Genomic DNA, 112,657 nt, shown 5'->3' with positions numbered 1-112,657 from the left:
GCTTATGCGGCGGGCCTCGATGAGCCCGGCAAGCTTCTCTATCGCTCGAATCTTCTCGGCGCCGACAAGCGCATCACCAATTATGGCGGCGGCAATACCTCGGCCAAGGTCATAGAGAGCGATCCGCTTGATGGTGGCAAGGTTAAGGTGCTCTGGGTCAAGGGCTCGGGCGGCGACGTCGGGACGATCAAGCTCGACGGGTTCGCGACCCTCTATCAGGACAAGCTGGAATCGCTGAAGGGCATCTACAAGGGTGTCGAGGACGAGGACCGCATGGTCGGCTTCCTGCCGCATTGCACCTTCAACCTGAATGCCCGTGCCGCCTCGATCGACACGCCGCTGCATGGTTTCGTGCCCTATACGCATGTCGACCATATGCATCCGGACGCGATCATCGCGATCGCCGCCTCCAAGAACTCCAGGGAGTTGACCAAGCAGGTGTTCGGTGATGCGATCGGCTGGCTGCCCTGGCGCCGTCCGGGCTTCCAGCTCGGCCTCGATCTCGAAGCTTTCGTCAAGGCGAACCCAAGCGCCAAGGGCGTCGTGCTCGAAAGCCACGGCCTCTTCACTTGGGACAACGATGCCAAGGCCTGCTACGAGCTGACGCTCGATATCATCAACAAGGCGATCGAGTGGTTTGCCGGCCAGACCGAAGGCAAGACGATCTTCGGCGGCGCCGTCGTTGAAAGCCTACCGGTCGCTGAACGCCGTGCCATCGCCGCCCGTTTGATGCCGGAAATTCGCGGCCGTATCGGCAAGCAGGAGCGCAAGCTCGGCCATTTTGACGATCAGGATGCGGTTCTGGAATTCGTCAATTCGAAGAACCTGCGTCCGCTGGGTGCGCTCGGCACCAGCTGCCCTGACCATTTCCTGCGCACGAAGATCCGCCCGCTGATCGTTGATCTCGATCCGGCAAAACCCGATGTCGATGCAATCATCTCCGGTCTCGACAGGGCGCTTGAAGACTACAGCGCCGACTATTCCCGCTATTACAATGCCTGCAAGCATGACAATTCGCCGGCCATGCGTGACGCCAATCCAGTCATCTTCCTGGTGCCGGGTGTCGGCATGTTCTCCTTTGCCCGCGATAAGGCGACAGCTCGCATCGCCAGCGAATTCTATGTCAACGCCATCAACGTGATGCGCGGTTCCTCGACGGTCTCGGAATATCAGGGCCTGCCTGAGCAGGAAGCCTTCGACATCGAATATTGGCTGCTCGAAGAAGCCAAGCTGCAGCGCATGCCGAAGCCGAAGAGCCTGGCAGGCAAAGTTGCCTTCGTCACCGGTGGCGCCGGCGGCATCGGCCGCGCAACGGCCGCCCGTCTCGTCGGCGAGGGTGCCTGTGTGGTGCTTGCCGATATCGACCAGGAAGCACTTGAAAAGACCGAAGCCGAATTCGTGAAGAAGTACGGCGCCGATGCAGTGCGTACTTTGAAGCTCGACGTTACCAAGGAAGACGGCGTCATCGCCTCCTTCGCCGAATCCTGCGTCGAATTCGGCGGCATCGATATCCTCGTTTCGAATGCAGGCATCGCTTCTTCGGCGCCGATCGAAACGACCGAATTGTCGACGTGGAACCGCAACATCGACATTCTGGCGACCGGCTATTTCCTCGTTTCGCGCGAGGCCTTCCGTCTGTTCCGCCGTCAGGGGCTGGGTGGCAACGTCGTCTTCATTGCGTCGAAGAACGGCCTTGCGGCTTCGCCGAATGCGGCCGCCTATTGCACGGCAAAGGCTGCCGAAATCCATCTCGCCCGTTGCCTGGCGCTCGAAGGCGCAGATGCCGGCATCCGCGTCAACACCGTCAATCCGGATGCCGTCCTTCGCGGCTCGAAGATCTGGAGCGGCGAATGGCGCGAACAGCGTGCGGCCTCTTCCAAGATCGAAGTGGACGAGCTGGAGGAACATTACCGCAAGCGCTCGATGCTGAAACTTAACGTGTTCCCGGAAGACATTGCCGAAGCCGTCTACTTCCTTGCGTCCGATCTGTCGGCCAAGTCGACCGGCAACATCATCAATGTCGATGCGGGCAACGTTCAGAGCTTCCCGCGCTAAGCTATTTCCGGAGGATCACCCATATCGCGTGGATGATCCCCGGCACGTAGCCGCAGAGCGTCAGCAATATATTGAGCCAGAAATGCAGGCCGAGCCCGACCTGCAGAAATACGCCAAGGGGCGGCAGGATGATCGCAAGAAGAATGCGGACGACGTCCATCGTGGCTCCTGAGTTTTGAAGACATGCAAGTGTTAGAACGCGAACTGTGGTCTGCGGTTCGCGGCCAGGGAGGATTAAATGGCTGAATTCAGGATTGCGCCGGATCTGGTCGCAACGGAAAATGACAAGCGCGCTGCTGCGCTGAAGGCTGACTACGAAGCGCTGGGTACAACGCTTGCCCGCCGCGGCGTTGATATCGAAGCGATCACCCGCAAGGTGGCGGAATTCACTGTTGCCGTACCTTCCTGGGGTGTCGGCACCGGCGGCACGCGCTTTGCCCGTTTCCCGGGTACCGGTGAGCCCCGCGGTATCTTTGACAAACTCGACGATTGCGCGGTTATCAACCAGCTGACCCAGGCGACGCCGACCGTGTCCTTGCATATTCCCTGGGACAAGACCGATGTGAAGGAGTTGAAGGCGAAAGGCGATGCGCTTGGCCTCGGCTTCGATGCGATGAATTCCAACACTTTCTCGGATGCTCCCGGCCAGAAGCTGACCTACAAATATGGCTCGCTCAGCCACACGGATGCGGCGACCCGCCAGCAGGCGATCGAGCATAATCTGGAATGCATCGAGATCGGCAAGGCGATCGGCTCCAAGGCGCTGACCGTCTGGATCGGCGATGGTTCGAACTTTCCCGGCCAGAGCAATTTCACTAGGGCTTTCGAGCGTTACCTCACCTCGATGGCGGATATCTACAAGGCCCTGCCTGACGATTGGCGGCTCTTCTCCGAGCACAAGATGTACGAGCCGGCTTTCTATTCGACGGTCGTGCAGGACTGGGGCAGCAACTATATGATCGCCCAGACGCTCGGTCCCAAGGCCTACTGCCTTGTCGACCTCGGCCACCATGCGCCGAACACCAATATCGAGATGATCGTCGCCCGGCTGATCCAGTTCGGCAAGCTCGGCGGCTTCCATTTCAACGATTCGAAGTATGGCGATGATGACCTCGACGCCGGTTCGATCGAACCCTACCGCCTGTTCCTCGTCTTCAACGAGCTCGTCGATGCCGAAGCCCGTGGCGTCAACGATTTCCATCCGGCCCATATGATCGACCAGTCGCACAATGTGACGGATCCGATCGAAAGCCTGATCAACAGCGCCAATGAAATCCGTCGGGCCTACGCGCAGGCACTGATCGTCGATCGCAAGGCGCTCGAAGGCTATCAGCAGGACAATGACGCGTTGATGGCGTCCGAAACGCTAAAGCGCGCCTATCGCGCCGATGTCGAGCCGATCCTGGCCGAAGCCCGCCGACGCGCCGGCGGCGCGACCGACCCGATCGCCACCTACCGCGTCAGCGGCTACCGCAAAAAGGTAGCCGCCGAGCGCCCCGCCTCCGTCTCCGGCGGTGGTGGTATCATCTAAATGAATGGAAGCCGTTGATCACGGCTTCCATTGACCTGCAACCTGCCGGGTGGCGACGTTCAGCCGGTTCCAGACATTGATATTGGCAATTGCGATGACGAGGGCCGCAAGGCTCTTGCCGTCGTAGTGACGGGTGCATTCCTCCCAGACCTCATCCGGCACCGGATCGGCGCGGTCGCTGAGGCGGGTGACGGCCTCGGTGAGCGCCAGTGCTGCGCGTTCGGCATCGCTGTAATAGGGGGCGTCACGCCAGCCTGCGACGGCAAAGAGCCGTTCGTCGGTCTCGCCGTGCTTGCGGGCAATGCGCCAATGGCCGTCGATGCAGACGCTGCAGCCGTTGATCTGGCTGGCCCGCAGATAGATGATTTCCAGAAATGCCGGCGCAAGACCGGCCTTGGCAGGCAGATTGGCGAAGGCGGCCAGCGCCTGCATGGCTTCCGGGATGACGAGGGCCGGATTTCCCATTCTCTCTTGCATGCTCAATCTCCTGATCGTGTTCGGTTTGACGCAGAGCCGGCCGATTGCCAGCTTTCGTTCGTCATGGATTTGACGGATCAGGATCAGGGAGTGTGACGTATAGAGCGAAATCTGATTGATGTTTTAATTAGCGGCGGTTGACGCCCGAGGTTTCGACAGGAACCAGCAGAGCCGCCATTGCCTCGTCGGCAGCGCGCTGTCCGCTCTCATAAGCGCCGTGCGCCGTCGAGAAATCGGTCGTATGCGTCGCCTCACCCGCAAAGAAAATCCTGTCGTCAAAGGATTGGGCGAGTTGCAGGCGTGCGTCCGCGTGGCCGGGCAGGGCATGGCTGTAACCACCGCCGATGGAAAGGGTTCCCGCCCAGTTCGAAGCCGCAAGCGGCCTCAGATATTTTCGCACGTCCGAGCCAAAGAGGCCGGCTAGCTCGTTGATCGCCTGGTCGAAAGCCGCCGCGCGACCCATCGCGGCAGAAGCCCTGGCTCCCGCTCCACCGAGGAAACATTCGAGCACTGGCTTGCCGAAGGGGCGGATGTAATAGGCGCCGGTCGTGTTGTCACGCGGATTGCCGAGCACGTGGGTCTCGTCTTCGAAAGGGCCGCCGTCGAGGATTTCGAGATAGAGTTTCTCGTTGTTGCCGAGCGGTAGGAGCGATGCCGCCTGCCGCCAGGGGTCGAGCACGGACGGAAGGTTGATCGCACCGCCCGCGAGAACATTCGACGAGACGGTGAAGATGACGGCGCGTGTCCGGATCGTCCCGGCGGAGGTTTGCAGGACGATTTTCTGTTCGCTCAGATCAAGGCTTTCGAGGGTGGTGCCGAGCCGCAATTCCGCGTCGGAAGGAAGCGCTGAGGTAATCAGCTGCCCATAGCCATCGGGGACGCGCCAGTTGTTGTCGGTGGAGGCGTCATCATACGCGACGTAGTCTCTCACCGATATGTGCTCCAGTTCCTCGCCGGATATGTAGCCGCTCAGTGCCTGCAGATAGGGCGTCCAGGATGAATTCGGGTCGATCGCATCGGCTGCGCAGTCAGAAGCCGGTGGGTTGTTCCGGATCTCTTCGTTCCATTGCGCAAAGGCGTTTCGGGCGGCCGCACGATCTTTCCCGGAGAAACCGAGATTCTTAAACTGTTCGCCCCAGGCCGTGATGCGGCGGTCGACCGTGAAGCCGAGCTCGGCGGCAATCCTGGTCCAGGGATTGCGATCGGCCGAGTGCAGCCATCCGCAGCCGAGATCGACTGGCCCAGCGCTCGTGGCATAAGTCCAGGCCCGTCCACCGACGCGGGGCAGTTGCTCTAGGATGGTGATGGAATGACCGCGGCTGCTAAGGCGGCGTGAAGCCCCGATCCCGGCAGCTCCTGCGCCGACGATAACGATATCCGGATCAGAGGTGGTCATGGCGTGGATATAGCGCCTTGCAGCCGCGGCTGTCCATTGTCACGATCATGAATGGACTTTATAGCGCAGGACGACGACGCCATTGTCTTTGGTCTCCGCCGATATCAGCGAGAGCCGGGTCTTGCCCGCCAATCCCCGGTCGAAAGTAACGACGGGCTGGCCGCCGCTGCCATCCAGGGCCGGGGCGACAAGCAGATAAAACTCGTCGATGAGGCCCGCAGCAAAGAAAGCGCCGTTGATCGCTGCTCCGCCTTCGAGCAGCAATTTGTGGATGCCGAGTTCCTTCTCCAGTACATCGAGCGCTCCAGGCAGATCGATCTCGGCCGAAGGCGAGATTATGTAAGAGATGCCGTCGGCGGCGAGCTCCGCAAGATGGGCGTCCGGCACATCGCTACCGAGGATGACGACGATATGGTCGCCATCGATGTCAGGCCGCGTGAAATGCAGCTTGCCCGACGTGTCGAGCGCGATCGCGTAGTTGTCTGCTTTGCGATCGGCGAAATGGTTTTGCCGTTCTGCTGAACCTGCCGATTGCGGCGGATGCGGCTCTCCCTTGGCCATTTCGGCCATAGTCACGCGTCCGACGATCCAGGCGTCACCCTGCAGGTCTTCATGTGCCTTCTGATAGAGAGCCGTCCATTCCTTGCGGCCGCCATCCGGGCTTTCTGTCCACTTGCTCGGATGCAGGCCGCCGTCGAGCGACGACATCATCAGGCAGATGATTTCCGGTTTCATGGGCGATTCCTTTCCGGCGCGGCAGGCAGGTCAAAACTTTATCGAAAGATGGCCGCTATCGGCAATGACAACGGTCGCATCGCCATAATGTTCGATCTCGGGATAGCCCTGCAGCGAGTGTTTGTGACCGGCAGCAGTGATGACCATGATGTCGGCGCCCGCCGCCGTTCCTGCCTTCACGCCGGCTTCAACGTCTTCGAAGACCAGGCATTCATGCGTTGCAAAACCGAGCTTTTCGGCGCCGAGGATATAGCATTGGGGGTCGGGTTTGCCGACAGTCACATCTTCGGCCGTCACGATGGCCTGCGGCATGGGAAGCCCCGCGGCCTCAAGCCGTCGCTCGGCCAGGCGACGCGGCGAGGAGGTGACGATCGTCCACCGGTTCGGCGGCAGCGACGCCAGGAAATCGGCGGCACCCGGAAGGGCAACGACGCCTTCGACGTCCTGGATTTCCTCTTCGGTGATCTGTGCGGCTTCCGCTTCCGCGTCGACGCCCGGAAGGTTCAGCCGCCTGATCGTGTCGATGCCACGCGATCCATGCATGATCGGCAGGAATTTTTCCACATCCAGCCCGTGCCGCTCGGCCCAGCGGCCCCAGACGCGCTCTGCCGACGCAGTGGAACTCAGGATCGTGCCGTCCATGTCGAACAGGAAGGCGGCATATTGTTTGGAACTGTCAAATCGGGAGGACATGGGAAACACCGTAGGGAGGGATCTGCCTGCCATCAGCCAATGAAAAATGCGGCAGGTCAAGTCATGAGCCCAACTTCGCGGGACTTGATAGGATAGAGCTCCTGTCACATCGTCCGGCTTCCGCTCGTCATGGCTTTTGACGCAACAGGATTGGGAGTGGATTGATGGACGAGAAAAAATGGCTGGCCGATGAATTCGAGGCAAACCGCGGGCATCTGCGGGCCGTCGCTTTCCGCATGCTCGGCTCCCGCGCAGAAGCTGAGGATGCGGTGCAGGAGGCGTGGCTGCGCCTGACAAGGTCGGACAGGGGCAGTGTGGATAATCTCGGCGGCTGGCTGACAACGGTCGTGGCGCGCATCTGCCTGGATATGCTGCGTTCGCGCAAAACGCGGCGCGAAGAGCCGCTCGACCTGCCGGCGCATGGCGCGATCGTGGATATCGCCAGCAATCCGGAGCGCGAAGCAGCTTTTGCCGATTCGGTCGGCATCGCCCTGCTCGTCGTGCTGCAAACCCTCTCGCCCGCCGAACGCGTCGCCTTCGTGTTGCATGACATGTTCGATCTGCCCTTCGAAGAGATCGCTGCTGTCATCGGGCGGAGTGCGGCCGCCGCCCGGCAGCTTGCCAGCCGTGCCCGGCGCAGGGTGCAGGGGCAACCGGAAACGCCTGATATCGATCTGGCGCGCAAGCGCAGCATAGCCGAAGCCTTCCTTATCGCCTCCCGCAACGGTGATCTGGAGGGGCTGCTTGCGGTCCTCGCGCCGGATGCGGTCTTCCGGCCAGATGCGGCCGCGACCCGTCTCGGCAATGTCGTGCCGCTTCGCGGCGCCGGTGCCATCGCCGAAAGCTTCAAGGGGCGGGCGACATCGGCGAAAGTCGCGCTTGTCGATGGTGAAATCGGCCTCGTCGTCTTCATCGAGGGCCAGTTGCGCGTCGTGCTGGCGCTGAGTTTTGACGGCGACAGGATCTCGGCGGTCGATGCGATCGCCGATCAGGATCATCTGCGCGATATCGGCTATTCGATCCTCGAAGGCTAGCGATCACAATCAGTGAGTTTTTTCAAATAGATGGCCTCCGATCGGGCGGAGAGCAACGCTGGCCCAGCGGTGGGCGATCTGCCACAGCCCAACGGGCGTCAGCCGCGGCGCGCGCCGACGCGTGCGATCACGCCTTGCGATTTGTGCCACGGAAGCATCGAGAAGAGATCGATGAGGCAGCGAAATACTATGCGAACAAGGAGCCGCCCTTCCTCGCGAGCCAATGACGGTCCGGATGGCGCTTGCCGTGCGACTGAAGCCGGCGCTTAATGGCTACGCCAGCCCATCAGCTTCTCGATGTGCTCAGCCGAGTTGCGCACCTGTGCTGTATAGTGGCCTTCGTCCGAAAAGGCCTTTTGCTCCGGCAGAACGATGGAAATGGTGGCGACACACTGGCCCTCGCGATCGCAGATCGGCGAGGCGATGCAGGCAACCGCATAATCGGATTCGCCAGCCTGGATCGACAGGCGCGATTCAAAGGCCTTTCCGGCGGATTCCGATAGCGTGGCGGGATCGATTTCCGCGCGTCCCGTCGGCGAGGAGCGGGCGCATCGCTTGAAGAGCTCGACACGCTCGTCTTCTTGCAGGTGCCCGACCAGCAGGCGGCCAGACGCTGTCCAGTTGAGTGGCACACGGGTGCCGACGCGGGAGGCGACCTGGAAATGGCTGGGGCCATCGGCCATGGCGAGAACAAGCATGAAATCGCCGTCACGGCCGCAGACCTGAACGGTCTCGCCAGCCTGTCGGCAGAGGTCGTGCATTTCATGCGTCGCGACGCTCATGAAGTCGAGCGATCGCGCATAGGCGAGGCCATAGTGATAGAGCCGCGAGCCGAGCCAGATTGAACCGTCGGATTGGCGCGTCAGCATGTTTTTTTCGACCAGGTCGTCAACGATGACATAGACGGTTGAAAGCGGCGCCTTCACGGCCTTGGCGATGGCATAGACGCCGGCCGGCGACCCCGTCTCGTAAAGATGGTCGATCACCTGCAGCGCGCGGTCGATACCGCTGACGCGTGCACGGCGCGCGCCCTTGGCACCGGTCTCTTCGGCCGGGTCTTCATCTTCGGAGTGGATTGCGGGTGATGTCTTTCCGTCCAATTCAACATACCTCTGATATCATGCGAACCTGTTACATTACTATGGCATAGCCGTTTGCGAAGCAAATCGCAAAATCTTTGGATATAAAAACCTTTGGTAGCCGCCGCAGATAGTTCTTGAAGGGCGGCGAATGTTGTCACCGGATTGGCTGCGATTGCAAATCTATTTGCGGGCGCCTTATCGTGGATCGTCGATTTTGGAACCGGAACAACAAGCCGCAGCCCGAGTTTTTATCCCATAGCGATACCGGCTGATCGGATGTGGGCCAAGTCTCCTGCCAGACATTGCGGTCAGCGGTGGCAAGTCGACGCCCCTTTTGCGGCTTGCCGAAGCCACCGCCGGTGCGTGTCGTCATGAAGACGGCGTCGCCGGCGGCGAGCGTCTCAAGGTCGCGGGAAGAAATATTCGGGAAATCGATGTGGATGTGCGCGCTCGCCGCATCGCAAGGGCTGCCGCCTGTTGACAGCGGCAGCCCGTCTGGGAACAGGGCTTATCCCCAGTGCCGATCGGGGCCTTATGGTGCCAGCGGTCAGATCAGCCGAAGCAGGGCATCGCCGGCAGATTGGCGCGGCTGGCAAAGGACCCGATCATATCGCTCGCCGTGGAGGGACGCGGCTCGCGTTTACGGGCAGCCACCTCAAGGAGTTGCTTGAAATCTTCAAGCTTCACGCCATCGGCGCGGAGCACCATGGCGATCAGCGGGTCGTGAAGGGCTTCGGAAATGGTCAAATCTTCTCCGGTCTTTCTCATGGTACGGTCCTCCTTTCGTGGGCGGTCGCCCGTGTTCCACTCCTGCTGCCAAGCGCTCCTAGCATTGACTTCTGCAAAGAGTGGTGTTACCGGTAAGTAACAATGCATTTGTTACCGATCGGTCACATCGATGTCAAGGACTTCGTCCGCGAAAAAATCAGAATCATTGAATGAAATCTCCGTAGCCGCTTCAGACGATCGAATCCCCCCGCGGGAGCGTATTGTCACGACCGCTTCGGAGCTTTTCCGTGAGCGCGGCATTCGCGGCATTGGCGTGGATGCCATTGCGGATGCTGCCGCCACCAACAAGATGACCCTCTATCGGCATTTCGGCTCCAAGGACGAGCTGGTCTGCGAAACGCTACGCCGCGCCTCCGAAAAGGCCGAGAAGATCTGGCGCGATCTTGAAGCCGCCCATCCCGGCGATGCGCGCGGCCAGTTGCTTGCCTGGGTCGAGGACCGGGCTCACTGTCTGAACGGCGAGCCCGCAGGTTGCGATCTCGCCAATGCCGCGATCGAATTGAAGGGCGAAGGCCATCCGGCGCACGAGTTGATCGAGCGCCACAAGGCGATGCAGCGCAATCGTCTTGCGGCACTTTGCGTGGCTGCCGGCGCGCGCGAGCCGGAACTTCTTGCCGACACGCTGACGCTGCTGCTCGAAGGCGCGCGCGTTACTCGCCAGGCCATGACGGACGGGGGCTGTTCCTGCCATTTTGAAAAAGCTTGCAACGTGGCGATTTCCGCCTTCGGCTGATATTGACGCGGCCAGGGAACCTTGGGGGTTGCGTGGCCGTTTTTCTGCTGATCTGGGAGCAATCTGGAGGCAGAGATGAATTACACTTATCTCCGGCGCCTATATGCCAGACGTGCCGAGCTTGAAGCCAAGCTCGAATTGCACGACGCACGTTATTGCTTTGGCGAAGAGGAAGTAGACGACGGTACGGAAAACGATCTGAAACAGCGCATCCAAGAAATCTCGGAGGAGATTGCGGCACTGGAGTATTCTCCTGGCTAGCCGTTGCCGGCGCTCAGGATCGAAATGGTCCGTTCGTCGAATTTCCCGTCGTAAAAATGATCGATCGCTTTGTGAAAGGGCGAGCCGTGATCGCTGACCGCGGCAAACAGCGTCATGGACGAGCGCAGCTTCAGATCATCCGGGGAGCCCATGATATCGTGAGCGCTGCGGTCATTGACGGAGAGGATTGCCTCGACACAGCGCAAAAGGCGGCTGCCGAGGATCGGATCAGCGAGATAGGCTGAGGCTTCCTCCGCGGAGCGAATGGCATATTTCTCCGCCATGGAAGAGGTTCCGAGACCGGCGATTTGCGGGAAGATGAACCACATCCAGTGAGAGCGCTTGCGACCGGCTTCCAGCTCCGCAAGAGCCTGTTTGTATATGCCGTTCTGCGCTTCGATGAAGCGGTGGAGGTCGTAGTCTACGTCACCGGCCATGGCTCTTTCCCGTTCCTATGCTTCTCATGCACGTTAGACGAAAAATTCCATGCCCGGCGAAAATCGCTGGCTCTTAGCAGACCCTGTCTGCGTAGGGGCTCGTTTCACGGCAATGGCCGTAGCGCTGGTGGTGTGGCACCAGACTATCACCCGGAGGTGCCGGCTCTTCAATAGCCGAGGTCGTCATCGGATCGGTCGCTGATGTCTGTGCCGACGGTGCTGTGAAGCCTACAAAGCTTAGCAGTACGAGGGCGCCTACGACCACGATCCGCTCCAGGACCGACAGCTTCTGTGCGCTGACGTGGTCGGCGTAGTCGCGTTCAGCTTCGCCGTAGCTCACGTCCTCCTTCACATGCTGGTGCACCATATCCTGGTGACCGGAGGTCCAAGTTTCAGATTGTGTCATTTCAAGTCTCCTGCAATGCACCGGGATGCGGCTTGGGAAGGCAAGCTAATGGCGTGCCAATCCGCCTCACGCGTGCAGCACCGCATGTGTGTCTTAACCGCGGTAAATTGAAGAGGGCTAAAGCAAACTCAGTGTTCACAAAATCGTACTAATCATCGTGAAAAGCCGTGCAAGGGCTGGTCCTGCGAAATGATAGGCGGTAAATCCTGCGTGATATCCACAGGACTCTCCCCATGGCCCCTTCTTTCGGTGCGATGTCTATCGCTCAGCTTTCCCTTCTCATCCAGAGCGGCAAGGCCGATCCGGTTGATGTCGCAGAGGCGATCTTCGACGGCATCGAGCAATACGCCGACAAGGCGGTCTTCACCCTATTGTTGCGCGAGCGGGCGATGCGAGAGGCTCATGCTTCCTCGAAGCGCATCCGCGACGGCCGTTCGCTCGGTGCGCTCGACGGCATTCCGATCGCCTGGAAAGATCTTTTCGACATCGAGGGCGTGGCAACTACGGCCGGTTCGGTGGTTCTGGCGGGCGATGCGCCTGCTAAACAGGACGCTGCGATCGTGACAACGCTCAAGAGTGCCGGCATGCTGGCTATCGGCCGTACCAATATGAGCGAATTTGCTTTTTCCGGCCTCGGCATCAATCCCCATTACGGCACGCCGGAAAACCCTCACAGCAAGGACGAGCCGCGCATTCCCGGTGGGTCGTCCTCCGGCGCCGGCGTGGCGGTTGCCGCAGGCCTTGTACCGGTAGCGATGGGCACGGATACCGGTGGTTCGGTGCGTATTCCCGCCGCCCTGAACGGCATCGTCGGCTACAAGGCGACGCGCGGGCGCTATGCCATGGAAGGTGTCTATCCGCTGGCTACGAGCCTCGACTCGCTTGGTCCCCTCTGCCGTTCCGTGCAAGACGCCGTCTGGGTCGATGCTGCAATGCGCGGGTTGACGGCGCCGACGGTCGCCCGGCAGTCGCTGAAAGGTGTGGAAATCGTCGTCCCTCGCAATATCGTGTTTGATGGCCTGGGTTCGGGCGTCGCCGAAGCCTTCAAGGGCGGAATGGAGCGGCTGCGTAGCGCTGGCGCGCATATCAGTCCGATCGACATTCCGGCCTTCGAGGAAATCCTGGCACTGATGGCAAAACATGGTGCCCTCGTCACTGCCGAAGCCTTCGCTCTCCACCGCGAACGGCTTGCAGGGCCGGAGGCTGCGCGGATGGATCATCGTGTCGTCCTGCGCACGCGGCTCGGCGAGAAGACCAGCATGGCCGATTACATTGCTATTCTTGCGGAGCGCACGCGGCTGATTGCCGAAGTCGATCGGCTCGTCGGCAACCGCTTCCTCGCCTTTCCTTCGGTCGCCCACGTGGCGCCGCCGATCGCGGCACTTGAGCGCGATGACGAGCTTTTCTTCGCCGTGAACGTCAAGACGCTGCGCAATACAGCGCTCGGCAATTTCCTGGACTGGTGCGGTGTTTCCATTCCTTGCGGCAACGGCGAGGCAGATATGCCGGTCGGTTTCCTTCTATCGGCGCCGGCAAACCGTGATGAGGCATTGCTTGCCGTTTCGCTGACGGCAGAAGCAGTCATTCGCGGCGATCGGATCTAGGCGATTGCGGGCTTGATGCGGCGCGTCATTCTTGCCAAAGTCCTCGCGAGGAAACGGGAGGAGATGAAAGATGCAGGTTTTGCAGAACGGCCGGTTTGCGGTTTCCACATGGTCGCTTCACCGGATGCTGGGTGCAACCTACCCCTATAGTCCCGATCCGCAGAAAAGCGCGGCACGCCAGGAGCCCTATGGGGCAGGCACCGTGAGCCTGCTCGAAGTGCCGGGCATGCTCGCCGAACGCGGACTTGGCCGACTGGAGGTCTGTTCGTTCCACCTGCCGAGCCTGGACGCCTCTTATCTCGCCGAATTTCGCGATGCGCTGGAGGCCTCCAGCATCCTTTTCCAGACGCTGCTCGTCGAGGATGGCGATCCCAGCAATGCCGAGACGGCGGAACGTGACATAGGCTGGATCGCCTGTTGGATCGACATCGCAAAGAAGCTCGGCGCCGAGCGCATCCGCGTCATCGCCGGCAAGCAGGCGCCCAATGAGGAGAACCTTGCGCGTTCCGCGCGGCATCTGAAATGGCTCGCCGGGCAGGCGGAGGGAAGCGGCGTGCGTGTCGTGACCGAAAACTGGTTCGCCCTTCTGCCCTCAGCGAAGGAAATGAACTGGCTGCTTGATGAACTCGACAGCAAGATCGGCCTCAATGGCGACCTCGGAAACTGGGCGGCACCGGCGAAATATGAAGGGCTGGCGAATATCATGCGTAGGGCCGAAATCTGCCACGCCAAGGCCGATTACAATGCCTCTGGGCTTGATGCTGCAGATTACCGTCATTGCCTGGAAATGTGCGAAAAGGCCGGCTACGCCGGACCCTACACGCTGATCTACGACTCGCCGTTCTTTGCGGATGAGTGGGATGGCATACTGCTGCAGAAACGCTTCATCGAGGACTTCCTTGAGGATGCCCCGGCGCGTCGCACAGCCTAGGCTCGTTCCAGCCTGTTCTTCTCCCGCTTGCGCCAATCCTTGGGCGTCTCGCCCGCGTGCTTGAGGAAGAAGCGGGAGAAATAGGCCGGGTCGGCAAAGCCAAGCCGATGGCTGACCTCCTGAACGTTCGCGAGCGTGAAGACGAGTTCGCGCTTGGCCTCGTCGACGAGTTTGCCGGCAATCAGGTCGTGAGCCGTCTTGCCGGTCATCGAGCGAACGATGCGATTGAGATGGGTCGGCGAAATGCCGATTTCCCTGGCATAGAATGAAGCGGGTCTGTGCGAACGGAAATGCTGTTCGATGAGGCCAGCCAGTTGCTCCATCCGCCGTTCGTTTTCATCGGCGGGGAACTGGCTGATATCCTCCTGATGGGAAATTCTCGCCGTCAGCCGCAGCGCCAATGCGGCATAGGAGGCGAGAAGCTCGCTGCGGCCGCTGCGGTTGTACCGATATTCATCGCCGAGCCGCCTCAGGCTCTGCATGAGATAGGCGGCGTCGGGGTCTTGCGGATCAAGCGCGGTGAGATGCGGGGCTGCAAGCCACTCACCGAGGCGGCTGCGGTCGCCGGGAAGGTGGCTAAGATTGGCGCTCAGCATGGTGATGACGAGGCCGTCGATATCCCGCGAAAAACGGAAGCCGTGATCGAACCCGGGAGGAATCGTGACGACCGCTGGCGGCTGGATGGCATGGCTCCGCTCGCCGAAAATGGCATCGGCTGCGCCGGCATCGATGTACAATATCTGAAAGAAACTCGCGTGCCGATGCAGTTTGATCTCCCAATGGTGCAGGCTGCTACGCGAGGGAATTGTTTCGCAGTGCAGCCAGAAATCGGGTTCTTTGCCCGATGTCTCGCCGTAGAGCTCATAGGTCGGCACATGTCTCGTCATGGGCTTCCTTCCGTTCCCATGTTCGTTTTGTGCAATTTTTCGGTGGGAAAGTCCATTGCCGCTCGAAGGGCTAAAGGTCAGAATTTGGCAGAAAGCAAATTGCAGGGAGGAAGCAATTGCGCACCCAAATCGCCATTATCGGCTCAGGCCCGTCGGGCCTGCTGCTCGGCCAACTTCTGACGGAAGCCGGCATCGACAACGTCATTCTCGATCGGGTGGGCAAGGACTACATTCTCGGCCGCGTTCGCGCCGGCGTCCTGGAAGAGGGCACCGTTCATCTTTTGGACGAGGCACGGTCGGCTGCCCGGCTGCATGCTGAAGGTTTGCCGCATAACGGCTTTTCACTGGCTTTCGACGGGCGCGATCACCGCATCGATCTCTACGGCCTGACCGGCGGCAAGCGCGTCACGGTTTACGGCCAGACCGAGGTGACGCGTGATCTGATGGAACAGCGCGAGGCGAGCGGTGCCTTGACCATCTATGATGCCGCCGACGTGACGCCGCATGATTTTGATGGCCGCACTCCCTTCGTGAGCTACGAGAAGGATGGCGCTACTCAGCGTATCGACTGCGATTTCATCGCCGGCTGCGACGGCTTCCACGGCGCAAGCCGCAAGGCGGTTCCGGAAAAGGCGATCAGAACCTTCGAGAAGATCTACCCCTTCGGCTGGCTTGGTCTGTTGGCCGATGTCGCTCCGGTCAATCATGAGCTCATCTATGCCAATCATCCGCGCGGCTTTGCACTCTGTTCCATGCGCTCTGTGACCCGCAGCCGCTATTACATCCAATGTTCACTCGATCAGAAGGTCGAAGACTGGAGCGACGACCGCTTTTGGGACGAGTTGCGCCGCCGCCTGCCGGCCCATCACGCCGAGGCGCTGAAGACCGCGTCATCTTTCGAAAAGTCAATCGCGCCGCTGCGTTCCTTCGTGGCCGAGCCGATGCGCTTCGGTCGCCTGTTCCTGGTCGGCGATGCCGCCCATATCGTGCCGCCGACCGGCGCCAAAGGGCTGAACCTTGCTGCCAGCGATGTGCACTATCTCTTCGAAGGTCTGAGGGAGTTCTACGGAGATCGCTCGAGCGTCGGCATTGACGCCTATTCGCAAAAGGCGCTTGCTCGCGTCTGGAAGGCCGTGCGCTTCTCCTGGTGGATGACGACGATGATGCATCGTTTTCCCGATACCGGCGATTTCGACCAGAAGATCCAGGAAGCGGAACTCGACTATCTCACCCATTCCCGCGCTGCCTCGACGGCGCTTGCGGAAAACTACGTCGGATTGCCGTTCTGACAGGATGCCGGCTGCCTTCGCAGGGAGGCGCTCACCCGATGTCAGCGGAACGGATGCGTCCACTGTGTGCTCGCACCGGGCTACAGTTGAAGCGCTATCCCGTGTCTCGATTTGATCCGCGCTGCCTCTTGTTGCATATTTTCGCCGTGTCTTGCCGCGCCCGACATGCGCGTAGAAAATATCGCAACAATATCGTCGAGAATCTTGGTTGCCTGTGCAAGAACTCAACAGCCATGAAGGCAGGATCGCCGACGGGGTGAAGCTGCAATGCATTCCCGAGGAGATCGAGGTCGAGGGCGTGGCCAATGCCTGTTGCTCGCCTCCCACGACAGCCGCATGATTGCCAAGCAGATGCTGCTGATCAATGGCGGCCTCATCTGACTATTAAGGGGGTCCCATGAACGCCAATACCAATACGCCGCTCCGTCGCTTCCGCATCGCCTCCGTTCCCGGCGACGGCATTGGCCCAGAGGTCATCGCCGCCGGCCTCGAAGTGCTCGAAGTGCTGGCCGCCCGCAGCGGCGCTTTCACACTCGACATCGACCATTATGACTGGGGCAGCGAGCGCTACCGCAGGACCGGTGCCTTCATGCCCGAGAATGCCCTGTCTTTGCTAAAGCAAGCCGACGCCATCTATTTCGGCGCCGTCGGCGCGCCTGACGTGCCCGATCACGTGACACTCTGGGGCCTGCGTCTGCCGATCTGCCAGCGTCTCGACCAGTACGCCAATATCCGCCCGACCCGCATCTTCCCCGGTGTGAAAAGCCCGCTCAGGGGGGTCGAGGAAGGCGATCTCGACTGGCTGATCGTGCGTGAGAACTCCGAAGGCGAATATTCCGGCCATGGCGGCCGCGCCCATATCGGCCTGCCAGAGGAGGTGGCGACCGAAACCTCGATCTTCACGCGCCGCGGCGTCGAGCGCATCATGCGCTTTGCCTTCCGCGAGGCGCAGAAGCGCCCTCGTAAGCTGCTGACGGTCGTGACCAAGTCCAACGCCCAGCGCCACGGGCTCGTGCTGTGGGACGAGATTGCCGCCGAGGTCGCCAAGGACTTCCCCGATGTGACCTGGGACAAGGAACTGGTCGATGCCATGACCTTCCGCATGGTCGCAAAACCAAAGAGCATCGACACGGTCGTCGCGACCAACCTGCATGCCGATATCCTCTCTGACCTCGCGGCTGCGCTCGCCGGCTCGCTCGGCATCGCACCGACGGGCAATGTCGATCCCGAACGCCGTTTCCCCTCGATGTTCGAGCCGATCCATGGTTCGGCTTTCGATATTACCGGCAAGGGCATCGCCAACCCCGTCGCAAGCTTCTGGACGGCATCGTTGATGCTGGAACATCTGGGCGAGGCGGTTGCGGCAAAGATACTGATTTCAGCGGTGGAACAGGTCTGCGCCGCCGGCATTCTCACTCCAGATCTTGGCGGCAAGGCAACCACGGCCGATGTGACGCACGCCGTTTGCGAAGCATTGCGGGGATCGAACTTCGCCCCCGATGACGAGAATATTCCGGCCGTCTGATCCCCAGAAACCGCGTTTCATGGAAGGTATCCAGTCATGAGCAACAAACTTTCGGGCTACAAGCTCCGCCGTCCGGAGCTTTTTCGCGAAGCGAATTATATAGGCGGCCAATGGGTGCAGGCCGATAGCGGCCGTACCTACGACGTCACCAATCCTGCGACCGGCGAGGTAATCGGAACCGTGCCTGCGATGAGTGCTGTGGAGACGAACCGCGCGATCGATGCCGCCTACAAAGCTCAGAAGGCATGGGCGGGACTGACTGCCGAGCAGCGCGCCAACCATCTCTGGAAGCTCGCCGAGTTGATGCACGCGAATCTCGAGGATCTCGCGGCCATCATGACGATCGAGCAGGGCAAACCTCTTTCCGAAAGCCGTGGCGAGGTCGTCTATTCCGCAAGCTTCATCGAGTGGTTCGCGGAAGAGGCGAGGCGCGTCTATGGCGACACGATCCCTTCGCCGGTTTCAGGCCGACGCCTGATCGTGCAGAAGCAGCCGATCGGCGTCTTTGCGGCGATCACGCCGTGGAACTTTCCCTCGGCGATGATCACCCGCAAGGCCGGTCCCGGCTGGGCCGCAGGCTGCACCGGCGTCATTCGTCCGGCAAGCCAGACGCCCTATTCGGCGCTGGCGCTTGCCGTGATGGCTGAAGAGGCGGGCTTTCCGGCCGGCGTCTGCAACGTCATCACCGGCCCTTCGTCGGAAACCGGTCCTGCGATCACCGCCAGTCCGAGGGTGCGCAAGCTCACCTTCACCGGCAGCACGGCGGTCGGCGCCAAGCTGCTCGCCGAATGCGCGCCGACCATCAAGAAGACCAGCATGGAGCTTGGAGGCAATGCGCCTTTTATCGTCTTCGACGACGCCGATCTCGACGAGGCGGTCAAGGGCGCCATGGGCTCGAAGTTCCGCAATACCGGGCAGACATGCGTCTGCGCAAACCGCATTCTCGTACAGGATAAAGTGCATGACGCCTTTGCCGAAAAGCTCGCAGCCGCCGTCGCCAAACTGAAGCTCGGCGACGGCATGGAGGAGGGCGTCACGCTAGGCCCATTGATCGACGAAGCTGCGCTCAAGAAGGTCGAGACGCATGTCGAGGATGCCGTCAGGCATGGCGCGAAGATCGTCTCCGGCGGCAGGCGCGATCAGCGTGGCGGCAATTTCTACCTGCCCACCATTCTCTCGGATGTCTCCCGCGAGGCGGAAATCTTCTCGGATGAAACTTTCGGTCCGGTCGCCCCTCTTTTTCGCTTCAGGACGGAGGAAGAGGCGATTGAAATGGCCAATGACACGCCCTTTGGTCTTGCCGCCYATTTCTACGCCCGTGACGTCGGCCGCATCTTCCGGGTTGCCGACGCTCTCGAATTCGGCATTGTCGGTATCAACGAGGGACTCATCTCGACAGCGGTCGCTCCTTTCGGCGGCATGAAGCAGTCCGGCATCGGCCGGGAGGGTTCGAAATACGGCATCGAAGAGTTCCTCGAGGTTAAATACATGGCCATTGGTGGCCTGGCGAACTGAGGAGAATGCCATGAGTGCAGCTGATATCGACGGCTTTGCAGCCCGGATCCGGAACCACGAAAGCCAGATGATTTCTGCCTGGGTGGGCATTCCCGATCCGCTGTTGGTCAATCATCTGGCTCAGGAAGCCTTCGATGCCGTTGTGCTCGACATGCAGCACGGCATGTGGGACCTGCCGTCTGCAGCTGCCGCTGTCGGCCATGTGCGTATCGCCGGCAAGCCGGCGCTCGCCCGCATCCCGGTCGGTGATTTCGCCTCTGCCTCGCGCCTGCTCGATGCCGGTGCGTCGGGCATCATCGCGCCGATGATCAATTCGGCCGAGGATGCGAAGGCCTTCGTGAAGGCCACAAAATATCCGCCGGTTGGCGAGCGCAGCTGGGGGCCGTCTTTGGCACTCAACCACACCGGCCTTTCGGCTGACGACTATCTCAGGACCGCCAATGATTTGACGGTCGCAATAGCCATGATCGAGACGCGCGCGGCGCTCGAAGCGATCGACGATATCCTTGGCATGCCCGGCATCGATGGTATCTTCATCGGCCCGTCGGATCTCTCCATCGCACTATCGAACGGGGATCAGGTGGCGCCGAATGCCGCCGAGATCGATAGCGCCATGCAGCATGCCGTCGCGCGCTGCGGCGCGCACGGAAAATTCGCCTGCGCCTTTGCCGGTGACGGCGAGCGCGCCGGCGAGCTTCTGAAATTCGGCTTCGCTTTTGTCATTGCCGGAGCGGAAACCGCGCAATTACGATCCGGTGCCCGCAAACAGATCAACGCCGCCAGGAAGATTGCTTCCGGCGCCTGATCCATAGCAATATAGGGTCTCACGCGATCATGTAGCCGCCATCGATAGGCATGGAGATGCCGTTGACCATCGCGGCTTCGTCCGAGAGCAGGAAGAGGATCACCTCTGCCACGTCCTCGGGCTCTGCGAACCGGCCGACCGGGATGCGCTTTTGCATTCCGGCGGCTTTCTCCGGATCGCTCCAGGCCTTGATCGCCATCGGCGTCAGCGTCACCGTCGGATGCACGCCATTTACCCGGATGCCCTGCGGCGCCAGTTCCTTGGCCATGACGCGCGTCAAGCCGTCCAGACCGCCCTTCGATGCACAATAGGCCGCATGATCCGGGATACCCACAAAGGCTGCGACAGAGGAGACGTTGACGATGGCTCCAGGGCGGCCGTTCTCGATCAGGGACCGCGCATACTCTTGTGCGACGATCATCGGGGCGCGCGTGTTGACTGCAATCAGGTGGTCAAAGGCTTCGACCGTGGTTTCGAGAAAAGGCTGCAGCTCGGTTGTTCCAGCGCAGTTGATAAGGAAATCTGCCGGAAGTGCGGCGCGCGCCGCCTCTCGCGTCGTCTTTGCGTCGGCAAGATCGACCTGAATCGCTTCGCAACCAAGGTCTTCATGTAGGGAAACGACATCGTCAGCACTTCTGGTGAGTGCCGTGACCTTAGCCCCACGCTTGACCAGCATCTCTGCGACAACGCGGCCGATGCCCTTTCCGGCACCGGTGACGATCACTTTTTTGCCTTCGAAATTCATTTGTTCCTCACCTTACAATCGCTGTCCCGTTGCTTGATCAAAGATGTGAGCACGCCGCGGATCAATATGAAAATGCAGCGTCCGGCCGGGTTCGACCTCGATACGCTCACGGATCAAGGCATCGATCGGCACTCCTCCCACACGGCCGAAGATCAACGTTTCTGAGCCGGTCGGCTCGTATACTGACACTTCCACCGGAATACCGTCATCGCTGATGGTTATGTGTTCCGGGCGAATGCCGTAGGTTACGGCCTTACCCTCCTCTGCGTTCACGCGGTCAACGGGGAGGGTAACGCCCTGATCGGTGATGACAACCTGCTTTCCGTCGCGAGTTGCGATCTTGCCCTGGAGAAAGTTCATCGACGGGCTGCCGATGAAACCAGCGACGAAGAGGTTTGCCGGAAAGTCATAGAGATCAAGCGGCTTGCCAACCTGTTCCACCCGCCCGTCGCGCATGACGACGATCTTGTYGSCCATCGTCATSGCCTCGATCTGRTCGTGCGTGACATAGACGGTGGTGGTCTTCAGCCGCTGGTGCAGTTCCTTGATTTCGACGCGCATGGTGACGCGAAGCTTGGCATCGAGGTTCGATAGCGGCTCGTCGAACAGGAAGACCTGTGGGTCGCGGACGATGGCTCGGCCCATGGCGACGCGTTGCCGCTGTCCGCCTGACAGCTGCTTCGGATAGCGGTCGAGATAACGCGTCAGGTCCAGGATCTCGGCTGCCCTACCGACCTTTTCATCGATCTCCGATTTCGGGCGTTTCGCCATCTTTAGTGGAAATCCCATGTTCTCGGCGACGGTCTTATGAGGGTAGAGCGCGTAGCTCTGGAAGACCATGGCGATGTCGCGCTCCTTCGGCGGGGCGTTGGTGACCACGCGACCGCCGATGCGGATGTCGCCGCTGCTGACGGTCTCGAGACCGGCGATCATGCGCAGCAGCGTTGACTTGCCGCATCCCGAAGGGCCGACCAGCACGACGAATTCGCCATCCTCGATATCGACGCTGACGCCATGCATCACCTGAAGAGCGCCATATCTCTTGGTGACGTCGCTGACCTGTACATTTGCCAATGTCTTTTCTCCCTAATCCAGCACGGCTTGCGTCTTGATAGTGTTGATGGAATTCACCGGCTCACCCCTTCCAGACGATGTAGGCGCCGAGTACGGCGGAGATTGCCACCGCGAACCATACCGAAAGCCCGAACGGTTCGATGAACCGCAGCCAGAACAGAGAGAGCGCGACCCAGATCACGACGGAGATGAACAGCCGGTCGAACCAGTTCGTCTCGATCGGCAGGAAGCCCGGCTGTTTTTCGTTGTTTCGAGAATCCGAAGCCATCTCGCTATCCTTTCACTGCGCCGAAGGTCAGGCCGGCAACGATGTGACGCTGCACCACCGAGAAGACGATGAGCGCCGGGATCAATGTCAGCATCGAGATCGCCGCCATGATGCCCCAGGCGGTTCCTGTCGTCGTTACGTATTCCGACAGGCCGGTGGTGAGTGTGCGGGCGTTGAAGTTGGTGAGTGTCGCGGCAAGCAGATATTCGTTCCAAGCGAAGACCCAGGTGAGGATGAGCGTCACCGCAAGTCCCGGTCGCGCCAAGGGAAAGACGATGTCGTAGAGGACCATCCAGGGGCTTGCGCCATCCATATATGCCGCCTCGTCCAATTCCTTAGGAATGGCCTCTACCGTCGGACGCAGGGTCCAGATGGCAAAGGGAAGGTTAAAGGAGCAATAGACCAGGATCATGCCAAGCCTGGTATCCGCCAGCGAAAAGTCGCCGATCCTGTAGACCTGCGTCAGCAGCAGGAAGAGCGGCAGCAGGAAGACCGCCGGAGGCGCCATGCGGTTGGTGATGGTCCAGAAGAAAATGCTTTCCTTGCCTGCGAGATCGAAGCGCGTCAGCGCGTAGCAGGCAAGAAAGCCGAGGGTCGTCACCAGGATCGCGTTCCCCGACGAAATGACCAGCGAGTTGATCATATATCGCCGCAAGGTCTCGTTCGTCAGCACGTCCTGGTAGTTCTTCCAGAAGAAGCTCCGAAGGATGACGTCCGGCGTGGAAAACAGGTCAAAGGGCTGCTTCAGCGAGATGACGAAGAGCCAGTAGATCGGGAAGAGGGTTGCAAAGCTTATCAGCGTCCACAAGAGAACCGAAAGCCAGGGGTTCTGTCTTTTCATCGCATCAGCCTCTCTTCGCGCGGGGAGCAATCAGGCCGACGTAGAGCAGCCAGCAGACGACGATGGTGAGATAAAGTACGACGACCGAGATGGCTGAACCGTAGCCGTAATTCGTTTTCGGAAAGACTTCTCTGAAGATGTGAACGCCGATATAGCGCGTCGACGACCCCGGACCGCCTCCGGTCAGCATCAGGACTTCGTCGACCGTGCGCAGCGCGTCCATGAGCCTGATGAACACCGTGGCCAGCAGGGCAGGGCGGATCAGAGGGAGCGTGATATGCCAGAAGATCTGGCTCTTGCCGGCGCCATCGATCTGCGCCTGCTCGAAGGGATCTGGCGGAAGCGAGACCAGGGCGGCAATCAGGGACAGGGTGACCAGCGGCGTCCAGTGCCAGACGTCCATGATGACAGTGATGGAGAAAGCCGCGAGCGCACTCTGGCCGATGTTCAGATCGTAACCGAACCAGCTTCGCAGCAGATATGGGATGATGCCAATCGACGGTGTCGTCATCAGCTTCCACACCGATCCGACAATGATGGGCGCCATGATAAGAGGAAGGGTGTGGATGGTGCGGAAGAACGCTTTTCCCGGAAAGTCCTTCATCAGTGCCTGCGCGAGAATGTATCCGAGGACGAGTTCGGAAACGACTGCGAAGAAGACGAAGGCGATCGTGATGCCCAGCGAGGCCAGGAACTGTTTGTCGAAGACGAGACTCCGGTAGTTCGAGGCCCAGTTGAAGACCATCAGCGGATTTGCGGCGAAAGGGTTCCACTGGTGAAACGAAACCCAGACGACGTAAATGAAAGGAAAGATGCCGAAGAGCCCGAGGATCAGGATCGTCGGTGACAGCAGCAGCCATCCAAGCTTTTGTGAATGCATCGCCTCATCCTCTTTGGCACCCTTGGGGCGGCCTATCGAGCCAGGAAAGGAGCGGGTCGCCAAGCGAAGACGACCCGCCAAGGTGGGGAGGATGATTTATTTGCGATAGCCGAGCGAGGTGAGCTCCTCTTCCGTCTTGGCGGCCATCTGGTCGAGGCCTTCGTCGGGCGCGACCTTGCCGGTCAGGATGTCGAAGAAGATCGGCAGGGTTGCTTCACGCAGCTGGGCATGGAACGGATACGGAGGAGCGCCGGCGAAGAGTTTGCCCTGATCCTTCAGCATCGTGTAGAAGCCGCCGAGCTTGACGTCCATCGCCTTGACCTTCGGGTCGTCGAAGGTCGCCTTGTTGGTGATGCGGGGTGCTGCGATTGCCCAATCGGGCTGCACATCGTTCTGACCCATGAATTCGAGGAAGAGCAGAGCTGCTTCCTTGTTCTTGGACGTAATCGGCAGACCGAAGGCGCCGCCGTCATAATAGCCGATATAGCCCTTGCCTGACTTCGCATCCTCCAGGACACCCGGCTCGAGTGGCGGCAGGGCAAAGCCTACTTTGTCGACCACCTTCGACTGTGCAGGATCGCTCGCGATCCATGCGGCGTTCTCGCCGTAGATCAATCCTTGAGCAACACGGCCGGCAGCGAAAGTCGTCGCCGTTTCCGTCCAGGTAGACTGGGTCGATTCCGGCGGGGCTATGTCGCGCAGATGCAGCCAGTATTTCAGCGCGGCCTTCGCCTTGTCGCTGTTCATTGCGCCGCCATGCTCGACCGTCGCTGCGTAGTTGTTGCTGGCGTCGATGCCCCAGTTGTAAACGCCGAAAGTCGGCGCGATGGATTCGAAATATTCGTACCAGGACGCGGCGTGACCTGTATGCGCCTGAGCGGTGGTGCCCCAAAGCTCAATGCCGTTATCCTTGCCATACTTGGTGAAGAATTCGGCGATCTGCGTGTAGTCCTCATGCGTGGTCGCCGGCTTCAGGTCCTTGCCAGTTTCCTTCTTGAAGGCTTCCTTGATCTTCGGATCGTCGAAAAGGTCCTTGCGATAGAGGTAGGTCTTCAGGAAGGCTTCCATCGGGACGCCAAAGAGATCGCCCTTCTTGTCCTTGAAATAGTCGGCGAAGCTGGTGAAGTTCGCGTCGTCGTAGGTCGGCGCCTTCAGATCCGCCTGATCCTTCAGCGTCTGAGTGATGTTGACTAGGAAATTCCGGGACAGATACGAGTAGATGATGTCCTGTTCGATGTAGACCATGTCATAGATGCCGGTCTTGGCCTCCATGTCCTTGATGGCCTTGTCGTACATCTGGTCCCAGGACGTCGTCTCGATTTCGACCTTGATGCCGGTCTTCTTCTCGAATTCCGGGGCGAGCACATTCTTGATGTAGTTCGATGGCGGCGTGCTTTCGGTCACGCCGTGCAAGGTCACGCCTTTGAACTTGGCGCCGGCGTCGGACCAGAAGTCTGCCCATGCCGGCGAAGCGGCGGTGGCGAGGCTGAGCGTCAGCGCAAGCGCGCTGGCCTTCAGAGCGTAATTCATTTCAATCCTCCCAGATAGCAGCGAGATCATTTCGCCGGGCCATTGTGTAGACGAAAAATGCCGCTCACGCAATATTTGTTGTCTAAACCTGCAAATATGTCGGCTATGTCGTTGATTTTGGTAAGAACTAATTCTGGCAAAAGTAACGGAGGCAGAGACCGTTCGCAAAAATGCTGCAACGCAATGAATTCGCTCGCAATGGCAAAATTATAATACGCGAATTTATTTGTTGCTTTACCATACTAAATGGCATAGCTGTGGCGCAACGAAAGGCTTTCAGCGGAGGAAAAAAGCCATGCGCCGATTGGGTATCCATTCATTTGTATGGACAGGCGGCCAAACGCAAGAGGGTCTCGAAATGGCTCTCAACAAAACGGCCGAGCACGGATATCGCACAATCGAATTCGCTTATCTGCGCCCCGAGAAGTTCAATCTCGATCGTCTCGCAAAGCTCGCGCAATCGCTCGAGGTCGAGATCGGTGTGACGATGGGCCTGCCGATCGACAGGGATATTTCGAGCGAGGATGCCGCTGCGGTATCCGCCGGCAAGCAGACGCTCGCCGATGCCGTGCGTGCGGTCCGTGACATCGGCGGAAACAAGCTTGGTGGGATCCTCTATTCCGCGCACACCAAGTACAACCGCCAGCCGACGAAGAAGGGCTGGGACAACAGCGTCGCCGCAATCGCTGCGACTGCGGATGTCGCGAAGGATGCGAGGGTCGATCTCGTCCTGGAGATCGTGAACCGCTTCGAAACGAACCTTCTGAACACGGCGGCCCAGGGATTGAAGTTCATCTCCGAGACCGGATCGGACCATGTCCGACTGCATCTCGACACCTTTCACATGAATATCGAGGAAGCAAATCCGGCTGCCGCGATCCGGCTCGCCGGCGACAAGATCGGCTACTTCCACATCGGCGAGAGCAACCGCGGCTATCTTGGCGACGGCGTCATCAACTTCGATCTCATCTTCGATGCCTTGCTCGATATCGACTACAAGCGCGACATAGTGTTCGAAAGCTTTTCGACCGCTGTTGTCGATGAAGGCCTGTCACTCGCCTGCGCAATCTGGCGCGACACGTGGACCGATAACGACCCGTTGGCGGCTCATGCCAAACGCTATATCGAACTGAAATACGAAGAAGCCAAACGGCGTCGCGTCACGAACGCACGCCCCTGATAATCCTTCTGCCGATCTGCTTCGTAAGTGTAGGCTGGAGCAGTCGATTTGAAGAGAAATGAACATGAACGACACCGTCTCCATCGGAAGCTCGCCGCGCAGGATCAGGCAGAACAACATCGTCGCAGCCCTGCAGACGATCTACAGCCATCGCCGCCTGAGCCGGGCCGACCTGGCGCGGAAGCTCGGGATGAACCGTTCATCATCGGGGGAGATCGTTGCCGAACTGACGGAAAGCGGCTTTGTCCAGGAGTCGGACGAGAGCGGCAAACAGCGCTCGGAACAATCCCGTGCCGGCCGTCCGGGAATCATGCTCGAGCTGGTTCCGGATGCCGCATTCTTCGTCGGCATCGAGCTTGGCGTCGAGCATATATCTGCTGTTGTTGTGGACTTTTCCGCCGATGTCCGGGCCTGTCGCAGGCTGGCCTTCCACGCGCAGTCCTCGACAGTGGAGGAGGCCGTGGCATGTGGCGTCGATCTCATCATCGGCGCCATGGCGAAAGACATGATCCAGCGCTGCAAGGGGCTTGGCATATCCGCGCCGGCGCATATCCGGCCSGAMGGAATTGTCACGCTTGCGCCGATCATYGGYTGGCGGGAGGTGCCGTTGAAAGAGATCGGCCGCAGTGCCTTTCCGGCCGAGGTGCCGATCGCGGTGGAAAACGACGCCAATGCTTTCGCGATCGGTGACAGCTATCGTCATGGTGTTTCCGGCGTAACGCTCTTCCTGCTCATGGAAACCGGCGTCGGTGGTGGGATCATGATCGATGGAAAGCTGTTTCGTGGCGGTCATGGCCTTGCGGGCGAAATCGGCCATACTCTCGTGCCGGGAAGCGGCGGACAGAAATTCGAGCAGCTGATCGGCCGCGAGGTACTGATCCGGCAGTATCGGGAGGCGACCGGCCGCACCGACGCCGATCTGCAGGATTTCCTCACCGATGTTCGMGATCGTGTTCCTGATGCTGTGAACATAGCGGAGATCTGGTCGCGGCATCTTGCCTACGCGCTGCTGCAGGCCTGTCGTCTGCTCGATCCTGATAGGATCGTGCTCGGCGGTTCGGTTGCGTCGCTCTATCCGATGGTCGCGGCCCGTGTGGCTGTCCATATGTCGGAAGGCCAGAACATTCCTTTTCCGACCCCCGAGATCGTCGTCGATGGCGACGCGGAGTTCGGTTCCGCCTTCGGGGCGGCATGCATGCTGCACCAACGCTTCCTTTCTCTCGAAAACGAGGAATTCGGTGGCGAAGACGGTGCACTACAACGATCTACAGCGATTTAGCGACACCTATCGAAAGCAGGATTGCAATGGTTTCAGTGCTGGCTCCGGACCATCTCGGTCCCACGGTTTGCGTCGGCGAGATCCTCGTGGAGATCGTTGCGACGACGGTCGGAGAAGGCTTTCGTGAGGCTCAGCCGCTCGTCGGTCCGTTTGCCAGCGGGGCGCCGGCGATCTTCATCTCGCAATGCGGCCGGCTCGGCGGAGCAGCGGCGATGGTGGGGGCAGTCGGCAACGATGATTTCGGTCGCGTCAACATTGATCGCCTCAGGCGGGATGGCGTCGATGTGTCTACTATTTCCATCGACACTGACTATCCGACCGGGAGTGCCTTTGTCCGCTACCGCAAGGACGGTTCCCGCGACTTCGTCTACAATATCGCGAAGTCCGCGGCCGCCCGCTTCGGCTGGTCTCAGGGTGTCAGCGATCTCATCAACCGCAGCGGACATCTCCATGTGATGGGTTCGGCGCTGTCCGTTCCGAGCGCGCGGGAGGTAATCGACAAGGCGGTCGACATCGTGAAGGCGCGAGGCGGAACGCTCTCGGTCGATCCGAATATCCGCAAGGAATTGCAGCTCGACGAGGATACCGAGCGTCGATTTGCCAGGCTTGTCGCCACCGCCGATCTTCTCTTGCCGTCAGGGGAAGAGCTTGAGCGGGCCGCTGGCATCTCGGGCGAAGCCGAGGCGATCCACCGTCTTTTCGAAATAGGCGTGAAGGAGATCGTGCTGAAGCGCGGAGCGGAGGGCGCGACCTATTTTGGCAGGGACGGCGACCGCATCGACGCTCCTGCATTTCTCGTCGAAGAGGTCGATCCTACCGGCGCCGGCGACTGCTTCGGCGGGGCCTACCTCACCTGCCGGCGGCTCGGAATGTCTCCGGGCGAGGCTCTCACCTATGGTTCGGCCGCAGGTGCGCGCAATGTGACGATCCGCGGTCCGATGGAAGGCGCAGGCACGCGCCAGGAACTCGACACATTCATCGCCTCGACGAAAAGGCGCTCGTAATGCAGATAAAACTGAACGAACTGGCTGCACTCAGGGCTCTGGGCCACCCTGCAGGGATCACCTCGGTCTGCTCGGCCCATCCGATCGTCCTGCGGGCAGCGCTGCGTCATGGGCGTGACCATTCGAGCACGGTTCTGATCGAAGCCACCTGCAACCAGGTCAACCATCTGGGCGGCTATACCGGAATGACCCCTGCGGACTTTGCGGCTCTCGTGTTGCGCATCGCCAAAGAGGAGGGTTGCCCGGAAAACCTCATCGTGCTTGGCGGCGACCATCTCGGACCGAATCCCTGGCGGGAACGTGCGGCCGAAGAAGCCATGGCTGAGGCTGAGAGGATGGTGGTGGCCTATGTTGATGCCGGGTTCCGCAAGATCCATCTGGACGCATCGATGGGCTGCATGGGTGAGCCCGCCGGATTGGACGACGAGACGACCGCTCATCGCGCTGCCCGCCTTGCCGCTGTCGCGGAGACCTCGGCAAGGCGGGCAGGGGGCGCCATGCCGGTTTATGTGATCGGCACGGAGGTTCCTCCTCCCGGCGGCGCGGATCACGCGCTGACCACGATCGAGCCGACTGCGGCTTCGGCCGCCAGGCGGACGATCGATGTCCATCGCCGCGTTTTCGCCGAGGCCGGCCTTACGGAGGCGTTTGGGCGTGCCATCGGCCTGGTGGTGCAGCCGGGCGTCGAGTTCGGCAACCACAATGTTATCAGGTACGACCGCAGCAAGATCGATAAATTGAAGCAGGTGCTCGAGGACGAGCCGCAATTCGTGTTCGAAGCGCATTCCACCGATTATCAGGGCACCGGTCCGCTGACCGCGCTCGTTGAAGATGGTTTTCCGATCCTCAAGGTCGGACCGGAACTAACTTTCGTCCTGCGCGAGGCCCTCTATGGGCTGGACCTGATCGCATCCGACCTCGTGCCTGATTATGGCGAGCGTCCCCTATACGCTGCGATGGAGGCTTTAATGCTGGCGCATCGGGAGCATTGGAGCCGTCACTATCATGGCACGGAGGGCGAGCAGCGCTGGCTTCGGCATTATTCGCTGTCCGATCGCATCCGGTACTATTGGACGGCTGAACAGGCTCAATCTGCCGTCACGCGGCTTTGCGACGCACTCGCCGGAAAATCCGTACCGCCCCCGCTGTTCTGGCAGCACATGCCGGACGCCGAGCGATTTTCCGACACGCCGCTCGATCCGGAGGCGGTTTTGGTCTGGCGGGTGGCGAAGAGCCTTGCCGAATATCATGCAGCATGCGGCGGAGTGAGATGAGGCCGCCTAACCGAGGAGGAAAGAATGAACGAGTTGAAAGGGAAGATCGCTGCGATCACGGGCGCGGCGTCTGGCATCGGAATGGCGTCGACGGAGGCGATGATCGCGGCAGGCGCCACGGTTGTTCTCGTTGACCGCGACGAGAAGGCGTTAAAAGCAGCCTGCGAGCGTCTCGGGGAGCAGGCGATACCTCTTGCTCTGGACCTGCTGGATCCGGAGGCATGCGCCAAGCTTCTTGACCGCGTGCTGTCGAAGGTGGGACAGCTCGACATTCTACATGCCAATGCCGGCACCTATATCGGCGGTGACCTTGCGGATGCCAATCTCGACGCCATCGATCGGATGCTGAACCTCAACGTCAATGTGGTGATCAAGAACGTGCGGACCGTCATTCCGCACATGATCGAGCGCGGCACGGGCGACATCGTCGTCACGAGCTCGGTCGCGGGCCACTCGCCCGTTCCATGGGAGCCGGTCTATTCACCGTCGAAATGGGCGATGACGTGCTTTGTCCAGACGATGCGCCGCCAGCTTCTGAAAAACGGCATTCGTGTCGGCTCGGTTTCGCCGGGACCGGTCATCAGCGCGCTGCTGGCCGACTGGCCGGAGGAGAACCTCCGCAAGGCGAAGGAGGCCGGCGCCCTGATCGAACCCAAGGAGGTGGCCGACGCGATCATGTTCATGCTGACGCGTCCGCGCAACGTGACGATCCGCGACATCGTCGTTCTTCCAAGCGCATTCGACATCTGAGGGGTCGAACCATGAGTTATCAGGAGAAATTCCGTCTCGATGGAGAACGCGCGGTGGTTACCGGCGGCGGGCGCGCCATTGGACTTTGCTGCGCCCACGCGCTTGCCGAGGCTGGTGCCGCCGTCGTCGTGATCGAGCGCAATGAATCGGACGCAGAGCAGGCTCTGGCTCTCAAAGACAAGGGATATGACGTCGAGCTACGTCTCGGTGACGTGACTGACTCTGCCCGCATGGAGGCGATCGCCAATGAACTCGCCGGCGGCGGACGACCGGCGACGATCCTGGTGAACAATGCCGGGATCGGCCAGAACGGGATTGCAGCAGAAGATGTCACGGACGCCGATTGGCTGCGGATGATGAATGTCAACGTCAATGGCGTCTTTTGGTGCTCTCGCTCCTTCGGGCGCCATATGGTGGCGATGAAACGCGGGGCGATTGTCAATCTCGGCTCGATGTCCGGCATCATTTGCAATCGGCCGCAGCCGCAGACGGCTTACAACGTTTCCAAGGCTGCCGTTCACCACCTCACCCGTTCCATGGCGGCCGAATGGGCTCAGCACGGTGTCAGGATCAATGCTGTCGCGCCAACCTATATCGAGACGCCGATGGTCGCTGCAGTCGAAGCCAATCGCGAGCGGATTCCGATCTGGCTTGCCGATACGCCGATGGGGCGAATGGGTACGCCGGAAGAGGTCGCAAGCGCAGTTCTCTTCCTCGCATCCGGTGCGGCAAGCCTGATGACGGGAGCAATCGTCAACGTCGATGCAGGATTCACCTGCTGGTAGGCCGGCTTCGGTTGAGAGTTTCGAGGCGCCTGCGATCCCGCTAGCGCCTCATTTCCGTCCGTTAGCCTGCCCATCTTTACCGCGGCTCGTCAGCTTTTGGCCGGATGATCCATCACGGCATCGGCAAACTTCCGCATCAGGCGGACCAGATTGTCCAGATCATCTGGATCCCAGGTCTTGAATATCTCGATCCCTATTCTCTCACGCGCCGCATCGACGCGATCTGTCATCGATTTGCCCTTCGCGGTGACGACAGCTTCGCTGACGCGCCGGTCTGTCGCGCTCGGCTGACGTTGAATGAGGCCGAGGCTCTCCAGCTTGGTGACCTGACGGCTGACCGTTGTGTAGTCCCGGCCGGCGCGGTCAGCCAGATCGACCACGCCAATCGGCCCCAATCTTTCAATGCCCACCAGCAAGGGGAAGAGGGCGCGGTCGAGCGAAATCCCTGCCTCCTTGACCATTGCCTCATCCCGTTGCGGCCGGTTCATCACGCTGACGATCTCAAGCAGCGATCCATGAAGTTCATGGATGCGTTTCGAGATGTGTGTATTTTGCACATTTTTTGTTGACGACATTCTTGTTCTCCTATTATGTGCATAATACACATAAATAGGAGCAACGACAATGACAGAAGATGACGCAATCGATGTATTGATTTGTGGTGCCGGCGCGGCTGGCCTGACCCTGGCGATCGATCTCGCCCGGCGAGGTGTATCTTTCCGGCTGATCGAGAAGATGGATGATCCGTTCCAAGGTTCGCGCGGCAAAGGGATACAACCGCGGACCCTGGAAGTGTTCGAGGACCTAGGCATCGTCGACAAGATTGCCGCATCCGGCGGTTACTATCCGCATCAGCGCGAATATCACGACGACGGCAGCATGAGAGATGTCGCGCTTGTCGAGGCCTGTGAGCCGATCCCATCGGAACCCTACGGAGCGCCTCTGCTCGTGCCTCAATTCCTGACGGAGAGAGCGATGCGGGAGCGCCTTGCCGAACTCGGCCATGCTCCGGAGTTCGGCTGCGCACTGGTCGCCTTCGAACAGGATGGGCAGGATGTAACAGCAAGACTTGCCATTGGCGGCGAAGAACAGACTATCCGCGCATCCTATCTCGTCGGCACCGACGGCGGCCGAAGCTTTGTGCGCCAGGCGCTCGCCGTCGGCTTTCCCGGAAAGACGCTCGGCGTTCGCGCCATCGTTGCCGACGTGACATTGACAGGCCTCGGCCGCGATGTCTGGCATCGCTTCAACGAGGGGTCGATGGAGACACAGATTTCCTTTTGTCCCTTGACCGAAAAAGGGTCTTTCCAGATGCAGGGACCAGTGCCTCTCGAAGGCGACATCGACCTGTCGCCCGAAGGGCTTACGGCGCTGACTGCCGAACGGACCGGTCGTACGGATATCCTCATCCAGTCTGTCTCCTGGGCATCCGCATTCAACATGAATGCCCGGCTTGCCGACAGCTATCGTGTCGGTCGCGTCTTTCTCGCCGGAGACGCCGCCCATACCCATCCGCCGACGGGCGGCCAGGGTCTGAATACCAGCGTTCAGGACGCCTATAATCTCGGCTGGAAGCTGGCAGCCGTCCTATCAGGCGCCCCGGAAACGCTTCTCGATAGCTATGAGGAAGAGCGCCGCTCGATCGCGGCGAACATGCTGGGGCTTGCGACCAGATTGCTCGAAGACATGAAGCGCGGCGAAATTCGGCGTGGCCGTGAGGTCCGGCAACTGGACATCGGCTATCTCGGTTCGAGCCTCTCGCTCGAAGAACCCCAGCGTCAGGCTCGCATCCTTGCCGGCAACCGCGCTCCCGACGCGCTGCTGAAGGGCGCCGCAGGACAGCCCGTGCGGCTGTTTGACCTCTTTAAAGGCCCTCATTGGACGCTGCTGGAATTTGAAGTGCAGACGGTAGCCGTTAATCCACGCAAAGGACTGCATATCCACAGCATCGGGCAAGGCGGCGATCTTATCGACAACGAGAACCGGTTCCGTGACACTTACGAAGTTGCGTCAGGTGACCGGATTCTTGTCCGTCCGGATGGTTATGTCGGCGCGATCGTCTCGCAGGGCAACGTGGCGGCATTGGAAGCCTATCTTCATGATGTCGGATTGAAAACGAGGGCGACCGCCGGGCGATGAAAACGCCTCCGCGGCATCGCTTCGCCAGCGAAAGCAGAAATATTTATGGCGCGGAATCTTCAAAGCTTTTCAGTAACACGCCGCTATGATTGTGATGACAATGGGCGTTCGATGACGGTTGCGCGCTGGGCAATAGCTGCCTTGCGCTTCCGCCATCCGCGGCCGGTATGACGCAATCACGGATCACTCAATGCCGATAATCTTGTTCGCTTCGATATTCTCACGTTTCAACCGGGTTATCAGTCTTCGCCTGCTTGCACTTTTGCTTGGATCGCTGATCTGCGTCGCGGCCGGTCATGCAGAAGACATCCTGCGGATTCCCTATTCGTCTGATATCGGCACCCTGGATCCGGATAATGGTTTCGAAGTCGCCGGATTGACGACGCTGGACAGCATTTATGAGGGCCTCGTCAAATACGAGGCGGGCTCGACCAGGATTGTCGGATCACTGGCAAAGAGCTGGGAGATCTCCGGCGATGGCTTGACCTACACGTTCCACCTCGTCGAGGGCGCCAAGTTCCACGACGGCACGGCCTTGAATGCCGATGCCGTCGTCACCTCGTTCAAGCGCCGCCGCGACGGCGGTTTTGTGCAGAACTACACACTCGCCAACTTGGCAGATATCGCAGCATCAGACAGTTCCACTGTCGTCATCACGCTACGGCACGCGCAGCCCTCATTCCCGGATGGCCTTGCAAGCCCGTGGGGGCCGAAAATCATCAGCCCGGCCGCGATTTCTGAGCATGCCAAGGGTGATTTTGCGACGGGATGGCTGACCGAGCATGCAGCTGGGACCGGGCCGTTCAAATTGGCCGAGTTCAAGCGTGGCGAACGCTATGTACTCGCACGGAACGAAGACTATTGGGGCGCCAAACCCTATTTCAGCAGGGTGGAACTGCCCGTCATCCCCGACATCGGCCAGCAAATTCTCAAACTGAAGACTGGCGAAATCGATGGCGTGCCAACCAATTACCCCTTCGCACAGCTCGGCAGCCTGCCGGCCGATCTGGAAATAACATCTGCCCCCAGCATGACGCAGTTCGAGGCTTTCGTTAAGCCGGGATCGCCGCTTGAAGATGCCGAGGTTCGCAAGGCGGTTCTGACCGCGATCAATCCGAATTTGTGGGCAAGCGATGCCTTCGGGCAATATGCCCAAGTCTCGAAATCGCTCTTTCCGAACATCATGCTGGATCCGGCACAGCCGGTACAGTTTCCGACCGATTTCGATGCTGCTAAGTCCACTATCGCCAAGCACGGCCCTGTCGCGCTCAACATCGGGCTTTATAGCGCCAATCCGAGCTATGGGCGTATCGCCGACCTGATGATCGCGCAGCTATCGATGATCGGCGTCGAGGCGACCTCCCATATCATGCCGCCGGGGGCAGCCTATGCCATGAAGGGCGATCCGGCGGCTCCCGATATGCTGTTGATCATCGCCTCTCCGGATGCGGCCCATCCCGATAGCCAGGCAAAGGCATTCTTCACCAAGGACGCGCCGCTGAACCTTTATGGCAGCGCCCTTCCGGAGGCGGACGCCGTCATCGCCGAAGGTGCCTCCGCAACGGATATGAGCACACGCAACACACTCTATGAAAAGGCAGGGCGCATGTATTTCGACGCCGGCCATTTCATTCCGCTCGTCGATGTCGACGACGTGGTCGTCCATCGCAAGGGTCTAAAGGATCTCGGTCTTCGTCCTGTCTTCCCGAGAGGCAGCATCGACTTTTCAGGTGTGAGGCGCTGATGGTTGAGCGCACGACTTTCGGCAGGATTCATGGCTGCATTTCCACCTGCGGGGAGCTGTGGAGGCTGTGACCAGGGCTGCGCTCTCCATCGCTGATCTGCGAGTCGTCCTTCGGCGAAATGGTCGCGATCACCTCGTGCTCGACGACATCAGCTTCGAGGCTATGCCGGGCGAGATCATCGCGGTCGTCGGCGAAAGTGGTTCCGGCAAAACCACCCTCGGCGCGGCAATCCAGGGCCTGTTGCCGGCCTCCAGCGAAGCTGATGTCATCGGCTCCATTCATGTTGCCGGCACCGAGATCGTGGGAGCAACGCCGCGGGTGCTGCGGGCTGCCCGTCACGGGCTCGTTCGCGCCATTCCGCAGGATCCGATGGGTGCGCTCAACCCGACGATGACGATTCGCCATCAGCTGCGGGAATCGGCAGGCGGAGACGATAACTTCATCAGGGATTGGCTGGGCCGGGTCGGACTCTTGGATGCGGACGCCATACTCGATGCATTTCCGCATCGCCTATCGGGCGGGCAGCGCCAGCGCATCCTGATCGCGATGGCGCTGATGGCACAGCCGCAGGTCCTGATTGCCGATGAATCGATCACCGCGCTCGACTTCGCCCTGCAAAGCAAGATTCTCGAACTGCTGCGCAAGGTGGCGCGAGAGCAGCAGACCACAGTACTTTTCATCACGCACAATCTGACCGCTGCAGCATCGCTCGCTGATCGCGTGCTCGTGCTCTACCGGGGTCGTATTCTGGAGATCGGCAGAACCGGCGATGCGCTGACCCATCCCGGCCATCCCTATCTGGCCGGCCTGCTTGCGACCCAGTTCGATTTCGATACGGATCGCCAGCGCTCCCTGCCCACTCTGCCGGCGGAGCGACTGAGCCTTGCCGATCCTGAGCATGTTTGCTGCTATGCCTCCCGGTGTCCCGTCATTAGGGACGAGTGCATAACCAGCCGGCCCGAACTCATGCCGCTTTCTGTTACCGAACACACTGCCGCCTGCTTCTTCCCTGACTCGGCGCAATCCAGCGCACGTCAGTATCGCTTCACGGAAGCCTGGCCAACCGTTGCGACAGCAAAGCCGGTGGAGGCGCTGCGACTGTCCAATGTCAGCAAAAGCTTCACGTCGACTATTGGCCCGTTCGGCCGGCGCCGGCAGCGGAAGGTGCTGGAATCGGTCAATCTCTCGGTCGGGCTTGGTGAATGCGTCGCCCTGCTCGGCGAGAGCGGCGCGGGCAAATCGACGATCCTCAGGCTCGCGGCCGGGCTTCTGTCGCCCGACAGCGGCGAGATTGTCCGGGTCGACGATGCCCCACAGGTTGTTTTTCAGGATGCAGTTGCCTCGCTGACACCCTGGCTGCCGATCGGTGAGCAGATCGGCGATCGGTTAAGGCATCTCGGTCTCGGCAAGGAAGAGCGTCTCGACAGGGTCGTCGAAGCGTTTGCGTTGGTCGGCCTCGATGAGGGCCTGATGTCTTCGCTGCCCGCCAGCCTCTCCGTCGGTCAATGTCAGCGTGCCGTGCTTGCCCGCGCGATCGTCGTGCCGCCGAAACTCTTGCTCTGCGACGAGCCGATCAGCGCGCTCGACGTGTCGCTTGCTGCCACCACGCTGAACCTTCTCGGAGAGATCAGGCGGCGGCTCGGCATGGCTGTGCTGTTCGTTACCCATGATCTGGCCGCCGCCAGAATAATCGCCGATCGTATTGCCGTGCTGGGGAAGGGCAGGGTGACGCAGGAAGGGGATCCCGACACGATAACTGCTGGCTTCAATCCGCTATCGATGAACGCCATTCTGGCCTCGATATCGAGAAGGCATGCGAGCACGGGGGGGCACGACGCATGAACGTTCCGGAACTCCTCCCCGAGGAGCGGCTCGTCCGCTGGCCTGTCATCCTAGGGCGCATCGGCTGGATCGATCGGATCGGGGTGTTCGGAGCGATTGCTATCACGATCATCGCCCTGTTCGCGACGTGGCTGACGCCGTTCAATCCTCAGCTTCGCGTTGCGGCCGCTTATCTGCCGCCTTCATGGGAGCACTGGTTCGGGACGGATGAGATCGGGCGCGATCTTTTTTCGCGCATCGTCCTCGGTATCCAATACACATGGCTGCCTGCAATTGTCCTAATTCTCGTCAGCCTGATCGTTGGTGGATGCATCGGCATGGTCCCCGGCCTCGTCAGCCGCAGGCTCGACATTCTGGCGCAATGGCTGGTCGACTTTTTCCTCGTCTTGCCGTCTACGCTTGTGGCTCTGGCGGTGATCGCAACGCTCGGCGCGGGGCTGACCAATACGATGATAGCGATCGGCATCGCCTGGTGGCCCTGGTACGCCCGCATATCCCGCGACGAACTGCGCCGGCTGAACGCCCGCCCACATGTGGAGGCTGCGAGAATTGCCGGCATCGGCGGTCCGCGTCTGCTGCTGCGCTATATCCTTCCCGGTGCCGTTCCGGCCCTGCTGGTCGCCGCGACGCTTGATGTCGCCAACGTGATCATGACGATGTCGCTGATGTCCTTCATCGGGCTCGGCCAGCCGGCGCCGGCACCCGAACTGGGGGCTATGACGTCCCGTGCGCTCGATAGCCTCTCTGTCTATTGGTGGCTTCCAATGTTGCCGGCAGCGGTCATTTTTCTCATCTGCCTCTTCGCCAATCTCGCGGGAGATGGTCTACGGACTGCATTGCGAGGGGCCTAGAATATGCTGGCATATTTCCTCAGGCGCATACTGGGTCTGGCTGCCGTTCTCCTGATGATGAGCTTTGCGGTATTCTGCCTGCAAAGCATCATTCCCGCCGACCCCGCGCGCGCCATCGCCGGGCCGCTCACACCTCTGTCAAACGTGAATGCGCTTCGCCAGCAGCTCGGCCTCGATGATCCTATTGTCGTTCAATATGGCCGGTTTCTGTCGCGGCTAGCGCGGGGCGATCTCGGGGCGTCGGTCCGGACCCGTCAGCCGGTCGCCGCCGACATCAGGCAATATTTGCCGGCATCGCTCGAACTGTCATTGGCGGCTCTCTGCATCGGGCTTTTGCTGGCAGGCATTCTCGCGGTGCTACCTCATATTGTCGGTGGCTCCGGCGGGCTGCGGTTTCTCTTCATTGCGGCAGGTTCGGTGCCGATTTTCATGTCCGCCTTGCTTCTGGTCTATGTCTTCTGGTTCCGTCTCGGCTGGCTGCCTGGGTCGGGCAGGATGAGCGATGCTGATTTCGCCGGCCCAAGCGGCTTCAATCTCATCGATGCGCTTATCGGCGGCAGGGGCGACCTCAGCCTGGATGCGATCCGGCATTTGCTTCTGCCTGCCTGCGCTTTGGCGCTGCCGATCGCCGTCGCGGTAGGGAGAAGCCTCAACAGCGCGCTGCGCGAGGTGATGCAGCAGGCCTATATCGGGACTGCGCGGGGGAAGGGGCTTCGAGAGACAGCGGTGGTCTTGCGCCATGGTCTTCGCAACGCCGCCTCGCCGACTCTTTCGATGATCGGTCTGCAGATCCGGCTTCTGTTCGGCAACCTGCTGATCGTCGAGCTTGTCTTCGGGTGGCCCGGCCTCGGGCTCTATATGGTCCAGTCCCTGACCAGCGCCGATCTTCCGGCCGTTCTCGGCGTCACCATCGTTCTCGGAACCTTCTATATCCTCGTGAACATCGTCGTCGAAATCCTGCAGACGCTCGCCGATCCGCGTATCGAGCTATAACACGCTTGAAACCTATCCCTTCGGCGTAGTGCGCTAGACCTCAACCTTATGGATTTCCCGGACGATCAGAGTTCATCTGGATATGGCGATCCCGCCAGCTGCATGGGGCGGTCTGATGGATGATGAGATCAGGTTGAAGCAAGGCGTTTCGGCGGTGTCCCGGTACTGTCATTCGTCCGAATCCCGTGTTCGGTCGCAGGCCTCAGAGGCAAATATTCCGGAGAAGAGCCACCGCAGGACCGGGCTCAGCGACTGGCAGGTCAAACGCGTCACCGACTATGTCGATGCAAGATTGGAAGGGCCGGTTCGCGTCGACGATCTGGCGGCTGCTGCAAAGCTTAGCCCCGGCCATTTCCGCCGCGTCTTTTCGATCAGCTTCGGCATGTCGCCCTACGCCTTCGTCATGCAGCAGCGGATCGAACGCGCCCGGACATTGCTGCTCGCCTCCAAGCACGAAATGGGTGATATCGCCTTTGCTTGCGGCTTGTCGGACCATGCGCATTTCAGCCGGCTGTTCCGGCGTTTCGTCGGAACGACACCCAGCCAATGGCGGCATGAGCTCGCGAGGCAAAGCGCCTCTCAAGACGGCATCCGGTAGTCCCGATCACCTTTCGCCACGATCAACCGGTCCGCGAGAACCAGTCGTGCTGCTTGCGTCGCCGCCGGTCATGCTGACAGGGATTCGAGTTCCCTAACCGGTGGCCTGATGTGGATTTCGCGCGGCGCCGGCTTGGCCTGAAGGTCCCGCACCGGCAGGCTGAATGTGATCGATGCACCGCCGCGAATGCCATTCTCGGCCCACAGTCGTCCCCCGTGGGATTCGATGATGGAGCGGCAGATCGCAAGGCCCATGCCCATTCCGTCCTGCTTTGTCGTATAAAACGCCTCGAAAATTTTCTCGGTGTCGCTGATCCCGGTACCCCGGTCGCTCACCTCCACCTCGACCGTATCGTCGTCCCTCAGCCTGGACTCGATTTTCAGAGTACGGGCTCTGGGCTCGATATCGTGCATCGCTTCGATGCCGTTGCGGATGAGGTTGAGCATTACCTGCTCCAGCTGCACATGGTCCGCGCTGGTGACAGGCAGATAAGGGTCCAGATTGATATCAACCTTCACCTTGTTGGAGGTGAGCTTGTCGGCGATCAGTTCGCAGGCATCGTTGATCAGATTGTTCAGATCCACGGCGGTTCTGGGGTAGGCGGTCTTGCCGAACAGCGCCCTGATGCGGCTGACTACTTCGGCGGCCGCATCGGCATCGCGCACGATCCAGTCGGCGGAACGTAGCGCGCGTTCGAGGTTCGGCGGCTCCGCATTCAGCCATCGGCGGAACGCGTTCGCATTGGCCACCACCGCCTGCAGCGGTTGATTGAGCTCATGCGCAATCGAGACGGAAAGTTCGGACATGCTGGCGGCGCGCAGCGCCCTTGCCAGCCTCTCGTCGGATTGGCGCAAGGCCTCCTGCGCGCAAACCTCGTCGTCGATGTCGAGATTGACGCCATACCAGCGAATGATCTTGCCGTTCTCGTCGCGCAGGGGTTCGACGCGTGAATCCATCCACCTGTATTGGCCGTCCTTGTGGCGAAGCCGGCCCTTGTGGTTGATAGGCTGACCCGTCGCAATAGCATTCCTGAATGCCTCTGCCACTGCGGCGCGATCATCCGGATGGACCAGATCCGCCTGGGCGGCGACCTGTTCCGTCGTCTTTGAGTGAATATCGCCTTCGTTGAGCCCCGCCCATTCGGAGAAGCGCTTGTTGAGATAGCAGGGAAGCCCTTCGGGGGTCATGAGCCAGATCAGCGACGGCACCGTATCGACGATCAGCCGCAGTTCCGCTTCCCGTTGACGGGCTGCTTCGTGCGCTTCCATCTCGTCATGGATGTCGAGGCAGACGCCGTACCACTGAATGATCTGACCGTCAGCGTCGCGCAGTGGCTCGGCCTTGCCGTCAATCCAGCGATAGACGCCATCGAAGCGCCGCTGCCGGTATTTCAGCGCGAAGCGCTCGCCAGTTTCAAAGGCCTGCGACAGGCTCCTCTGGAATAGTGCTCGGTCTTCGGGGTGAATGGCCTCGATGATCGCCGTCGCGAACCTTTTTGTGTCTGCGGGATCGTTGCTCGCAAGCGAAATCCCGGTCCAGCGCATAAGCGGCTTGTTGATATAAGAGGTCTCGCCGGCGGCGTTTGCGCACCAGACGAGGGCCGGCACCGTATCGATCATCTGCTGCAATTGCTGCTGGCTCTCCCTGAGGGCAGCTTCCGCCTTTCGTTGATCGTCGATGTCGACCGAGGTCGCGAACCAGGCGGTGATGCGGCCTTGTTCGTCACGCGACGCGATGGCGGAATCGCGCAGCCACCGGTAGGTTCCGTCGGCGCGCCGGACCCGCTGTTCTTCGAAGATCGGCTCTCCTGTCCTGAGACTGTGCTCCCATCTTGCCATGCATCCTTCGACCTCGTCGGGATGGACGAAAAGGCTCCACCACGAATGGTTGTCGAGCTTGGCGATCCTGCTCATTTCCTCGGCACTCACACCGACAAAATCGAGCGCTTTCGGGTTCAGGAAGCGCAGGCGGCCGTCGGGATAGGCCGACCAGCCGAAGCCGGGAATGTCTTCGATATTGGGCTGGATATTCTTGTAAACGCGGTCGAAGAGGCTCTGCGGCTTGAAGACATTGATGAAAAACCAGAGCGCGGTGGCGCAGCAGGAGAACATGACGACCCGGGTGGGTTCGTCATTACCGAAATTGGCCGGAGAGAGAACGACAGCCGCTGTCAGCAAACAGCCGATGAGCAGCACGGCCAGACCTGTGCGCCAGCTTGTATAGAGCCAGATGGCGACCATTGCGACGAGAATGCCGGAGGGATCCGCGAAAAGCCCCGCCAGCAGGATGCCGCTGCCGCCAATAGCCATGGCCGTGACGATCCGTTCTTTTGACGATGTCAACTGCATGGAAGTCCTCTTCGCTTTTGCTGTCGTTACTTTTTACGTGAGCTAGCGCTGGTGCGTAATTTTAGTCATCGCTCATTCGAACATGCGAAGGCAGCGCCTGCCAGACATTGAAAAGCTGCGCCACCGAACTGACCTGCATTTTCTTCATCATATTGCTGCGGTGAAGCTTCACCGTAAATTCGCTGATCCCGAGGGAGAAGGCTATCTGTTTGTTGACCTCGCCGGAGACGACCAGTTTCAGAACCTGGCGCTCGCGAACGGTGAGGGTTTCAAACAGGGAAACGTATCGATCGGCTGCAGACAGTGCGTTCCTGCGGCTGACATCGGTGGCGATGGCCTTGGACACGGCATCGAGAAAGGTCTGGTCCCGCACAGGTTTGGTCAGGAAATCCTGCGCCCCGGCCTTCATCGCCTGCACGCTCATTGCGATATCCCCGTGCGCCGTTAGAAACAGGACGGGTGTCGTAACGCCATTTCGGGTCAGATGATGCTGCAGGTCCAGACCGCTGATGCCGGGCATGCGGACATCCAGCACGACGCAACTCGGGCGGTCGGGCAGCTTTGCATCGAGAAATTCCCGGCCCGATAAAAATGTCATCGCGTCGATGCCGACCGAATTCAGCAGGTTCTCCAGAGCCGCGCAAACGGTCGCATCATCATCAACCAAAATCGCGATCGGACTTTTCGACCCCTTGGAGGTGGTCACCCCCATGCATGATCCTCCAACTGCCAGCAGACATGCCGCTTCCCGGAACTGAATGAGAATACCGCTACAGATCGGGAAATTGAAGGAGGGGGCGACTAAACCAAATATATATGGCAGAGCGCATTTTTATACGCCTGGTTTCTTGCCGGTTTATTTTCTACTTTTGAGGGAATGAGGCCAAGCTGGAATGCGCCTCAGTTCAGCTAGCGAGATGCAACCCTGAATGCCGTCGGCCGATGCTGGAGTGATACGGCGAGCGTTTCACCATTCACGACAAAATATGCGACCTTCGGTTCGGCTTGCGATGAGGAGGATGTCGCAAGCGGCACGTAGATTTTCGCGGACGCCTTGGGCGCCGATGTCGCTCCATAGCCGAGATACACCAGTATCCCGATGATCAGGCCGCCGATGACCAAAAGCGGAAACTTCGGCATCTCGAGGGGCCTGTATTGAGAGCTTGGGTCATGCCTCATGATCATCGCCTTTGATTGATCTTCGACATGATCAGCTTACAGGCGGTTTGCGGGCCGGGGAGTTATACGAAGGTGTGCGCAGGGGCAACGAAGGTGTGTCTTGCGATAGTTCTACGCGGGTTTATCGAGCTTGGGTCGCTTGACGCAGCTGGCGGACTACCTGTTTGCAATTACGAGAGAATTTGACAGACCTGTGGATCGATCTTTCAGCCCAACCTAGACCCTTGGCGTATTTTTGTGATGGGGTCCACGTGTTAGTATGGCAGGCAGGTTACCACGTCGCCAAATGCAATTCCGACGTGGGCCTTGGCGGATGGGAATCCCTTCATGAATGCTGCGGAACGAGGCAGCGTCAAATTGGCCGCGATACGGCAGTAGGGGAGATATGCAAAGCCGTCGTTTGGAGGCGCAGAAAGCCATGACGATCGATCAAGTCAGCACGAGGGACGAGCCGGTTGTCTGTATCGTTGACGACGAAGGCCCTGTCAGGGCCTCGCTGGTGGACCTTTTCGAGTCGGTGGCGATGAAGGCCATCGCATTCGAGAGCGCTTCGGATTTTCTGGAGCGCTGCGATATGGGGCAGGCGGGCTGCATTCTTTTGGACGTGCGGATGCCCGGCATCAGTGGCTTGGACTTCCAAGACCAACTCGCCGCCGCCGGCAACACCATGCCCATTATCTTCATGTCGGGTCACGGAAGTATCCCCCTGACCGTAAAGGCGATGAAGGCGGGAGCAACGGACTTCCTGATCAAGCCATTTGCCGGCAGCGCCGTGATCGCCGCAGTTGGCGAAGCGATCAGGCGGGATGCAGAGAACCGGAAAGAGGCCGCTATCCGCACCCAGGTGCAAAACTGTGAAGCCAGGCTTACTCCGCGCGAGCGGGAAGTCTTGCATTATGTCGCAGCCGGATTGATGAACAAGCAGATTGCACATGAAATGCAGATCAGCGAAATCATGGTGAAACTGCATCGGGGACGAATGATGAAAAAGATGCAGGCAGGCTCCCTTGCAGAGCTTGTCCGCAAATTTGACATGTTGAAACCGGATCTCAAACTGTATCAGTAACCTGCGCGGCGCCTAGCTCATTGCCCGAAAAAGAAGAATTGTACTGACGCAATGGCAAGTTCCCCCAATAAGACTGTCGCTGTCATTGATGACCATCGCTATCTCAGGGAATCCCTCAAGGATCTGCTCGAGGCGGCCGGTTATGAATGCGAGCTCTACGAGTCCGCCGAGATATTCCTGAACGAAAAAGGTTATTCGCTCGTTGATTGCATACTTGCTGACGTCAGAATGCCGGGAATGTCCGGCGTCGAGATGCTTCAGGCATTGAGCAGGATGCCATCCCACCCGCCTGTCATCATCATGACTGCGCATGGGGACAAAGACGTCGAGGCCGCCGTCTTTCAGGCGGGCGCGATCGCCTTTCTGAAGAAACCTGTCAATGCCGACTTGCTCATGTCGTGGCTGGAGCGCGCGATCAGCGATTATCGCGCAGGCTAGTCGTCGTCACGCGCGAGCGGCCTGTTCCACTTCAACCGGCAGGGTAAAGATGAATTTCGCTCCGTATGGGTCGGCTTGCTCCACACTTAACCGTCCGCCGTGAGATTCGACGATGGAGCGGCTGATTGCCAGCCCCATGCCCATCCCTTGGCCTTTTGTCGTGAAGAAGGGCTCGAATATTCTATCGGGGAATTCGACGCCCGGGCCGCGATCGCTGATCTCTATCTGCACGGTATCTGTCGCACGGCGGGCGCGAATGTGCAGAACGCGGTCATCACCAGCAGAATCCATGGCCTCCAGGCCATTGCGGATAAGATTGATCAGGACCTGTTGGACCTGAACCCGATCGAAGGCGATCGGCGGCAGGTCGCGCTCGAGCTCGATATCCATGCGCACGCGCCGCCGCATCGCTTCCTCGGCCATGAGGTCGCGTGCTTCTCTGACCACGCTATCGAGTGCGGCGTAATCTCTCGACGTTTCAGAGCGTTTGAACAAAGCGCGGATGCGGCCGACGACTTCGACGGCCGAATGTGCGCTTGCCGAGATGCGCTCAACTGCTTTCTGCGCCCGTTCGATATTGGGCGGTTCCGCCGAAAGCCAGCGCTGGCTGACATCCGAGCTTGATATGACGGCCGCGAGCGGCTGACTGATCTCATGGGCGATCGAGGCGGAAAGCTCGGCAAGGCTCGCCGCCTGGCTTGCACGCGCGAGGTTCTGCTGGGCGAGGCTCAAAGCCTCCTGAACGCGGACCTGATCCTCGACATCGATGGACAGGCCATACCATTCCACGATCGCACCGTTTCTATCGCGAAGGGGCTCGAACCGACCTTCCGTCCAGTGGAACATACCGTCCGGTCCGCGCCGTCTGTATCGCATCATGAAAGGCTCGCCCGCCCGGATGCAATGCGCAGCCCTGCGCTGCACCTCCGGGCTATCCTCGGAATGGACAAGTTCCTGCGCTGCCCGTGCAAATTCCTCGAAATTCGCTTTGGAAAGGCCCAGTTCCTGCATATAGCGCCTGCTGACGTAGGAGAGCTCGCCCGCCGGTGTCCAGCTGCAGATGTGGACCGGCAAGGCATCGATGAGCCGCTGAAGGTGCCGTTCGCTGCGTTGCAACGCCTCTTCGGCGTGGACCTGATCGTCGATATCGTGGCAGAGGCCATACCACTGGCTGATGCGTCCATGCCGGTCGTGTATCGAATCTGCGCGGCTCGACATCCAGCGATAGACGGCGTCGTAGCGGCGCAGCCGGTATCGTGTGGAAAAGCTTTCGCCGGTGGCGAAGCAATGATGGAGCGCGTCCCTGAAGCCCGAGGCATCATCTGGGTGGATCGCCATCTCGATCATTGCATCCAGCCGGCTCATGTCCGGTAACTGTAAATCGGCAATATCCCGACCGAGGTAATCGATCATCTGTTTGTTGAAGAAGATCGGCTCGCCATCTGCGGTCAACCGCCAGATGTGAGACGGCACCCTATCGACGAGTTCGGCGAGCGCCCGTTCCCGTTTGCGCAATGCTTTGACGCTCCGGCTGACGATCATTCCCTGCTCCTGGCGACACATGCACGTCTCAACAGGCTGAAGTGCCTGCAGCAGGATTTTATCCTACGATACAGCGGAAAACGAAAGCAATTCATACGGGAACGATGCGTCTTGGCTGCCAGTCGCTGCCGATCTGCCTGGATGTCGTCGCGCCGGATGACGAACTGGATGCGTTCATCCGCTAAGCGGGTTTCGTGATAGACGATCGGCCGCGCCCGCTCATTTGTCTGTTGCAGGCAAAGTTCCTTGTCCTCGGACCCGGCTAATAGCGGCCAGCGCAACTGTTTATCTCCTGCGCGTCAACAAGGAGAATTCAGATGCCAAGCCTAAAGGATAAGGTGGCCATCATCACTGGTGGCAATAGCGGGATAGGAAAAGCGACGGCGCGGCTTTTCGCCGAGGAGGGGGCGAAGGTCGTCATCACCGGACGCCGCCAGGATGTCGTCGAAGAAGCGGTTCGGGAGATCGGTAATGGAGCAATCGGAATTTGCGGCGACGTCGCCAGCATCGATTACCATCGCCGGCTCGCGGCTGAGGTAACGGAGCGTTTTGGCGCCATTGATGTTTATATGGCCAATGCCGGCATCATCAATCTCGCGGCGTCAGAAACGGTCAGTGAGGCCGAATACGACCAGCATTTTGCGGTGAATACGCGCGGTGTCTTCTTCGGTGTTCAGACCATCGCTCCGCATATGCGCGATGGCGGAAACATCATCGTCACGAGTTCTCTGGCCGGGACTAAGGTTTTGCCGAACCATACTGTTTATGCCGGTACCAAGGCTGCGCTCGCCGCATTTGCGCGCAATTGGGCGATCGAATTCAAATCGCGCCGGATCCGCGTCAACATTCTCAGCCCCGGTCCTGTCGAGACCGAGATCCTGGGAAAACTCGGCGTCAACGAAAGCAACCGTCCGCAGTTCGAGCAGCAGATGGCGGATCTGATACCGGCAGGACGTCTCGGGCGCCCCGAAGAACTGGCTCAGGCCGCGCTCTTCCTTGCGTCGGCCGGCACTTTCGTAAACGGAATCGAACTCCACGTCGACGGGGGTATGTGCGTGGCCTGACGCCAATGTCGTCGGATTTTTGCGCGGCCGGCTCGTATGCCGGCCGTAGCAATCTCTTTGTCCCGAAGATGGCCCCCTAGGCGGAGCCCTGTGTCGGTACCGATGGGAAAGTCTTAGAACGGAGGTTTGGGTTGTTGCAGAACGTTCGCCGATACAACGATATGGCTGCTCACGTTGGCGATCGCGGCGCCTGGCCTGACGTCCGAAACGTCCTTCATCCAGTTGGTCGTCACCAGTTGAACAAAAAGTGACTCGACATATGAATTGCGTCATATTAAATTGTGCGCAATTCAACAAAGGAGACCAACCGATGCATAGAATCTTGAAATCCGTATTCGCGCTCGGCGCACTGGCAATTCTCGCCGCCCCTGCAACCGCTGAATCAGCAAAGCCGACGGTGGTGCTCGTGCACGGCGCCTTTGCCGATGCATCGAGCTGGAACGATGTCATCGCTCGTCTGAAAAAGGATGGTTATCCGGTTGTCGCCGTTGCCAATCCGCTGCGCAGCGTAAAGTCGGATGGTGACTATGTCGGCCGCATCGTCGCCGGCATAAAGACCCCGGTCGTTCTCGTTGGCCATTCCTATGGGGGTTCAGTCATCAGCGAGGCTGCTGCGGGGACGAAGAATGTCGAAGCGCTGGTCTATGTCGCTGCCTTTGCTCCTGACAAAGGCGAGTCCGCCGCAGACCTCTCGGGCAAGTTCCCCGGCAGCACTCTGGCGCCGACGCTTGCCGAGCCGGTGGCATTGGAAAATGGCGGAAAGGATCTGTATATCCAGCAGGGTAAGTTTCATGAGCAGTTTGCTGCTGATGTGCCGGCAAAGACCGCAAAGCTGATGGCAGCAACCCAGCGCCCGATTACCGAAGCAGCCTTGACAGAGGGAGCGCCCGGCGCGGCGTGGCAGACCATTCCTTCCTGGTTCATCTACGGTGATGCAGACAAGAACATTCCGGCCAAAGCTCTCGGCTGGATGGCAGAGCGGGCTCACTCCAAGGAGACCGTCGTGGTCAAGGGTGCCTCCCACGTCGTAATGGTTTCTCATCCCGACAAGGTTGCGAAGATCATCGAAGACGCTGCTTCCGCCAAGTAACGCTAAAACTTCATCTTGTTCTTGAACGGGCTCCGTCCTCGTTGGCGGAGCCCAAATGCTGTTGTCGGTGCGGCCGAAATTGTAAATAATCTGAATTGTTTAGTCTGATGCCGCTGCGGCGTTTCTGTGCAGATACACAGACATTGTCGGCCGTTGCAAATGCACCAGCGGTCTTTCTCGGCACTCCGATTGATAGCGGGCACTTCGGTCCTGTCTCGAGGGTGCCGGCGGCTGACTTCCAGCCGTTTTCCTCGATATTCCAGCGGCCTATCATATTTGGCTCCCTAACCTTGGTTTGGGAAGTAAGCCCCAGCCTTGGATGTTAATTTTGAGGCCCGCTTATCCAAGGAGGTTGCGATGCAGGTCTCGAAATTCATTGTCTACATCATGGTCGGTTTCAACATATTGCTTGCCGGCTGGCTGGCCCTTTACATGCTCTACGATCCCGAAAGCTGGTATTATTTTGTCCCGGGCGTCACGGATACGGGGATGTACAACCAGCATTTCATTCGCGATATCGGCATCATCCAGGGCTTCATCGCGCTTGCATTTGCCTTTGGCGCCTGGAAGCCGAGCCGGCGGGTCGAGCTGTGGGCCGGCGCGACGCTCTGGCTGATCGCGCATGCCACCTTCCATCTTTGGGAAGTCGCTGTCGGCATCTGCTCCTCGTCGGTGATCCTGAGGGACTTCCCGGCGGTGAGCCTGCCCGCGATCTTCGGGATACTCGCGACGCTCTGGGCAATTCAACAGGCCATTGCCTCCTCGAACCGGCAGGCAGTTGCAGGAATTCGCGTGTAACGCGGATGCGTCAGCCAAAGAGGAAAGGAGGCGCTTCTGCGCCTCCTTTTGTTTCCAGCCGCAACATCTGCAGAAACATTGCCGCTAGGCGGCCATCATCGATCGGGAAAGCCAGTCGTGGAATGTCACGGTCCCGACAAGAGCACCAGCTCCGGGAAGGAGCGTGGTTTTCGCAAGCTCCACGCCGAAGAATGGCGCTTCGGGATCGATCGCGATCGAGCGCGGATCTTCGCTTGCCGTCAAAATTTCTCGCGCCAATTGGTCCAGCTGTACGGATTCAGGGCCGGCGATTTCAACCATGTCATTGCGGGGTGCATCGATCATGATCCTGGATATCAAAGTTGACGCTTCATCCGCTGCGATCGGTCTCACCAGAGAGGGCGACAGCCGGAAACCATTGCCGTCGGCTGCCAAATCGATGATGCCGTTGAAGAATTCGAAAAACTGTGCGGATCGAACGATGGTATAGGGCAGCCCTGAAGCCCTTATGAGATTTTCCTGCACCATCTTTGCGCGGAAGTAGTCGTTTTCCACCAGCCTGTCCGTCGCGACGACGGACAGGGCAAGATAGTGCCCGACGCCGCCATCCTTCGCTGCTGCTAGCAGGTTCTTTCCCGCCTGCTTGAAGAAGCCGAGCGCGTTTGAATCGCCGAATGAGCCGGAATTGGTGACATCGATCACCACGTCCGCATCGGCAAGCGCCGCCGTCAGCCCTTCGCCGGTATAGGCATCGACGCCGGTGCTGGTCGACACTCCACTGACGGTTTGACCCGCCCGTTCCAGTTCGCGAACGATCTTGGATCCCATCATCCCGCTCGCACCAACAACTGTAATTTTCATCTCACGCCTCCGGGGAGATTGTCTGCCATGCCGAAAGGATAGCTGTTTCCGGGGACGGATCGATAAAACGAAGTTTTGGGTTGACCCGAAGCAGGGGCACCTGCGTTCGCTCACAGCTCCTGTCCCAGGGATTAATGCCCGTGGGAGTTCTCAAGCTCGACGACCCGGATTTCGTTGGCGCGTGCAATCGCCGCGTCGAGCTGCTCACGTTCTTTCTTCAGGAAACGAAGCCAGTCCTCAATGGCCTCAAACCGAGTCGGAAAACCGCCGGACACCGCTTCGCCCTTGGTAAATTTCTCCAGCGTAAAATCCCAGTTCGCTTCACGAACGATCGCATATTCTGCGCCATCGTTCTGCTCGATAGGTTTCATGTCTGCCACGGGCTCCTTCCTCGATATTCTCTCAGGTGAAAAGGCTGGACTTTCAGCGGGATAGGGTCAACGCAAACCAAGGTTTGGCAAACCAATGTTAGGGATGCCAGGCGCTGTATCGACCAGTATCTGAGCGTCCGTGAGCCGTGTTAACCGGGCACGATGGAGATGATGAACGCAGGGGTTTTTCCGGTTTCTTCCTGCGGCCAACGAAATGGCAGCCGAGCGTCCAACCCATCCGGCTTACGTCGTCGAGCAGGCAGGACCGGCAGCGTTTGCTGCCGGTCCTGTTCGGTTTTGACGACCATGGAGACCTCGGAACAGATGGTCGGGCGATGGTAAACCAAGGTGTACCGTCCGCCGGCGCGTATCCTATGGTATCGATTGGCGTCTCATTGAGYAGGCAGGCACCATCCAGGCCGGCGCTTTGGTCTTTCTTGATCTAGCTGCTGGCATGGTTTGGTGACCGAGTGCCGACAAAGGGTAGAACAGAGGGATACAGGCGCGTTTAGGCCCGGGATCTCTCAGATACCAAAGAGGTAATTCGATGCAAAACGCCCAGGTAAAGACGGACAAGAGCGCCGAGCCGGTCGTTTATGTCATCGACGATGATGCCGAGATACGCAGCGCCCTCGTGGATCTCTTCACGGTCACGAACAAGCGCGCATCAGCCTTTCCAAACGGCCTCGAATTTCTCAAATGGGCTGATGTAAACGCGCCCGGCTGTGTCGTCGTCGACATGCGAATGCCAGGGGGGTCGGGCCTCGACCTCCAAAGCCAGCTTCTGGCGCTCGGCAGCAAGTTGCCGCTCATTTTCCTCACAGCCCACGCGGATGTTCCAACGAGCGTCAGGGCGATGAAAGCAGGCGCGACCGATTTCATCACAAAACCGTTCATCAACCAGGTTCTCCTCGACGCTGTCGATCACGCCATCAGGATCGACGATGAACGCCGCAAGTCGAATGAAGAATTGAAACGCGTCCAAGCGCTTGCCGATAGCCTGACACCGAGGGAGCAGGAGGTCATGCATGCCGTGGCGAGCGGCTTGATGAACAAGCAGGTCGCCTATCAGCTCGGTATCAGCGAAATGACGGTCAAGCTTCACCGTATGAGCCTCATGCGCAAGATGCAGTGCCGCTCCCTGGCGGATCTGGTGCGCAAGGTCGAGCAGCTTCAGCGGGGCTGAATGCCCCTACCGCCCCGCGCTCGAAACAATCGGCCATTCGAGTGAAAGCTCGACCCTTTGCAGAATCCCGAGGCCGCTTGGCCGGTGCCCGTTTGGCCGGCATTTCCTCCTGAATTTCTGGTCAATCGCATGGGATGCTGGCAGATCCCCAACGTATGTTTGGGTATGCGTCAGACCACAATCGCTTAGGTTTGGATCCTGGTCGCTGATCTAAGGCAGCCAACTATCCCAGTAGAATCCAGGACCGAGGCGATGACGCAACCTATTCATTCTACGGAGAAATCGCCTGAGCTTCTCAAGGTGCTCATGGGTTTTGTGGCTGCTGACGCAGCGCCCTGTCCGGACAAAGCTGGTCTGAACTAACAACCGCCCGCCTCGTTTGCGCGGCGGAGCGTTCTTTCAACTCTTTGGTACAGCAAAAAGGAGCAAATTATGAAAATCGTTGTTATCGGCGGAACCGGTTTGATCGGTTCGAAGCTCGTCAAGCGCCTCCAGGCCAAGGGCCACGAGACTATTGCCGCCTCTCCCGCATCCGGCGTCAATACGATTACCGGCGAGGGGCTTGCGGATGTTCTGAAGGGAGCGCAGGTCGTGGTCGACCTCTCCAACTCTCCGTCTTTCGAAGACAAGGCAGTGATGGAATTCTTCCAGACTGCGGGTCACAACATCGCGTCCGCTGAAGCGGCTGCCGGTGTGAAGCACCATGTCGCTCTGTCCGTTGTCGGCACGGAACGCCTTCCGGAGAGCGGATACATGCGCGCTAAGCTTGCCCAGGAAAAGATCATCAAGGAATCTGGGATTCCTTATTCCCTGGTTCACTCGACGCAGTTTTTCGAATTCATGTTCGGTATCGCTCAATCCGGTGTGCAGGGTGACAAGGTTCACCTTTCGCCGGCCATGATGCAGCCGATCTTCTCGGATGATGTTGCCGACGCGCTCGTCGATGTCGTTCTCGGCAACCCGCTGAACGCCACCGTCGAAATTGCCGGTCCGGAACCGATCAAGATTGCCGATGCCGTCACCCGTTATATGCGCCAGATCGGCGACAAGCGTGAGGTCGTCGCCGATGACCAGACCCGCTATTTCGGCGCCTTGCTGAAGCAGGACTCCCTTATGCCCGGTAGCCAGGTGCGGATCGGCAAGACCCGGTACTCCGAGTGGGTCAAGACGGCTACGCCGCCTCCTGGTCACTGATCGAGCATCAAAATCCGCATGGAAATAAGCAAAGCCCCGAAAGGGGCTTTGATCGTTTTGGGTGAGTGCATTGCCGGTCGACTGTTTTCGGACGAGCACAATTGAAGCTCATCGCCATGCAGTCTGAAAGGGGGCGCCGTGACGGCGCCCCAAATCGTCAGGCCTTGAAGAAGCTCAGCAGATCCGCATTGACGACGTCGGCATACGTCGTCGCCATGCCGTGCGGCAGACCCTTGTATGTCTTCAGCGTGGCATTCTTCAGCAGTTTTGCGGAAAGCGGCGCGGAATCGGCAATCGGGACAATCTGGTCATCGTCGCCGTGCATAACGAGGGTCGGGACTTCGATCGACTTGAGGTCTTCGGTAAAGTCCGTTTCCGAAAATGCCTTGATACCGTCGTAATGGGCCTTGGCACCGCCGGCCATGCCCTGACGCCACCAATTCTGGACAATTGCCTGCGAGACCTGGGCGCCCGGACGATTGAAGCCATAGAACGGGCCGCTGGCCAGGTCGATGTAGAACTGCGACCTGTTTGCCGCGAGCGCTGCGCGCAGGCCATCAAAGACTTCGATCGGAAGGCCGCCCGGATTGGTCGGCGTCTTGACCATGATCGGTGGGACGGCGCCGATGAGGACGAGCTTGGCGACCCGACCCTTGCCGTGACGCGCGACATAATGGGTTGCCTCGCCGCCGCCGGTCGAATGGCCGACATGGATCGCGTTGCGGAGGTCGAGGTGCTGGACGACGGCCGCGGCGTCGGCGGCATAATGGTCCATGTCGTGACCGTCGCTGACCTGGCTGGAGCGGCCGTGACCACGGCGGTCATGCGCGATGACGCGATAACCCTTGCCGAGGAAGAAAAGCATTTGGTTATCCCAGTCGTCGGCGCTGAGGGGCCATCCATGGTGGAAAACGACCGGCTGAGCGTCCTTCGGACCCCAGTCCTTGTAGAAGATCTGGACGCCGTCTTTCGTGGTGACGTATTCATTGCTCATGGCATGTTCTTCCTTCGATTTCTTCGGCTCATCGGCCATTGCAGGTGGGGAAAATTTCAATGTTGCGGCAGCGACTGCAAGTGTAATCGCTCCCGTCATCGTATCTCGGCGCGTTGGCCGGAAATGTTGCGGGTCCATATAGTCTCCTTATTCCAAGATGCCTGATAGGCGTCGCGAAATGTTTGTTCTGGGAGGAGTATTTCTGCCGAGTGACGCCCGATGACGCTATCCTTTATATGGCCTGTGAGAAGCTATACTTCCGTTTCATTCACGGCCGTCCGTGCGCCTGAATATCAGGCTTGAGCGTCAAGGGATTTGAAGGCGGCGTTTCAGCAGCACCGTAAACCTGCAGATTTTCCGGTGAAACCTAAACGGACGTTTGATCGTCCGGCAGGCGCTCTTCGACTATGAACGGAGAGGGGCGCCATCAACGACAAACTCATCGCAAGCCATTGTTATATCTGGCTGAGCTTTGCCCCGTGGCGGTGCCAGACGGAGAAGCCCATGCAGCATATCCTCGTTGTCGATGACGATCACTCTGCGCGCAGCCTCATCAGTGATTTTCTCATGCAGCAGGCGTTTCGCGTTACTGCCATCAGCAGCGGCGATGAACTGCGGAACATGCTCTCGACGAATATGGTCGATGCATTTGTCATCGATCTGAATCTCAAGGGAGAGGACGCCCTGAAGATTGTGCAGCAGCTGGCGACACTCTCGACGGCGCCCATCATCATCACCAGTGCCGACCGCGTCGAGGAAACCGACAAGGTGCTGGGATTCGAACTTGGCGCAAGCGATTACATCGTCAAGCCTTTCGGTCTGCGAGAATTCCTGGCACGGCTGAAGGCGGCCATGCGCGTGAGGCCCGCGCCCGAGGCCGGCCGGGAGCGTCGGACCTATATGTTCGGCGACTGGACGCTCGCCATGCGCCAGCGGGCGCTTACACGGCCGGAATTCGGCGAGACGAAGCTGACCGCCGCCGAATTCAATCTCCTGGTCGCATTCCTGAACGCGCCGAAACAGGTCCTGTCCCGCGAAAAGTTGCTTGCGGCGAGCCGTGTCCATTCGGAGGAGGTCTTCGATCGAAGCATCGATGCGCTGGTTCTGCGCCTGCGACGCAAGCTGGAAACGGAACCGTCAAACCCGAGACTCATCAGGACGGCACGCGGAACCGGCTATATTATGGATTGCAGCGTGACGGTGGATGAGCGTCCGAGGCTCAAGTGATAAACGAAACTTAGCCATCTGATGTCAGAGCCCGATCGGTGGAAGGCGAAGCGCATGAACTTCGACCGGCTGTTCGAAGCCTCGGAGGTTATAGGCACCCAGGCATTCCGTCTGATCCGCGCAGCCCGCGATCCGCACGAAGTCTGCTGATATCAGGACAGGGCGCTGCAGTTCCTTCGTCAGAGCTTCAAGACGGGAGGCAATGTTCACGGCCGGGCCGATCACGGTAAAATCCAGTCTCTTCTTGGAGCCGATATTGCCATACATCACCTCTCCGAGATGAATGCCCGTGCCGTAGCGGACCTCATGTCCGAGAGCTGTTCCCTGGAGCCCTTTGATCGCCTCTTGCGCCTCGGAAACGGCCTGCAGGAGATCGGTACAGGCGTCGGCCTGCTCAAGGGGAAAGACGGCCAGCAATCCATCCCCCATGAACTTGAGGATTTCGCCGCCATGCCTTTCGATCGGATCGGCGATGGCATCGAAATACTGGTTCAGGATGGAAATAACCTCATCGCGTGGCCGACGATCGGATAGCTTCGTGAAGCTTCTGAGATCGCAGATCATGATCGCTGCATTTATCGACATGCCGCTTCCGCGTGTCGTTGCGCCGTCCAGAATCTGTTCCCCGGCATGCGGGCCGACATAGGTTTGCAGCAGCGTCAGCGCCAGCTGGTTCTTGAGGCGAATTTCGCTGACCAGTGAAAACAGCGGAAGGATTTCTCGAAAGAACGCTATTTCCTCGCCCGTGAATCCGCCGGGCTCGCTCGTCGAAAACGTCGCGAGGTGTCTCTTGCCCTGGGTATGGTCAAGAGGCCAGGCGAGGTAATCGGTATGGCCTTCCTCCCTCAATTCTTCGAAGACGGGAAATTGATGCGGTCCGTGGATCTGAAGCCGCTGCCGGATTTCCACGCCGCTTTTGATGACGACACGAAACGGACTTCTGAGAAAGGCGTCGGTCGCCTCGACATCGTAGCCGATCGTCGTGATATCCGCTTGCCTGTCATCCTTGACCCAGACCACGCGCGTTCCGAGCCACTGGGGATGATGAACACGAAGATGGAGACTGGCGCGGCTGAGGGCGACGCCACAAGCAACAAGACGGTCACAGAGTTGCAGAAATATGGGCTCGATCTGCAGCTCGTCTCTCACGCCTGATATCAGCCAGTTCACGAGGGTATGGCGGTTGGCGCTGTCAAGCTTATGCATTTTGCTCCTCGTTCATCACCAGCGCCCCTTGCCTGGGCTGAAGCTCGAAGCCCTGATGTTGCTGCCGCGCAGATGGTGAGCATAGTGACGAATGGTTTCGCAGTCCTGAGCGAAATTGATTTGGATATATGCCGTGGCCGGGATCAACGCTTTGCAGCAGAGGCTACGAATTCCATCAGGTCTTTGGAGCTCAGCGGTTTTTCCAGAAACGCAGCTGCGCCCGATGATCTTGCGGCTGCTTCCGTGCGGTTGTCGGCAAAAGAGGTCATTATGCAAACCGGCGGACCGCCATCCCGGACCACGGCTGAGAGCAGTTCAAGGCCGCTGGTTCCGGGCATTCTCACGTCCGCCAATATGCAGTTCACATGATGCATGTCGCCGGAATTGAGGAAGGCGTCCGCGGACGCATAGGTCCGGCTTTCAATGCCGGTCGCTTCAAACAGATCCTTCAGCGATTCCAACAGAAACTGATCGTCGTCAATGATTGCGATCGTCGTTTTTTGCCCGGATTGCATAAGACCTCTGACAACATTGAGCCGGTTCATCCGGCATTTTGAGGATATTGGTACACCCTATAAATTGCTGGCATCAGTGGAACAGATGGTCTTTCAAGATGGTATGGATCTGCTCGCCGGACCCCCGACATCGTTGATGCCAATGGAAGCCTTAGCGACTATCTGTTTCCCCATGAGGCAGCCCTCAGCCTGCATCCTATGGTAATAGATATTAGTCGCCTTTCAACTAAACAGAAGTTTGTCTCCGGCCAGAGATTCGCTCCAGCTGGCTCAATCAAAGGTTCTTGGAAGCGCAGTTTGAAAATCCGCGACGATATCAGCCAGGTTTTCAACCGTAGTGGTATCGACAAATATTGCTTGGCCGATCGGTGGCGATGGCCCGATGGATTCGCACTTAAGGCTGTCGAACAATGGATGCCAGGTTTGGTGTCAAGCCCACTCTTGTTTTAGTAGTCAGGCAGGCTGGCGAGTGGCTAAACTAGGGGTCGTGCACTTATTGCCAAAGGCCCGATCATGCTTCGCCTTTATGACGGTCGATTTCCTGGAAGCGCGTGGAAAATCCGTATTCTACTCAATCGGCTGGAATTACCGCTCGAACTCAGAAGCCTCGATCTCGACGCGGGCGAAACCAGGACGCCGCCGGCAGGCTTTCCGAGAACTCGGCGTCGGGCATAGCCCGACCGGACCGAGCTTAAAAGCTATTTCTTTCCGCCTGGCCGGTCGTTAAATTCCAAGCGACGACGGGTGGGGGTGTTTCCTTGCAATTTTTGTCGATGAGAAGAGCGGATGCCGCAGGAAATCGTTTCGTTCGTCGTCTTGCTGAATGCCCTGGGCATAGCGGGCATCGTCGTATGGCATCTGCAGGGCCGTTCCCGGCCAAATGCGCGCCTGATCGTGCAGATCGCCTTCTTTGCCGCGATGACGATCATTCTCCTGCTGGCAGGGATTGTTCCGTTTCGGTTTGACCCGCCGCATCTGGAAAGCATGAGCGCACTTTTTGTCTCTGCCAAGATCCTCTGGTGGGTTCATCTCTCCTGGGCCGTCATCGGCTTCCTGCGCATCTACATCGTGCTGGATGGCAGGCCGCGAGAAGCAAGGCTCATTCAGGACCTCTTGGTCGCGGTGGTTTATCTCGGTGTCGCCCTGTCGGTCATGGCTTTCGTCTTCGGGGTTCCGATCGGAACGTTGCTCGCGACGTCAGGCGTCATCGCCGTCATCCTTGGTCTTGCCTTGCAGAATACGCTGGGAGACGTGTTCTCGGGGATCGCTCTGACGCTCGGACGTCCCTATGTCATCGGCGATTGGATTTTGCTCAGCGATGGCACGGAAGGACGGATCGTTGCCAGCAACTGGCGCTCGACGCATCTGCTGACGGCCGCCCACAATATCGTCGTCTTGCCGAACAGCGTGCTTGCCAAACTTGGGCTGACCAATATCAGCCAACCGGATGAAAACCACCTGATTACGCTGTCGATCCGAATTGTTCCGACACGCATGCCGCACATCATCCTCGGCGTCATGCAGACGGTGCTGGATAGCTGCAATTCCATCATCAAGGACCCACCCCCGGCGGTTTCGCTTGTCGGCATCGATGCCAGCGCGGTTTATATCGAACTCTATTTTCAAGTCACCAGTCCGCTGCGGCGAGGCCTCGCCCGCAGTGAAGTCATCGATCTTGTGTACCGCCACTGCAAGTCCAGCGGACTTCAGCTTGCGATGCCGCTCAGCAAGGTCATCACCGCAGACGAGCCCGTCGCACAGAATGTACTGGTCTCCAGTGCAGGCCCGGCGCAAAGTCTCATCGAAGCGATCCCCGTTTTCTCTGCACTGACAGCCGACGAGATAACGACGCTTGCGGCATCTGCGGCCAAGCGCACGTTTGCTCCCGGTGACGAGATCGCGAAAGAAGGAGACTCTCTTGCCAGCCTGATGATCATCCGGGCAGGCATCGTTTCGATGCTAAGAGACGGCAGTGAGACGGCGCGCCTGGCGCCTGGCGATTTTTTTGGCGAAGGGGGCTTTCTTGCCGGGATTGGAGAGAGCCATGCGCTTCAGGCGGTAACACGGGTGACCGTCTATGAAATCGGCAAGGAGGCTTTTGCACCGCTCCTGTACGAGCGCCCCGAACTCGCAGAAGACCTTGCGGCAAATCTCGCCTATCGGGAGGCATTGAGCGAGAATATCGGCAATCATGCCATGCAGCATGACCGCCGTCGGTCCTATCTGCTGCAAGCCATCCGATCCGTATTCCGCAACCATGCACATGGGTGACCATTGCGGCGCCGCAGCCGATATCCGGGCGGCTGCTTATCTGCAGGTCGAATTCGTGGAGGCGAGATGGGCAATTTGCTGGGCGAAACCGCGGGGCTGATAGCTTTTGTCAGAACCGTGGAAACGGGATCCTTCAGTGCTGCGGCGCGCAGCCTGCAGACAACGCCCTCGGGCGTATCTAAAAGCGTTTCCCGGCTGGAGAGCCTGCTGGGGGGGAAGCTCTTTCGTCGTTCGACACGTATCCTGACGCTGACGCCTGACGGAGAAACCTTCTTCGGAAATATTGCGCCACTTCTCCGGCAGATCGAGGAATCATCGGATGTCTTTCAGGCGGATCGCGGCGCGACCGGCCATTTGCGCGTAAGCCTGCCGAGCGAGCTTGCGAGGCTGCTGATGCCACCCATCTTCACGCGTTTCCTGCCGCAGCATCCCGGCATAACGCTCGATCTCGGGACGACGGATCGCCACGTCGACCTGATTCGCGAAAACTACGATATCGCCTTTCGCGTCGGCAAGGTCGCGGGAAGCGACCTGATGATGCGAACGCTGGTGCATCTGGAAATGGCGCTGGTTGCGTCTCCTGCCTTTGTCGAAACGTGGGGACGGGTGAACTCGGTGGAGAGGTTGCGTGAAATTCCCTTCGCGCGGTATGCGATCGACGGCCACACATATCCCATTCACTTTGCCAATGGCGCGACGATGATACCGACGGGCCAGGTGGACCTCGACACGGCGACGGCGATCCGATTTGCGGCATTGAGTGGAGCAGGCGTTGCTTATCTGATGAAATGCATCGTTCAGGAGGAGCTGGATCGAGGGGAACTCATCCAGCTTCTGCCCGACCTCGAGCTGGAGACGATGCCGTTCCAGGCTGTCCACGCTTTCGGTCGAATGCCGACCTACCGGCTGCGCCTCTTTTCGGATTTCATCGAGACCGAGATACGGAAGCATGCATCGCCGTAAGCAAGCTCGCGAGACCGCCACAGGTGCGGCAGTCCCGCCCGAAATCTCGGTCAGCCACCGCGACTGACAAGGCCGCCTGAGCTCATCCCCCAACCGATGGTTAGCTACCGTTTTTCCGTGCGCTTGCTACTCATTTTGTGACCGCATGCAGGCGCTTGCCTTGGCGGTCGGCTCCCCAAATCAGTAATTTTGAAGGACGAGGATGACATGACGCAAAGACTGAATTACGCCCAACTTTCGCCGGAACTCGTTAAAAAGCTGACCGCCTTTACCATGGAGCTGAAAGAGAGCTCCATCGAGCAGACGATAAAGGATTTGGTCGAAATCCGCGCGTCCCAGATCAATGGCTGCAGCTTCTGCGTGGACATGCATTCCAAGGAAGCAAAGATCCACGGCGAACGCGAGCTCCGTCTCTATCACGTCGCCGCCTGGCGTGAATCGACGCTGTTCAGCCCGCGCGAGCGTGCAGCGCTTGCCTGGACCGAAGCGGTTACCAAGCTCTCCGACACCGGGGTTCCTGACGAACTCTATGAGAAGGTCCGCGGCCAGCTTTCCGAGAAGGAAGTTTCCGATCTGACCTTCCAGGTCATGGCCATCAACGCATGGAACCGGATCAGCGTTGCGGTCAAGGCCGTGCCGGGCTCGGCCGATAAGCTTTACGGTCTGGACAGGGCTGGGCTGGAATAAAGCGATCGGCCAATATCGCGGTCGTATGGGAATGCGGCCGCGAGGGAATTGAGCCCGTGTAACTGCTGCCGGCGTCTATCAGCCAGTGATCAGATCATTGTGTTCCGGGTGCTTTGCGGCGTAGCGCGCCATGAACTCGCATTGTGGGATGACCTTCTGGCCGTTTTCTCTGATCAGCGCGAAAACCCCATCGGCAAGCTTCGTTCCGATTCCGGCGCCAGAATATTCGAACGGAACTTCGGTGTGGGTAAGGACGATCTTGTCGCCTTCCATCCGATAGTAGGCCATGGCCATTGCATCAGTGTTAATTGGCAGCTCATAGCGCTGCATCCGGCTGTTGTTCTGAACAAGAAGCGGCAAGGTCATTCTCCGTTCTATGGTGGCGTCAGCCTTCCGTCATCTCCCAGTTTCGTCAACACAAACGATCGTTTGGCTAGTCATCGTGCTTCCAAACACCTCACGTGCCCCACGTGAAGCCGATGCTCTATGTTAGAGTGGTGCGATGCTCAAAGCGCGTAACGCGGAAATTCTGTTCCAGCGATGCAGCAATGTGATCCGAGCCTGGAACGCCGCGAACGGATTTCCACCTGATATCGTAGATTAGCTCGCGATGTCCGTCGTCGAAATCCCTAAGCCCCGTGAAGCTTGCTTCGGAGAGTGCAGGCGTTGCCGCCGTCACATCTGGAATCCCGGCGCCGCCTTCCAGTTTGATTGCGATGGTGCCCTTCTGCTCGCCTGAAATCCAGCGGTCCACATGCTTGAGTGGAGAGAGGATCAGCACTGCCAGAAGGGTCACGATGGCGCCGACCGCGATCTGCCCGCCACCAAAACACAGGCCGATTGCCGTTATCAGCCATAAAGTCGCAGCGGTGGTGACGCCGGTTGCAATGTCGCCGCGCCGCAGGATCGCGCCTCCGCCGATGAAGCCCACGCCGGTAAGGATGCCGAGCGGGAAGCGCAGGATATCCATCGAGCCGTTTACGCTCTGGCTCGTCGCCAGGAGGATATTCGCCTGGATCATCGAAAGGCAGGCGGCGAGCCCAACGAGGATGGTCGTGCGCAATCCCGCGGGATGTCCGCCTCGCTCCCTGTCGAGGCCGATGAATGCGCCGGCGATGACCGTTGCTGCCAGACGGAGCGCAATGTCCGTCCAGTTCGGCGTCATGGGCATCAGTTCGATCAGATCCAACTCAGCCGTTCCCCTGTTATTAGTGCAGGAAGCTAGAGCGCGACCGGCGGACCGGCCAGTGGGACAGCTAAAATCACCCTTCGATACCGGGTCGTGTGGGATCGACGTGTTGATGCAGGCTTGCGGCCGAGTGGCGGATAACCTCCGAAATCTGCAGCAGTTGTTTAACCAGAGGCGTCGAATTGCGCCAGATGATGCCGATCGTTCTTAGGGGCTGGGGTCTGCGGAACCGGGAGATGGAAACATCGGCCGAGCGCGTCTCCACCGGCACCGCCATTTCCGGGATCAGGGTGACACCGATGCCGGCGCTGACCATTTGCACCAGCGTCGAGAGCGAACTGCCCTCCATGATTTCCCGTGGGCGCGTCGATTGTATACCGCAGAAGGACAGGGCCTGATCACGAAAGCAGTGGCCCTCTTCCAAAAGAAGCAAGCGCATTTCGCGCAAGGCTTCAGGTTCCGGCACGGGCTTGCCTTCGTCCTCGCGGTGCCGGACCAGCAGGAACTCCTCTTCAAATAGCTTGATTTCGGTTAGCGATGGTTCCGATACCGGTAATGCGACGACCGCTAGGTCCAATTCGCCCTGCGCCACTTCATGCACCAGTCTCGCCGTCAGCGTCTCGCGCACCTGGATCTCAATATTATCGAAGGTCTTGTTCAGATCGCTGATGATCGCCGGCAGCAAATAGGGGGCTATGGTCGGAATGATCCCGATTCTCAGCCGCGTCAGCAACCTGTCCTGTGACGCGCGGGCGAGGTCTCCAAGTTCGTCAACGGCACGCAGAATATCGCGAACCCTGAGCCCAAAGAGTTGTCCGAAGGCAGTCAGCCTGACCTCCCGCGCACCGCGTTCGAAAAGATTTCCGCCCAACTCCTCTTCAAGCTCCTTGATCTGCATGGACAAAGCGGGCTGCGAAATCGCGCAGGAATCGGCCGCATGCCGGAACCGGCCGTGACGTGCCAGGGCTTCAAAATAACGAAGCTGTTTCAGTGTAACGTTGGTCATAAGGCAAACTTATCGCGCTCATCAGTAAATCCAACTTAAAATTATCATACGCTTCCGATAAAAAGAAATTAGAGGGAGGATGCGTGCCGACTCCGGTTGACCGGAGTGAGGTGCAGGCACGCAATCAGGCCCAATAGTTTAACGGACAAGGCGGCTGTCGAACGGTCGCCTGGAGCAACAGGAGAAAACTATGGACCAGAAACCTGACAGCGCGGGTAAATGTCCCGTTGATCATTCGGGAGCAAGTCGCAGAGGCAATCGCGACTGGTGGCCGAACCAACTCGACCTGCAGATGCTTCACCATCATTCCGGCCTTTCGGATCCGCTGGGCAAGGATTTCGACTATGCCGAGGAGTTCAAGAAGCTCGATCTCGACGCAGTGAAGAAGGATCTTCATGCGTTGATGACGGATTCGCAGGATTGGTGGCCGGCCGACTTCGGTCACTACGGTGGTCTCTTCATCCGCATGGCTTGGCACAGCGCCGGCACCTACCGTATCACTGACGGCCGCGGTGGCGCCGGTCAGGGCCAGCAGCGTTTTGCGCCGCTCAACAGCTGGCCTGACAACGTCAACCTCGACAAGGCCCGCCGCCTGCTCTGGCCGATCAAGCAGAAATACGGCAACAGCATTTCCTGGGCCGACCTCTTGATCCTTACCGGCAACGTCGCGCTCGAATCCATGGGCTTCAAGACCTTCGGCTTTGCCGGCGGCCGTGCCGACGTTTGGGAGCCGGAAGAGCTCTACTGGGGTCCGGAAGGCACCTGGCTGGGTGACGAGCGCTATAGCGGAGAACGCGAACTGGCAGAACCGCTCGGCGCTGTGCAGATGGGCCTCATCTATGTCAACCCGGAAGGCCCGAACGGTACGCCCGATCCGCTCGCATCCGCTCGCGACATTCGCGAGACCTTCGCCCGCATGGCGATGAATGACGAAGAGACCGTGGCGCTGATCGCCGGCGGCCATACCTTCGGCAAGACCCATGGTGCCGGCGACCCCTCGTTTGTCGGCGTCGATCCTGAAGGCGGAGAGATCGAGGCGCAGGGGCTCGGTTGGACGAGCAAGTTCAACAGCGGTGTCGGCCGCGATGCCATCGGCAGCGGTCTGGAAGTTACCTGGACGACGACCCCGACCAGGTGGAGCAATAACTTCTTCTGGAACCTGTTCGGCTATGAATGGGAGCTGGAAAAGAGCCCGGGCGGTGCCCACCAGTGGGTCGCAAAGGGCGCTGGTGCCACCATTCCGGATGCGTTCGATTCTTCGAAGAAGCACCTGCCGCGAATGCTCACCTCCGACCTCGCACTGCGCGTCGATCCGGTCTACGAGGCGATCTCACGCCGCTTCCTCGAAAACCCGGATCAGTTCGCAGACGCCTTTGCTCGCGCCTGGTTCAAGCTCACCCATCGCGACATGGGCCCGAAGGTCCGCTATCTCGGCAAGGAAGTTCCGGCAGAAGACTTGATCTGGCAGGATGTCATCCCGGCCGTCGATCATCCCCTTATCGACGATGAGGATATCGCCGACCTCAAGGTCAAGGTCTTAGCCTCCGGTCTCACCGTTCAGGAACTCGTCTCGACCGCATGGGCGTCCGCTTCGAGCTTCCGCGGCTCCGACAAGCGCGGCGGTGCCAATGGCGCGCGCATTCGCCTTGCGCCGCAGAAGGATTGGGAAGTCAACGAACCGGCACAGCTCGCCAAGGTTCTCGGCACTCTCGAAGGCATCCAGAAGGACTTCAATGCAGCCCAGATCGGCGGCAAGAAGGTGTCGCTCGCCGACTTGATCGTGCTTGCGGGTGCAGCTGGTGTCGAAAAGGCGGCCAAGGCCGGTGGCCAGGGCATCGTCGTGCCGTTCACGCCGGGCCGCATGGATGCATCGCAGGAGCAGACGGATGTTGCTTCCTTCGCAGCGCTTGAGCCGCGTGCTGACGGGTTCCGCAACTACGTGAACAGCAACCGCCTGCAGTTCCTGAAGCCGGAAGAAGCCCTCGTTGATCGCGCCCAGCTGCTGACGCTGACCGCGCCTGAAATGACGGTTCTCGTCGGTGGCCTGCGCGTGCTCACGGCCGGCAAGCCCGAACATGGCGTCTTCACCGCGCATCCGGAAGTGCTGACGAACGACTTCTTCGTCAACCTGCTCGACATGGGCACGGTCTGGGCTCCGGTCGCCGGCAAGAACGGTGTTTATGAAGGCCGCGACCGCAAGACCAATGCGGCCAAGTGGACCGGTACTCGCATTGACCTGATCTTCGGTTCGCATTCGCAGCTTCGCGCGCTTGCGGAAGTCTACGGCCAGTCCGATGCCAAGGCGAAGTTCGTGAAGGACTTCGTTGCCGCATGGAACAAGGTCATGAACGCCGATCGTTTTGATCTCGTCTGATTGAAAAAACCTGTCTGGACGCGGCGTCTCCGCCGCGTCCAGGCGTCAAATACAGGTGAACATCGCTGTTCGCTTGTTGCGCACTCGATGGTCCGTTGCAGCTGGCCCAGCCAGACCGATTACAATCACCTCTTGAAACGAATCCGATAGAGGGCGGCCCACAGGCCGGGATCAGTTACACAAAACTGATTGATTGAGACCATTCGATATCGACAGCACCGCGCTGCGATTGCCAAGAGCCATGCCCGCCGCTACGCCGTTCTGCAGCTATTGCTCGATTCAGATTTTCGCGCTTTTTCGCAAACCGTATACTGCAACAGTATTATGTTAGAAGTTTCTTTAATTCCCCTTCAATCCGATTTCGCTATCATGGCCATATGAGAATAAGCACCATCACCAACTGGGCCTACGGGATAACCGTGATCCTCACGGCGCTTTCGGCTGTTGCTTTCATCATGTCGTCGCGTAGCGCCGACGACGAGCGGCGTGCGGTTGAAGAACATCTCGCTCTCGATACGCTGACCGAACAACTTGAGATGGGTGCCGAAGTCTCCAGTGATGAAGCAAGGCTCTACGTCATGCGCGGCGAACAGCGCCACCTCGATGCCTTCAAGGCGGACGAGGAGACCGAACGGCGGCGCGAAACGGCGGCTGAGCAGATTGCGGCACGGGATATATCTGTCGTCGAGCGGAATATTCTCGAGGGCATAGTCAAACAGGCTGAGGCACTTGACACGGTAGAAGCCGCCGCTGTCGATACTTTCCAGAGGGGAGACAGACAGGCAGCGCAGCAAACACTTTTCGGGCCGGAACATGAGCGGTTGCAAACGGCTCTCCTGGAGTCGGCCGGGCATCTGCGCGATATCACGGCGACACGCACGGGAGCAGCACTTGATGATGCACGCCGGCGCAGCGACCAATGGAGCCTTGTCGCCAAAGTCATGCTGGCGATGACCGGTCTGCTTTTCCTTGCCGTACTCTACTTCATCCTGCGGCGCCGCGTGGCCATGCCTCTGGTGCGCATGACCGGCATCGTTACACGGCTCGCGAGGCAGGATTACGCTGTCGAGGTCCCTGACGACCACCGCCGCGATGAAATAGGCGAGATGAACGAGGCCATCCAGATCTTTCGCGAAAACGGGCTTGAACGTGAACGCCTGGATGCGGAGCGGCGGGCTGACCAGCATACCAAGGATCTCATCCTGCAGATGATGCATCGCCTTCAGGCTTGTGAAAATCAACATGAGCTGGCCGATGTCGTTGCGCGCTTCGCGCCGCAGATCTTTCCAGGCATTGCCGGAAGTCTTTATATCCTCGACGAGGATAAGTCCGCTCTCGCGCAAGCCGGCACGTGGCTGGAGCCTGTCAACGCGCAGGCGGCCTTTCCGGCCAATGCCTGCTGGGCACTGCGACGCGGCCGCCCGCATAGGAGCGGCATCGGCGACGGCGATGTGCCCTGCCAGCATGTCGAGGGGAGTGGTGTTGCGGCCTCCTGTTTCCCGTTGACGGCACAGGGTGATATGATCGGTCTCCTCTATCTCGAGGAGCGTCACGCGCAGACGCCAGTGCTGGACAATGTCCGCCTCTATCTGGAGCTGATCGCCGAGAATGTCGGGTTGGCGGTCGCCAATCTGCAGTTTCGTGAAAAGCTGACTGATCTTGCTATCCGCGATCCGTTGACCGCGCTCTTCAACCGCCGTTTCCTCGACGACATGCTGCATCGGCGTGGGCGCGACAATGGCCAAGAGCCACTCGTCTGCCTGATGATCGACATCGATCACTTCAAGCGTTTCAACGACCAGTTCGGTCACGATGCCGGCGACATGGTCATGCAATATGTCGGGCAGGTCCTGCGCAGCGCTGTCGCCGATATCGGCAACGCATTCCGTTTTGGCGGGGAGGAGTTTACCATATTGCTGCCTGACTGCAGCGAAGAGCATGGTTTCGAATTCGCCGAAAAATTACGCGCGCAGATCGGCGGCGCGGCACTTTCATACTCAGGTCAGATCATTGGCGCAGTGACGGTATCAATCGGCGTGGCGGTGTCACCTGCAGAAGGCGCAGTCGATACGCTGGTCAGTCGCGCCGACGCGGCCCTTCTCGACGCCAAGGCCAAGGGCCGCAATAAAACTGTTCTGGCAAGCAATTTGAGCAGGCGATCGCAGGAAACGCTACGCGCCTGAATCAGGAAAGAGGCAGTATGCAGGTCAGTTGCCGGTGACGCCATGCGGCGCATTTTCGGCGATCTCGCGGGCGGCGCCATAATCGCGCTCGTGGGCGGAGCGGAAGCGGTGTTCGGTGCGGCCGGTCAGATCACGATAGTAGCGGTCGGTCATGCCATCGGCATAGGTGCCGGTATCGGCGTCGAATTCTTCAGTCGACGGCTTGATCGAGAAAAATTTGAACATCTTTGAGGCCCTCCACGGCGTGCTATCAATCCGGACGTGTCGTTCGGTTCCTTCTCCAAGATCATTATAATGAAAAAATTAACCATGTTTAAACAAACGGCATGTGTTTGGCTGCATGCCGTCTGATTGCTTAAGATTTTCATGCCTGGTGCAAAAGCAGCGCCAGCAACTGCTGCAGCGAAACGCCGCCCAGCGGCTGACCCTCCTGTGATATGACAGCGGCAGAGGAGACGTCAGCGCGAGACATTTCGCGCAATGCCCCTTCGATATCCATCTCTTCGGAAAGCTGCAGCTGGCTTTCGACCGGGATTTGCTTCGCGACGGCACCGATCTTGATGACCCGGCCGCGATTGACCTCCTTCACAAAGGCGGCAATGTAATCATTGGCGGGATTGAGGACGATTTCCGCCGCCGAACCCTGCTGGATGACTTCACCGTCGCGCAGGATGGCGATTTTCTCCCCGAGCCGGAGAGCTTCGTCGAGATCGTGGGTGATGAAGACCACCGTTTTCTTCAGGTCCTTCTGCAGATCGAGGAGGACGGTCTGCATGTCGACGCGGATCAATGGATCGAGCGCCGAATAAGCCTCGTCCATCAGCAGGATTTCGGCATCATTGGTGAGTGCACGCGCCAGGCCGACACGCTGCTGCATGCCGCCGGAGAGCTGATTCGGATAGTGCCCATCAAAGCCATCCAGGCCGACGCGCTTGATCCAGGCATTGGCCCGCTCTTCACGCTCCGCCTTCGCGACGCCCTGGATCTCCAGACCGTAGACGGTGTTTTGCAGCACGTTGCGATGCGGCAGCAGGCCGAAACGCTGGAAGACCATCGCGGTCTTCCGCCGGCGGAATTCGCGAAGCTGCAAGGCATCCATGCGGCAGACATCCTCGCCGCCACAGAGGACTTCGCCGGAAGTCGGGTCGATCAGCCGGTTGATGTGGCGGATCAGCGTCGATTTGCCAGAGCCGGAAAGACCCATGATGACGGTGATCTTGCCGCCGGGGATGGTGATGTTGATGTCTTTCAGCCCCAGCACATGACCATGCACTTTGTTGAGCTCGGTCTTCGACATGCCCTTGCTGACGGCTTCCACATAGTCGCGGCCGTTCGGGCCGAAGATCTTGAAGAGGCTCCGGATCTCGATCGAATTACTAGCCATGCACGATCTCCCGGTGCTTCTGGAGTCGCAGGCCATAGGCCTGGCTGATCCGGTCGAAAATGATGGCAATGCCGACGATTGCGAGACCGTTGAAGACGCCGAGGGTGAAATACTGGTTGGAGATGGCCTTGAGAACCGGCTGGCCAAGCCCTTGAACGCCGATCATGGAGGCGATGACCACCATGGCGAGCGCCATCATGATCGTCTGGTTGATGCCGGCCATGATGGTTGGCAGCGCCAGCGGCAGCTGGACGTTACGAAGCTTCTGCCAGCTCGACGAACCGAAGGCATCGGCTGCCTCCAGCACATTCTCGTCCACCATGCGAATGCCGAGATTGGTGAGGCGGATCATCGGCGGCAGGGCGTAGATGACGACGGCAATGACACCAGGCACGCGACCGATGCCGAGAAGCATGACGACGGGGATCAGGTAGACGAAGCTCGGCATGGTCTGCATGACGTCGAGGATCGGATTGACGATCCTCTGCATCGCATTCGACCGCGCCATCAGGATGCCGAGCGGCAGGCCGATCACGATCGAAAGCACGGTACAGACGAAGATCATCGACACGGTCTTCATCGTATCCTGCCACATGTCGAAATAGCCGATGACGAGAAGCGTCAGAACGCAGCCGACAACGACCTTCCAGCTGCGGCTGGCAAACCAGGCAATGGCGGCAAAAACAATCAGAATGATTGGCCAGGGTGTGCCGGTCAGCAGCCGTTCGGCCCAGATAAGAAAACTCTGCAGCGGGCTGAAGGCTGCCTCGATGCTGTCGCCATAGGCGCGTGTGAAAGCACGAAATCCTTCATCGACGCTCTTCTTCAGCTCGCGCAGCACGTCGTCATTCATTGTCGGAAATTTCCAGAGCCAATCCATAGCCGTTCCCAAAATAGATAGCGGCGGCGGCCGATTGTTGTTTTGGCCGTCGCGCCGAAGGATTGTCTGGGCAGCGGCAACGCTGCCCATGTCATGTCTGAGTGATTAGAGCGAAGCCTTGATCTTTTCGGCGGCTTCCGGGGAGACCCAGTCCTTCCAGAGAGGCTCATTATTCTTCAGGAAGTATTTGGCACCGTCTTCGCCGGTTGCCTGATTGTCGGTCATCCAGGCGATCAGCTTGTTGACGGTGTCATTGGTCCAGGCGCGCTTCTTCAGGTAATCGATGGCAGGGCCGCCGCGATCGGCAAAACTCTTGCTGATCAGCGTCTGCACGTCATCGGCCGGCCAGGCATTCGGCTTGGGATCGGCACAATCGGCAATCGAGGTGCAACGCTTCCATTCGGCCGCGTCATATTCCGTGCCGTATCCGAGTTTGACCATCTCATATTTGCCGAGCAGCGAGGTCGGCGCCCAATAATAGCCGACCCAGGGCTGCTTGCCTTCATAGGCCTTGGCGATCGAGCCATCGAGTCCTGCGGCAGACCCGGTATCAACGAGCGTAAAGCCTGCTTTCTCGCCATCATAGGCCTTGAAGAGCTGCGCGGTGACGACAGTGCCGCCCCAGCCCTGAGGGCCGTTGAAGACCGCGCCCTTGCTCTTGTCTTCCGGTGCCGGGAAGAGTTCGGGATGCTTGAGAAGGTCGGGGATGGTCTTAACGTCGGGGTGGGCGTCGGCGATGTATTTGGGGATCCACCAGCCCTGGATTGCGCCATCGGAGAGGATCTTGGCGCCTGCGACGACCTTGCCGCCTTCAAGGCCACGCTTCACCAACTCCGGCTGAAGGCTGACCCAGGCTTCCGGGGCGATATCCGGTTCGCCTTTTTCTGCCATGGAGGTCAGGGTAGGGACGGTATCGCCAGTGACGATTTCGGCCGTGCAGCCGTACCCTTCCTCAAGAATGATCTTGTCGAGGCTTGCGGCGACTTCCGCGGACTGCCAGTTCATGCTCGCGATCGTGACATTGCCGCAATCGGCTGCAAAAACGCTGCCGCTCGCGAGCATCGTGCCGGCTGCGAAGATGGTGGATGCCAAAAGTACTTTCATTTTTTTGTTCCCTCTGGTCGCGATGCATCTTAACCCGGGCGCCGGCGGCACCGCGTGCGCCGACCCTTGCATTGAGCCTGCTTTAGGACCGCAACGGCCATTCTGGTTGCGTCAGAAAATGGCGTATTAGAGCCTTCTTTCAAGGCTGTCTTAAATACGGCGTCGCTGACGGAACGATGGTGGGGCCTAGTCGCGCCTTGGTTGCGCGTTTCGTTCTAAGGGGCTATCGGCCAAGAGTTCAGACCACCATTCGATTGCGACGGATGGTCCGCGAGAATCGCTTCAGACAGACGCGTCAACACTCTCGTCCTCTGTGCGCCTGGCAGATTTTCCACCGCTGCTTCGTTTTCCACAACCGTAAAACTACGGCTCATCGACGCGCTTGCCAGAAGTTGGATACTAATATATTACTTTTACATCAGACCGGCTGGAGGCGGTCCTCGATGATTTCAAACACTCGATTGCTGATCTGTTGCTTGGAAGGAATGCGATGAATTCGCCCTCCGGAATCGCGCGCAAGAAGCGCTCCCTGCAAGGAGTCACGGTGCTTTCTCATCAGCGGGCGGCTGCCCCGCGGGCAGCGACGCTGGTCTACAATGCACTTCTCGATGACATCGTCTCGCTGCGTCGCAAGCCGATGGAACTGCTGAACGAGAAGGAGCTCGAAGCGCAGTTCGGCGTCAGCCGCACGCCGATCCGCGAGGCGATTATCCGACTTGCTGATGACGGCCTTGTTGATGTCTTCCCGCAATCCGGCACTTTCGTCTCCCGTATTCCGCGCCGCGCGCTTTACGAAGCGATCCTGGTGCGCAAGGCGCTGGAGGACACGACGGTTTCGATCGCGGTCGAGAAGATGACGCCGGCGGGCCTGCGTGCGCTGGAGCGCAATCTCGCTGATCTTGATGCCTGCCACCGCGAAGGCGATGTCGCGACCTTCCACGTCATCGACAATGATTTCCACCAACTGATCAGCAATATCGCCGGCTTTCCCGGCATCTGGGCGATCATCCAGCAAGTCAAGGTTCATAGCGATCGTTACCGCCTGCTGACGCTGCCGCAGCAGGGCCGTCTGACGCGCGTCATCGAGGAACATGCCGCGGTCATCGATTGCATGCGAGCCGGCGACAAGGACGGCGCGAAGGCGGCGATGGAGTTCCATCTCGGCAAGCTGCTGCACGAAGTCGAAGAGGCAGAGATGCTCGACCCAGCCTATTTCATTGAGGATGCCCCGTACGCGGCGGCATCCGGAGGAGAGAAGGACAATTCCAATGCAGATTGACGTACGACACGCCTCCCATCCTGAAGCTGTCAGGGACTTCGATACGGAAACGCTGCGGCGCCACTTCCTGGTCGAGACGGTTTTTACGCCTGGCGAGATCAGCCTGACCTATTCGCATTATGACCGCATGGTCATCGGCGGCGCTGCGCCGCTCGGCACGGCTCTGGTACTCACGGCGCCAAAGGCGATCGGCCAGGACACGTTTCTGGCAGAGCGTGAACTTGGCGTTCTGAATGTCGGCAGTTCCGGCAGCGTGATCGTCGACGGCACGACCTACACTTTGGCAAAGTATGACTGCCTCTATGTCGGCAGGGGCGCCGTCGATATCAGTTTCGAAAGTGCCGAGGCTGCCAATCCGGCAAAATTCTATCTGGTCTCGACGCCGGCCCATGCCAGCCACCCGACCGTGCTACTGACGCGCGACAAGGCGCGGCATCTGACGCCGGGCGAGGCGGCAACCGCCAACAAGCGTTCGATCTACCAGTATATCCATCCAGAGGTTTGCCAGTCCTGCCAGCTCACCATGGGCTTCACCAGCCTGGAGACCGGCAGCATCTGGAACACCATGCCGAGCCACACGCACGACCGGCGCACGGAAGCCTATCTCTATTTCGACCTCGATGCCGATCAGCGCGTCTTCCATTTCATGGGCGAGCCGCAGGAAACGCGTCACATGCTCGTCGCCAACGAGCAGGCGATCATCTCGCCGCCTTGGTCGATCCATTCCGGCGCCGGCACCAAGAATTATAGCTTCATCTGGGCGATGGCTGGCGACAACAAGAGCTTCACCGATATGGATCATATCGCCATCGGCGATCTCAGGTGATGGCGATGCAGGTTCTTTTCGACCTCTCGGGAAAAACTGCCGTCGTCACTGGCGCCAATACCGGCATCGGGCAGGGCATCGCCGTCGCGCTGGCTGAGGCAGGTGCTTCGATCGTCGCCGTCGGCCGTTCGCCGATGGATGAGACCGAAGCCTTGGTCGCGAAGGCGGGAGCGACATTCCATGTCATCAAGGCCGATCTCGGTACGATCGAGCCGGTCAAGCCGATCGTTGCGGAGGCGCTGGAACGCTTCGGAGCGCTCGATATCCTCGTCAACAATGCGGGCATCATCCGCCGTGCCGACGCGATCGACTTTACCGAGGAAGACTGGGACGCGGTGATGAACGTCAACCTGAAGACGGCATTTTTCCTGTCTCAGGCGGCTGCCCGTCACATGCTCGAAAAAAGGCGCGGCAAGATCATAAACATCGCCTCGCTGCTCTCCTTTCAGGGCGGCATCCGCATCCCGTCCTACACGGCCTCGAAAAGCGGCCTTGCAGGTCTGACCCGGCTGCTCGCCTGCGAATGGGCGGGCAAAGGTGTGAACGTCAATGCCATCGCCCCCGGCTATTTCGTGACCAATAACACGACGGCGCTGCGCGAAGATGCCGATCGCAATGCCAGCATCCTGGCCCGCATACCGGCCGGCCGATGGGGCGAGCCCGGCGATATCGGCGGTGCCGCCGTGTTCCTGGCATCGGCGGCATCCGATTATGTGCATGGCACGGTGCTGCCGGTCGACGGAGGCTGGCTGGCGCGCTGACGCGACAGCCGCGAGGAGACATGACGTTTTCCTGCGGGAAGGCAAGGTCGCGTCAGTGGAGTTGGCGTGGCCGGAATGGAGGAGGACATGCAGTACCAGTTCGATTTTTCGGCCTTGCTGCCCTATTGGAGCGATTTCCTGTCAGGCGCGCTCGTCACGATCGAGATCACCGTCTTTTCGGTGATCATCGGTCTGGTAATCGGCGTTGCCTGCGCGATCGCCCGCCGCTCGACTATCGGGCCGTTGCGTGCCCTCGTCAGTATCTATGTCGAGACGGTACGCAACACGCCCTTCATCGTGCAGATCTTCTTTATCTTCTTTGGTCTGTCCTCGGTCGGCATCCGTCTACCGATCATCGCGGCAGCCGTTTTCGCCATGGTCATCAATGTCGGGGCCTATACCGCCGAGATCGTACGCGCCGGCATGGATTCCATCCATCCGAGCCAGATCGAGGCGGCTGAAGCGCTTGGCCTGTCAAAGCTGCAGATCTATCGCGACATCATCCTTCTACCGGCAATCGAGCGCGTTTACCCGGCACTTTCCAGCCAGTTCATCCTGATGATGCTGTCGACCTCGATTGCCTCGCAGATATCGGCCGAGGAGTTGACGGGTGTCGCCAACAACATCCAGTCGAACACGTTCCGCTCGCTGGAAACCTACATGGTCGTCGCCGTTCTATACATCGCCATCACCTATCTGATGCGGGCAGGCTTCTACGGCCTCGGTCTCATCGCCTTCCCGCGCCGTCGCCGGCTCGGCACGTCGCTCTAGAGGTCGCCATGCTCGGTGGGTTTTCCTTCAATCACCTGATCTATCTGCTGGATGGTCTCGTCTGGACGGTGGTGCTGTCTGCGCTCGCCTTCCTGCTGGGTGGCATTGCCGGCTTCTTCGTGATGCTGTGCCGCATCTCGCGCTTCCTGTGGCTGCGGCGCGCAGCCCTCATCTACATCCAGATCGTTCAGGGCACGCCGCTCCTGATCCAGATGTTCATCCTCTATTTCGGCCTTGGGGTCATCAATATCTCCGTGCCGCCGCTGGTCGCAGCCGGCCTCGGCATGATGATCTATTCGAGCTCCTATCTCGGAGAGATATGGCGCGGCTCGGTGGAATCCATTTCGCGCACGCAGTTCGAGGCGGCCGAATGCCTCGGCCTGACACGCTGGCAGGCGCTGCGGGATGTGATCCTGCCGCAGGCGCTGAGGATCGCCACGCCTCCGACGGTGGGTTTCCTCGTCCAGCTCGTCAAGAACACCTCGCTCGCCTCGGTCGTCGGCTTCCTGGAGCTGACGCGTGCAGCGCAGGTGATCAACAACTCCCTGTTCCAGCCCTTCCTGGTCTTCGGTATCGCAGCGCTTCTCTACTTCGCTGTCTGCTATCCGTTGTCGGTCTGGAGCCGCTCTCTCGAGAGGAAGCTCAATGTCGGTCGCCGTTAAACTCACCAATGTCGTCAAGCGTTTCGGCGCGCTGGAGGTGCTGAAGGGCGTCTCCTTCGAAATCAACGCCGGAGAAGTGGTGGCGCTGATCGGCCAGTCCGGCTCCGGCAAGAGTACGGCGCTTCGCTGCATCAATCGGCTGGAGACGATCCAGGACGGCTCGATCGAGGTCTGTGGCCATCGCGTCGAAGACCCGAAGCTCGATCTCAGGACATTGCGTCGTGATATCGGCATGGTGTTCCAGAGCTACAATCTCTTCCCGCATATGACGGTCGCGGAAAACATCATGCTGGCACTGCGCCGCGTGAAGGGCATGCGCAAGGACCAGGCCTTCGAGATCGCCAAGCAGGTACTCGCAAAGGTCGGCCTGTCGGAAAAGATCGATGCCTATCCGGAGCAACTGTCAGGTGGCCAGCAGCAGCGCGTCGCAATCGCCCGTTCGCTCGCCATGCAGCCCAAGGTGATGCTGTTCGACGAGGTGACCTCGGCTCTCGACCCGAAGCTGACGGGTGAAGTTCTACGCGTCATGGAAGATCTTGCGCGCGGCGGCATGACGATGATCGTCGTCACCCACGAGATGGGTTTTGCCAAGCGCGCCGCCAACCGCGTCATCTACATGCACACCGGCAAGGTCTGGGAGACCGGTGGCGCCGACATTCTGAGCAAACCGCAGACGCCCGAACTCAAGGAGTTCATGGCTGCAGAGCTATAGAGCAATTCCAGCAAAACTGCGTAGCGGTTTTGCGTCCGGAATTGCGTGAAAACAAAGAGATGGAGCATTCCGCCATTCCAGAAAACGGGATGCTACAACCCCGTCATCGCGGGAGGAAATTGCCTGTCCCGGATGAGCCGGCACAGGTTTGAGAGGAGGCCCGACAGAGAGCGGGCAGAGGCAATCAGGTAGAGGAGACTTGGAGTATGCCGAAGACAATGATTTCGAAACTGGCACTGTTGGCGGGCGCGGGCCTGCTGGCGTTGGCAAGCGTTGCCCACGCCGATGTGCTCGACAATATCAAGAAGGCCGGCAAGGTTCGCATCGCGGTTGCGATGGGCATTCCGGAATATTCCTTCGTCGATGAAAACCTTAAGCCGACCGGCTCGGACGTCGAAACCGCGAAGCTGATTGCCAAGGATCTCGGTGTCAAACTGGAACTGGTGGAAATCACCAATGCTGCTCGTGTTCCCTCCGTGCAGACGGGCAAGGCCGATATGGTCGTCTCTTCGCTCGGCATTACCGAAGAGCGCAAGAAGGCGATCGATTATTCCGTTCCCTACGCGACGCTTGCGCTCGTCGTTGCCGCTCAGCCGAGCGTTGAGATCAAGAACTATGCCGATCTCGGCGGCAAACGCATCGGCGTCACCCGCGCCACAACAAATGACCAGGACATCACGGCCAATGCAAAGGATGCGGATATCGTCCGTTTCGAGGATGACGCAACACTGATCACCTCGGTCGTCTCGGGTCAGGTCGATATTCTCTCCAGCCAGTCGGCGGTTATCAACGGCATCAACAAGAAGATGGCCGATCATCCGCTGCAGGTGAAGTTCACCCAGAAGGAAACCAACCTCGGCATCGGTATTCCGAAGGGCGAAGCCGGCCTCAAGACTTGGCTCGACCAGTGGGTGAAGACCAATTTCGACAACAAGGTGCTGCGCGATATCTATCGCAAGTACCACAATGCAGAACTGCCCGACGATCTGACCTCGCGTTGATCGGATAGAAGCGTTGGCGCCTAACGGCGCGGCCCTCGAAGATCGGTCACTTCCACCAATCCTGTCGCCGCGGTCCTCGGGCCGCGGCGTTCGATTTTATGCGCCTGAATATCCAGCCTGTGATACGCCCTGCGTCCATCGATACCCGCGGCGACTTTGTCTTCTGTAAAATGTTGACGATTTATCGATAATTTCTTAGTGATATTGGAAACGAACGGCGGAGGCGATTTTGTCGGGCATTGCGGCTGGTAGCTGGGACTTCTGGATCGACCGTGGAGGCACCTTCACCGATATTGTCGGGCGCGACCCCTCCGGTGCCCTGCATGCCCGCAAAGTGCTGTCCGAAAATCCGGAAGCCTATCGCGATGCCGCCGTCCACGGCATTCGCCTGCATCTCGGCCTGAGCGCGGATGAACCAATCCCGACCGGGCTGATCGACGAGGTGCGCATGGGCACCACCGTCGCCACCAATGCGCTTCTGGAGCGCAAGGGCGAACGTCTGGCGCTGGTAACGACAAAGGGTTTCCGTGACGCTCTGCGCATCGGTTATCAGGAGCGCAAGAAGATCTTTGCGACCGAGATCATCAAGCCGGAAGCGCTCTATCAGGATGTGGTCGAGCTCGAAGAGCGCGTATTGGCCGACGGTACCGTCGAGACAAAGCTCGATGAGGCCGCGACCGAAGCGGCCCTGCGCGATCTGCGCGCCAAGGGTTATCGCGCCGTCGCCATCGTCTTCATGCACGCCTATAAATATCCTGATCATGAGGCAGTCGCTGCGCGCATAGCCCGCGCCATCGGCTTCGAACAGGTTTCCGTCAGTCACGAGGTCTCGCCGCTGATCAAGCTGGTCGGCCGTGGCGATACGACCGTTGTCGACGCCTATCTTTCGCCGGTGCTTGGCCGCTATGTCAGTCAGGTCTCGGACGAACTTGACGTGGCGCGTACCGGCGCGCGCGTCATGTTCATGATGTCTTCGGGCGGCCTGACTGCAGCCAACATGTTTCAGGGCAAGGATGCGATCCTGTCCGGTCCGGCCGGCGGTGTGGTCGGTCTTGCCAAGACCGGCGAGCAGGCGGGTTTCGGCCACGTAATCGGCTTCGATATGGGTGGCACCTCGACAGACGTCGCACATTTCGACGGTGAGTATGAGCGGGCCTTCGAGACGGAAGTCGCCGGTGTTCGTGTGCGCGCGCCAATGATGCTGATCCATACGGTGGCGGCCGGCGGCGGTTCGATCCTGCATTTCGAAAGCGGCCGTTTCCGCGTCGGGCCTGATTCCGCCGGCGCTTTCCCAGGTCCAGCCTGCTATCGCAATGGCGGCCCGCTTGCGGTGACCGATGCCAATGTCATGGCCGGCAAGCTGTTGCCGGATTTCTTCCCGGCAATCTTCGGCCCGAACCAGGATAAGCCGCTCGACGTCGCGACGGTGCGGCAGAAGTTCGCCGAGCTGGCAGCCGAGATCGGCGACGGGCGCAGCCCCGAAGAAGTGGCTGACGGCTTCATCCGCATTGCTGTCGCCAATATGGTCGAGGCGATCAAGAAGATTTCCGTGCAGCGCGGTTATGACGTGACGCGTTATGCGCTCAATTGCTTCGGTGGCGCTGGCGGCCAGCATGCCTGCCTGGTCGCCGACGCGCTCGGAATGAAGAGCATCCTGCTGCATCCGTTGTCGGGGTTGCTGTCGGCCTATGGCATGGGTCTCGCCGATATCCGCTCCACGCGTCAAAAGGCGCTCGGTGTGACGCTCGATGCGGCCGCACCCGCAGAGATGACCGCGCTTGGCAGGCAATTGCAGGGTGAATGCCAGCCGGAGCTGGTGGCGCAGGGCGTCGAGGCCGGCAAGATCAAGACGGTGTTGCGCGCTCATATCCGCTATGCCGGCACCGATACTCTACTGGCCGTCGAGGCACTGTTCCCGCAAACTGATGACGCGGCGCGCCTTCGCAAGGAGTTCGAGATCCTGCACAAGCGCCGTTTCGGCTTCGTTGCCGAGGACAAGCCGCTGGTCGTGGAAGCCGTCGAGGTCGAATGCATCGGCGGTGCCGCCGCCGAAATCGATGTCGATCGCGGGGAAGCAGGTGAGGGCGAGGCTTCGCCCATCCGGCGAACCCTGTTCCATTCGCAGGGTGAAAGCCATGATGCGGCCGTCGTCCTGCGTGATCGTATCCTCCCCGGCCAGACCGTGACCGGGCCGGCCATCATCATCGAACCGAACCAGACCATCGTCGTGGAAGATGGCTGGCAGGCGAAGCTGACGGCGCGCGATCATGTCGTGCTGACCCGCATCAAGGCGCTGCCCGAGCGCACGGCGATCGGCACCAAGGCCGATCCGGTCATGCTGGAGATTTTCAACAATCTCTTCATGTCGATTGCCGAGCAGATGGGGGTGACACTGCAGAACACCGCCTATTCCGTCAACATCAAGGAACGGCTCGATTTTTCCTGCGCCGTTTTCGATGCGGACGGCAATCTCGTTGCCAACGCGCCGCATATGCCTGTGCATCTCGGCTCCATGGATGCGTCGGTGGCGACCGCCATCCGCGAAAATCCGGTCATTCATCCGGGTGACGTCTTCCTGATCAATGCGCCCTATAATGGCGGCACGCATCTGCCTGACCTCACCGTCTGCACGCCCGTCTTCGACGATGCCGGTACGCGCATCCGCTTCTGGGTGGCAAGCCGTGGTCACCATGCCGATATCGGCGGTATCTCGCCGGGCTCGATGTCGCCGCTTGCGACGCATATCGACGAAGAAGGCGTCTACATCGACAATTTCAAGCTGCTCGATCGCGGCCGTTTCCGTGAGGACGCGCTTGCCGATCTGCTCACCGGTGCGCGCTATCCAGTTCGCACGCTGGCGCAGAACGTCAACGACCTGAAGGCGCAGGTTGCTGCGAACGAAAAGGGCGTGGCGGAGCTGAAGAAGATGATTGCGCTCTTCGGCGAGGACGTGGTCGACGCCTATATGGGCCATGTGCAGGATAATGCCGCCGAAAGCGTGCGGCGTGTGCTCGACCGCCTGCCGGACGGCGAATTTTCCTATGAGATGGATCAGGGCTGCAAGATCGTCGTCAAGATTTCCATCAACAGGGAAAAGCGCGAAGCGACAGTCGATTTTACCGGCACCTCAGCGCAGCGCCCCGACAATTTCAATGCGCCGGCGCCGGTGACGCGGGCGGCCGTGCTCTATGTCTTTCGCGTGCTGGTCGAGGCGGATATTCCGATGAATGCCGGCTGCCTGCGGCCGATCCGTATCGTCATTCCCGATGGTACCATGCTGACGCCGGAATACCCGGCCGCCGTCGTTGCCGGCAATGTCGAAGTCAGCCAGGCCGTGACCAACTGCCTGATCGGCGCGGTCGGCGCCATGGCTGCTGCTCAGGGCACGATGAACAATCTGACTTTCGGCAATGACAAATACCAATATTACGAAACCATCTGCTCCGGTGCGCCGGCAGGCCCGGGGTTCAATGGTGCAGATGCCGTGCACACGCATATGACCAATTCACGCCTCACCGATCCGGAAATTCTGGAGAGCCGTTTCCCGGTCGTGCTCGAGGATTTCCATATCCGGCCGAATTCCGGCGGGCGCGGTCAGTGGCATGCCGGCAATGGCACGCAACGCACGATCCGCACGCTCGAGAAGCTGGAATTTGCCGTCCTCTCCGGCCATCGTCGCGTCGCGCCGTTCGGGCTGAAGGGTGGTGAAGACGGCCAGACCGGCCGCAATTATGTTCGCCGCAATGACGGTACGATCGATGAGCTGATCGGCGCTGCCCATACGGTGCTGGAAGCGGGCGAAGCCTTCACGATTGTGACCCCGACGGGTGGCGGATATGGGCCACGCAATGCCTGATATTGGTTCGGCTAAAACGGTTTAAAATCAATGGAATAGATGTTCGTCCCTGCATGTCGAACGTGCAGGAAAACAAGATCCGGGAAACGGCGGCGGAATAGAGGAATCTTAGCGATAATTTGTTGACAAATTATCGCTTCCAGCTAACCTGCCACACGTACTTCAGTTCTGAGATGAGAGAGTTCATTGGATAAACCGAAGGAACGAAAAGCGCCCCGCGAATTGATCGTGTCGTCCGCCCATCTGGCGCTCGGCAGTTCACCGGCCCTCTCCGAATTAGAATACGGATCGATCCTCTTTTCTCACGCTTTCAATCGCTGGATGGTGCGCTGCATGGCGGCTGCCGGCGTGCCGAGCCTGTCGCCGGTCGAGATCCTGATCATCCATTCCGTGCGTCATCGCGGTCGTCCGAAGACGCTCTCCGATCTCTGCCTCGTGCTCGATATCGAAGACACACATGTCGCCAATTATGCGGTCAAGAAGCTCGATGCGGCCGGCCTGGTGAAGACCGGGAAATCCGGCAAGGAAAAGGTGATCCAGGTCACCGACCAGGGCCTGGAAGCGCTGACCCGCTATTCGGAAATCCGCGAGCGGTTGCTGGTAGAGGCGACCAAGCTCTCGGGTCTTTCACAGGATGAACTTTCCGACATTGCCTCCCATCTGAGGGCCTTGTCGGGATACTACGAACAGGCAGCGAGGTCAGCGGCAACTTTATGAGTAGATCGACCGAGAGCAACAGCGCCGCCATCCCCGTCGTCCTCTCGGTCCGTTCACTATCCGTCGACTTCAAGTCCGGCCAGTTTCAGGCCGTCAAATCGCTGAGTTTCGACGTCAAGCCGGGCAAGACGCTCGCCATCGTCGGAGAATCCGGCTCGGGTAAATCGGTAACCTCGAGGGCGATCATGCGCCTCACCGATTTTTCGGGCGGCCGCATCAGCGGCGGCGAAATTATCTTCCAGAGCCGCAATGGACCTCTCGATCTCGTCACCGCCAATCCCGATCGCATCCGGCAGATAAGGGGCGGGGAGATCGCGATGATCTTCCAGGAGCCGATGACCTCGCTCGATCCGGTCTTTTCGATCGGCGATCAGATTGTCGAAGCCATCCTCCTGCATCAGAAAACCACGCGCGCGGAAGCCAATCGTATTGCGCGGAATATGCTCGAAAAGGTTCGCATTCCCGACGCTGATGCAATGATGCAGCGCTATCCGCATCAGCTCTCCGGCGGCATGCGTCAGCGCGGGATGATCGCCATGGCGCTCTCCTGCCGTCCGAAGCTGTTGATTGCCGACGAGCCGACGACCGCGCTCGACGTGACGATCCAGGCGCAGATCCTCAATACGATCCGCGAGCTGCAGCGCGAACTCGGCATGGCGGTGATCTTCATCACCCATGATATGGGTGTCGTCGCCGAAATGGCCGATGATGTGATCGTGCTGCGTCACGGCGAGAAGCAAGATGAGGCGCCGGTTCGGGCGCTGTTTTCCAATCCGCAGCATCCCTATACGCAGACCCTGCTTGCCGCCGTGCCGCGTCTCGGCAGCATGTCGGGCAAGGCGTCCCCGAACAGCGAGGCGCTGGAAGCCGTTCGTTCCGATAGCAAGCCACCGCTTCTGCAGGTCGATGGTCTCACGGCGCGTTTTGCGGCGCGCAGAAGCCTGTTTGGCAGGCTGACACATCGCATTCATGCGGTCGAAGGCATTTCCTTCGAGATCGCCGCGGGCGAAACGCTGGCGCTGGTCGGGGAATCCGGCAGCGGCAAATCGACGACCGGGCGAATGCTGCAGCAGATCATGGAGCCGACTGGCGGCAAGATCCGTTTCCGTGGTCGCGATATCTCTGAAATGGATCCGCGCGAGAAGCGCTCCCTGCTGCAGAAGGTCCAGTATATTTTCCAGGATCCCTATGCAGCGCTTGATCCGCGCCAACGGGCCGGCGCCAGCATTGCCGAGCCTATGATCGTTCACAAGCTGCAGCCGGACAAGGCGGCGATCGAGGCGCGAACGCTCGCTTTGCTTGATCGCGTCGGCCTTCCGCACGACTACAGAACGCGGTTTCCACACGAGCTTTCCGGCGGCCAGCGCCAGCGTGTCTGCATCGCCCGGGCGCTTGCCAGCGATCCGGAACTGATTATCGCGGATGAATCCGTGTCGGCGCTCGATGTTTCGATCCAGGCGCAGATCCTTGACCTGCTTCTGGAACTGCAGCGGGAGCGCGGCCTTTCCTACCTTTTCATCACCCATGACATGGCTGTGGTCGAGAAGATCAGCCATCGTGTCGCGGTCATGTATCTCGGACAGATCGTCGAGATAGGCACCCGACAGGAAATATTCGAGAACCCGCAGCATCCCTATACGCGCAAGCTGCTGGCCGCGATCCCTGTGCCCGATCCCGATCGCAGCATCGACACCACGCTTTTGACCGGCGCGATACCGAGCCCGGTCCGCAAGATCGGCGATGAACCGGCGCTTCTGCAATATCGCCGTTTTTCGCCCTCGCACTTCGTTGCGGCCGAGCCGCAGAAGCTGTCCGAAACCCTCCCATAGGACAGACCGCTACAAAACAGTCACCGCACAATAAAAATGGGGAACTAAAATAATGGGATACCGAAAGCTCTTCCTGGCAGCCGCGCTGTCGTTCCTGCCGCTTACCGCAACCATCGACGCCGCACACGCCGCCGGCACGCTGACCGTCGCGCTCGAACGCGATGATGGCAGCTGGGATCCGATCGACACCTTCACACTGACCTGGGGCCGTATCGGCAGCAACATCTTCGACGGTCTCGTCCAGCGCAGCCCTGACCTGAAGCTGCTGCCCGGCCTCGCCACGGCTTGGGAATTCCTCGACGACAACAAGCGCATCCGCTTCACGCTGCGCAAGGGCGTCAAATTCCATGATGGCGAAGATTTCAATGCGGCTGCCGTCAAGTTCACCTTCGACCGGCTGCTCGGGCCGGAAGGCGCCAAGGGGCCGCAGCAGGCAAACTATACCTCGATCGGCGAAGTGAAGATCGTCGATGACTATACGGTCGACTTCATCCTCAAGAGCCCGGATCCGGTGCTGATCACCAAGCTTGCCGGCTACGGCGGCATGATCGTGCCGCCGGCATATATCAAGGAAAAGGGCGACGAATATTTCAACCTGCATCCGGTCGGTACTGGTCCGTTCAAGTTCGTCGACTACAAGCCGAAGATCAGCCTGACACTGGAGGCCAATCCGGATTACTGGGGTGGCGCACCGAAGCTCTCTGGCCTCGTCTATCGGTTCATTTCCGAAGCCGCGACCCAGGTTTCCGAGCTGCAGTCGGGCGGTATCGATATCGCCACGCTCGTGCCGATCAGCCTGATCGATACGATCAAGGGCGACCCCAAGCTGGAAGTGGAGAGCATCACCGGTCCTGATGTCTCCATGCTGCGCTTTAATAATACCGACGGCATCACCAAGGATCCGGCGGTCCGCAAGGCGCTCATCCAGGCCGTCGACCGCGACGCCATCATCGAGCAGATCCTGCAGGGCAATGGCAAGCCGATTGCGAGCCTCCAGAGCTCGCTGTCGCTTGGCTACAATCCCGACCTGAAGCCGTTGCCTTTCGATCCCGCTGCCGCGAAAGCTGCGCTCGACAAGGCGGGTGTGAAGCCCGGCACCAATCTCGAGCTTTCCTTCGTCGGTACGGATGCGACCTTCCGCGAAGTGTCGCAGACGGTCGCCGCCTATCTTCAGGCGGTCGGCATCAATGCTTCGCTGAAGTCCTACGAAACCAACGTCTACTACACTGATATCATCGCGCACGGCAAAACCGGCTCGCTCTATCAGTTCCAATGGGGTGGTTGGACCTTCGACTTCGACAACACGGCCTATCTGCTCTATCACAGCGGCCAGTTCTGGAATCCCTACATCAAGGATGCCAAGCTCGACCAGCTGCTGGAAGCGCAGCGCTCGACCTATAATGTCGATGAGCGAAAGAAGATCCTGGGCGAAGTTGCGGCCTATGCCGCCGACCAGGCCTTCGAGATGCCGCTCTACAACGGCAATACGCTCTATGCGATCAACAAGCGGGTGAAGAACCTGGCGCCGACCCCGGACGTGCGTTTCCGCTTCGTAGACGTATCGGTCGAGTAACCGAACCCCGCTCGACTGCCTGCCTGTGGGCAGGCAGTCACATCCTCCGCAGGGTCATGCCATGCCAGCCTATATTGCCAAACGCCTCTTGCAGGCTCTCTTTGTCGTGATCGTCGTCACGCTGCTCGTTTCCTATGCGATCAGGCTGTCCGGCGATCCGACGGCCATGCTCGTCAGCGGCGGTTCTGCCGTCACCGAGCAGGATCTGCAGAATATCCGTGCCGGCCTCGGTCTCGACCAGCCGTTCCACATCCAATATCTGAATTTCATGTCGGGCGTCGTCACAGGCGATTTCGGCAAGAGCTTCTTCGGCGGTACGCCAGTCTGGAGCCTGATCGCGCAGGCCTTGCCGGCGACGCTGCTATTGTCCTTCCTGTCGCTCATCCTGTCCTTCGTGATTTCCATCCCGCTCGGCATCCATGCGGCTGTGAAGTCAGGCTCGTGGGCAGATCAGGTCGTCCGCATCCTGTCGCTCGTCGGCCTGTCCTTCCCGAATTTCTGGCTGGCGATCATGTTGGTGCTGATCTTCTCGATCAAGCTGGAATGGCTGCCGTCGAGCGGCTTCCTTGCCTATTCGGGCCTTGTGCTGCCCTGCCTGACGCTGGCGCTGATACTCTCGGCGGTGAACGTGCGCATCGTGCGCTCGGCCATGCTGGAGACCTTGTCGGCGCAATTCATTCTCGTCTCCCGCGCCAAGGGGCTGAAGGACAGGGTGGTGCTCTACAAGCACGCCCTGCGCAACTGCCTCATTCCGCTGCTGACCTTCGTCGGCCTGCAGTTCGGCGACCTGCTCGGCGGCGTCGTTATCGTCGAGCGCGTCTTCAACTGGCCGGGCATGGGCAGCCTTGCCTTCGATGCCATTTCATCGCGCGACTATCCCGTATTGCAGGGCACGATTACTGTGCTGGCGCTGCTGATCGTCCTGATCAACCTTGCGATCGATATTGCCTATGGCATCATCGATCCGCGTATTGGGAGGAAGTGAGCCATGGCATCCTCCTCGGCTAAATCGTCCTTCTTCCGTCACACGCCGCTGGAACTTCTCTTTGGCATCCTGTTCACCGGCGGAATGGTTCTGCTTGTCGTCTTCTCCGACGTAATCTTCGGGAACAAGGCCGACATGATGGATCTTCGCGCCCGTCTGCTGCCGCCGTTCGTCAGCCTCAACCATATATTCGGCACCGATCCCCTCGGCCGAGACGTACTGGCGCGCATTGCCGCCGGCGGCAAGATCTCGCTGATCGTTGGAGTGCTATCGGTCGCGGGTGCCACCGCCGTTGGCACGATCGCCGGTCTGATCGCCGGCTATTTCCGCGGGGTCGCCGACATGATCCTCATGCGCATCGCCGATGTGCAGCTCGCCATGCCCTTCATGCTGATGGCGCTGACCTTCATCGCCATCGTCGGACCTGGCCTGCCGATCCTGATTTCGCTGATGATCATCGCCCAATGGGTGCAATATGCGCGACTGGTGCGTGGTCTCGTCCTCTCCTTGCGCGACCGCGAGTTCATCCAGTCGGCACGGGCGATCGGGGTCGGGCGCATGCGGATCATCCTCGTGCATATCCTGCCGAATATCGTCGGCCCGATCATCGTGCTGATGACGCTGAACGTCGCCAACAACATCTTGCTGGAAAGCAGCCTGACCTTTGTCGGTCTCGGCGTCGATGCCTCCATTCCAAGCTGGGGCGGCATGCTCGCCGACGGGCGCACCTATGTGCAATCCGCCTGGTGGGTCAGCGTCTTTCCGGGCTTTGCCATCATGTTCACCGTCCTCGGGCTCAACCTGCTCGGTGACTGGCTCCGCGACTATCTCGATCCGACGAGGGAAAAATGAGCACCATCCTCAATCTCGAAGTTCCGCGCACGCTCGACGTGCTGGTTTCCGAACTGACCGCCAATCCTCCGGGCACGCCTGTTGAGGCCTGGGTCTTCGACGATGCGCCGTCACGGCAGGCCGCCGAAGAGAAACTCGCCGCCGCCGGCATCACCGCGCGGATCCGCAGCTCCTACAAGCCGCTGGTCTATCTCTTCCTCGAAGAACTGCATATTCCCTCGCTTGCCAAGGTGGAAATTGGCTACCCGGTCCACCCGGCCGCAGATCCGCAGCGCTTCCTGATCGAAGCCTATCCGCTGGCAGCTCTTGTGGGCGATGCAGAAGTCGCATTTCACGCCAACACGCTTGATCTTACCTACGACATCAAGCTGACGACAAAGGCGGGGGAAACGAAGACCTATACGGTCTTTGCACCGAATGTGGTGGAGGACGACCACGTCGGAACGCCGGTGCTGCGCTGCTGCGGCTGGCACAAGGGCGAACGGCTGAAAACCGATTTCGAGATCCTGTTCCTCGCGGCCGTCGATGCCGTCAAACAGCAGACATGGGAGCGCAAGCAGCCCTATTTCGACCGTCTGCGCATCACGGTCGATCTGCCGGCCAATGATCTCGACCTCGATTTTTGCAGCGAGAGCATCAGTCTGCGCGAAGCCATGCATGAAGAGCTGTTCTTCAGCCTGCGCGAATGCCTGGATGCGGAGATGGGCGCCATGGCTGGACGCGGCGGCGCGCGACCGGGCCAGGTCGTTCCTGATATCCGCAGTACGGACGGTAATCCGCGTATCGTCATGAGTGTGGAGGAATTCGGCGAGCACGAAGAGGCGACTGGCGAGGATATTGACATGGCGACCGCGACGCGGCCGCTGAAGATCGGCCAGATCCGCCGCGAACTGGCGAAGATCGAGGGTGTGCCGATCAAGGCAATATCGTGCGAGGGCCGTGAGGTGCTTGGTCGCTATCACAATGGACCGGGGCCGGCCGTGCTGATCTCGTCGGGCCAGCATGCCAATGAGACCAGCGGTCCGGTTGGGGCGCTACGCGCGGCGCAACAGCTTGCCGCCGATCCCGACCAGCATTTCGCCATCGTACCGGTCGAAAATGTTGACGGATATGAACTGCACCAGCGGCTGATCGTGGAAAACCCCTTCCATATGCATCATGCCGCCCGCTACACGGCCTTCGGCGACGACCTCTCCTTCACCGTGCCGCCGCCGATGTATGAGCGTGAGGTGCGAGGCAAGGCGCTCGAACTCTCATCTGCCAAGCTGCATCTCAATCTGCACGGCTATCCCTCGCACGAGTGGACGCGGCCGATGTCGGGTTACCTGCCGCGCGGCTTCGAGCTATGGACCATTCCGAAGGGCTTTTTCCTGATCGTCTGCACGCATCCGGGTTGGGAGGCGATCGGCGAAGCATTGCTCGATGAGGTCGCCAAACGTCTGGCTGAAGACAAGAATCTCGTCGAATTCAACGCCAAGCAGATTGATTGCGTCCGCCTGCACATGCCGAACGCGCCGTTCGAGGTACGCTACGGTATTCCGATCCTGAGGCAGGTCGGCTCACTTTACCAGGCGCCGCTGACCATCATCACCGAAGCGACTGACGAGACGGTTTACGAGCAGGTCTTCGTCGATTGCCACGAGGCGCAGACGCGAACCGTGCTCTATGCAGTCGAGGCCTATCGCCGGCTGGCTGCAGGCAGTGACTTTCCGTCGGTCTGAGAGAGCGACCCGACCTAGAGGACTGCCGGAAGAGACGGTCGGCGCCAGGCATCGAGCACTGCCTCGACGCCGAGGGCGATCTGCAGGAGCTTTCCGTCGCCGCCGACAGGGCCGGTCAATTGCAGCCCAAGCGGCAGATGCCCATCCACACCAGAGGGCAGGCTGAGGGATGGCTGGCCGGTCATGTTGGCGAAGCCGCTGGAGAGCATTTCGCCTTCCTCGCCATCCTCGGTGAATTCCGGATCCTCGATCGGGGCGGGAAAGGGCACGCTTGGCCCGATCAGAATATCCACTTCAGAGAAGGCCACCTCGATCGCGTCGCGCAGCTTCACGCGGAAGTCCTGTGCCTTGATGTAGTCGACGGCCTTTGCCTCGAAGCCCGCTTCCACCTGCGATCGTGTGCGCAGCGCGTAACCCGCAGGGTTTTCAGCATAGAGGCCCGCATGGATGACCGAGGCTTCCGGCAGGATGATGCGGCGAAGTTCCGAATTGGCGAGCTTTAGCTCCGGAATGTCCATGCGCTTGATGATCGCACCAGCCGCTTCCAGCCGCTTTAGCGCTTCGGCAAGATTGGCGGCAACCGCCGGCGTCAATTCGGGACTCTCGCAATGAAAGCTGACAGCACCGATCCCGACGCCCGCAAGTGATGGCGGTGAAAGCGGGAAGGTTTTGCCGGCGATTGCTTCGAGCAGCAGGGCCGTATCCGCAACGCTCCGTGCAAGCGGTCCGGCATGATCGAGGCTCCAGGACAGCGGAAAGACGCCGTCGAGGGATACCAGACCGAAAGACGGTTTCAGCCCGACGATACCGCAATAGGAGGCGGGAATACGGATCGAGCCGCCCGTATCGGTGCCGATCGCCAGCGGCAGGATACCGGCGGCGACCAAGGCGGCAGAACCACCGCTCGAGCCGCCGGAGGTGCGGCCGACGTCGTGGGGATTGTTGGTCTGGCCGATATCCGGATGGGCGATGCCATAGGCATATTCCAGCAGGTTGGTCTTGCAGAGAATGATCGCGCCCGCTTCCCGCAGGCGCTGCACCAGCGGTGCATCTTCGCTCGCCATTGCCGGTGGTCGCACCTTACTGCCATAGCCGGTTGGTGCGCCCTCCACTTCGATCAGATCCTTGATGGCGACGGGAATGCCGTGCAGCGGCCCGCGGTCCTTGCCGGATCGCAGCTCTGCGGTCGCTTGTTCCGCTTCGGCAAGTGCCGTCGCATCCAGTCTCTGAGCGGCGGCATTGAGGGCGGGTTCCAGGCTCTCGAGCCGTTGAAGGCTGGCGCGCACCACATCGACCGGCGACAGCGAGCCGTTTCGGTAGGAGCGTCCAAGCTCGGCCACACCAGTGAATGCGATTTCGTCCGCCGTCATCATGATTTCCCGTCGACAGAATGGTCCGCCGCGTTTGGCGCGGCGGACCATGTCACAACGATAACATACTCAGTTCTTGACCGTGTCTTCCAGGAAGAAGCGGCCGAGCGGGTTCTGGTAGAAGTTGTCGATGTTCTTGCGTGCCACGTTGATGTAGGGGCTGTAGTAGAGATCGATCCAGTTGACGTCGTCCTTCGCCGTCTTCTGCAGGTCGATATACATCTGCTCGCGCTTCTCCGGGTCGAGTTCCAGGCGGGCCTTGGCGACCAGCTCCTTCACCGCTTCGTTCTTGTAGTTGGTCGAGTAGTTGTTGTTGGAATCGTGGCCGAGCACGAAGGTCGTCTTCTGGTCCGGGTCGAGAATGTCGTTGGTCCAGTAGTTGACCGAGATGTCGTAGTCGCCGGCAACCGTCATGTCCCATTCCTGGCTGGGATCGACCTTCTGCAGGTTGGCTGTAATGCCGGCCTTGGCGAGCTGCTGCTGCAACAGCACGGCAGTCTGTTCATCCACCTCGTCGCCGGCGCGGATCAGGTAGTTCAGCGTCAGGTTGGAGACACCGGCATCGGCCAGTAGCTTCTTGGCCTTTTCCGGATCATAGGGGCGCTGCAGGTTGTCGGCGTAGTAATAGAGGGCGCCCTTCGGAATGTAGGAATTGGCGACCGTGCCCTGACCGAAGGTGACGGCATCGACGATCGCCTTCTTGTCGATTGCGAGATCGAGCGCCTGGCGCACTTCCTTCTTGCCGAGATCGCCATGCGCATGGTTGATCAGCAGATGATCTTCACGCGTCGACGGGTCGATCAGCACGTCGAGGCCGGCATCCTTCTTCAACTCCTCGACGCGCGAGAAGGGCACGAAGATGGCTGCATCGAGCTGGCCTGCCTGCACGTTCAGCATGCGGGTATTGTCATCAGGCACGGAGATCCATTCGACGCCGTCGAGCTTCACGCGGTCTGCCTGCCAGAAGTTCGGGTTCTTCTTCAGGATGACGCGGTCGCCGCGCCGCCATTCGTCGACAACGAAGGCGCCGGATGCAATCGGCTTTTCGGCGTAAGCGTCCGCGCCCATGGATTCGATGCCGGCCTTGGAGATGACAGAGGCATTCGGCAGCGCCAGCGTCGAAAGGAAGGGTGCCGACGGATTCTTGAGCTTGATCGTCAGCGTGTGTGGATCGGTCGCGACGGCGGTGTCGATCACCTTGTAGGAGTCGCTCCAGAGCGAGCCTGCGTCATCGCGGATACGCAGCAGGCTGAACGCCGCGTCTTCCGCCGTCAGCGGCGAACCGTCAGAGAATTTTGCGTCGCGGATCTTGAAGGCATAGGTCAGGCCGTCGTCGGAGACGGTCCAGCTTTCGGCAAGGCCGGGCTCCAGCTTGGTGCCGGTCTTGTCGACGCGGATCAGCACGTCGTAGACGTTGGAGAAGACCCAGTTGTCGATGTTCTGCGCCGTCTTGATCGGATCGAATGTCGTCGAATCTTCTCGACGACCGATGGTAAGCACGCCGGCGGCTTCGGCGTAGGATGCGCTGAGCGTCAGGCCTGCAAGAAGCGCTGCAAGCCCGATTGATTTCCATCTGGTGATCATGCGTTCGTTCCCTTCGTTGTTATGGCATGCGTTTGACGGGTAGTGCTGGCACCGATTGCAGCTCGTCTTCCAAACTGGTGTTGCTCAGAAGCGGCTTGTCCGGATCGATGTCGGGAATCGCGGCAATGAGTGCTGCGGTATAAGGATGTTTCGGTCGCGCGAAGACCTCTTCCGAGAGGCCTTCCTCTACGATCTCGCCGCGATACATGACGACGACGCGTTCGCAGAGATTGCGCACGATCGCGAGGTCATGGGCGATGAACATTAGCGTCAGGTTCATCTTGGCGGTGAGCTCGCGGAAAAGCGCGATGATCTGTGCCTGGATCGTGACGTCGAGGGCCGCAACACATTCATCGGCGATGATGAGCTTCGGATTGACGGCAAGCGCGCGGGCAATGCCGGCGCGCTGGCACTGGCCGCCGCTCATGCTGCGGGGTTTGCGATTGGCAAACTCCCGGTCCAGCCCGACAAGATCGAGCAATTCGCCAATCCTCTCTGGAATGGCTGCTGCCGGCACCTTACCCTGCACCTTCAGCACCTCGGCAAGCATCTGCCCGATCGTGAGGCGCGGATTGAGTGCGTTATAAGGATCCTGAAAGACCATGGCCGTCTCGCGCCGCAGCTTTGCGAGTCCGGCAGCCCGCTGCTGCGCGAGATCGATCCCTTCGAAGGACACATGGCCTGAGGAGATCGGAGTCAGCCCCAGCACGGCGCGTGCGAGTGTGCTCTTGCCGCTGCCGGATTCGCCGACGATGCCGATGGTTTCGCCCGGCATGACCTGCAGGCTGACGCCGGAAACGGCGCTCACCGTCTTGGCACTGCCCTTGAACAGGCTGCCGCCAACCTTGAAACGCACATGCAGGTCGTCGATTTCAAGAAGCGGCTTGGTCGATGCGGCCGAAGACACGACCTGCGGCTCCGGCTTTGGCGCCTCGTCCGGCATGGAGGGATGGCTGTTGATCAGATTGATCGTGTAGGCGTCCTGCGGCCGGGAGAGGATCGTCCGTTTCGGCCCCTGTTCAAGCAGCTTGCCGTTACGCATGACGGCGATGCGGTCGCAGGTCTGCGCGACGATGCCGAGATCGTGGGTGATGAGGATGATCGACAGGCCGCGCTTGTCGCGGATCTCCAGCAGGAGCTTCAGGATCTGCGCCTGGATCGTCACGTCGAGTGCTGTCGTCGGCTCGTCGGCGATCAGGATCTTCGGGTTGCAGGAGAGCGCCACGCCAATCATGGCGCGCTGGCGCATGCCGCCGGAAAATTCGTGCGGATAGCTGTCATATTGGCGAGCGGGATCGGGAAAGCCAACCTGCGTCAGGATCTCGATCGCCGCTGCCCGCGCCTCCCTCGCGCCAAGCCCTTGGTGGTAGCGGATGCCCTCGGAAATCTGGTCGCCGATGCGCATGACTGGATCGAGATGGCTCGTCGGGTTCTGGAAGATCATGCCGATCTCGCCGCCGCGAACATTGAGCATCTCGGCATCGCTTGCCGTCGTCAGATCGCGTCCCTGGAGCAGGACGGTGCCGCCCTCGATCTTGATCAGCGAGGAGGGCAGTAGCCGGACAAGTGAACGGCAGAGCAGGCTCTTTCCCGAGCCGCTTTCGCCGACGAGGCCAAGGATTTCGCCCTTGGCGAGATCCAGCGAAACATGGTCGATCAGCGTGCGCACGCCGCCATCGAGATGAACCTTGACCGTCAAGTCGCGGACGGAAAGGACCGAAGCGCTCATTCGTGAACTCCGAGAAGTTCGCCGAGCGCATCACCCAACATGCTGAAACCGAAGGCAAGGCAGACAATCGAAAGGCCGGGGAAAAGCGTGATCCACCAGGCCGTGGTGATGAAACTCTGGCCTTCGGCAACCATGACACCCCATTCGGCGAGTGGCGGCTGTACGCCAAGACCGAGATAGCTGATGGCTGCACCGCTCAGCAGCACCAGTGTGGCATCAGACATGGAAAAGACGATGGAGCCGGCAATGGCATTGGGAAGCAGATGCCGGAACATGATGCGGGAACGACTGAAGCCGAGGCTGATGGCGGCGACCGCATAGTCGCTGCTTTTCAGAACCAGCATCTGTGCACGGATAAGGCGCGCATAGGACACCCAACCGACCAGCGCCATGGCGATGTAGAAACTGCCGAGGCCCGGCCCGAGAATGGCGATGATCGATAACATCAGGACGAGGAACGGGAAGGCGAGAATGATATCGACGAGGCGCATGAAAACCGCATCGACGATGCCGCCGAAGAAGCCCGCGATGGTGCCGACCGTCGTGCCGATCAGGAACGGGAAGATAACGCCGATGACGGCGATCTGCAGATCAATGCGCGCGCCGCATATGACGCGCGAGAGGATGTCGCGGCCGAAATTGTCCGTGCCGAAGGGGTGCAGCAGCGACGGCGCCTGCAGTCGTACATCGGCATTTTGCAGGATCGGATCATAGGGCGCGATTACTGGCGCTGCGATCGCCAGAAGCAGAAAGAACAGTAGGATGCCGGCGCCGATGACGAGCGTCAGCCGGCGGTCGAGGAAACGGCGCCAGGCGACGGGAGAGGGAGCAAGGGCTTCGACGCTCATAGCTTAACCCTCGGATCGACGGCGACGGTGACGATATCGGCAATGAAATTGATGAGCACGGTGGCGCAGGCAAAGGTCATGGCCACGCCCTGAACGACCATATAGTCGCGCGAGAAGATGGCGCGCACCAGCAATTGTCCCATGCCCGGCAAGGCGAAAACGCTTTCGACGACGACGGTGCCGCCGATCAGCCAGCCAATGTTGACGGCCAGAAGATTGATTGTCGGCACGAGCGAATTCGGCAGGACATGGCGCCAGAAGACGATACTCTCAGGCATGCCACGTGCGCGGGCAGCTGTCGCTACATCGGATTTCAGGGATTCGATCATCGCGGCGCGCAGGCTGCGGGTCAGCACGGTCGAGAGCGACAGGGCGACGGTCAGCGCCGGCAGGATGAGATGGGCGAGTTTTTCGCCGATCGTCGTGCCGTAACCCGAGACAGGCAGGATACCGAGTTCGACGCTGAAGAGGATGATCAGCATCAGGCCGAGCCAGAACGGTGGAAAACCGATCCCGAAGGTGGAGACGATGCGCACTGCATGATCTGGCGCGCGGCCCGAATTGCGAGCTGCGATCGCCGACATCGGCACGGCGATCAGGATCGACAGGATGACGCTTGTCAGGACCAGCGCGATCGTCGGCTCGATGCGCGTGGCGATCAGCGGAAATACGTCGATCTTGTAGAGGATCGACTTGCCCATTTCGCCATTTGCGAGGTTCTTGAGGAAGTAGAAATATTGCAGCCACATCGGCTGATCGAGGCCGTATTGGGCGCGGATATTGGCAAGAGCCGTCGGTGTCGCGCGCGTGCCGAGGATATTGCGGGCGGGATCGCCGGGGATCAATCGCACCAGGATGAAGGTGATGACGCTGATACCGAAGATAACGGGCAGAAACTGGACCGGCCGAGTCAGTATGAACTTATAACGATGCATGGCGGCGCTCGCCCCCTTGTCTTCGGCGGGTTCCGATCACCTGATCCTGCATCAGCTTACCCTATGCCGCGAGAGGAAATCGACCAGCGCGGGATAATAATCATGCGGATTTTCGTAAAACGGCATGTGGCTGGCGTTCGCGAAGACCTTGAGTTCGGCGTTCGGCAAAGCGAGCTTCATGCGCAGCGCGCAGGCCGGCGTCAGCTCGTCATGTTCGCCCGTGGTGATCAGCACCGGCGTCGTCACATCAGGCAGATCGGGAATGCGGTTCCAGTCCTTCAGATTGCCGATATAGAGGAACTCGTTCGGACCCTGCATGGTCTCATAGGGACCCATGTTCCAGTCGTCGAGTGAGCGGCGCACGGGGGCGGGCCATTCCGGCAGGCGGCAGACATGGCGATAATTGAGGATCGTCACAGCCGCCTGATATTCCGGATGATTGTAGGTGCCCTGTGCCTCATGCTTCTGCATCATCGCGACCGTTTCCGGACCAAGGGCGGCGCGCAGGCGTTCCAGTTCCAGGATGAGATGCGGCATGTCGGCGACGGTGTCTTCCAGGATCAGCGTCTGCAGGTTTTCCGGATAGGTGAGCGCATAGTCGATCGCCAGCCAGCCGCCCCAGGAGTGGCCGAGCATATGCACCTTGCCGAGGCCGAGCGCCTTGCGCACCATCTCGGTCTCCTCGACATAGCGGCCGATGGTCCAGAGCGATGCGTCGGTCGGCCTGTCGGAGGCGCCGGTACCGAGCTGATCAAAGGCCACCACGCGATAGCCTTTGTCGATGAGACAGGAATGGGCCTCGCGCAGATAATCGCAGGGCAGACCCGGGCCGCCATTCAGGCAGAAGACGGTCTCGCTGCCGGTTCCGAAGCTGTAGGCGACCACCTTGTAACCGTCGACTTCGATCTCATGTCGCGCCTCAGGCTCGATTTCACGCCACATTGGCCGCTCCGGCAAAGATTTTGCTTGCTCAATAATTGGGCATGGCTAAATTTTTACCTTAAACCATAGCCTTTGCCAGCTATAAGAAGTGATAGGGTGGGGAACCACCGACTGGAGCCTGCCATGCTTGACGAAATCGGAACGATCAGACGGCAATTCTCAGCCCATCAGACGCTGGACGGGCGTATCGATCAGGTTTTCGCGGCGATGAAAGAGATCGGCTTCGAGGCCCTGATCTACGACTACACGCCGGTGCCTTATGACATCGACGGGGCGATCATGATCCCGTCGCTATTGAAGCTGCGCAATATTTCCGAGGACATGCGGGAATACTGGTTCGACCGCGGCTACTTCCGCATCGATCCCGTTCAGCAGGTGGCGCTGCGCACCTCCGCTCCCTTTTTCTGGAATTATGACCGGGATGCCGACACGCTTATCAATCGCTTCATGAGCGACGACACCGCGCCGGTGACGCGCTATCTCAGCGAACGTGACATGTCGACGGGTGTCACCGTTCCCGTCCATATGCCCCGAGGCGACTATGCGACGGTGACCGGCATCCGTTTCGGTGCCAACAGCGATTTCGAGCAGCATGCGCTGCGCTACATCGCCGATTTCAACCTGCTGGCCCATGTCTTTCATGAGGCTGCCTATTCGCTTTTCGATGCCAAGGCGTTGAGCGTCGGCAAGATCCGCCTGACGGAGCGGGAGCGCGAATGTTTGCGCCATTCAGCAGAGGGCCTCTCGGCCAAGGAGATTTCGCGCATCATCGACCGCTCGGTGCCGACGGTCGTCATGCATCTCAATGCGGCTGCCAAGAAGCTTGGGGCCCGTAACCGCACGCAGGCCGTGGTTCGGGCCGCGCATTACCGGCTACTGGAAGATCGCCCATCCTATAACTTCTGATAGCTGCCTTCGCCTTTTCGGCCACGCTATGCTTTTCCATCATTGCGCTAGAGGATGGAGATGTCAGTGGCCGCAGTTTCGACGAAGGAAGCTTTTCTGCCGTTTCGCGAATACCGGACATGGTATCGCATCACCGGTTCGCTTGATTCCGGCAGACTGCCGCTTGTCGTCGCCCATGGTGGTCCCGGCTGCACGCATGATTATGTCGATTCCTTCAAGGGCATCTCGGAGCTCGATGGCCGCGCCGTCATCCATTACGATCAGCTCGGCAACGGCAACTCAACCCGGCTACCCGAGAAGGGGCCGGATTTCTGGACGCCTGCGCTCTTCCTCGAAGAACTCGATGCGCTGCTGAAGCATCTCGGCATTCAGGATCGCTATGCCTTCCTCGGTCAGTCCTGGGGCGGCATGCTGGGTGCCGAACATGCGGTACGCCAGCCGAAGGGTCTGAAGGCGCTCGTCATCGCCAATTCGCCGGCCAACATGCATACCTGGGTGGCAGAGGCAAACCGCCTGCGCGAGGAACTGCCGCAGGAGGTGCAGGACACGTTGCTGAAGCATGAGGAAGCTGGCACCATTACCGATCCTGACTATGTCGCAGCCTCGCGCGTCTTTTACGACCGGCATGTCTGCCGCGTTTCCCCTTGGCCGCCGGAAGTTGCGCGCACTTTCGCGATTATGGACGAAGACAACACCGTCTACCGCAACATGAATGGCCCGACCGAATTCCACGTCATCGGCACGATGAAGGACTGGACGATCGAGGATCGCCTGCCGCTCATTCAGGCGCCGACGCTTTTGATCTCCGGCAAATATGACGAGGCGACCCCGCTCGTCGTCAAACCCTATGTCGATCGTGTGAAGGGTTGCGAGTGGGTGCTCTTCGAGAACTCCAGCCACATGCCGCATGTCGAGGAAAACGAACTTTGCCTCGACATCGTCTCAGCCTTTCTCACCAGGCATGATTGATCGCAGTCAGCGGCCTGCGCCGTCGTGCAGGCCGCATTCTGCTATCGCTCGAATGGCTCGCCGAGCGAGGCGACGCCATTGAGTTTCAGCAGGCGGCGGTCTGCCGAGATGATGCCGAGCACGATGATCGTCACGAGATAGGGCAGGCAAGCCAAAAGCTGCGAGGGCACGTCGAGCCCGGTTGCCTGGGCGGCAAGCCCCATCAGCGATACGGCACCGAAGAGGCAAGCCCCGAGGAAGATCCGCCCCGTCAGCCAGGTTCCGAAGACGACGAGCGCAATGGCGATCCAGCCGCGGCCGGCGATCATGCCGTCCGCCCAGAGCGGCGTATAGATCGTCGACGCATAGGCGCCGGCAAAGCCGGCCATCATGCCGCCGAATGCGACAGCGGCGAAGCGTACGGCGATGACGGAATAGCCGATGGCATGAGCGGCTTTCGGGTTTTCGCCGACGGCGCGAATGACGAGACCCACCTTGCTATAGGMAAATGTCGCCCAGATCGCGAGTGTCACCAAAAGCGAAAGCCAAACGACGATATCCTGGGTGAACAACCCGCCAATGAGAGGAATATCGGAAAGGCCGGGAATGGTAATCTTCGGCAATGCCTTGACGGTGAGGCTCTCATAGCTCTTGCCGAACAGTGCCGACAGGCCCTGACCGAGAATGCCGATGGCAAGCCCTGTCGCGACCTGGTTTGCGTTGAAGCCAAGGATGATCCCGGCAAAGACAAGCGAGAGCAGGATGCCGCCGATGCCGGCTGCAAGAAAAGCGAGAAAGTGGCCGCCGCCGTGATAGACGACGATGAATGCGATGACGGCGCCGAACGCCATTAGTCCTTCGACACCGAGATTGAGCACGCCGGCACGCTCGGCCACCAGTTCGCCGAGCGCCGCCAGCAGAAAGGGTGTCGCTGCCGCCAGCATGCCGGCCAGGATGAACTCGATGGCATTCATGATGGACTCCGGATGGCGACGGGGTGCCAGGCAAGGCGATAACGGACGAAGGCGACGGCGATCAAATAGGTGAGAAGCAGGCTGCCCTGGAAAACACGAACGGCGGCGATCGGCAGATTGGCGGAGACCATGGCGTTGTCGCCGCCAATATAGAGGGCCGCCATGACGATCGATGATATGACGATGCCGATCGGATGTAGCCCGCCGAGATAGGCGACGATGATCGCCGCATAGCCGTAACCGGTCGAGATCGAGCGCTGCAGCTGGCCGAGCGGGCCGGCGACTTCGGATGCACCCGCAAGACCTGCGGCTGCGCCACCGATCAAGAGCGACAGCCAGATTGCCCAGCCCTCTTTGAAGCCGGCATAACTTGCGGCACGTGGCGCCAGTCCGCCGACCTGCAATTTATAGCCTATGAAGCTCTTCTGCATGAAGATCCATGCGGCGATCGACAGCAGAACGGCAAGGATCAGAGAGACATTGACGCGCGTTCCCTCGATCAGGATCGGCACCATCGCGTCATACTGAAACATCACCGACTGCGGGAAGTTGAAGCCATTTGGATCCTTCCAGGGGCCGAGCAGCAGATAATTGAGAAGCTGTACCGCAACGAAGCTCAGCATCAGCGAGACCAAGATTTCGTTAGCGTTCAGCCGGACACGCCAGAAGGCAGTCAACGATGCCCAGAGCGCGCCGCCAATCAGGCCGAGCAGCAGCATCGCCGGCCAGATCCACTGGCCGGTCGCATCCGGCCACCAGATCGGAATGGCGGAGGCAAAGATTGCTCCGAGCACGAATTGCCCTTCGGCGCCGATGTTGAACACCTTGGCGCGGAAGCCGATCGCCAACCCCTGCGCGATCAGCAGCAGCGGTCCAGTCTTCAAAAGTACTTCTGAGAAGGATGCCCAGGAAAAGAAGGGCTCGATCAGCATCGCATAGATGACCGCCACCGGATCACGCCCCATGATGACATAAAGGCCGAGATTGAGGATGATCGTGATAACAAGCGCGATGGGCGGGGCAAGCAGGGTGGCGGCAAGCGAGGCGCGCTCCCGGCGGACGAGGATTGGCAGGGCGGCAAACAGAGGTCTGCTCATGCGATCGCTTTCTCGCGCTGCGACTGGGCGCCGATCATGTATCGGCCGATCTCTTCGGGTTTGGTGTCGCGCGTGACAAGCGGCGGGCTCAGCGTGCCGTGATGGAGGACCTGGATGAAGTCGCTAAGTTCGAACAGTTCTTCCAGCTCCTCGGAGATGACGAGGATCGCCATGCCTTCGTTGCGCAGCGTGATCAGCCGCTTGCGGATTGCCGAGGCTGCGCCGATATCGACGCCCCACGTGGGCTGAGCAAGGAAGAGCAGTTTCGGTGCCAGCATGATTTCTCGCCCGACGATGAACTTCTGCAAATTACCGCCGGAGAGTGAGCCGGCTTCGGCCTCGGGGCCGCGCGTGCGCACGTCGTAGTCCCGGATGCACTCATTGGTGAAGGCGGTCGCCTGCGCCTTGTCGAGCAGGCCGCGTTTGACGAGATGCAGGGGGTGGGCAGTGAGCAGGCTGTTGAGGGCGAGCGACATTTCGGGGACTGCGCCGCGGCCGAGCCGATCCTCGGGCACGAACGCAAATCCGAGCTGCCGGCGGGCCGCCGAATCGAATGTGCCGACATCTTTGCCCATCATGAAGATCTGATCGCGCTGCTCCCGCGGCAGGATCGTTTCGCCGGAGATCAGCGCGGCAAGCTCGCTCTGGCCGTTGCCCGAAATGCCGGCAATGCCGAGGATCTCGCCGGCGCGCACGGCTAGGTTGACCTGAGAGAGCGGCACGGCGAAAGGATCGTCCGGCCTGTAATTAAGGCCGATCAGTTCCAGCCGCTTTTCACCTTCGGCAAGCGGCAGCGCCGGCATGGGTTCCGGCATATCGCGGCCGATCATCATGCGGGCAAGGTCATGAGCGTCATGCTCGCGCGGGTCGACATGGCCGGTCACGCGTCCACCGCGCAGGATCGTCGCCCGGTCGCAAAGCGACTGGATCTCTTCCAGCTTGTGGGAGATGAAGAGGATGGAAACGCCGCCATCACGCAGCCGGCGCAAGGTCTCGAACAGCTTCTCCACGGCCTGCGGCGGCAGGACCGACGTCGGCTCGTCGAGGATCAGCAGTTTCGGGTCGGTCATCAGGCAGCGGATGATTTCCACCCGCTGCCGCTCGCCGACGGAAAGCGAATGCACATGGGCGAGCGGATCGACCTCGAGGCCGAACTCGTGCCCCAGCTTGCGGATGCGCTCAGCCAGTTCGGCTTTCTTGCCCGCCACGATAAGCCTGATGTTCTCGACCACCGTCAGGCTTTCGAATAGCGAGAAATGCTGAAAGACCATGCCGATGCCGGCACGCCTTGCCTCTGCGGGAGAGGCAAGGCTGAGGTTCTGCCCGTTCCAGGCGATGGTTCCGCTGTCCGGCTGCTCGACGCCGTAGATCAGCTTCATCAGGGTCGATTTGCCGGCCCCGTTCTCTCCGAGGATGGCATGGATCGAGCGGGGAGCGACGTCGAGGTCGATCTGCTGGTTGGCATGGACCTGGCCGTAGCTCTTGGAAATGCCGCGCAGCGACAGGAGCGGGTTCACCATGGCTTACTTCGGCAGCGGCGTCGTGACACCCTTGACGTGCCAGTCCATCGCGACGATCTGCGCGTCCGTCAGCGTCGCGCCCGAGGCGGCCCCTTCGCTGCCGTCGGCCTTGGTGATAGGACCGGTGAAGGGCGAGAAGCTGCCGTCGGCGATCTTGGCCTCGATCGCCTTGATCTTGCTCATCGTATCGGCCGGGATTGCCGGGTTCCAGTCGACGACTTCGACGACCTTGTCGGCAACGCCGAGGAAGGTGTTGGCACCCTTAAAGGTGCCGGCGAGATGGGCATCGACCGACGCCTTGAAGAAGGGCGACCAGTCGGTGGCGATGCAGCCGAGATAGGTCTTTTCGGCATATTTCTTCATCGAGGAGTTCAGGTTAAAGGCAAAGACGCCGGCTTCTTCGCAGGCGGAGATCACCGAAGGCGTATCCTGGGCATTGGAGAAGATCACATCGCAACCCTGCGAGATCAGTGCCTTGGCGGCTTCCTGCTCCTTGGCCGGATCAAACCAGGAATTGACCCAGACGACGGACACTTCGATGTCGGGCTTGACGGACTGCGCGCCGAGCGTGAAGGCATTGATGGAGGTGATCAGTTCGGGAATGGCAAAGGCGGAAACCGAGCCGAGCTTGCCGGTTTTGGAAACTGCGGCTGCCGCCATGCCGAGCAGGTAGGTGCCTTGGAAATATTTGGCGGCGAAGGGCGAGAAGTTCGGCGCAACCTGGAAGCCGGAAGCATGCAGCACGGTCACCTTGGGATTGCGGCGAGCGATCTGCAGCGCACCATTCTGATAGCCGAAAGAACCGGCGATCAGGAAATGGTTTCCGTCGGCGACCGTCTTGTTCATGATGCGGTCGGCATCCGGGCCTTCGGCGATGTTTTCGAGGATCGTGACCTTCACCTTGTCGCCATAGGCGGCCTTGATCGGATCGATGCCGGCCGCAAGCGCATGGCCCCAGCCGACATCACCGATCGGCGAGGGCACGACGAGGGCGATGCCGAGCGGTTCGTCGGCAGCAAGTGCTGAGCGGTCGGCAAAGGCGGTGGCGAGGCCGGCAGCGGCCACGCTCTTCATGAGCGTTCTTCGGGTCAGATTGTTGGACATGTCAGTTCCCCTCTTTTGGTTCTTCAAAATTCGACGGTCGCGAGCGCCGCCTCGGCGTCCGCAAAAAGCTTGAATTCGTCGAGGCCGGTGAATTCGCCTGCCTGCCAGACGATGCGCCCATTGATCATGGTGAGGTCGGTCGGCATGCCGATCCCGACCTTGGCGATCAGGCTCAGCGGATCGTGCCGCGTGCCGACATAATCCATCCGCCGCGTATCGATCGCGAAGAGATCGGCGGCCATGTCCGGCGCCAAGCGGCCGATATCGCTTCGTCCGAGCAGGCTTGCGCCGCCTGTCGTTGCGTAGTTCAGGAAGTCGACCGGCGGCGGAACCGGATGACCGCGCGTCGATGCCGCCAGGCATTGCAGCATATAGGCGGAATGGATGCAGTGCATGAGGTTCGAATTGTCGTTCGAGGCAGCGCCATCGCAGCCGAGCCCGACGCGAATGCCAAGGGCTGACATTGCGGGAATGTCGGTGACCTCGGCGCCGACGAGATAGACCGGCTCGGGGCAATGGGAGACGCCGGTGCCGCTTGCCGCCATCTTGCGCAATTCATCATGCGTCAGTTCCCAGCAATGGGCGTAGAAAGCGTCGGGGCCGGCAAAGCCGAGTTCCGCGCAGTAATCGACGGTGCGCATGCCGTGCCGCGCCTCGATGACAGGGCTTTCGCCTTCGCCGACATGCGTGTGCAGAAACACCCCACGGTCACGGGCAAGTGCTACAGATTCGACGAAGGTCTCACGGTAGCAGTTGACCGGCTGGCAGGGGGCGACAACCACCTGCCGCATGCTGAAGGGGCTGGCATCGTGGTAGCTGTCGATCAGCCGGGCGCAATCGGCGATGAATTCATCCGTCGTTTCCAGCATGACATCCGGGATCGTCGATCCCTCGGACTTCGGCAGCGTATTGCCACCACGGCCTGCGTGAAAACGCATGCCGAGAAGCTCGGCCGCTTCGAACTGGCGGTCGATCAGACGTTTTCCGGCATGGCGGGGGAAGCAATATTGATGGTCGAAGGCCGTTGTGCAGCCATGCTTGATCATCTCGGCCATGGCCGTGACGGAGGAATGGTAGAAGCAATCCTCTGTCAGCCGCGAAAAGATCGGGTAGATCCGGTCCAGCCATTCGATGACCGACAGTTTCGTCCAGTCGAGATCGGCCCGGTTGCGCACGAAGCACTGGAAGAAGTGGTGATGCGTGTTGACGAGGCCCGGATAGACGAACCAGCCGGTGGCATCCTGGGTGATCGTGCCGGAAGGCAGGGGCTCCTGCGACAGGTTCGCGCCAATTGCCTGGATCGCCGAACCATTGGTCAGCACGTCCACGTTCCGGCGCACACTTGGTCCGTTGCCCTCGTTGACGATGAGAGCTTCGCAGTTTTTCAGAAGGTAGCCGGCCATATCAGCTTTCCTCCTTCGCAGGATGGGGATCGGGCTTTAGCTCGTGCAGTCGGTGGATGCCGGGCATTTCGATGAAGCCGCCGATGCTTCGGATGGCGCGCAGCCACAACCGGATCGTTGGGTAGGGATCGAGCGAGATGCCGCCATCTGGTGCCAGCGCCACATAGGGGAAGCAGGCGATGTCGGCGATCGTGGCACGGTTCGATGCCAGGAAGCGCATGCCACGAAGCTGCTGTTCGAAGAGACCGGCCTCCAGCTCGCGCAATGCTGCGATCCCCTGTGTCTGCAGGGTCTCGATATTGCCTGGGCGCAGCAGCATCTCGTGCAGCCGCGCGCCGCCGAGGTTCGCCGTCAGCCGGTGCGAGAAGGAGAGCCACTGCTGAACCCGTGCCGTCTCCTCAGGCGTGCTGGTGCCCAGCCATTCCGGCGCGCTTTTGGCGGCGAGGTAAGCGAGGATGGCTGAGGATTCCGTCAGGACGAGATCGCCATCCTGGAGGATCGGTATGGAACCTGCCGGATTGAGCGCCAGGAGCTCGGGTCCGCGATGTTCGGCGCCAGGATGGAAATCGACCGGCCGGATGTCCAGCTTGATACCGAGGATCGCGGCCATCAGGCGGATCTTGTAGCAGCTCGGCGAGAGAATGTAGTCGTAGAGCTTCATTGCGCGACCAACTGTGCGCCGTAGGTATAGTTATGGCGCTTGAGCCAGCGCCGATAGGCGACCGACGTCAGATCGGCCCTGGTCGGGATTTCCATGCCGGGATCGAGCGGCAGCAGGGCAGGGATCTGGTTTTCGAGGATCGAGCGATCCTGCAGGAAGATCATCTGCTGAAAATGGATGAGGTCTGTCATGGGCGTTTCGTCATCAAAAAGGGCCATCCACGGCCACACGTCACAAAGGTCTTCCGCAAGCGGCTGCACGAACAGGGTAATGACATCCCATTCACCCGGCCGGGGAGGGCAGGTCTTGTAGAGCACTGAGCAGGTCGGTGCCGGCACGCGGTACATATATTCGGTGGTAATGCCGCCGCTCGCCGACTTGGCGGCCTGCGGTTGGTAGAATTTCACCTGCGTCGCCCAGACCTCATCCTCGTCTTCGCGGATCTCGACCTTGTAATTCTCGACTTCCGTATGTGGCTCGGCGCCGAGAATATCGGTGTGGACGAAAGGGAAATGGGCGATGTCGAGAAAATTCTCCACCGCCCGCAACGGCGAGCAGCGCACCCGTACCACGCCGACATCGACGAAGCGGCGGCCAGGCTGATCCGCCTCGGGAATGGCAAAAAGCTCCTTGGCAGGATTGCCGAGGGAAGACCAGACATGGCCGTAGCGGACACGGACCGAGAGGTTGCGCCCATCGGACGATGTCACCCGTGCATTGCCATCTGGCGTGCGCGCCACTTCGATGGGCTCGCCCATCAGAGCGGTTTTGGTCCCTGTCTCGGTCAGTTGGGAGAAGAGGCCGACCGGATACCACTCGTCGATCATCGCGCCAGCCTTCATCATGCGACCTCCTTCCGCCGCGCTTCCGCCTGGCGACGCACGGCTTCGGCGATACGGGACGCGGCAACACGGTCTGCCGGGCCGCGATCCTTCTCGATCAAGATGTGAATGAGCGTGCGATCGACCTGCTCAGCCGGCAGCAGCCGGACCCAGGGAAGATCGGCGATGCGGATAAGCCCGTCCGAATCGACTTTCGTGCCAGCGGCGTCTTCGAGTGCTCCAATATCCGACTCCACAGTCAGCGAGCGCAACGGCACGAGATCGTCAAAGCGTGGCGGCTTGGTCGCCGGCTCGCCAACAGCCACCCAGATGACGCCATCCGATTCCTCGACCTTGTGGACCGCGACACGGATCGTTTCCGGCGGCACGAGATCGGGATGGGCGGGGATGCGAATGCATCCTCCCGCCGGAGAATAACTCCAGCCATGATAGATACAGGAGAGCGCCTCGCCGCGCACGAAGCCATGGGACAACCGCATCCCGCGATGGGGACAGCGATCCGACGATGCCGATGCGCGTCCGGACTGACTGCGCCAGAGAGCGATCGATCCTGCCGGTGTCCAGGCCGGCATCACGGTCGCCGGCGGCAGATCAGCAGAAAGGGCGACAGGCGTCCAGGAGCCGGCCGTAGCAGATGGCATAACCTATAATTCCCCAATTTTACCAATGCTTTAGCGCTGTTGGCCGCGCACTGTTGCCGAGCTTGCGGCCTCAGTTTCCAGAGGCTTGCATAAAAAAATCGCATTGGCAACAATGATTAAATAAAGGGCAGGGGATCAATGCGGTGTGCGTTTACGGTGTGTCGGCGGGATCTACAATCCTGCGCTGAATCTCATCCACCCAGACGTCGATCGGGCCAAGCGAACATCCCATTTCCAGCATGTCGATCAGTTCTACCGGCCCCGCCACCTCAAGTTCGATTCGACCGGCGCCGGTGTGAAAGAAATCCTGGGAAAGTCCAAGCTTGTCAGCATGGCGGCGGATCCACGGGATGAACGAGGCAGAATTGACATTGCCGAGGATTGTCATTCGCTCCCGCAATTCGCCCTGCCGTACCTGCATCACTGATTTACCCATCATTTTATCCGTGATGACAGCATAGCGGCTCGATGCATTTGTGAAAGAGGCATGACAAGCCAAACGGTCTTATCCCTTTCATGACACCGTGAATAAATAGAATGGGAAACAGCCTGATCATCAACGACGCCGGCTGCACCGTTGATTATGGTGGCCGGTAATATCGTTCCGCAGGACAAGAGGACATAAATATGACGACGACTTCCTGGCAGGCAGACCCGCTCGTTTGGGGTTCTGGACCACGGGTTTTCGAGGCCTTTCTGGAGCCGACCTGCCCTTATTCCGTCAGGACGTTCAAGAAGCTGGATACGCTTCTGGAGCAAGCCGGTGCGGAAAAGATCACAGTGAAGATCCGGCTACAGTCGCAGCCATGGCATCTCTACTCCGGCGTGATCGTACGCTCTATCCTGGCGGCATCGACGCTGGAAGGCGGCAAGGAGACTGCGAAGAAGGTCATGGCGGCCGTTGCCGCCCATCGCGAGGAATTCGAGTTCGAGCGTCACGCCGGCGGCCCGAACATGGATGTGACGCCGAATCAGATCATCGAGCGCCTCGAGCGCTATAGCGGTGTTGCGCTGAAGGAAGCCTTCGCCATTCCCGATCTCGACCGGGAGATCAAATGGCACTGCAAATATGCCCGTCAGAACGGTATTCATATCTCGCCGACATTCATGATCGACGGGCTGGTGCGCCCTGAGATGAGCAGCGGCGATGACGTTGAGGCCTGGGTTAAGCTGCTGATCGGCTGATTGCTTCCTCAGGCGGTAAGGTCTTCGCCTGTCGCATCCACCAGCAACTGACTGGCCCTCTTCTAGCCCGCGCTCGATGGTCGTTTTCTTGCGAGCGGCGGCGGCTCCCAGCCGAAGACGCTGCGGCCGCCGAAGGTCGAGGATTGCCGGAATTCGTCGGCAGCGATCTCCTTGAGTTTGGGGCCGGTGACATAGCGCTCCATGCTGCGGGACTGATCGTCGAGCCGGCGTAGGGCCTGCAGTTCCTCTTCCCGGCCAAGCTTACCTTTCAAGACCGCCGATTTCATCACATTGATGGTCTCGTCGTAGACCTTGAGCGGCACGGGGAAGGGGTGCCTGTCCTTGCCGCCATGAGCGATGGAAAAGCGGGCGGGATCGGAGAAGCGGCAGGGCGCGCCATGCACGACTTCGGCAACCAGCGCCAGCGCCTTGACTGTGCGGGCGCCGACGCCGGGCACGAGAAGAAGATCCTCGAAATCGGCCGGCCCGCGATCGGCAGCTGCGGCAAGGTTGCCGTGCAGACGCCGCATATTGACATCGCTTTCGCGCACATCGTGATGGGCGGGCATTATGAGATGCGGTAGCATCAGCTGTTCGGCTGCCTCCGGAGCGGGTGCAGGATCGGCGGCCAGGGCGAGGGCTGCCGCCTCGCGGACAATGCCGTCCGGCCCAAGCGCTGCGAGAAGATCGAGCTGATCGTGGCGGGATTTTTCCGCGCGCCGGTCGGCCAGATTGATGATCTCGCCTTGCGAGCGGCCTTCGATGGCCGCATGCGGAGAATTGACGAAGCTTTCCAATCCTTCCGAGAACCAGTGGTAGCGCCGCGCCTGACGTTTGTCGCCGTTCATGCCCTGCTGGACGATCACCCAGTGACCATCATCGGCGACGATGAAGCCGTGGAGATAGAGATCGAAACCATCCTGCACGGCTGCGCTGTCCACCTTGGCGACCAGGCGGCTTGTCTTGGCCAGCCCGGCGCCGTCCAGCCCGGTGCGGTCGCCGATCGCCATCAGCTCGTCCGGCGTCTTGCGCGATTGCGCCCCGCGTCCACCGCAGACATGCAGGCCGAGTTCTTTCGAAAGCGGCTTCAGCCCACGTTTCAGCGCGCCGAGCACGCTGGTCGTGATGCCGGAGGAATGCCAATCCATGCCCATGACTGCGCCGAAGGACTGGAACCAGAAGGGATGGGCAAGCCGGCGCAGAAACTCGTCACGTCCGTAGTGGTGGACGATAGCCTCGGCAATCAGCGCACCAAGCGTGGTCATGCGGTTGCCCAGCCATGGCGGCACGCGCCCTCCGTGAAGGGGGAGGTCGGCGCTGCCTGCTCTCTGCGACATGCTTCCTCTTTCTGCCCGCAATCTGCTGCGATCGATCGGATCACCCAATAGAACAGCTATCCGTCAAAATCGGGGCGATGGCAATAAATTCCTATCTCCGAGAGTCCTCCCCATTGCACCAGCAAAATAAGCATCAAAAGACGCGATTTTCGACCTGTCCGCGGAACCGAAGCCCGGCGTTCCTAATTTCTATCCGTACCGGGAATGGGAGATCGCGTCATGAAGTCGCTTGCTGCACCATCCATCTGTCTGGCAGTGGTTGGGACCGTTCTGGCCGGCGGTCTCGGAGTTGCGTCCTATGGGTTCCGCGAACCGGCACCACATCATTTCGCCAATCTCGATGCGCCGCTCTGGACGACGACACCGACACGCGTTGATCCCCGAACACAAGATTACGAGCGCCTTCCTCCCCTTCAGGCCATGGCGGACGACGCTTCGCTTTCAAAGCCTGCCAATCTCGTCGGCATTGCAGCCATCGCGCCGCCTGATGCAGCCGTGGCGGGTGCGATTGAGCAGCCGAAGCAGGAATGGATGGCTGACAGTCATCATCTCAGCCTATGCCAGCAACGCTACCGGTCCTATAATGTGGCTGACAATTCATACCAGCCTTTTGACGGCGGACCCCGCAAGCCCTGCGTAATCGAAGACAGAGAGCTTTCCGTGGGACTGCCGGCGGCTGATACAAGCCCCAACCCTCATATATCATGGTGTGCCGCGCGCTATAATTCCTATCGCGCCTTGGACAATACCTATCAGCCGTTCAGCGGGCCAAGACGTCCGTGCGTTTCTCCCATTATCTGAGCGAAGGCATTTTTCTTGCCGTGAGAAGGTTGCGTCCCCGAGGCGCGACCGTTGCTTGTGATCCCGGACCAAAGTCCCAGACCGCCTGGCACCTATGTCCGACCGTCTTGCAATTTCGGAACAAGCGGTCAATCTCGTGCTTCCTGCTTTTGAGCAGACACTAGGGAAGAACGACAAGGCAAGTGACGATGGCGATCTCTAAGCGCAATTTCCTGAAGGGCTGCGGCGCGAGTATTCTTGCCGTTGCGCCGTTGAAGGTCGATGTGGCGGGTTCGTTTCCCTCGCTCGCCAGCCAGGTAGCCTTCGCGAAGAACGAAAACGGTAATGGCGGGGGGAATGGAAACGGCAACGGCGGTAATGGCGGAGGGGGTGGAAACGGCAACGGCGGGGGAAATGGAAGCGGCAACGGTGGGGGAAATGGTAATGGCGGGGGGAATGGCAACGGCAATGGCGGGGGGAATGGAAACGGTAATTCGGGCGGCAGCGGCAACAGCGGTGGGAACGGCCGATCCAGCTCGAACGGAGCCGGCAGCACGAACAATGCGCCCTCAACATCTGGAGAACGGGCAACCGAAGATACTGACGGCTCGATCGATGTCCGGCATACGAATGGAATAACCGAAACCCTTCGTGCTGGACGTTACATCATGAAGGACTCGAAAGGCCGCACGATCATCAACAGGCGGGCGACATCGGCTGACAATACGCGGCTCACGCGCCTTCTGCGCTAGCGTTTTTCACGCCACCGCAAGGCAGCTTCCGTCCTGTTCGTGACGCCGAGCTTTGTCAGGATCTGGGTCATATGATGCTTTACCGTTTTCTCCTGTAGATCGAGACGCAGGCCGATGTGCTTGTTTGAAAGGCCCTGCGCAACGAGATCCATCACCTCGCGTTCCCGAGGGGTAAGCGCGTCCCTGTCCGATGCCTGCCCGCTCAATGAATATTCCATGACTTTGGCCGACATCGCCGGTGAGACGTAGCGGGCTCCCTTGAAAACAGTCCGGATCGCTTCCGCCAGACCGCGGGAACCAACACCCTTGAGAATGTAACCCTTTGCCCCGCGTTGCAGCGCTTCGACGAGCGTATCGACTTCCTCTGAGGCCGTGAGCATGAGGATTTTGGTATCCGGGCTTATCGAGAGGATCTCGTCGATCACCGAGAGCCCGTCCCCGGGCATCGACACATCGAGAAGCAGCACGTCCGGACGGGTATCGGCGGCGATCATTGCGGCATCAGATGTGTTGGCGCCTTCTCCCACGACGACAAAATCGCTGACCTCGGAGAGGCTACGAGTCACCCCCTCGCGAAAAAGGGGATGGTCGTCTACGACGCCGACTTTGATAGACGTCATTCTATTCCTCCACTTCCATAGGCGCGAAGGTCATAATGACAGTCGTTCCGCCTTCACCGGTTTTTATGTCGAATTCACCGCCAAGGCTATCGATTCGCTCTTTGAGCCCCACAAGGCCGAGGCTCGCCGACCTCACCTGCGTCGGATCAAAACCCTCGCCTCGGTCACTGACTTCGATGCGGACGCCGCCGCCGTGTGATGTTGCCCTGACGGCCTGCTCAACGCCGCCGCCATGGCGATAGGCATTGTTGAGTGCCTCTTGAATGAAGCGGTAGATACAAATCTTGAGAGCGGGGGCAAGCTCCCGATCGTCCTCGTCAATTGTCGTATCGACGGTGGTGTTGGTCTTCTGCTGGTGGGCCTCGACAACGCGTTTCACGATCTCCGTAGTCGAAGCCTTCTCGATTTGCGGCAGGACCAGCCCCTTGCAGATGTCACGGATCTCCTTCATCGCCTCGGCAAGGCTCGAACGGATCCAGGCGAGTTCCTTCTCGCGCGTCTCCGGCTGGATAGCGGCATCGACCAGCAGGTTGCTGTCGAGACGTAGCGAAGCATAGGCGATGTGCTGGGCGGGGCCGTCATGCAGATCGGCCCCGATGCTGCGCAGATAGGTTTCGTTCAAGGCGGCGGCGCGTCGGGAGGACAATTGAAGCCTGCGTTGCAGACCGCGATTTTCGGCGAGAAGTGCGGAGAGTTCGTCTACTCTGGCCTTTAGCGCTTCGCGCTGGACCTCGATCGTATGGCTGCCGCGAAAGACGAGAATGGAGAGAACGAGGAAGAAGATTGCGGTCAGGCCGGCCACGGCCAGCCAACTCCAGAGCCGTGCCCGTGCGAGGCTGTCTTCCAGCCCTTCGGCCGTCTCATAGAATTCAAGCACGGCCACAGCCTCGCCCGACCAAGGCTGCAAAACAGGATTGTAAATTTCCATGAGCGCCCTGCCGAGACTGCGCTCCTCGGCGCTTTCGGGGTCGCTTGCGACTTCGTAACGTGCGACCAGCGAGCCCGCAAATGCCTGGGCGAGCTTGTCATTGACAGGAAATGTCTTCCCCACAAGTTCCTTTTCATTGGAGTAAAGGATCGTGCCATCGCGGCGCCACAGCTTGAACGACACGAGACGGCGGCCAAGCGCGCCCTGTCCGAGCGTTTCGTCGAGCGCCCTGGCGCTTCCCTCGTCGAGCAGCGATTCCGTCTGCATGTCGGGAAGCAAGGGTGCGACGACGCTATCGACATAGAGCGCTGTTGCAGCCCCGGAATTGTGGATGACGGCATCCTCGATGAGATGGGTGACGATGAGCCCTATGACGAACATTGCGCCAAGGGAAACAAACCCTCCCATGATGAAGAATTGGGAAGCGAGGGAGCGGGCATTCCACCGTATGAGCCAGTTCATTTCCAACCTGATTTGCGACGATCCATGCAAACTATCGCATCGGCTGGACTTTTCCAGTTCACCTGGCCTGGATGACATCGGCGCCAGGAACGCTGGCGGTCAACTGATCGGTATCGCCCGACATGGCCGTGCCGAAGACATAGAGCATGGCGGCAAGAAAGATGACGAGTGCCAGCAGGGATGCGTTCCACGCGCTGGAAATTTCCGGGATTTCGTTCCTGTCACCCATGACTGAACTCCTCTTTCGATGGAGGGCCGAACGGGTGGGGAGGCAGTGCGTTCCGGATCTGGGACTTCAGTCCGCGCGTCATCAGACCAAAGTCCGAGCGTCGGAACGGCGAGTCCGGAGAAAGATCCAGCGGCTTTGCCGTGCCTGTCATCGCGATCCTGTTTGCGATCGCGGGAATTATCGCCGCACTCGTTGCTATAGCGGATAGTGATGACCGTCGCGGCGGCCAACGGGATGTGAATGCTCGCGATGA

General features: G+C 59.8%; 108 protein-coding genes (1 of these 108 only partly in view). 56 read left to right on the top strand and 52 right to left on the bottom strand.

Annotated elements, in window-relative coordinates:
• Positions 1-2,055 carry the 3' portion of a bifunctional rhamnulose-1-phosphate aldolase/short-chain dehydrogenase gene (locus AC1DTN_RS09715; RefSeq protein WP_477920629.1) on the top strand. The gene continues 42 nt to the left of window position 1, outside the view, so the window shows 2,055 of its 2,097 coding nt (coding positions 43-2,097); its start codon lies off the left edge, out of view; its stop codon occupies positions 2,053-2,055.
• A gap of 1 nt (position 2,056) precedes the next feature.
• Here the strand turns inward: AC1DTN_RS09715 and AC1DTN_RS09710 are convergent, their stop codons facing one another.
• Positions 2,057-2,215 (bottom strand): YqaE/Pmp3 family membrane protein, encoded by a 159-nt coding sequence (locus tag AC1DTN_RS09710; protein ID WP_310382558.1) that lies wholly within the window; start codon positions 2,213-2,215, stop codon positions 2,057-2,059.
• A gap of 78 nt (positions 2,216-2,293) precedes the next feature.
• Between AC1DTN_RS09710 and rhaI the strand changes: the two genes are divergently transcribed.
• Positions 2,294-3,586, top strand: a complete 1,293-nt coding sequence (gene rhaI, locus AC1DTN_RS09705; protein ID WP_477920628.1) for an L-rhamnose catabolism isomerase — start codon at positions 2,294-2,296, stop codon at positions 3,584-3,586.
• A gap of 18 nt (positions 3,587-3,604) precedes the next feature.
• Here rhaI and AC1DTN_RS09700 read toward each other — a convergent pair whose 3' ends face one another.
• The 4 genes from AC1DTN_RS09700 to AC1DTN_RS09685 form a co-directional block, all read right to left on the bottom strand.
• The gene (locus AC1DTN_RS09700) at positions 3,605-4,063 is read right to left on the bottom strand and encodes a carboxymuconolactone decarboxylase family protein (RefSeq protein ID WP_477920627.1); all 459 of its coding nucleotides are present in this window, start codon (positions 4,061-4,063) and stop codon (positions 3,605-3,607) included.
• Positions 4,064-4,190: 127 nt separating this feature from the next.
• Positions 4,191-5,459: a flavin monoamine oxidase family protein gene (locus AC1DTN_RS09695; RefSeq protein WP_477920626.1), complete on the bottom strand. Its 1,269-nt coding sequence runs from the start codon at positions 5,457-5,459 to the stop codon at positions 4,191-4,193.
• 45 nt (positions 5,460-5,504) lie between these two features.
• On the bottom strand, positions 5,505-6,194 hold the full coding sequence (locus tag AC1DTN_RS09690; RefSeq protein WP_477920625.1) for a RibD family protein: 690 nt from the start codon (positions 6,192-6,194) through the stop codon (positions 5,505-5,507).
• 30 nt (positions 6,195-6,224) lie between these two features.
• Positions 6,225-6,887, bottom strand: a complete 663-nt coding sequence (locus AC1DTN_RS09685) for an HAD family hydrolase (RefSeq protein WP_113321431.1) — start codon at positions 6,885-6,887, stop codon at positions 6,225-6,227.
• Positions 6,888-7,051: 164 nt separating this feature from the next.
• Between AC1DTN_RS09685 and AC1DTN_RS09680 the strand changes: the two genes are divergently transcribed.
• On the top strand, positions 7,052-7,921 hold the full coding sequence (locus AC1DTN_RS09680; RefSeq protein WP_442206815.1) for a sigma-70 family RNA polymerase sigma factor: 870 nt from the start codon (positions 7,052-7,054) through the stop codon (positions 7,919-7,921).
• A 266-nt stretch (positions 7,922-8,187) separates the two neighbouring features.
• On the opposite strand, the gene AC1DTN_RS09675 is transcribed toward AC1DTN_RS09680, so the two are convergent.
• Positions 8,188-9,021, bottom strand: a complete 834-nt coding sequence (locus AC1DTN_RS09675; protein ID WP_477920624.1) for an IclR family transcriptional regulator — start codon at positions 9,019-9,021, stop codon at positions 8,188-8,190.
• Positions 9,022-9,555: 534 nt separating this feature from the next.
• The gene (locus AC1DTN_RS09670; RefSeq protein WP_477920623.1) at positions 9,556-9,771 is read right to left on the bottom strand and encodes a hypothetical protein; all 216 of its coding nucleotides are present in this window, start codon (positions 9,769-9,771) and stop codon (positions 9,556-9,558) included.
• 130 nt (positions 9,772-9,901) lie between these two features.
• Here AC1DTN_RS09670 and AC1DTN_RS09665 point away from each other — a divergent pair, with 130 nt between their 5' ends.
• Together AC1DTN_RS09665 and AC1DTN_RS09660 are read left to right on the top strand one after the other, a co-directional pair.
• Entirely contained in the window at positions 9,902-10,525 is a 624-nt protein-coding gene (locus AC1DTN_RS09665; protein ID WP_439017781.1) for a TetR/AcrR family transcriptional regulator, read from the top strand.
• A 75-nt stretch (positions 10,526-10,600) separates the two neighbouring features.
• Positions 10,601-10,786 carry a hypothetical protein gene (locus AC1DTN_RS09660; RefSeq protein ID WP_007825756.1) on the top strand — a complete coding sequence of 62 codons (186 nt, stop codon included), beginning with the start codon at positions 10,601-10,603 and terminating at the stop codon, positions 10,784-10,786.
• On the opposite strand, the gene AC1DTN_RS09655 is transcribed toward AC1DTN_RS09660, so the two are convergent.
• On the bottom strand, positions 10,783-11,223 hold the full coding sequence (locus AC1DTN_RS09655; protein WP_439017782.1) for a DUF1810 domain-containing protein: 441 nt from the start codon (positions 11,221-11,223) through the stop codon (positions 10,783-10,785). The two genes, AC1DTN_RS09660 and AC1DTN_RS09655, sit on opposite strands and share 4 nt — an antisense overlap.
• Before the next feature lie 73 nt (positions 11,224-11,296).
• Complete coding sequence (locus AC1DTN_RS09650) at positions 11,297-11,590, bottom strand: hypothetical protein (protein ID WP_113323296.1); 294 nt, start codon at positions 11,588-11,590, stop codon at positions 11,297-11,299.
• Between the two features lie 272 nt (positions 11,591-11,862).
• Here AC1DTN_RS09650 and AC1DTN_RS09645 point away from each other — a divergent pair, with 272 nt between their 5' ends.
• A complete protein-coding gene (locus AC1DTN_RS09645; RefSeq protein WP_477920622.1) occupies positions 11,863-13,233 on the top strand; it encodes an amidase in 1,371 nt (456 codons plus the stop codon).
• A 70-nt stretch (positions 13,234-13,303) separates the two neighbouring features.
• On the top strand, positions 13,304-14,164 hold the full coding sequence (locus AC1DTN_RS09640) for a sugar phosphate isomerase/epimerase family protein (RefSeq protein ID WP_477920621.1): 861 nt from the start codon (positions 13,304-13,306) through the stop codon (positions 14,162-14,164).
• On the opposite strand, the gene AC1DTN_RS09635 is transcribed toward AC1DTN_RS09640, so the two are convergent.
• Positions 14,161-15,051, bottom strand: a complete 891-nt coding sequence (locus AC1DTN_RS09635; RefSeq protein WP_442206810.1) for a helix-turn-helix domain-containing protein — start codon at positions 15,049-15,051, stop codon at positions 14,161-14,163. The two genes, AC1DTN_RS09640 and AC1DTN_RS09635, sit on opposite strands and share 4 nt — an antisense overlap.
• 116 nt (positions 15,052-15,167) lie before the next feature.
• On the opposite strand from AC1DTN_RS09635, the gene pobA reads away from it, so the two are divergent.
• From pobA to AC1DTN_RS09610, 5 genes are all read left to right on the top strand, one after another.
• Complete coding sequence (gene pobA / locus AC1DTN_RS09630; protein WP_442206809.1) at positions 15,168-16,340, top strand: 4-hydroxybenzoate 3-monooxygenase; 1,173 nt, start codon at positions 15,168-15,170, stop codon at positions 16,338-16,340.
• A gap of 208 nt (positions 16,341-16,548) precedes the next feature.
• Positions 16,549-16,680 carry a hypothetical protein gene (locus AC1DTN_RS09625; RefSeq protein WP_442206808.1) on the top strand — a complete coding sequence of 44 codons (132 nt, stop codon included), beginning with the start codon at positions 16,549-16,551 and terminating at the stop codon, positions 16,678-16,680.
• A 57-nt stretch (positions 16,681-16,737) separates the two neighbouring features.
• Positions 16,738-17,865, top strand: coding sequence for a tartrate dehydrogenase (locus tag AC1DTN_RS09620; protein WP_442206807.1), 1,128 nt, complete (start codon positions 16,738-16,740; stop codon positions 17,863-17,865).
• A gap of 36 nt (positions 17,866-17,901) precedes the next feature.
• Complete coding sequence (locus AC1DTN_RS09615; protein ID WP_477920619.1) at positions 17,902-19,380, top strand: NAD-dependent succinate-semialdehyde dehydrogenase; 1,479 nt, start codon at positions 17,902-17,904, stop codon at positions 19,378-19,380.
• Between the two features lie 10 nt (positions 19,381-19,390).
• Positions 19,391-20,185 carry an HpcH/HpaI aldolase family protein gene (locus tag AC1DTN_RS09610; protein ID WP_442206805.1) on the top strand — a complete coding sequence of 265 codons (795 nt, stop codon included), beginning with the start codon at positions 19,391-19,393 and terminating at the stop codon, positions 20,183-20,185.
• Positions 20,186-20,204: 19 nt separating this feature from the next.
• On the opposite strand, the gene AC1DTN_RS09605 is transcribed toward AC1DTN_RS09610, so the two are convergent.
• The 6 genes from AC1DTN_RS09605 to AC1DTN_RS09580 all read right to left on the bottom strand — a co-directional run bounded on the left by AC1DTN_RS09605 (position 20,205) and on the right by AC1DTN_RS09580 (position 25,523).
• On the bottom strand, positions 20,205-20,930 hold the full coding sequence (locus tag AC1DTN_RS09605; RefSeq protein WP_442206804.1) for an SDR family oxidoreductase: 726 nt from the start codon (positions 20,928-20,930) through the stop codon (positions 20,205-20,207).
• A gap of 12 nt (positions 20,931-20,942) precedes the next feature.
• A complete protein-coding gene (locus AC1DTN_RS09600; protein WP_477920617.1) occupies positions 20,943-22,004 on the bottom strand; it encodes an ABC transporter ATP-binding protein in 1,062 nt (353 codons plus the stop codon).
• Between the two features lie 61 nt (positions 22,005-22,065).
• Positions 22,066-22,272, bottom strand: coding sequence for a DUF2160 family membrane protein (locus tag AC1DTN_RS09595; RefSeq protein ID WP_439017792.1), 207 nt, complete (start codon positions 22,270-22,272; stop codon positions 22,066-22,068).
• A 4-nt stretch (positions 22,273-22,276) separates the two neighbouring features.
• A complete protein-coding gene (locus tag AC1DTN_RS09590; RefSeq protein ID WP_113323263.1) occupies positions 22,277-23,113 on the bottom strand; it encodes a carbohydrate ABC transporter permease in 837 nt (278 codons plus the stop codon).
• 4 nt (positions 23,114-23,117) lie between these two features.
• Positions 23,118-23,993, bottom strand: coding sequence for a carbohydrate ABC transporter permease (locus tag AC1DTN_RS09585; RefSeq protein ID WP_442206802.1), 876 nt, complete (start codon positions 23,991-23,993; stop codon positions 23,118-23,120).
• 96 nt (positions 23,994-24,089) lie between these two features.
• Positions 24,090-25,523: an extracellular solute-binding protein gene (locus tag AC1DTN_RS09580; protein WP_442206801.1), complete on the bottom strand. Its 1,434-nt coding sequence runs from the start codon at positions 25,521-25,523 to the stop codon at positions 24,090-24,092.
• A gap of 295 nt (positions 25,524-25,818) precedes the next feature.
• On the opposite strand from AC1DTN_RS09580, the gene AC1DTN_RS09575 reads away from it, so the two are divergent.
• The 6 genes from AC1DTN_RS09575 (at position 25,819) to AC1DTN_RS09550 (ending at position 31,795) form a co-directional block, all read left to right on the top strand.
• On the top strand, positions 25,819-26,703 hold the full coding sequence (locus tag AC1DTN_RS09575) for a sugar phosphate isomerase/epimerase family protein (RefSeq protein WP_442206800.1): 885 nt from the start codon (positions 25,819-25,821) through the stop codon (positions 26,701-26,703).
• 64 nt (positions 26,704-26,767) lie between these two features.
• Positions 26,768-27,982: an ROK family transcriptional regulator gene (locus AC1DTN_RS09570; protein WP_477920614.1), complete on the top strand. Its 1,215-nt coding sequence runs from the start codon at positions 26,768-26,770 to the stop codon at positions 27,980-27,982.
• Between the two features lie 26 nt (positions 27,983-28,008).
• Positions 28,009-28,986 (top strand): tagatose kinase, encoded by a 978-nt coding sequence (locus AC1DTN_RS09565; protein WP_113323267.1) that lies wholly within the window; start codon positions 28,009-28,011, stop codon positions 28,984-28,986.
• Positions 28,986-30,260 carry a class II D-tagatose-bisphosphate aldolase non-catalytic subunit gene (locus tag AC1DTN_RS09560; RefSeq protein ID WP_442206798.1) on the top strand — a complete coding sequence of 425 codons (1,275 nt, stop codon included), beginning with the start codon at positions 28,986-28,988 and terminating at the stop codon, positions 30,258-30,260. The genes AC1DTN_RS09565 and AC1DTN_RS09560 overlap by 1 nt, the downstream gene beginning before the upstream one ends.
• Before the next feature lie 24 nt (positions 30,261-30,284).
• The gene (locus tag AC1DTN_RS09555; protein ID WP_442206797.1) at positions 30,285-31,010 is read left to right on the top strand and encodes an SDR family oxidoreductase; all 726 of its coding nucleotides are present in this window, start codon (positions 30,285-30,287) and stop codon (positions 31,008-31,010) included.
• An 11-nt stretch (positions 31,011-31,021) separates the two neighbouring features.
• The gene (locus AC1DTN_RS09550; protein ID WP_442206796.1) at positions 31,022-31,795 is read left to right on the top strand and encodes an SDR family NAD(P)-dependent oxidoreductase; all 774 of its coding nucleotides are present in this window, start codon (positions 31,022-31,024) and stop codon (positions 31,793-31,795) included.
• Positions 31,796-31,884: 89 nt separating this feature from the next.
• On the opposite strand, the gene AC1DTN_RS09545 is transcribed toward AC1DTN_RS09550, so the two are convergent.
• The gene (locus AC1DTN_RS09545; RefSeq protein WP_442206795.1) at positions 31,885-32,370 is read right to left on the bottom strand and encodes a MarR family winged helix-turn-helix transcriptional regulator; all 486 of its coding nucleotides are present in this window, start codon (positions 32,368-32,370) and stop codon (positions 31,885-31,887) included.
• 49 nt (positions 32,371-32,419) lie between these two features.
• Between AC1DTN_RS09545 and AC1DTN_RS09540 the strand changes: the two genes are divergently transcribed.
• The 6 genes from AC1DTN_RS09540 (at position 32,420) to AC1DTN_RS09515 (ending at position 39,963) form a co-directional block, all read left to right on the top strand.
• Positions 32,420-33,934, top strand: coding sequence for an FAD-dependent oxidoreductase (locus AC1DTN_RS09540; RefSeq protein ID WP_113323272.1), 1,515 nt, complete (start codon positions 32,420-32,422; stop codon positions 33,932-33,934).
• Between the two features lie 190 nt (positions 33,935-34,124).
• Entirely contained in the window at positions 34,125-35,678 is a 1,554-nt protein-coding gene (locus AC1DTN_RS09535) for an ABC transporter substrate-binding protein (RefSeq protein WP_439017803.1), read from the top strand.
• 67 nt (positions 35,679-35,745) lie between these two features.
• Positions 35,746-37,521: an ABC transporter ATP-binding protein gene (locus AC1DTN_RS09530; RefSeq protein ID WP_439017804.1), complete on the top strand. Its 1,776-nt coding sequence runs from the start codon at positions 35,746-35,748 to the stop codon at positions 37,519-37,521.
• The gene (locus AC1DTN_RS09525; protein WP_442206794.1) at positions 37,518-38,372 is read left to right on the top strand and encodes an ABC transporter permease; all 855 of its coding nucleotides are present in this window, start codon (positions 37,518-37,520) and stop codon (positions 38,370-38,372) included. The genes AC1DTN_RS09530 and AC1DTN_RS09525 overlap by 4 nt, the downstream gene beginning before the upstream one ends.
• 3 nt (positions 38,373-38,375) lie before the next feature.
• Positions 38,376-39,365 (top strand): ABC transporter permease, encoded by a 990-nt coding sequence (locus AC1DTN_RS09520; protein ID WP_442206793.1) that lies wholly within the window; start codon positions 38,376-38,378, stop codon positions 39,363-39,365.
• Between the two features lie 115 nt (positions 39,366-39,480).
• Complete coding sequence (locus tag AC1DTN_RS09515; protein WP_442206792.1) at positions 39,481-39,963, top strand: helix-turn-helix domain-containing protein; 483 nt, start codon at positions 39,481-39,483, stop codon at positions 39,961-39,963.
• A 68-nt stretch (positions 39,964-40,031) separates the two neighbouring features.
• On the opposite strand, the gene AC1DTN_RS09510 is transcribed toward AC1DTN_RS09515, so the two are convergent.
• Together AC1DTN_RS09510 and AC1DTN_RS09505 are read right to left on the bottom strand one after the other, a co-directional pair.
• A complete protein-coding gene (locus AC1DTN_RS09510) occupies positions 40,032-42,311 on the bottom strand; it encodes a PAS domain-containing protein (protein WP_439017807.1) in 2,280 nt (759 codons plus the stop codon).
• Positions 42,312-42,372: 61 nt separating this feature from the next.
• Entirely contained in the window at positions 42,373-43,023 is a 651-nt protein-coding gene (locus AC1DTN_RS09505) for a response regulator transcription factor (protein WP_442206791.1), read from the bottom strand.
• Positions 43,024-43,908: 885 nt separating this feature from the next.
• On the opposite strand from AC1DTN_RS09505, the gene AC1DTN_RS09500 reads away from it, so the two are divergent.
• Together AC1DTN_RS09500 and AC1DTN_RS09495 are read left to right on the top strand one after the other, a co-directional pair.
• A complete protein-coding gene (locus AC1DTN_RS09500) occupies positions 43,909-44,556 on the top strand; it encodes a response regulator transcription factor (protein ID WP_439017809.1) in 648 nt (215 codons plus the stop codon).
• Positions 44,557-44,607: 51 nt separating this feature from the next.
• Entirely contained in the window at positions 44,608-44,994 is a 387-nt protein-coding gene (locus AC1DTN_RS09495; RefSeq protein ID WP_439017810.1) for a response regulator transcription factor, read from the top strand.
• Positions 44,995-45,000: 6 nt separating this feature from the next.
• Here AC1DTN_RS09495 and AC1DTN_RS09490 read toward each other — a convergent pair whose 3' ends face one another.
• A complete protein-coding gene (locus tag AC1DTN_RS09490; RefSeq protein ID WP_442206790.1) occupies positions 45,001-46,536 on the bottom strand; it encodes a PAS domain-containing sensor histidine kinase in 1,536 nt (511 codons plus the stop codon).
• A gap of 317 nt (positions 46,537-46,853) precedes the next feature.
• On the opposite strand from AC1DTN_RS09490, the gene AC1DTN_RS09485 reads away from it, so the two are divergent.
• The 3 genes from AC1DTN_RS09485 (at position 46,854) to AC1DTN_RS09475 (ending at position 49,488) form a co-directional block, all read left to right on the top strand.
• A complete protein-coding gene (locus AC1DTN_RS09485) occupies positions 46,854-47,600 on the top strand; it encodes an SDR family NAD(P)-dependent oxidoreductase (RefSeq protein ID WP_113323284.1) in 747 nt (248 codons plus the stop codon).
• A gap of 310 nt (positions 47,601-47,910) precedes the next feature.
• Positions 47,911-48,690, top strand: a complete 780-nt coding sequence (locus tag AC1DTN_RS09480; RefSeq protein ID WP_442206789.1) for an alpha/beta fold hydrolase — start codon at positions 47,911-47,913, stop codon at positions 48,688-48,690.
• Positions 48,691-49,047: 357 nt separating this feature from the next.
• Positions 49,048-49,488, top strand: coding sequence for a hypothetical protein (locus AC1DTN_RS09475; protein ID WP_113323290.1), 441 nt, complete (start codon positions 49,048-49,050; stop codon positions 49,486-49,488).
• Positions 49,489-49,572: 84 nt separating this feature from the next.
• Here AC1DTN_RS09475 and AC1DTN_RS09470 read toward each other — a convergent pair whose 3' ends face one another.
• The 3 genes from AC1DTN_RS09470 to AC1DTN_RS09460 form a co-directional block, all read right to left on the bottom strand.
• The gene (locus AC1DTN_RS09470) at positions 49,573-50,328 is read right to left on the bottom strand and encodes an SDR family oxidoreductase (protein WP_442206788.1); all 756 of its coding nucleotides are present in this window, start codon (positions 50,326-50,328) and stop codon (positions 49,573-49,575) included.
• Between the two features lie 131 nt (positions 50,329-50,459).
• Positions 50,460-50,708, bottom strand: a complete 249-nt coding sequence (locus AC1DTN_RS09465) for a hypothetical protein (protein WP_442206787.1) — start codon at positions 50,706-50,708, stop codon at positions 50,460-50,462.
• Positions 50,709-50,848: 140 nt separating this feature from the next.
• The gene (locus AC1DTN_RS09460; RefSeq protein WP_310382613.1) at positions 50,849-51,007 is read right to left on the bottom strand and encodes a hypothetical protein; all 159 of its coding nucleotides are present in this window, start codon (positions 51,005-51,007) and stop codon (positions 50,849-50,851) included.
• Positions 51,008-51,246: 239 nt separating this feature from the next.
• Between AC1DTN_RS09460 and AC1DTN_RS09455 the strand changes: the two genes are divergently transcribed.
• Both AC1DTN_RS09455 and AC1DTN_RS09450 read left to right on the top strand, forming a co-directional pair.
• On the top strand, positions 51,247-51,885 hold the full coding sequence (locus tag AC1DTN_RS09455; protein ID WP_029868558.1) for a response regulator transcription factor: 639 nt from the start codon (positions 51,247-51,249) through the stop codon (positions 51,883-51,885).
• A gap of 432 nt (positions 51,886-52,317) precedes the next feature.
• Positions 52,318-53,079, top strand: coding sequence for an SDR family oxidoreductase (locus AC1DTN_RS09450; protein ID WP_113323293.1), 762 nt, complete (start codon positions 52,318-52,320; stop codon positions 53,077-53,079).
• 157 nt (positions 53,080-53,236) lie between these two features.
• On the opposite strand, the gene AC1DTN_RS09445 is transcribed toward AC1DTN_RS09450, so the two are convergent.
• On the bottom strand, positions 53,237-54,073 hold the full coding sequence (locus tag AC1DTN_RS09445; RefSeq protein WP_442206851.1) for an alpha/beta fold hydrolase: 837 nt from the start codon (positions 54,071-54,073) through the stop codon (positions 53,237-53,239).
• Positions 54,074-54,577: 504 nt separating this feature from the next.
• On the opposite strand from AC1DTN_RS09445, the gene AC1DTN_RS09440 reads away from it, so the two are divergent.
• Positions 54,578-55,300 carry a winged helix-turn-helix domain-containing protein gene (locus AC1DTN_RS09440; RefSeq protein WP_442206786.1) on the top strand — a complete coding sequence of 241 codons (723 nt, stop codon included), beginning with the start codon at positions 54,578-54,580 and terminating at the stop codon, positions 55,298-55,300.
• Between the two features lie 24 nt (positions 55,301-55,324).
• Here the strand turns inward: AC1DTN_RS09440 and AC1DTN_RS09435 are convergent, their stop codons facing one another.
• Together AC1DTN_RS09435 and AC1DTN_RS09430 are read right to left on the bottom strand one after the other, a co-directional pair.
• Positions 55,325-56,506 carry an adenylate/guanylate cyclase domain-containing protein gene (locus AC1DTN_RS09435; RefSeq protein ID WP_442206785.1) on the bottom strand — a complete coding sequence of 394 codons (1,182 nt, stop codon included), beginning with the start codon at positions 56,504-56,506 and terminating at the stop codon, positions 55,325-55,327.
• A 143-nt stretch (positions 56,507-56,649) separates the two neighbouring features.
• Complete coding sequence (locus AC1DTN_RS09430; RefSeq protein WP_439017825.1) at positions 56,650-57,051, bottom strand: response regulator transcription factor; 402 nt, start codon at positions 57,049-57,051, stop codon at positions 56,650-56,652.
• Positions 57,052-57,807: 756 nt separating this feature from the next.
• On the opposite strand from AC1DTN_RS09430, the gene AC1DTN_RS09425 reads away from it, so the two are divergent.
• The 3 genes from AC1DTN_RS09425 to AC1DTN_RS09415 all read left to right on the top strand — a co-directional run bounded on the left by AC1DTN_RS09425 (position 57,808) and on the right by AC1DTN_RS09415 (position 60,942).
• Positions 57,808-59,292 (top strand): cyclic nucleotide-binding domain-containing protein, encoded by a 1,485-nt coding sequence (locus tag AC1DTN_RS09425; RefSeq protein WP_442206784.1) that lies wholly within the window; start codon positions 57,808-57,810, stop codon positions 59,290-59,292.
• Positions 59,293-59,358: 66 nt separating this feature from the next.
• Positions 59,359-60,255 carry a LysR family transcriptional regulator gene (locus AC1DTN_RS09420; RefSeq protein ID WP_442206783.1) on the top strand — a complete coding sequence of 299 codons (897 nt, stop codon included), beginning with the start codon at positions 59,359-59,361 and terminating at the stop codon, positions 60,253-60,255.
• Between the two features lie 207 nt (positions 60,256-60,462).
• On the top strand, positions 60,463-60,942 hold the full coding sequence (locus tag AC1DTN_RS09415; RefSeq protein ID WP_113320163.1) for a carboxymuconolactone decarboxylase family protein: 480 nt from the start codon (positions 60,463-60,465) through the stop codon (positions 60,940-60,942).
• A 78-nt stretch (positions 60,943-61,020) separates the two neighbouring features.
• Here AC1DTN_RS09415 and AC1DTN_RS09410 read toward each other — a convergent pair whose 3' ends face one another.
• The 3 genes from AC1DTN_RS09410 to AC1DTN_RS09400 form a co-directional block, all read right to left on the bottom strand.
• Positions 61,021-61,302, bottom strand: coding sequence for a GNAT family N-acetyltransferase (locus AC1DTN_RS09410; protein WP_477920607.1), 282 nt, complete (start codon positions 61,300-61,302; stop codon positions 61,021-61,023).
• Between the two features lie 124 nt (positions 61,303-61,426).
• A complete protein-coding gene (locus tag AC1DTN_RS09405; RefSeq protein ID WP_442206782.1) occupies positions 61,427-62,131 on the bottom strand; it encodes an MgtC/SapB family protein in 705 nt (234 codons plus the stop codon).
• A gap of 73 nt (positions 62,132-62,204) precedes the next feature.
• A complete protein-coding gene (locus tag AC1DTN_RS09400) occupies positions 62,205-63,137 on the bottom strand; it encodes a hydrogen peroxide-inducible genes activator (protein WP_113320161.1) in 933 nt (310 codons plus the stop codon).
• A gap of 190 nt (positions 63,138-63,327) precedes the next feature.
• On the opposite strand from AC1DTN_RS09400, the gene katG reads away from it, so the two are divergent.
• Positions 63,328-65,511 (top strand): catalase/peroxidase HPI, encoded by a 2,184-nt coding sequence (gene katG / locus AC1DTN_RS09395; protein WP_442206781.1) that lies wholly within the window; start codon positions 63,328-63,330, stop codon positions 65,509-65,511.
• Positions 65,512-65,888: 377 nt separating this feature from the next.
• Positions 65,889-67,694 (top strand): diguanylate cyclase, encoded by a 1,806-nt coding sequence (locus tag AC1DTN_RS09390; protein ID WP_442206780.1) that lies wholly within the window; start codon positions 65,889-65,891, stop codon positions 67,692-67,694.
• A gap of 24 nt (positions 67,695-67,718) precedes the next feature.
• Here AC1DTN_RS09390 and AC1DTN_RS09385 read toward each other — a convergent pair whose 3' ends face one another.
• The 4 genes from AC1DTN_RS09385 to AC1DTN_RS09370 all read right to left on the bottom strand — a co-directional run bounded on the left by AC1DTN_RS09385 (position 67,719) and on the right by AC1DTN_RS09370 (position 71,062).
• A complete protein-coding gene (locus AC1DTN_RS09385; protein ID WP_113320158.1) occupies positions 67,719-67,919 on the bottom strand; it encodes a hypothetical protein in 201 nt (66 codons plus the stop codon).
• Positions 67,920-68,058: 139 nt separating this feature from the next.
• Positions 68,059-69,078, bottom strand: coding sequence for a quaternary amine ABC transporter ATP-binding protein (locus AC1DTN_RS09380; RefSeq protein ID WP_113320157.1), 1,020 nt, complete (start codon positions 69,076-69,078; stop codon positions 68,059-68,061).
• Positions 69,071-69,958, bottom strand: a complete 888-nt coding sequence (locus AC1DTN_RS09375; protein ID WP_113320182.1) for an ABC transporter permease — start codon at positions 69,956-69,958, stop codon at positions 69,071-69,073. The genes AC1DTN_RS09380 and AC1DTN_RS09375 overlap by 8 nt, the downstream gene beginning before the upstream one ends.
• A 105-nt stretch (positions 69,959-70,063) precedes the next feature.
• Complete coding sequence (locus AC1DTN_RS09370) at positions 70,064-71,062, bottom strand: ABC transporter substrate-binding protein (protein ID WP_439017833.1); 999 nt, start codon at positions 71,060-71,062, stop codon at positions 70,064-70,066.
• 544 nt (positions 71,063-71,606) lie between these two features.
• Here AC1DTN_RS09370 and AC1DTN_RS09365 point away from each other — a divergent pair.
• The 14 genes from AC1DTN_RS09365 to AC1DTN_RS09300 all read left to right on the top strand — a co-directional run bounded on the left by AC1DTN_RS09365 (position 71,607) and on the right by AC1DTN_RS09300 (position 88,607).
• Positions 71,607-72,341, top strand: a complete 735-nt coding sequence (locus AC1DTN_RS09365; RefSeq protein WP_442206779.1) for a GntR family transcriptional regulator — start codon at positions 71,607-71,609, stop codon at positions 72,339-72,341.
• Positions 72,331-73,167 carry a 5-dehydro-4-deoxy-D-glucuronate isomerase gene (gene kduI, locus AC1DTN_RS09360; RefSeq protein ID WP_442206778.1) on the top strand — a complete coding sequence of 279 codons (837 nt, stop codon included), beginning with the start codon at positions 72,331-72,333 and terminating at the stop codon, positions 73,165-73,167. Before AC1DTN_RS09365 ends, kduI begins: the two co-directional genes overlap by 11 nt.
• Before the next feature lie 5 nt (positions 73,168-73,172).
• On the top strand, positions 73,173-73,928 hold the full coding sequence (kduD, locus tag AC1DTN_RS09355) for a 2-dehydro-3-deoxy-D-gluconate 5-dehydrogenase KduD (protein ID WP_442206777.1): 756 nt from the start codon (positions 73,173-73,175) through the stop codon (positions 73,926-73,928).
• Between the two features lie 87 nt (positions 73,929-74,015).
• On the top strand, positions 74,016-74,699 hold the full coding sequence (locus AC1DTN_RS09350) for an amino acid ABC transporter permease (RefSeq protein WP_442206850.1): 684 nt from the start codon (positions 74,016-74,018) through the stop codon (positions 74,697-74,699).
• A gap of 8 nt (positions 74,700-74,707) precedes the next feature.
• Positions 74,708-75,361 (top strand): amino acid ABC transporter permease, encoded by a 654-nt coding sequence (locus tag AC1DTN_RS09345; RefSeq protein ID WP_113208409.1) that lies wholly within the window; start codon positions 74,708-74,710, stop codon positions 75,359-75,361.
• Positions 75,345-76,073: an amino acid ABC transporter ATP-binding protein gene (locus AC1DTN_RS09340; protein ID WP_113320153.1), complete on the top strand. Its 729-nt coding sequence runs from the start codon at positions 75,345-75,347 to the stop codon at positions 76,071-76,073. Before AC1DTN_RS09345 ends, AC1DTN_RS09340 begins: the two co-directional genes overlap by 17 nt.
• A gap of 206 nt (positions 76,074-76,279) precedes the next feature.
• Positions 76,280-77,074 carry a transporter substrate-binding domain-containing protein gene (locus AC1DTN_RS09335; protein ID WP_442206776.1) on the top strand — a complete coding sequence of 265 codons (795 nt, stop codon included), beginning with the start codon at positions 76,280-76,282 and terminating at the stop codon, positions 77,072-77,074.
• 229 nt (positions 77,075-77,303) lie between these two features.
• On the top strand, positions 77,304-80,930 hold the full coding sequence (locus AC1DTN_RS09330) for a hydantoinase B/oxoprolinase family protein (RefSeq protein ID WP_477920606.1): 3,627 nt from the start codon (positions 77,304-77,306) through the stop codon (positions 80,928-80,930).
• Between the two features lie 186 nt (positions 80,931-81,116).
• Entirely contained in the window at positions 81,117-81,647 is a 531-nt protein-coding gene (locus AC1DTN_RS09325) for a winged helix DNA-binding protein (RefSeq protein ID WP_439017839.1), read from the top strand.
• Positions 81,644-83,476, top strand: a complete 1,833-nt coding sequence (locus AC1DTN_RS09320) for an ABC transporter ATP-binding protein (RefSeq protein ID WP_477920605.1) — start codon at positions 81,644-81,646, stop codon at positions 83,474-83,476. Before AC1DTN_RS09325 ends, AC1DTN_RS09320 begins: the two co-directional genes overlap by 4 nt.
• Positions 83,477-83,528: 52 nt before the next feature.
• Positions 83,529-85,049: an ABC transporter substrate-binding protein gene (locus AC1DTN_RS09315; protein WP_113320150.1), complete on the top strand. Its 1,521-nt coding sequence runs from the start codon at positions 83,529-83,531 to the stop codon at positions 85,047-85,049.
• Between the two features lie 61 nt (positions 85,050-85,110).
• The gene (locus AC1DTN_RS09310; RefSeq protein ID WP_439017842.1) at positions 85,111-86,034 is read left to right on the top strand and encodes an ABC transporter permease; all 924 of its coding nucleotides are present in this window, start codon (positions 85,111-85,113) and stop codon (positions 86,032-86,034) included.
• Positions 86,035-86,037: 3 nt separating this feature from the next.
• Complete coding sequence (locus AC1DTN_RS09305) at positions 86,038-86,886, top strand: ABC transporter permease (protein ID WP_439017843.1); 849 nt, start codon at positions 86,038-86,040, stop codon at positions 86,884-86,886.
• Positions 86,883-88,607, top strand: a complete 1,725-nt coding sequence (locus AC1DTN_RS09300) for a M14 family zinc carboxypeptidase (RefSeq protein ID WP_477920604.1) — start codon at positions 86,883-86,885, stop codon at positions 88,605-88,607. Before AC1DTN_RS09305 ends, AC1DTN_RS09300 begins: the two co-directional genes overlap by 4 nt.
• 14 nt (positions 88,608-88,621) lie before the next feature.
• Here the strand turns inward: AC1DTN_RS09300 and AC1DTN_RS09295 are convergent, their stop codons facing one another.
• The 6 genes from AC1DTN_RS09295 to AC1DTN_RS09270 form a co-directional block, all read right to left on the bottom strand.
• A complete protein-coding gene (locus AC1DTN_RS09295) occupies positions 88,622-89,977 on the bottom strand; it encodes an amidase (RefSeq protein ID WP_477920603.1) in 1,356 nt (451 codons plus the stop codon).
• Positions 89,978-90,046: 69 nt separating this feature from the next.
• The gene (locus AC1DTN_RS09290) at positions 90,047-91,561 is read right to left on the bottom strand and encodes an ABC transporter substrate-binding protein (RefSeq protein WP_477920602.1); all 1,515 of its coding nucleotides are present in this window, start codon (positions 91,559-91,561) and stop codon (positions 90,047-90,049) included.
• 19 nt (positions 91,562-91,580) lie between these two features.
• Positions 91,581-93,290, bottom strand: a complete 1,710-nt coding sequence (locus tag AC1DTN_RS09285) for a dipeptide ABC transporter ATP-binding protein (RefSeq protein ID WP_477920601.1) — start codon at positions 93,288-93,290, stop codon at positions 91,581-91,583.
• Entirely contained in the window at positions 93,287-94,138 is an 852-nt protein-coding gene (locus tag AC1DTN_RS09280; RefSeq protein WP_477920600.1) for an ABC transporter permease, read from the bottom strand. Before AC1DTN_RS09280 ends, AC1DTN_RS09285 begins: the two co-directional genes overlap by 4 nt.
• Positions 94,135-95,073 (bottom strand): ABC transporter permease, encoded by a 939-nt coding sequence (locus AC1DTN_RS09275; RefSeq protein ID WP_477920598.1) that lies wholly within the window; start codon positions 95,071-95,073, stop codon positions 94,135-94,137. The genes AC1DTN_RS09280 and AC1DTN_RS09275 overlap by 4 nt, the downstream gene beginning before the upstream one ends.
• 51 nt (positions 95,074-95,124) lie before the next feature.
• Complete coding sequence (locus AC1DTN_RS09270; protein WP_477920597.1) at positions 95,125-96,015, bottom strand: proline iminopeptidase-family hydrolase; 891 nt, start codon at positions 96,013-96,015, stop codon at positions 95,125-95,127.
• 123 nt (positions 96,016-96,138) lie between these two features.
• On the opposite strand from AC1DTN_RS09270, the gene AC1DTN_RS09265 reads away from it, so the two are divergent.
• Positions 96,139-96,921, top strand: a complete 783-nt coding sequence (locus AC1DTN_RS09265; RefSeq protein ID WP_113182765.1) for a LuxR family transcriptional regulator — start codon at positions 96,139-96,141, stop codon at positions 96,919-96,921.
• 54 nt (positions 96,922-96,975) lie between these two features.
• Entirely contained in the window at positions 96,976-97,890 is a 915-nt protein-coding gene (locus tag AC1DTN_RS09260) for a proline iminopeptidase-family hydrolase (RefSeq protein WP_477818519.1), read from the top strand.
• A 41-nt stretch (positions 97,891-97,931) separates the two neighbouring features.
• On the opposite strand, the gene AC1DTN_RS09255 is transcribed toward AC1DTN_RS09260, so the two are convergent.
• From AC1DTN_RS09255 to AC1DTN_RS09215, 9 genes are all read right to left on the bottom strand, one after another.
• Positions 97,932-98,843, bottom strand: a complete 912-nt coding sequence (locus AC1DTN_RS09255; RefSeq protein ID WP_477920595.1) for an ABC transporter permease — start codon at positions 98,841-98,843, stop codon at positions 97,932-97,934.
• Positions 98,840-99,940, bottom strand: a complete 1,101-nt coding sequence (locus AC1DTN_RS09250; RefSeq protein ID WP_477920594.1) for an ABC transporter permease — start codon at positions 99,938-99,940, stop codon at positions 98,840-98,842. Before AC1DTN_RS09250 ends, AC1DTN_RS09255 begins: the two co-directional genes overlap by 4 nt.
• Positions 99,937-101,460, bottom strand: a complete 1,524-nt coding sequence (locus AC1DTN_RS09245) for an ABC transporter ATP-binding protein (protein WP_477920593.1) — start codon at positions 101,458-101,460, stop codon at positions 99,937-99,939. The genes AC1DTN_RS09250 and AC1DTN_RS09245 overlap by 4 nt, the downstream gene beginning before the upstream one ends.
• Before the next feature lie 3 nt (positions 101,461-101,463).
• Positions 101,464-102,564, bottom strand: a complete 1,101-nt coding sequence (locus tag AC1DTN_RS09240; protein WP_477920592.1) for a BMP family ABC transporter substrate-binding protein — start codon at positions 102,562-102,564, stop codon at positions 101,464-101,466.
• Between the two features lie 23 nt (positions 102,565-102,587).
• A complete protein-coding gene (locus tag AC1DTN_RS09235) occupies positions 102,588-103,967 on the bottom strand; it encodes an amidohydrolase (protein WP_477920591.1) in 1,380 nt (459 codons plus the stop codon).
• A 1-nt stretch (position 103,968) separates the two neighbouring features.
• A complete protein-coding gene (locus AC1DTN_RS09230) occupies positions 103,969-104,628 on the bottom strand; it encodes a glutathione S-transferase family protein (protein WP_477920590.1) in 660 nt (219 codons plus the stop codon).
• A complete protein-coding gene (locus tag AC1DTN_RS09225) occupies positions 104,625-105,470 on the bottom strand; it encodes an aromatic ring-hydroxylating dioxygenase subunit alpha (RefSeq protein WP_477818885.1) in 846 nt (281 codons plus the stop codon). Before AC1DTN_RS09225 ends, AC1DTN_RS09230 begins: the two co-directional genes overlap by 4 nt.
• Positions 105,470-106,111: a Rieske 2Fe-2S domain-containing protein gene (locus AC1DTN_RS09220; protein ID WP_477920587.1), complete on the bottom strand. Its 642-nt coding sequence runs from the start codon at positions 106,109-106,111 to the stop codon at positions 105,470-105,472. The genes AC1DTN_RS09225 and AC1DTN_RS09220 overlap by 1 nt, the downstream gene beginning before the upstream one ends.
• Positions 106,112-106,262: 151 nt before the next feature.
• Positions 106,263-106,547, bottom strand: a complete 285-nt coding sequence (locus AC1DTN_RS09215; protein WP_477920671.1) for an acylphosphatase — start codon at positions 106,545-106,547, stop codon at positions 106,263-106,265.
• A gap of 191 nt (positions 106,548-106,738) precedes the next feature.
• On the opposite strand from AC1DTN_RS09215, the gene AC1DTN_RS09210 reads away from it, so the two are divergent.
• A complete protein-coding gene (locus AC1DTN_RS09210; RefSeq protein ID WP_477920585.1) occupies positions 106,739-107,296 on the top strand; it encodes a DsbA family protein in 558 nt (185 codons plus the stop codon).
• A gap of 62 nt (positions 107,297-107,358) precedes the next feature.
• Here AC1DTN_RS09210 and AC1DTN_RS09205 read toward each other — a convergent pair whose 3' ends face one another.
• On the bottom strand, positions 107,359-108,633 hold the full coding sequence (locus AC1DTN_RS09205) for a DUF763 domain-containing protein (protein WP_477920583.1): 1,275 nt from the start codon (positions 108,631-108,633) through the stop codon (positions 107,359-107,361).
• A 219-nt stretch (positions 108,634-108,852) separates the two neighbouring features.
• Here AC1DTN_RS09205 and AC1DTN_RS09200 point away from each other — a divergent pair, with 219 nt between their 5' ends.
• Both AC1DTN_RS09200 and AC1DTN_RS09195 read left to right on the top strand, forming a co-directional pair.
• Positions 108,853-109,434 (top strand): BA14K family protein, encoded by a 582-nt coding sequence (locus AC1DTN_RS09200; protein WP_477920581.1) that lies wholly within the window; start codon positions 108,853-108,855, stop codon positions 109,432-109,434.
• A 188-nt stretch (positions 109,435-109,622) separates the two neighbouring features.
• Positions 109,623-110,165, top strand: coding sequence for a hypothetical protein (locus tag AC1DTN_RS09195; protein WP_477920579.1), 543 nt, complete (start codon positions 109,623-109,625; stop codon positions 110,163-110,165).
• On the opposite strand, the gene AC1DTN_RS09190 is transcribed toward AC1DTN_RS09195, so the two are convergent.
• Genes AC1DTN_RS09190 through AC1DTN_RS09180 form a run of 3 tightly spaced genes read right to left on the bottom strand, consistent with a single transcriptional unit; the run spans position 110,162 to position 112,404 of the window.
• On the bottom strand, positions 110,162-110,785 hold the full coding sequence (locus AC1DTN_RS09190) for a response regulator (RefSeq protein ID WP_113320115.1): 624 nt from the start codon (positions 110,783-110,785) through the stop codon (positions 110,162-110,164). The two genes, AC1DTN_RS09195 and AC1DTN_RS09190, sit on opposite strands and share 4 nt — an antisense overlap.
• Before the next feature lies 1 nt (position 110,786).
• Positions 110,787-112,175 carry a sensor histidine kinase gene (locus AC1DTN_RS09185; protein WP_477920577.1) on the bottom strand — a complete coding sequence of 463 codons (1,389 nt, stop codon included), beginning with the start codon at positions 112,173-112,175 and terminating at the stop codon, positions 110,787-110,789.
• A gap of 58 nt (positions 112,176-112,233) precedes the next feature.
• Entirely contained in the window at positions 112,234-112,404 is a 171-nt protein-coding gene (locus tag AC1DTN_RS09180) for a hypothetical protein (protein ID WP_477920576.1), read from the bottom strand.
• Between the last annotated feature and the right edge of the window lie 253 nt (positions 112,405-112,657).

It is taken from the genome of Rhizobium sp. 01T444 (assembly GCF_056398305.1).
This window is presented reverse-complemented; position numbering and strand designations above follow the sequence as displayed.

Bases quoted from the DNA above. Each gene is read 5' to 3' on its own strand.
- AC1DTN_RS09710 (WP_310382558.1), bottom strand. From the start codon at position 2,215: ATGGACGTCGTCCGCATTCTTCTTGCGATCATCCTGCCGCCCCTTGGC.
- rhaI (WP_477920628.1), top strand. From the start codon at position 2,294: ATGGCTGAATTCAGGATTGCGCCGGATCTGGTCGCAACGGAAAATGAC.
- AC1DTN_RS09700 (WP_477920627.1), bottom strand. From the start codon at position 4,063: ATGCAAGAGAGAATGGGAAATCCGGCCCTCGTCATCCCGGAAGCCATG.
- AC1DTN_RS09695 (WP_477920626.1), bottom strand. From the start codon at position 5,459: ATGACCACCTCTGATCCGGATATCGTTATCGTCGGCGCAGGAGCTGCC.
- AC1DTN_RS09690 (WP_477920625.1), bottom strand. From the start codon at position 6,194: ATGAAACCGGAAATCATCTGCCTGATGATGTCGTCGCTCGACGGCGGC.
- AC1DTN_RS09685 (WP_113321431.1), bottom strand. From the start codon at position 6,887: ATGTCCTCCCGATTTGACAGTTCCAAACAATATGCCGCCTTCCTGTTC.
- AC1DTN_RS09680 (WP_442206815.1), top strand. From the start codon at position 7,052: ATGGACGAGAAAAAATGGCTGGCCGATGAATTCGAGGCAAACCGCGGG.
- AC1DTN_RS09670 (WP_477920623.1), bottom strand. From the start codon at position 9,771: ATGAGAAAGACCGGAGAAGATTTGACCATTTCCGAAGCCCTTCACGAC.
- AC1DTN_RS09665 (WP_439017781.1), top strand. From the start codon at position 9,902: ATGTCAAGGACTTCGTCCGCGAAAAAATCAGAATCATTGAATGAAATC.
- AC1DTN_RS09660 (WP_007825756.1), top strand. From the start codon at position 10,601: ATGAATTACACTTATCTCCGGCGCCTATATGCCAGACGTGCCGAGCTT.
- AC1DTN_RS09655 (WP_439017782.1), bottom strand. From the start codon at position 11,223: ATGGCCGGTGACGTAGACTACGACCTCCACCGCTTCATCGAAGCGCAG.
- AC1DTN_RS09650 (WP_113323296.1), bottom strand. From the start codon at position 11,590: ATGGTGCACCAGCATGTGAAGGAGGACGTGAGCTACGGCGAAGCTGAA.
- AC1DTN_RS09645 (WP_477920622.1), top strand. From the start codon at position 11,863: ATGGCCCCTTCTTTCGGTGCGATGTCTATCGCTCAGCTTTCCCTTCTC.
- AC1DTN_RS09640 (WP_477920621.1), top strand. From the start codon at position 13,304: ATGCAGGTTTTGCAGAACGGCCGGTTTGCGGTTTCCACATGGTCGCTT.
- AC1DTN_RS09635 (WP_442206810.1), bottom strand. From the start codon at position 15,051: ATGACGAGACATGTGCCGACCTATGAGCTCTACGGCGAGACATCGGGC.
- AC1DTN_RS09620 (WP_442206807.1), top strand. From the start codon at position 16,738: ATGAACGCCAATACCAATACGCCGCTCCGTCGCTTCCGCATCGCCTCC.
- AC1DTN_RS09610 (WP_442206805.1), top strand. From the start codon at position 19,391: ATGAGTGCAGCTGATATCGACGGCTTTGCAGCCCGGATCCGGAACCAC.
- AC1DTN_RS09605 (WP_442206804.1), bottom strand. From the start codon at position 20,930: ATGAATTTCGAAGGCAAAAAAGTGATCGTCACCGGTGCCGGAAAGGGC.
- AC1DTN_RS09595 (WP_439017792.1), bottom strand. From the start codon at position 22,272: ATGGCTTCGGATTCTCGAAACAACGAAAAACAGCCGGGCTTCCTGCCG.
- AC1DTN_RS09590 (WP_113323263.1), bottom strand. From the start codon at position 23,113: ATGAAAAGACAGAACCCCTGGCTTTCGGTTCTCTTGTGGACGCTGATA.
- AC1DTN_RS09585 (WP_442206802.1), bottom strand. From the start codon at position 23,993: ATGCATTCACAAAAGCTTGGATGGCTGCTGCTGTCACCGACGATCCTG.
- AC1DTN_RS09580 (WP_442206801.1), bottom strand. From the start codon at position 25,523: ATGAATTACGCTCTGAAGGCCAGCGCGCTTGCGCTGACGCTCAGCCTC.
- AC1DTN_RS09575 (WP_442206800.1), top strand. From the start codon at position 25,819: ATGCGCCGATTGGGTATCCATTCATTTGTATGGACAGGCGGCCAAACG.
- AC1DTN_RS09565 (WP_113323267.1), top strand. From the start codon at position 28,009: ATGGTTTCAGTGCTGGCTCCGGACCATCTCGGTCCCACGGTTTGCGTC.
- AC1DTN_RS09560 (WP_442206798.1), top strand. From the start codon at position 28,986: ATGCAGATAAAACTGAACGAACTGGCTGCACTCAGGGCTCTGGGCCAC.
- AC1DTN_RS09555 (WP_442206797.1), top strand. From the start codon at position 30,285: ATGAACGAGTTGAAAGGGAAGATCGCTGCGATCACGGGCGCGGCGTCT.
- AC1DTN_RS09550 (WP_442206796.1), top strand. From the start codon at position 31,022: ATGAGTTATCAGGAGAAATTCCGTCTCGATGGAGAACGCGCGGTGGTT.
- AC1DTN_RS09545 (WP_442206795.1), bottom strand. From the start codon at position 32,370: ATGTCGTCAACAAAAAATGTGCAAAATACACACATCTCGAAACGCATC.
- AC1DTN_RS09540 (WP_113323272.1), top strand. From the start codon at position 32,420: ATGACAGAAGATGACGCAATCGATGTATTGATTTGTGGTGCCGGCGCG.
- AC1DTN_RS09535 (WP_439017803.1), top strand. From the start codon at position 34,125: ATGCCGATAATCTTGTTCGCTTCGATATTCTCACGTTTCAACCGGGTT.
- AC1DTN_RS09525 (WP_442206794.1), top strand. From the start codon at position 37,518: ATGAACGTTCCGGAACTCCTCCCCGAGGAGCGGCTCGTCCGCTGGCCT.
- AC1DTN_RS09520 (WP_442206793.1), top strand. From the start codon at position 38,376: ATGCTGGCATATTTCCTCAGGCGCATACTGGGTCTGGCTGCCGTTCTC.
- AC1DTN_RS09515 (WP_442206792.1), top strand. From the start codon at position 39,481: ATGGATGATGAGATCAGGTTGAAGCAAGGCGTTTCGGCGGTGTCCCGG.
- AC1DTN_RS09510 (WP_439017807.1), bottom strand. From the start codon at position 42,311: ATGCAGTTGACATCGTCAAAAGAACGGATCGTCACGGCCATGGCTATT.
- AC1DTN_RS09505 (WP_442206791.1), bottom strand. From the start codon at position 43,023: ATGGGGGTGACCACCTCCAAGGGGTCGAAAAGTCCGATCGCGATTTTG.
- AC1DTN_RS09500 (WP_439017809.1), top strand. From the start codon at position 43,909: ATGACGATCGATCAAGTCAGCACGAGGGACGAGCCGGTTGTCTGTATC.
- AC1DTN_RS09495 (WP_439017810.1), top strand. From the start codon at position 44,608: ATGGCAAGTTCCCCCAATAAGACTGTCGCTGTCATTGATGACCATCGC.
- AC1DTN_RS09490 (WP_442206790.1), bottom strand. From the start codon at position 46,536: ATGATCGTCAGCCGGAGCGTCAAAGCATTGCGCAAACGGGAACGGGCG.
- AC1DTN_RS09485 (WP_113323284.1), top strand. From the start codon at position 46,854: ATGCCAAGCCTAAAGGATAAGGTGGCCATCATCACTGGTGGCAATAGC.
- AC1DTN_RS09480 (WP_442206789.1), top strand. From the start codon at position 47,911: ATGCATAGAATCTTGAAATCCGTATTCGCGCTCGGCGCACTGGCAATT.
- AC1DTN_RS09475 (WP_113323290.1), top strand. From the start codon at position 49,048: ATGCAGGTCTCGAAATTCATTGTCTACATCATGGTCGGTTTCAACATA.
- AC1DTN_RS09470 (WP_442206788.1), bottom strand. From the start codon at position 50,328: ATGAAAATTACAGTTGTTGGTGCGAGCGGGATGATGGGATCCAAGATC.
- AC1DTN_RS09460 (WP_310382613.1), bottom strand. From the start codon at position 51,007: ATGGTCGTCAAAACCGAACAGGACCGGCAGCAAACGCTGCCGGTCCTG.
- AC1DTN_RS09455 (WP_029868558.1), top strand. From the start codon at position 51,247: ATGCAAAACGCCCAGGTAAAGACGGACAAGAGCGCCGAGCCGGTCGTT.
- AC1DTN_RS09450 (WP_113323293.1), top strand. From the start codon at position 52,318: ATGAAAATCGTTGTTATCGGCGGAACCGGTTTGATCGGTTCGAAGCTC.
- AC1DTN_RS09445 (WP_442206851.1), bottom strand. From the start codon at position 54,073: ATGAGCAATGAATACGTCACCACGAAAGACGGCGTCCAGATCTTCTAC.
- AC1DTN_RS09440 (WP_442206786.1), top strand. From the start codon at position 54,578: ATGCAGCATATCCTCGTTGTCGATGACGATCACTCTGCGCGCAGCCTC.
- AC1DTN_RS09435 (WP_442206785.1), bottom strand. From the start codon at position 56,506: ATGCATAAGCTTGACAGCGCCAACCGCCATACCCTCGTGAACTGGCTG.
- AC1DTN_RS09430 (WP_439017825.1), bottom strand. From the start codon at position 57,051: ATGAACCGGCTCAATGTTGTCAGAGGTCTTATGCAATCCGGGCAAAAA.
- AC1DTN_RS09425 (WP_442206784.1), top strand. From the start codon at position 57,808: ATGCCGCAGGAAATCGTTTCGTTCGTCGTCTTGCTGAATGCCCTGGGC.
- AC1DTN_RS09420 (WP_442206783.1), top strand. From the start codon at position 59,359: ATGGGCAATTTGCTGGGCGAAACCGCGGGGCTGATAGCTTTTGTCAGA.
- AC1DTN_RS09415 (WP_113320163.1), top strand. From the start codon at position 60,463: ATGACGCAAAGACTGAATTACGCCCAACTTTCGCCGGAACTCGTTAAA.
- AC1DTN_RS09400 (WP_113320161.1), bottom strand. From the start codon at position 63,137: ATGACCAACGTTACACTGAAACAGCTTCGTTATTTTGAAGCCCTGGCA.
- katG (WP_442206781.1), top strand. From the start codon at position 63,328: ATGGACCAGAAACCTGACAGCGCGGGTAAATGTCCCGTTGATCATTCG.
- AC1DTN_RS09390 (WP_442206780.1), top strand. From the start codon at position 65,889: ATGAGAATAAGCACCATCACCAACTGGGCCTACGGGATAACCGTGATC.
- AC1DTN_RS09385 (WP_113320158.1), bottom strand. From the start codon at position 67,919: ATGTTCAAATTTTTCTCGATCAAGCCGTCGACTGAAGAATTCGACGCC.
- AC1DTN_RS09380 (WP_113320157.1), bottom strand. From the start codon at position 69,078: ATGGCTAGTAATTCGATCGAGATCCGGAGCCTCTTCAAGATCTTCGGC.
- AC1DTN_RS09375 (WP_113320182.1), bottom strand. From the start codon at position 69,958: ATGGATTGGCTCTGGAAATTTCCGACAATGAATGACGACGTGCTGCGC.
- AC1DTN_RS09370 (WP_439017833.1), bottom strand. From the start codon at position 71,062: ATGAAAGTACTTTTGGCATCCACCATCTTCGCAGCCGGCACGATGCTC.
- kduI (WP_442206778.1), top strand. From the start codon at position 72,331: ATGCAGATTGACGTACGACACGCCTCCCATCCTGAAGCTGTCAGGGAC.
- kduD (WP_442206777.1), top strand. From the start codon at position 73,173: ATGCAGGTTCTTTTCGACCTCTCGGGAAAAACTGCCGTCGTCACTGGC.
- AC1DTN_RS09350 (WP_442206850.1), top strand. From the start codon at position 74,016: ATGCAGTACCAGTTCGATTTTTCGGCCTTGCTGCCCTATTGGAGCGAT.
- AC1DTN_RS09345 (WP_113208409.1), top strand. From the start codon at position 74,708: ATGCTCGGTGGGTTTTCCTTCAATCACCTGATCTATCTGCTGGATGGT.
- AC1DTN_RS09340 (WP_113320153.1), top strand. From the start codon at position 75,345: ATGTCGGTCGCCGTTAAACTCACCAATGTCGTCAAGCGTTTCGGCGCG.
- AC1DTN_RS09335 (WP_442206776.1), top strand. From the start codon at position 76,280: ATGCCGAAGACAATGATTTCGAAACTGGCACTGTTGGCGGGCGCGGGC.
- AC1DTN_RS09320 (WP_477920605.1), top strand. From the start codon at position 81,644: ATGAGTAGATCGACCGAGAGCAACAGCGCCGCCATCCCCGTCGTCCTC.
- AC1DTN_RS09315 (WP_113320150.1), top strand. From the start codon at position 83,529: ATGGGATACCGAAAGCTCTTCCTGGCAGCCGCGCTGTCGTTCCTGCCG.
- AC1DTN_RS09310 (WP_439017842.1), top strand. From the start codon at position 85,111: ATGCCAGCCTATATTGCCAAACGCCTCTTGCAGGCTCTCTTTGTCGTG.
- AC1DTN_RS09305 (WP_439017843.1), top strand. From the start codon at position 86,038: ATGGCATCCTCCTCGGCTAAATCGTCCTTCTTCCGTCACACGCCGCTG.
- AC1DTN_RS09300 (WP_477920604.1), top strand. From the start codon at position 86,883: ATGAGCACCATCCTCAATCTCGAAGTTCCGCGCACGCTCGACGTGCTG.
- AC1DTN_RS09295 (WP_477920603.1), bottom strand. From the start codon at position 89,977: ATGACGGCGGACGAAATCGCATTCACTGGTGTGGCCGAGCTTGGACGC.
- AC1DTN_RS09290 (WP_477920602.1), bottom strand. From the start codon at position 91,561: ATGATCACCAGATGGAAATCAATCGGGCTTGCAGCGCTTCTTGCAGGC.
- AC1DTN_RS09285 (WP_477920601.1), bottom strand. From the start codon at position 93,290: ATGAGCGCTTCGGTCCTTTCCGTCCGCGACTTGACGGTCAAGGTTCAT.
- AC1DTN_RS09280 (WP_477920600.1), bottom strand. From the start codon at position 94,138: ATGAGCGTCGAAGCCCTTGCTCCCTCTCCCGTCGCCTGGCGCCGTTTC.
- AC1DTN_RS09275 (WP_477920598.1), bottom strand. From the start codon at position 95,073: ATGCATCGTTATAAGTTCATACTGACTCGGCCGGTCCAGTTTCTGCCC.
- AC1DTN_RS09270 (WP_477920597.1), bottom strand. From the start codon at position 96,015: ATGTGGCGTGAAATCGAGCCTGAGGCGCGACATGAGATCGAAGTCGAC.
- AC1DTN_RS09265 (WP_113182765.1), top strand. From the start codon at position 96,139: ATGCTTGACGAAATCGGAACGATCAGACGGCAATTCTCAGCCCATCAG.
- AC1DTN_RS09260 (WP_477818519.1), top strand. From the start codon at position 96,976: ATGGAGATGTCAGTGGCCGCAGTTTCGACGAAGGAAGCTTTTCTGCCG.
- AC1DTN_RS09250 (WP_477920594.1), bottom strand. From the start codon at position 99,940: ATGAGCAGACCTCTGTTTGCCGCCCTGCCAATCCTCGTCCGCCGGGAG.
- AC1DTN_RS09245 (WP_477920593.1), bottom strand. From the start codon at position 101,460: ATGGTGAACCCGCTCCTGTCGCTGCGCGGCATTTCCAAGAGCTACGGC.
- AC1DTN_RS09240 (WP_477920592.1), bottom strand. From the start codon at position 102,564: ATGTCCAACAATCTGACCCGAAGAACGCTCATGAAGAGCGTGGCCGCT.
- AC1DTN_RS09235 (WP_477920591.1), bottom strand. From the start codon at position 103,967: ATGGCCGGCTACCTTCTGAAAAACTGCGAAGCTCTCATCGTCAACGAG.
- AC1DTN_RS09230 (WP_477920590.1), bottom strand. From the start codon at position 104,628: ATGAAGCTCTACGACTACATTCTCTCGCCGAGCTGCTACAAGATCCGC.
- AC1DTN_RS09225 (WP_477818885.1), bottom strand. From the start codon at position 105,470: ATGAAGGCTGGCGCGATGATCGACGAGTGGTATCCGGTCGGCCTCTTC.
- AC1DTN_RS09220 (WP_477920587.1), bottom strand. From the start codon at position 106,111: ATGCCATCTGCTACGGCCGGCTCCTGGACGCCTGTCGCCCTTTCTGCT.
- AC1DTN_RS09215 (WP_477920671.1), bottom strand. From the start codon at position 106,547: ATGGGTAAATCAGTGATGCAGGTACGGCAGGGCGAATTGCGGGAGCGA.
- AC1DTN_RS09210 (WP_477920585.1), top strand. From the start codon at position 106,739: ATGACGACGACTTCCTGGCAGGCAGACCCGCTCGTTTGGGGTTCTGGA.
- AC1DTN_RS09205 (WP_477920583.1), bottom strand. From the start codon at position 108,633: ATGTCGCAGAGAGCAGGCAGCGCCGACCTCCCCCTTCACGGAGGGCGC.
- AC1DTN_RS09200 (WP_477920581.1), top strand. From the start codon at position 108,853: ATGAAGTCGCTTGCTGCACCATCCATCTGTCTGGCAGTGGTTGGGACC.
- AC1DTN_RS09195 (WP_477920579.1), top strand. From the start codon at position 109,623: ATGGCGATCTCTAAGCGCAATTTCCTGAAGGGCTGCGGCGCGAGTATT.
- AC1DTN_RS09190 (WP_113320115.1), bottom strand. From the start codon at position 110,785: ATGACGTCTATCAAAGTCGGCGTCGTAGACGACCATCCCCTTTTTCGC.
- AC1DTN_RS09185 (WP_477920577.1), bottom strand. From the start codon at position 112,175: ATGAACTGGCTCATACGGTGGAATGCCCGCTCCCTCGCTTCCCAATTC.
- AC1DTN_RS09180 (WP_477920576.1), bottom strand. From the start codon at position 112,404: ATGGGTGACAGGAACGAAATCCCGGAAATTTCCAGCGCGTGGAACGCA.